The 110,288-nt window shown below is 67.8% G+C and carries 107 protein-coding genes, 2 tRNA genes and 1 riboswitch (1 of these 110 running past the window's edge); of the genes, 67 read left to right on the forward strand and 42 right to left on the reverse strand.

Annotation, left to right across the window (positions count from 1 at the left end; genetic code table 11):
* Positions 1-174 precede the first annotated feature (174 nt).
* Positions 175-834, reverse strand: a complete 660-nt coding sequence (locus IBL25_RS00005; protein WP_238940107.1) for a protein-L-isoaspartate O-methyltransferase family protein — start codon at positions 832-834, stop codon at positions 175-177.
* Positions 835-995: 161 nt separating this feature from the next.
* Here IBL25_RS00005 and IBL25_RS00010 point away from each other — a divergent pair.
* Both IBL25_RS00010 and IBL25_RS00015 read left to right on the forward strand, forming a co-directional pair.
* Positions 996-1,069 (forward strand) — tRNA-Cys (locus IBL25_RS00010).
* A gap of 93 nt (positions 1,070-1,162) precedes the next feature.
* Positions 1,163-1,238, forward strand: a tRNA-Asn gene (locus IBL25_RS00015).
* Between the two features lie 69 nt (positions 1,239-1,307).
* Here the strand turns inward: IBL25_RS00015 and phnF are convergent.
* Positions 1,308-2,051, reverse strand: a complete 744-nt coding sequence (gene phnF, locus IBL25_RS00020; RefSeq protein WP_187776499.1) for a phosphonate metabolism transcriptional regulator PhnF — start codon at positions 2,049-2,051, stop codon at positions 1,308-1,310.
* 104 nt (positions 2,052-2,155) lie between these two features.
* Between phnF and phnG the strand changes: the two genes are divergently transcribed.
* The 8 genes from phnG to IBL25_RS00060 are packed head-to-tail and all read left to right on the forward strand — an operon-like array spanning position 2,156 to position 8,381.
* A complete protein-coding gene (gene phnG, locus IBL25_RS00025; RefSeq protein ID WP_255722747.1) occupies positions 2,156-2,602 on the forward strand; it encodes a phosphonate C-P lyase system protein PhnG in 447 nt (148 codons plus the stop codon).
* Positions 2,602-3,165: a phosphonate C-P lyase system protein PhnH gene (phnH, locus tag IBL25_RS00030; RefSeq protein WP_187776500.1), complete on the forward strand. Its 564-nt coding sequence runs from the start codon at positions 2,602-2,604 to the stop codon at positions 3,163-3,165. The genes phnG and phnH overlap by 1 nt, the downstream gene beginning before the upstream one ends.
* Positions 3,166-3,169: 4 nt before the next feature.
* The gene (locus tag IBL25_RS00035; RefSeq protein ID WP_187776501.1) at positions 3,170-4,255 is read left to right on the forward strand and encodes a carbon-phosphorus lyase complex subunit PhnI; all 1,086 of its coding nucleotides are present in this window, start codon (positions 3,170-3,172) and stop codon (positions 4,253-4,255) included.
* Entirely contained in the window at positions 4,252-5,109 is an 858-nt protein-coding gene (locus IBL25_RS00040; protein ID WP_187776502.1) for an alpha-D-ribose 1-methylphosphonate 5-phosphate C-P-lyase PhnJ, read from the forward strand. Before IBL25_RS00035 ends, IBL25_RS00040 begins: the two co-directional genes overlap by 4 nt.
* Entirely contained in the window at positions 5,106-5,879 is a 774-nt protein-coding gene (gene phnK / locus IBL25_RS00045; protein ID WP_187776503.1) for a phosphonate C-P lyase system protein PhnK, read from the forward strand. The genes IBL25_RS00040 and phnK overlap by 4 nt, the downstream gene beginning before the upstream one ends.
* A complete protein-coding gene (phnL, locus tag IBL25_RS00050) occupies positions 5,876-6,574 on the forward strand; it encodes a phosphonate C-P lyase system protein PhnL (RefSeq protein WP_187776504.1) in 699 nt (232 codons plus the stop codon). Before phnK ends, phnL begins: the two co-directional genes overlap by 4 nt.
* Positions 6,571-7,707, forward strand: a complete 1,137-nt coding sequence (locus tag IBL25_RS00055) for an alpha-D-ribose 1-methylphosphonate 5-triphosphate diphosphatase (RefSeq protein WP_187776505.1) — start codon at positions 6,571-6,573, stop codon at positions 7,705-7,707. Before phnL ends, IBL25_RS00055 begins: the two co-directional genes overlap by 4 nt.
* Positions 7,704-8,381 (forward strand): DUF1045 domain-containing protein, encoded by a 678-nt coding sequence (locus IBL25_RS00060; protein WP_239418536.1) that lies wholly within the window; start codon positions 7,704-7,706, stop codon positions 8,379-8,381. Before IBL25_RS00055 ends, IBL25_RS00060 begins: the two co-directional genes overlap by 4 nt.
* On the opposite strand, the gene phnN is transcribed toward IBL25_RS00060, so the two are convergent.
* Entirely contained in the window at positions 8,350-8,928 is a 579-nt protein-coding gene (phnN, locus tag IBL25_RS00065; protein WP_238940108.1) for a phosphonate metabolism protein/1,5-bisphosphokinase (PRPP-forming) PhnN, read from the reverse strand. The two genes, IBL25_RS00060 and phnN, sit on opposite strands and share 32 nt — an antisense overlap.
* A gap of 113 nt (positions 8,929-9,041) precedes the next feature.
* Here phnN and IBL25_RS00070 point away from each other — a divergent pair, with 113 nt between their 5' ends.
* Positions 9,042-10,823: a gamma-glutamyltransferase family protein gene (locus IBL25_RS00070; protein ID WP_187776507.1), complete on the forward strand. Its 1,782-nt coding sequence runs from the start codon at positions 9,042-9,044 to the stop codon at positions 10,821-10,823.
* Here the strand turns inward: IBL25_RS00070 and IBL25_RS00075 are convergent.
* Positions 10,820-11,896 (reverse strand): AI-2E family transporter, encoded by a 1,077-nt coding sequence (locus IBL25_RS00075; RefSeq protein WP_187776508.1) that lies wholly within the window; start codon positions 11,894-11,896, stop codon positions 10,820-10,822. The two genes, IBL25_RS00070 and IBL25_RS00075, sit on opposite strands and share 4 nt — an antisense overlap.
* Positions 11,897-12,017: 121 nt before the next feature.
* Between IBL25_RS00075 and otnI the strand changes: the two genes are divergently transcribed.
* Positions 12,018-12,797, forward strand: a complete 780-nt coding sequence (gene otnI, locus IBL25_RS00080; protein ID WP_187776509.1) for a 2-oxo-tetronate isomerase — start codon at positions 12,018-12,020, stop codon at positions 12,795-12,797.
* A 180-nt stretch (positions 12,798-12,977) separates the two neighbouring features.
* Positions 12,978-13,850: a helix-turn-helix domain-containing protein gene (locus IBL25_RS00085; protein WP_187776510.1), complete on the forward strand. Its 873-nt coding sequence runs from the start codon at positions 12,978-12,980 to the stop codon at positions 13,848-13,850.
* On the opposite strand, the gene IBL25_RS00090 is transcribed toward IBL25_RS00085, so the two are convergent.
* The 13 genes from IBL25_RS00090 to IBL25_RS00150 form a co-directional block, all read right to left on the reverse strand.
* Complete coding sequence (locus tag IBL25_RS00090; protein WP_187776511.1) at positions 13,847-16,495, reverse strand: bifunctional acetate--CoA ligase family protein/GNAT family N-acetyltransferase; 2,649 nt, start codon at positions 16,493-16,495, stop codon at positions 13,847-13,849. The two genes, IBL25_RS00085 and IBL25_RS00090, sit on opposite strands and share 4 nt — an antisense overlap.
* A gap of 51 nt (positions 16,496-16,546) precedes the next feature.
* Positions 16,547-17,533, reverse strand: coding sequence for an ATP-grasp domain-containing protein (locus IBL25_RS00095; protein WP_187776512.1), 987 nt, complete (start codon positions 17,531-17,533; stop codon positions 16,547-16,549).
* A 120-nt stretch (positions 17,534-17,653) separates the two neighbouring features.
* The gene (locus tag IBL25_RS00100) at positions 17,654-18,133 is read right to left on the reverse strand and encodes a cysteine dioxygenase family protein (protein WP_238940109.1); all 480 of its coding nucleotides are present in this window, start codon (positions 18,131-18,133) and stop codon (positions 17,654-17,656) included.
* Positions 18,134-18,178: 45 nt separating this feature from the next.
* Positions 18,179-18,862 carry a GntR family transcriptional regulator gene (locus IBL25_RS00105; protein ID WP_187776514.1) on the reverse strand — a complete coding sequence of 228 codons (684 nt, stop codon included), beginning with the start codon at positions 18,860-18,862 and terminating at the stop codon, positions 18,179-18,181.
* Between the two features lie 136 nt (positions 18,863-18,998).
* Positions 18,999-19,775, reverse strand: coding sequence for a cold-shock protein (locus IBL25_RS00110; RefSeq protein ID WP_187776515.1), 777 nt, complete (start codon positions 19,773-19,775; stop codon positions 18,999-19,001).
* A 181-nt stretch (positions 19,776-19,956) separates the two neighbouring features.
* Positions 19,957-20,751, reverse strand: a complete 795-nt coding sequence (locus IBL25_RS00115; RefSeq protein WP_187776516.1) for an FAD binding domain-containing protein — start codon at positions 20,749-20,751, stop codon at positions 19,957-19,959.
* A 12-nt stretch (positions 20,752-20,763) separates the two neighbouring features.
* Positions 20,764-21,264 carry a (2Fe-2S)-binding protein gene (locus IBL25_RS00120; RefSeq protein ID WP_187776517.1) on the reverse strand — a complete coding sequence of 167 codons (501 nt, stop codon included), beginning with the start codon at positions 21,262-21,264 and terminating at the stop codon, positions 20,764-20,766.
* A 190-nt stretch (positions 21,265-21,454) separates the two neighbouring features.
* On the reverse strand, positions 21,455-22,507 hold the full coding sequence (locus IBL25_RS00125; protein ID WP_187776518.1) for an ABC transporter ATP-binding protein: 1,053 nt from the start codon (positions 22,505-22,507) through the stop codon (positions 21,455-21,457).
* 8 nt (positions 22,508-22,515) lie between these two features.
* Positions 22,516-23,505, reverse strand: coding sequence for an ABC transporter ATP-binding protein (locus IBL25_RS00130; RefSeq protein WP_187776519.1), 990 nt, complete (start codon positions 23,503-23,505; stop codon positions 22,516-22,518).
* 5 nt (positions 23,506-23,510) lie between these two features.
* Positions 23,511-24,425 (reverse strand): ABC transporter permease, encoded by a 915-nt coding sequence (locus IBL25_RS00135; RefSeq protein WP_379656033.1) that lies wholly within the window; start codon positions 24,423-24,425, stop codon positions 23,511-23,513.
* Positions 24,422-25,363, reverse strand: coding sequence for an ABC transporter permease (locus IBL25_RS00140; protein WP_187776520.1), 942 nt, complete (start codon positions 25,361-25,363; stop codon positions 24,422-24,424). The genes IBL25_RS00135 and IBL25_RS00140 overlap by 4 nt, the downstream gene beginning before the upstream one ends.
* 10 nt (positions 25,364-25,373) lie before the next feature.
* Positions 25,374-26,975: an ABC transporter substrate-binding protein gene (locus IBL25_RS00145; protein WP_187776521.1), complete on the reverse strand. Its 1,602-nt coding sequence runs from the start codon at positions 26,973-26,975 to the stop codon at positions 25,374-25,376.
* Positions 26,976-27,153: 178 nt separating this feature from the next.
* Positions 27,154-28,746: an ABC transporter substrate-binding protein gene (locus IBL25_RS00150; RefSeq protein WP_187776522.1), complete on the reverse strand. Its 1,593-nt coding sequence runs from the start codon at positions 28,744-28,746 to the stop codon at positions 27,154-27,156.
* A 176-nt stretch (positions 28,747-28,922) separates the two neighbouring features.
* Here IBL25_RS00150 and IBL25_RS00155 point away from each other — a divergent pair, with 176 nt between their 5' ends.
* From IBL25_RS00155 to mepA, 5 genes are all read left to right on the forward strand, one after another.
* Entirely contained in the window at positions 28,923-29,330 is a 408-nt protein-coding gene (locus IBL25_RS00155) for a GtrA family protein (protein ID WP_238940110.1), read from the forward strand.
* A gap of 224 nt (positions 29,331-29,554) precedes the next feature.
* A complete protein-coding gene (locus tag IBL25_RS00160; RefSeq protein WP_238940111.1) occupies positions 29,555-31,318 on the forward strand; it encodes a type I secretion system permease/ATPase in 1,764 nt (587 codons plus the stop codon).
* Positions 31,315-32,688, forward strand: coding sequence for an HlyD family type I secretion periplasmic adaptor subunit (locus IBL25_RS00165; protein ID WP_187776524.1), 1,374 nt, complete (start codon positions 31,315-31,317; stop codon positions 32,686-32,688). Before IBL25_RS00160 ends, IBL25_RS00165 begins: the two co-directional genes overlap by 4 nt.
* Positions 32,689-32,706: 18 nt before the next feature.
* Positions 32,707-33,003 carry a hypothetical protein gene (locus tag IBL25_RS00170; protein WP_187776525.1) on the forward strand — a complete coding sequence of 99 codons (297 nt, stop codon included), beginning with the start codon at positions 32,707-32,709 and terminating at the stop codon, positions 33,001-33,003.
* A 158-nt stretch (positions 33,004-33,161) separates the two neighbouring features.
* A complete protein-coding gene (mepA, locus tag IBL25_RS00175; RefSeq protein WP_367615522.1) occupies positions 33,162-33,911 on the forward strand; it encodes a penicillin-insensitive murein endopeptidase in 750 nt (249 codons plus the stop codon).
* Positions 33,912-33,913: 2 nt separating this feature from the next.
* Here the strand turns inward: mepA and IBL25_RS00180 are convergent, their stop codons facing one another.
* Entirely contained in the window at positions 33,914-34,657 is a 744-nt protein-coding gene (locus IBL25_RS00180; RefSeq protein ID WP_187776527.1) for a glycerophosphodiester phosphodiesterase, read from the reverse strand.
* Between the two features lie 273 nt (positions 34,658-34,930).
* Between IBL25_RS00180 and IBL25_RS00185 the strand changes: the two genes are divergently transcribed.
* Both IBL25_RS00185 and IBL25_RS00190 read left to right on the forward strand, forming a co-directional pair.
* Positions 34,931-35,878, forward strand: coding sequence for a TRAP transporter substrate-binding protein (locus IBL25_RS00185; RefSeq protein ID WP_238940113.1), 948 nt, complete (start codon positions 34,931-34,933; stop codon positions 35,876-35,878).
* Between the two features lies 1 nt (position 35,879).
* Complete coding sequence (locus IBL25_RS00190) at positions 35,880-38,822, forward strand: ATP-binding protein (RefSeq protein WP_187776529.1); 2,943 nt, start codon at positions 35,880-35,882, stop codon at positions 38,820-38,822.
* On the opposite strand, the gene IBL25_RS00195 is transcribed toward IBL25_RS00190, so the two are convergent.
* Both IBL25_RS00195 and IBL25_RS00200 read right to left on the reverse strand, forming a co-directional pair.
* The gene (locus IBL25_RS00195) at positions 38,819-39,745 is read right to left on the reverse strand and encodes a nucleoside hydrolase (RefSeq protein WP_187776530.1); all 927 of its coding nucleotides are present in this window, start codon (positions 39,743-39,745) and stop codon (positions 38,819-38,821) included. The two genes, IBL25_RS00190 and IBL25_RS00195, sit on opposite strands and share 4 nt — an antisense overlap.
* On the reverse strand, positions 39,742-40,920 hold the full coding sequence (locus IBL25_RS00200; RefSeq protein WP_238940114.1) for an amidohydrolase: 1,179 nt from the start codon (positions 40,918-40,920) through the stop codon (positions 39,742-39,744). Before IBL25_RS00200 ends, IBL25_RS00195 begins: the two co-directional genes overlap by 4 nt.
* A gap of 120 nt (positions 40,921-41,040) precedes the next feature.
* On the opposite strand from IBL25_RS00200, the gene IBL25_RS00205 reads away from it, so the two are divergent.
* Complete coding sequence (locus tag IBL25_RS00205; RefSeq protein ID WP_187776531.1) at positions 41,041-42,627, forward strand: ABC transporter substrate-binding protein; 1,587 nt, start codon at positions 41,041-41,043, stop codon at positions 42,625-42,627.
* Between the two features lie 16 nt (positions 42,628-42,643).
* On the forward strand, positions 42,644-43,429 hold the full coding sequence (locus IBL25_RS00210; protein ID WP_187776532.1) for a FadR/GntR family transcriptional regulator: 786 nt from the start codon (positions 42,644-42,646) through the stop codon (positions 43,427-43,429).
* On the opposite strand, the gene IBL25_RS00215 is transcribed toward IBL25_RS00210, so the two are convergent.
* Positions 43,423-44,715, reverse strand: a complete 1,293-nt coding sequence (locus IBL25_RS00215; protein ID WP_187776533.1) for a M20/M25/M40 family metallo-hydrolase — start codon at positions 44,713-44,715, stop codon at positions 43,423-43,425. The two genes, IBL25_RS00210 and IBL25_RS00215, sit on opposite strands and share 7 nt — an antisense overlap.
* Before the next feature lie 218 nt (positions 44,716-44,933).
* Complete coding sequence (locus IBL25_RS00220) at positions 44,934-46,508, reverse strand: DEAD/DEAH box helicase (RefSeq protein ID WP_367615514.1); 1,575 nt, start codon at positions 46,506-46,508, stop codon at positions 44,934-44,936.
* Positions 46,509-47,026: 518 nt separating this feature from the next.
* Here IBL25_RS00220 and IBL25_RS00225 point away from each other — a divergent pair.
* The 5 genes from IBL25_RS00225 to IBL25_RS00245 are packed head-to-tail and all read left to right on the forward strand — an operon-like array spanning position 47,027 to position 51,277.
* Entirely contained in the window at positions 47,027-48,109 is a 1,083-nt protein-coding gene (locus IBL25_RS00225; protein ID WP_187776535.1) for a methionine ABC transporter ATP-binding protein, read from the forward strand.
* Positions 48,110-48,111: 2 nt separating this feature from the next.
* The gene (locus IBL25_RS00230) at positions 48,112-48,777 is read left to right on the forward strand and encodes a methionine ABC transporter permease (protein ID WP_187776536.1); all 666 of its coding nucleotides are present in this window, start codon (positions 48,112-48,114) and stop codon (positions 48,775-48,777) included.
* A gap of 31 nt (positions 48,778-48,808) precedes the next feature.
* Positions 48,809-49,624, forward strand: coding sequence for a MetQ/NlpA family ABC transporter substrate-binding protein (locus IBL25_RS00235; protein ID WP_187776537.1), 816 nt, complete (start codon positions 48,809-48,811; stop codon positions 49,622-49,624).
* 20 nt (positions 49,625-49,644) lie between these two features.
* Positions 49,645-50,457: a MetQ/NlpA family ABC transporter substrate-binding protein gene (locus tag IBL25_RS00240; RefSeq protein ID WP_187776538.1), complete on the forward strand. Its 813-nt coding sequence runs from the start codon at positions 49,645-49,647 to the stop codon at positions 50,455-50,457.
* A gap of 10 nt (positions 50,458-50,467) precedes the next feature.
* Entirely contained in the window at positions 50,468-51,277 is an 810-nt protein-coding gene (locus IBL25_RS00245) for a MetQ/NlpA family ABC transporter substrate-binding protein (protein WP_187776539.1), read from the forward strand.
* Here the strand turns inward: IBL25_RS00245 and IBL25_RS00250 are convergent, their stop codons facing one another.
* Positions 51,278-52,534 (reverse strand): D-amino acid dehydrogenase, encoded by a 1,257-nt coding sequence (locus IBL25_RS00250; RefSeq protein WP_187776540.1) that lies wholly within the window; start codon positions 52,532-52,534, stop codon positions 51,278-51,280. It abuts the gene before it with no gap.
* Between the two features lie 130 nt (positions 52,535-52,664).
* Between IBL25_RS00250 and IBL25_RS00255 the strand changes: the two genes are divergently transcribed.
* Both IBL25_RS00255 and IBL25_RS00260 read left to right on the forward strand, forming a co-directional pair.
* Positions 52,665-53,153, forward strand: coding sequence for an Lrp/AsnC family transcriptional regulator (locus IBL25_RS00255; RefSeq protein ID WP_367615515.1), 489 nt, complete (start codon positions 52,665-52,667; stop codon positions 53,151-53,153).
* Positions 53,154-53,224: 71 nt separating this feature from the next.
* Entirely contained in the window at positions 53,225-53,575 is a 351-nt protein-coding gene (locus IBL25_RS00260) for a DUF805 domain-containing protein (RefSeq protein WP_187776541.1), read from the forward strand.
* On the opposite strand, the gene IBL25_RS00265 is transcribed toward IBL25_RS00260, so the two are convergent.
* Positions 53,572-54,417 (reverse strand): squalene/phytoene synthase family protein, encoded by an 846-nt coding sequence (locus IBL25_RS00265; protein ID WP_187776542.1) that lies wholly within the window; start codon positions 54,415-54,417, stop codon positions 53,572-53,574. The two genes, IBL25_RS00260 and IBL25_RS00265, sit on opposite strands and share 4 nt — an antisense overlap.
* A gap of 155 nt (positions 54,418-54,572) precedes the next feature.
* Here IBL25_RS00265 and IBL25_RS00270 point away from each other — a divergent pair, with 155 nt between their 5' ends.
* Complete coding sequence (locus tag IBL25_RS00270; protein ID WP_187776543.1) at positions 54,573-55,211, forward strand: superoxide dismutase; 639 nt, start codon at positions 54,573-54,575, stop codon at positions 55,209-55,211.
* Between the two features lie 80 nt (positions 55,212-55,291).
* Here the strand turns inward: IBL25_RS00270 and yajC are convergent, their stop codons facing one another.
* A complete protein-coding gene (yajC, locus tag IBL25_RS00275) occupies positions 55,292-55,630 on the reverse strand; it encodes a preprotein translocase subunit YajC (RefSeq protein WP_120636396.1) in 339 nt (112 codons plus the stop codon).
* A 74-nt stretch (positions 55,631-55,704) separates the two neighbouring features.
* Here yajC and IBL25_RS00280 point away from each other — a divergent pair, with 74 nt between their 5' ends.
* Together IBL25_RS00280 and IBL25_RS00285 are read left to right on the forward strand one after the other, a co-directional pair.
* On the forward strand, positions 55,705-56,625 hold the full coding sequence (locus IBL25_RS00280; protein WP_379656034.1) for an ATP-binding protein: 921 nt from the start codon (positions 55,705-55,707) through the stop codon (positions 56,623-56,625).
* A complete protein-coding gene (locus IBL25_RS00285; protein ID WP_187776545.1) occupies positions 56,622-57,635 on the forward strand; it encodes an MBL fold metallo-hydrolase in 1,014 nt (337 codons plus the stop codon). The genes IBL25_RS00280 and IBL25_RS00285 overlap by 4 nt, the downstream gene beginning before the upstream one ends.
* Here the strand turns inward: IBL25_RS00285 and IBL25_RS00290 are convergent.
* Both IBL25_RS00290 and IBL25_RS00295 read right to left on the reverse strand, forming a co-directional pair.
* On the reverse strand, positions 57,632-58,105 hold the full coding sequence (locus tag IBL25_RS00290; protein WP_187776546.1) for a DUF192 domain-containing protein: 474 nt from the start codon (positions 58,103-58,105) through the stop codon (positions 57,632-57,634). The genes IBL25_RS00285 and IBL25_RS00290 overlap by 4 nt on opposite strands.
* Before the next feature lie 9 nt (positions 58,106-58,114).
* Entirely contained in the window at positions 58,115-59,242 is a 1,128-nt protein-coding gene (locus tag IBL25_RS00295; protein WP_187776547.1) for an acetoin utilization protein AcuC, read from the reverse strand.
* Between the two features lie 73 nt (positions 59,243-59,315).
* Positions 59,316-59,426, forward strand: a riboswitch (TPP riboswitch).
* On the opposite strand from IBL25_RS00295, the gene IBL25_RS00300 reads away from it, so the two are divergent.
* The 3 genes from IBL25_RS00300 (at position 59,422) to IBL25_RS00310 (ending at position 61,873) form a co-directional block, all read left to right on the forward strand.
* Positions 59,422-60,153 (forward strand): ABC transporter ATP-binding protein, encoded by a 732-nt coding sequence (locus tag IBL25_RS00300; protein ID WP_367615516.1) that lies wholly within the window; start codon positions 59,422-59,424, stop codon positions 60,151-60,153. It overlaps the preceding riboswitch by 5 nt.
* Positions 60,150-60,905, forward strand: coding sequence for an ABC transporter permease (locus IBL25_RS00305; RefSeq protein WP_187776549.1), 756 nt, complete (start codon positions 60,150-60,152; stop codon positions 60,903-60,905). Before IBL25_RS00300 ends, IBL25_RS00305 begins: the two co-directional genes overlap by 4 nt.
* Positions 60,902-61,873 (forward strand): ABC transporter substrate-binding protein, encoded by a 972-nt coding sequence (locus tag IBL25_RS00310; protein WP_187776550.1) that lies wholly within the window; start codon positions 60,902-60,904, stop codon positions 61,871-61,873. The genes IBL25_RS00305 and IBL25_RS00310 overlap by 4 nt, the downstream gene beginning before the upstream one ends.
* An 18-nt stretch (positions 61,874-61,891) precedes the next feature.
* Here the strand turns inward: IBL25_RS00310 and prpB are convergent, their stop codons facing one another.
* Positions 61,892-62,815, reverse strand: a complete 924-nt coding sequence (prpB, locus tag IBL25_RS00315; RefSeq protein ID WP_187776551.1) for a methylisocitrate lyase — start codon at positions 62,813-62,815, stop codon at positions 61,892-61,894.
* A gap of 141 nt (positions 62,816-62,956) precedes the next feature.
* Here prpB and IBL25_RS00320 point away from each other — a divergent pair, with 141 nt between their 5' ends.
* From IBL25_RS00320 to acpS, 10 genes are all read left to right on the forward strand, one after another.
* Positions 62,957-63,754, forward strand: coding sequence for a CoxG family protein (locus IBL25_RS00320; RefSeq protein WP_187776552.1), 798 nt, complete (start codon positions 62,957-62,959; stop codon positions 63,752-63,754).
* The gene (locus IBL25_RS00325; RefSeq protein WP_187776553.1) at positions 63,747-64,664 is read left to right on the forward strand and encodes an AAA family ATPase; all 918 of its coding nucleotides are present in this window, start codon (positions 63,747-63,749) and stop codon (positions 64,662-64,664) included. The genes IBL25_RS00320 and IBL25_RS00325 overlap by 8 nt, the downstream gene beginning before the upstream one ends.
* Positions 64,665-64,699: 35 nt before the next feature.
* A complete protein-coding gene (locus IBL25_RS00330) occupies positions 64,700-65,824 on the forward strand; it encodes a vWA domain-containing protein (RefSeq protein ID WP_187776554.1) in 1,125 nt (374 codons plus the stop codon).
* A complete protein-coding gene (locus IBL25_RS00335) occupies positions 65,821-66,141 on the forward strand; it encodes an XdhC family protein (protein ID WP_120636406.1) in 321 nt (106 codons plus the stop codon). The genes IBL25_RS00330 and IBL25_RS00335 overlap by 4 nt, the downstream gene beginning before the upstream one ends.
* Positions 66,138-66,833 carry an XdhC family protein gene (locus tag IBL25_RS00340; protein WP_187776555.1) on the forward strand — a complete coding sequence of 232 codons (696 nt, stop codon included), beginning with the start codon at positions 66,138-66,140 and terminating at the stop codon, positions 66,831-66,833. The genes IBL25_RS00335 and IBL25_RS00340 overlap by 4 nt, the downstream gene beginning before the upstream one ends.
* Positions 66,830-68,479, forward strand: a complete 1,650-nt coding sequence (locus IBL25_RS00345; protein ID WP_187776556.1) for an NTP transferase domain-containing protein — start codon at positions 66,830-66,832, stop codon at positions 68,477-68,479. The genes IBL25_RS00340 and IBL25_RS00345 overlap by 4 nt, the downstream gene beginning before the upstream one ends.
* Positions 68,476-68,967 (forward strand): 2-amino-4-hydroxy-6-hydroxymethyldihydropteridine diphosphokinase, encoded by a 492-nt coding sequence (gene folK, locus IBL25_RS00350; RefSeq protein ID WP_187776557.1) that lies wholly within the window; start codon positions 68,476-68,478, stop codon positions 68,965-68,967. Before IBL25_RS00345 ends, folK begins: the two co-directional genes overlap by 4 nt.
* A gap of 69 nt (positions 68,968-69,036) precedes the next feature.
* Positions 69,037-69,429, forward strand: a complete 393-nt coding sequence (rpoZ, locus tag IBL25_RS00355) for a DNA-directed RNA polymerase subunit omega (protein WP_187776558.1) — start codon at positions 69,037-69,039, stop codon at positions 69,427-69,429.
* A gap of 16 nt (positions 69,430-69,445) precedes the next feature.
* Positions 69,446-71,731, forward strand: a complete 2,286-nt coding sequence (locus tag IBL25_RS00360) for a RelA/SpoT family protein (RefSeq protein WP_379656035.1) — start codon at positions 69,446-69,448, stop codon at positions 71,729-71,731.
* Positions 71,732-71,747: 16 nt separating this feature from the next.
* Positions 71,748-72,158: a holo-ACP synthase gene (acpS, locus tag IBL25_RS00365; RefSeq protein WP_187776559.1), complete on the forward strand. Its 411-nt coding sequence runs from the start codon at positions 71,748-71,750 to the stop codon at positions 72,156-72,158.
* Here the strand turns inward: acpS and IBL25_RS00370 are convergent.
* A complete protein-coding gene (locus IBL25_RS00370) occupies positions 72,155-72,538 on the reverse strand; it encodes a YraN family protein (protein ID WP_187776560.1) in 384 nt (127 codons plus the stop codon). The genes acpS and IBL25_RS00370 overlap by 4 nt on opposite strands.
* A 77-nt stretch (positions 72,539-72,615) precedes the next feature.
* Between IBL25_RS00370 and IBL25_RS00375 the strand changes: the two genes are divergently transcribed.
* Entirely contained in the window at positions 72,616-75,042 is a 2,427-nt protein-coding gene (locus IBL25_RS00375) for a penicillin acylase family protein (protein WP_187776561.1), read from the forward strand.
* Between the two features lie 70 nt (positions 75,043-75,112).
* A complete protein-coding gene (locus IBL25_RS00380; RefSeq protein ID WP_187776562.1) occupies positions 75,113-75,859 on the forward strand; it encodes an arginyltransferase in 747 nt (248 codons plus the stop codon).
* Here IBL25_RS00380 and epmA read toward each other — a convergent pair.
* Positions 75,844-76,905, reverse strand: coding sequence for an EF-P lysine aminoacylase EpmA (gene epmA / locus IBL25_RS00385; protein ID WP_187776563.1), 1,062 nt, complete (start codon positions 76,903-76,905; stop codon positions 75,844-75,846). The two genes, IBL25_RS00380 and epmA, sit on opposite strands and share 16 nt — an antisense overlap.
* 37 nt (positions 76,906-76,942) lie before the next feature.
* Here epmA and IBL25_RS00390 point away from each other — a divergent pair, with 37 nt between their 5' ends.
* From IBL25_RS00390 to IBL25_RS00420, 7 genes are all read left to right on the forward strand, one after another.
* Positions 76,943-78,004, forward strand: a complete 1,062-nt coding sequence (locus IBL25_RS00390) for a lysine-2,3-aminomutase-like protein (protein ID WP_187776564.1) — start codon at positions 76,943-76,945, stop codon at positions 78,002-78,004.
* Between the two features lie 102 nt (positions 78,005-78,106).
* Positions 78,107-79,132: an LLM class flavin-dependent oxidoreductase gene (locus IBL25_RS00395; protein WP_187776565.1), complete on the forward strand. Its 1,026-nt coding sequence runs from the start codon at positions 78,107-78,109 to the stop codon at positions 79,130-79,132.
* A 93-nt stretch (positions 79,133-79,225) separates the two neighbouring features.
* Positions 79,226-79,984 carry a signal peptidase I gene (gene lepB / locus IBL25_RS00400; protein WP_187776566.1) on the forward strand — a complete coding sequence of 253 codons (759 nt, stop codon included), beginning with the start codon at positions 79,226-79,228 and terminating at the stop codon, positions 79,982-79,984.
* The gene (rnc, locus tag IBL25_RS00405; protein ID WP_187776567.1) at positions 79,981-80,646 is read left to right on the forward strand and encodes a ribonuclease III; all 666 of its coding nucleotides are present in this window, start codon (positions 79,981-79,983) and stop codon (positions 80,644-80,646) included. Before lepB ends, rnc begins: the two co-directional genes overlap by 4 nt.
* 8 nt (positions 80,647-80,654) lie before the next feature.
* On the forward strand, positions 80,655-81,581 hold the full coding sequence (gene era, locus IBL25_RS00410) for a GTPase Era (RefSeq protein WP_187776568.1): 927 nt from the start codon (positions 80,655-80,657) through the stop codon (positions 81,579-81,581).
* 10 nt (positions 81,582-81,591) lie between these two features.
* Positions 81,592-82,323 (forward strand): DNA repair protein RecO, encoded by a 732-nt coding sequence (gene recO / locus IBL25_RS00415; protein WP_187776569.1) that lies wholly within the window; start codon positions 81,592-81,594, stop codon positions 82,321-82,323.
* Positions 82,320-82,835, forward strand: coding sequence for a mismatch-specific DNA-glycosylase (locus tag IBL25_RS00420; protein WP_187776570.1), 516 nt, complete (start codon positions 82,320-82,322; stop codon positions 82,833-82,835). Before recO ends, IBL25_RS00420 begins: the two co-directional genes overlap by 4 nt.
* A gap of 6 nt (positions 82,836-82,841) precedes the next feature.
* On the opposite strand, the gene IBL25_RS00425 is transcribed toward IBL25_RS00420, so the two are convergent.
* Positions 82,842-84,260, reverse strand: coding sequence for an Nramp family divalent metal transporter (locus IBL25_RS00425; protein WP_187776571.1), 1,419 nt, complete (start codon positions 84,258-84,260; stop codon positions 82,842-82,844).
* Positions 84,261-84,558: 298 nt separating this feature from the next.
* Positions 84,559-85,029 (reverse strand): DUF3597 domain-containing protein, encoded by a 471-nt coding sequence (locus IBL25_RS00430; RefSeq protein ID WP_187776572.1) that lies wholly within the window; start codon positions 85,027-85,029, stop codon positions 84,559-84,561.
* A gap of 211 nt (positions 85,030-85,240) precedes the next feature.
* Here IBL25_RS00430 and parC point away from each other — a divergent pair, with 211 nt between their 5' ends.
* Entirely contained in the window at positions 85,241-87,475 is a 2,235-nt protein-coding gene (gene parC / locus IBL25_RS00435; protein WP_187776573.1) for a DNA topoisomerase IV subunit A, read from the forward strand.
* Between the two features lie 16 nt (positions 87,476-87,491).
* Here the strand turns inward: parC and IBL25_RS00440 are convergent, their stop codons facing one another.
* The 3 genes from IBL25_RS00440 to IBL25_RS00450 form a co-directional block, all read right to left on the reverse strand.
* The gene (locus tag IBL25_RS00440) at positions 87,492-88,754 is read right to left on the reverse strand and encodes an MFS transporter (RefSeq protein WP_187776574.1); all 1,263 of its coding nucleotides are present in this window, start codon (positions 88,752-88,754) and stop codon (positions 87,492-87,494) included.
* Between the two features lie 95 nt (positions 88,755-88,849).
* Positions 88,850-89,365, reverse strand: a complete 516-nt coding sequence (locus IBL25_RS00445; protein WP_187776575.1) for a glutathione peroxidase — start codon at positions 89,363-89,365, stop codon at positions 88,850-88,852.
* Positions 89,358-90,014, reverse strand: a complete 657-nt coding sequence (locus IBL25_RS00450; protein WP_187776576.1) for a sulfite oxidase-like oxidoreductase — start codon at positions 90,012-90,014, stop codon at positions 89,358-89,360. The genes IBL25_RS00445 and IBL25_RS00450 overlap by 8 nt, the downstream gene beginning before the upstream one ends.
* An 85-nt stretch (positions 90,015-90,099) precedes the next feature.
* Between IBL25_RS00450 and IBL25_RS27445 the strand changes: the two genes are divergently transcribed.
* Both IBL25_RS27445 and IBL25_RS00455 read left to right on the forward strand, forming a co-directional pair.
* The gene (locus IBL25_RS27445) at positions 90,100-90,654 is read left to right on the forward strand and encodes a gamma-glutamyltransferase (RefSeq protein ID WP_367615517.1); all 555 of its coding nucleotides are present in this window, start codon (positions 90,100-90,102) and stop codon (positions 90,652-90,654) included.
* Positions 90,545-91,822, forward strand: a complete 1,278-nt coding sequence (locus IBL25_RS00455) for a gamma-glutamyltransferase family protein (protein ID WP_367615518.1) — start codon at positions 90,545-90,547, stop codon at positions 91,820-91,822. Before IBL25_RS27445 ends, IBL25_RS00455 begins: the two co-directional genes overlap by 110 nt.
* Before the next feature lie 14 nt (positions 91,823-91,836).
* Here the strand turns inward: IBL25_RS00455 and IBL25_RS00460 are convergent, their stop codons facing one another.
* Positions 91,837-93,525 (reverse strand): thiamine pyrophosphate-dependent enzyme, encoded by a 1,689-nt coding sequence (locus tag IBL25_RS00460; RefSeq protein ID WP_187776577.1) that lies wholly within the window; start codon positions 93,523-93,525, stop codon positions 91,837-91,839.
* Positions 93,526-93,710: 185 nt separating this feature from the next.
* On the opposite strand from IBL25_RS00460, the gene IBL25_RS00465 reads away from it, so the two are divergent.
* Positions 93,711-93,965, forward strand: a complete 255-nt coding sequence (locus IBL25_RS00465) for an Lrp/AsnC ligand binding domain-containing protein (protein ID WP_187776578.1) — start codon at positions 93,711-93,713, stop codon at positions 93,963-93,965.
* A gap of 104 nt (positions 93,966-94,069) precedes the next feature.
* The gene (locus IBL25_RS00470; RefSeq protein WP_194433559.1) at positions 94,070-94,345 is read left to right on the forward strand and encodes a hypothetical protein; all 276 of its coding nucleotides are present in this window, start codon (positions 94,070-94,072) and stop codon (positions 94,343-94,345) included.
* 1 nt (position 94,346) lies between these two features.
* On the opposite strand, the gene IBL25_RS00475 is transcribed toward IBL25_RS00470, so the two are convergent.
* Positions 94,347-96,083, reverse strand: a complete 1,737-nt coding sequence (locus tag IBL25_RS00475; RefSeq protein WP_187776580.1) for an ABC transporter ATP-binding protein — start codon at positions 96,081-96,083, stop codon at positions 94,347-94,349.
* 195 nt (positions 96,084-96,278) lie between these two features.
* Between IBL25_RS00475 and IBL25_RS00480 the strand changes: the two genes are divergently transcribed.
* The 5 genes from IBL25_RS00480 to IBL25_RS00500 all read left to right on the forward strand — a co-directional run bounded on the left by IBL25_RS00480 (position 96,279) and on the right by IBL25_RS00500 (position 101,180).
* The gene (locus IBL25_RS00480) at positions 96,279-97,490 is read left to right on the forward strand and encodes an NADP-dependent isocitrate dehydrogenase (protein ID WP_187776581.1); all 1,212 of its coding nucleotides are present in this window, start codon (positions 96,279-96,281) and stop codon (positions 97,488-97,490) included.
* A 168-nt stretch (positions 97,491-97,658) separates the two neighbouring features.
* On the forward strand, positions 97,659-98,630 hold the full coding sequence (locus tag IBL25_RS00485; RefSeq protein WP_187776582.1) for a Bug family tripartite tricarboxylate transporter substrate binding protein: 972 nt from the start codon (positions 97,659-97,661) through the stop codon (positions 98,628-98,630).
* 86 nt (positions 98,631-98,716) lie between these two features.
* Positions 98,717-99,412, forward strand: a complete 696-nt coding sequence (locus IBL25_RS00490) for a DUF599 domain-containing protein (protein WP_187776583.1) — start codon at positions 98,717-98,719, stop codon at positions 99,410-99,412.
* A gap of 140 nt (positions 99,413-99,552) precedes the next feature.
* Positions 99,553-100,569: an ABC transporter substrate-binding protein gene (locus tag IBL25_RS00495; protein WP_187776584.1), complete on the forward strand. Its 1,017-nt coding sequence runs from the start codon at positions 99,553-99,555 to the stop codon at positions 100,567-100,569.
* A 68-nt stretch (positions 100,570-100,637) separates the two neighbouring features.
* Positions 100,638-101,180, forward strand: coding sequence for a hypothetical protein (locus IBL25_RS00500; protein WP_187776585.1), 543 nt, complete (start codon positions 100,638-100,640; stop codon positions 101,178-101,180).
* A gap of 26 nt (positions 101,181-101,206) precedes the next feature.
* On the opposite strand, the gene IBL25_RS00505 is transcribed toward IBL25_RS00500, so the two are convergent.
* Positions 101,207-102,688, reverse strand: a complete 1,482-nt coding sequence (locus tag IBL25_RS00505) for an ATP-binding protein (RefSeq protein WP_187776586.1) — start codon at positions 102,686-102,688, stop codon at positions 101,207-101,209.
* Between the two features lie 85 nt (positions 102,689-102,773).
* On the opposite strand from IBL25_RS00505, the gene IBL25_RS00510 reads away from it, so the two are divergent.
* On the forward strand, positions 102,774-104,261 hold the full coding sequence (locus tag IBL25_RS00510; protein WP_238940116.1) for an amidohydrolase family protein: 1,488 nt from the start codon (positions 102,774-102,776) through the stop codon (positions 104,259-104,261).
* On the opposite strand, the gene IBL25_RS00515 is transcribed toward IBL25_RS00510, so the two are convergent.
* Both IBL25_RS00515 and fusA read right to left on the reverse strand, forming a co-directional pair.
* Positions 104,258-104,569, reverse strand: coding sequence for a hypothetical protein (locus IBL25_RS00515; protein WP_239418504.1), 312 nt, complete (start codon positions 104,567-104,569; stop codon positions 104,258-104,260). The two genes, IBL25_RS00510 and IBL25_RS00515, sit on opposite strands and share 4 nt — an antisense overlap.
* An 8-nt stretch (positions 104,570-104,577) precedes the next feature.
* Positions 104,578-106,671: an elongation factor G gene (gene fusA / locus IBL25_RS00520; RefSeq protein ID WP_194433567.1), complete on the reverse strand. Its 2,094-nt coding sequence runs from the start codon at positions 106,669-106,671 to the stop codon at positions 104,578-104,580.
* A gap of 429 nt (positions 106,672-107,100) precedes the next feature.
* On the opposite strand from fusA, the gene IBL25_RS00525 reads away from it, so the two are divergent.
* Entirely contained in the window at positions 107,101-108,411 is a 1,311-nt protein-coding gene (locus tag IBL25_RS00525) for a DUF1800 domain-containing protein (RefSeq protein WP_187776588.1), read from the forward strand.
* A complete protein-coding gene (locus IBL25_RS00530; protein ID WP_187776589.1) occupies positions 108,408-109,616 on the forward strand; it encodes a DUF1501 domain-containing protein in 1,209 nt (402 codons plus the stop codon). Before IBL25_RS00525 ends, IBL25_RS00530 begins: the two co-directional genes overlap by 4 nt.
* An 8-nt stretch (positions 109,617-109,624) precedes the next feature.
* Here IBL25_RS00530 and dksA read toward each other — a convergent pair whose 3' ends face one another.
* Together dksA and IBL25_RS00540 are read right to left on the reverse strand one after the other, a co-directional pair.
* On the reverse strand, positions 109,625-110,041 hold the full coding sequence (dksA, locus tag IBL25_RS00535) for an RNA polymerase-binding protein DksA (RefSeq protein ID WP_187776590.1): 417 nt from the start codon (positions 110,039-110,041) through the stop codon (positions 109,625-109,627).
* Between the two features lie 191 nt (positions 110,042-110,232).
* Positions 110,233-110,288, reverse strand: partial view of a beta-ketoacyl-ACP synthase III gene (locus tag IBL25_RS00540; RefSeq protein WP_194433560.1) — the end only. Its footprint extends 919 nt past the window's final position; 56 of the gene's 975 nt are visible here — the last part of the coding sequence; the start codon falls outside the window, past its right edge; it ends in the stop codon at positions 110,233-110,235.

Here is a 110,288-nt window from a genome sequence, read left to right on the forward strand (position 1 = left end):
CGCGCCACACCCGACATCAACCCACACACCAACACCGACGCCGATAGCATCCGAAACATCGACATCGCCACTCTCCCCAACCCAAGCCGGGGCTCCGCCCAGGCGGCGGGAGATTAGACGAGCCTGCCCGATCCGGCCAGCATCCTCACCGCCCCGGCGATCACATGAGCGCCTTCAGAAAACGAAGCCGGGCTCCGGCGCGAAGCCTGGCAAGGGCGCCGTGGTGCAGTCGAAGGCCTCATTGGTGCTGAAGGCACCGCCGGCACGGCGGCCCAGCACCGCGGCACCGGAGCGGCCCGGTGCACGGCAGACGCCGATCAGCCGCCCACCTTCGGCCAGGCGGTCGGAGATCGCGGCCGGGATGGCCGGCACCTCGCCTTCCAGCATGATCACATCGAAGGGCCCGGCGGGGGCACCAGTGGCCGGCGCGGCCTCCACCAGTTGCACGGAGCCGGGGGCCAGCATCCCACCATCGGCCAGCGCGGAGCGCGCCAGGGAGAGCAGCGCCGCATCATTCTCAACCGCCGTGACGCGGGCGCCCAGGCGGGCCAGCAGGGCCGCGCCGTAGCCGGAGCCGGCACCCAGCACCAGGGCCGTCTCTCCTTCCCGCACCTCGGCCATCTGTACCAGGCGGGCCATCATCATCGGCTGCATCAGCACGCGGCCATGGCCGAGCGGCACGTCCTCATCGGCATGCGCGCGCGCGACGCAGTGCTGCGGCACGAAAAGATGACGCGGCAGCTCCAGCATGGCCTCGATGATGCGGGTGTCGGTTACTTTGTTGGGCCGGACCTGTCCGTCCACCATCCACTTGCGCGCATCGGCGAAATTCATCGGCCGCTCATCCTCGTCCATCGCGCGGATCACACCCCCGCGCGTGGCGGCGGTTATAGGCGCCGTCTCCTCGGCTTCCAAGCGCCGGGCCCCAGGCCATCCACAGAGAAAGCCGATCTCCCCCTTGACCCTGAGGCTCTGGCACCCGATACAGCGCCCACGGCCTGATGGCAGAATGGTGATGCAACGGACTGCAAATCCGTGAATGTGGGTTCGATTCCCGCTCAGGCCTCCAAACTAAGACTAAAGTAAAGCGTTAGAGCGGAACGATTTAAAAAGCCTCTTGCAGGCCACGAATTGCCCCGCTATAGCGCCCCTCACAAACTGATCCCCGATAGCTCAGCTGGTAGAGCACGCGACTGTTAATCGCTAGGTCGTTGGTTCGAGTCCAACTCGGGGAGCCAATACAAAGAAAAGCCCCTGGATGCTTCGGTATCCGGGGGTTTTTTCTTTAGCTTGGCTTTTACGCCAGCTCATCCTCCCTCTTCGATCACGATCTGCACCCGCCCTGCCGCATAACAGGAGAGCGTGAAATCGACCGGCCGGCCTTCAAGGTCGGCATTCAGCGCCTCGGCCACCATCACGGGCCGACCACGCCCCTGCTGCAGCAGGTCAGCCTCCTCCGCTGTTGGGAGGCGCGCTGTCAGCCGGGTGGAGACACGCCGGTAATCGGCGACACCGCAAGCCTTCATGGCACCGGTGATAGAGGCTTCCCGCTCCAGGGCCACCGATATGCCCTCGAAGCGCGGCAGGACGAAGTGGTGCTTTCCAAGAACCACCGGCCGGCCATCCGCCAAGCCTAGCCGTTCAACCACCATCACGGGCCGGCCCGGTCGCAGGCGAAGTGCCTCAGCCACGACGAGGTCCGCCGGCTGCTCCGCCACGCGCAGCAAGCGTCCGGCGGGCTCCCGGTTCTGGGCCCGAATCACCTCCGAGAAGCGGGTGCGGGGTCCGAGGGGATAGTCCACCACGTCTTCCGCAACGAATGATCCGCGCCCCTGCTCGATGCGGATCAGCCCGCGCAGGCTCAATGCGTCCAAAGCTCGGCGCACGGTGTGGCGGTTGACGCCATGGAGGGTGGCCAGTTCCGCTTCGCTGGGCAGCCGGCTGCCGGGGGCATGCTGGCCGCTGGCAATGGCTTGCTCCAGCACCTGCACGATCTGCCGCCACAGGGCGACGCCCTCTCCACGGGCCAGGTTATGCGGGGGAGGTGTCATGAAAGCTTCAACCTGCCGGTTCCCTTTGGGTGCCACATTCGCCTTGACGCTAACCTGTTGGATATCTACTCGTCTAGACATCTCAACAGGACACGGAGCCGACCTTGTCCGAGGACATCGAAGCCCGCCGACACTGGATGGGCCTGCTTGCACGTTCCAGCCATGATGCCATCCAGGCACGGCTGCATGACGCTCCGCCCCTGCCGACCCATAGTCGCCTGCGCGGCCCGGAAACCGGCTTGGTAATGCTGCGCGGCCGCGCGGGCGGCGATGGCGGCGCCTTCAACCTTTCCGAAATGACGGTGACGCGCTGCGCTGTGACGCTGGAGGATGGCACGGTTGGCCATGCCTATGTCGCCGGCCGGGACCGCCAACAGGCCGAACTGGCGGCGGTGCTGGATGCCGCCTTGCAGAACGCCACCTTGCGGCCGGCGCTGATGAGCACCGTCATCGAACCCCTGGCGGCCCAGGAAGCGGAGCATCGTGCGCGTGAGGCCCGGAAGGCCGCCGCCACCCGCGTGCAATTCTTCACCATGGCGAATATGCGCTGATGCGCCCCGCATTCACCGACCCCGTGCAGGATGCCCAATCCTGCTTCCGCGCGGTGCTGGAGGCGATGAGCCGGCCCGGCCGCATCCAGGTGCTGGAGGGCGCCCTCACGCCGCCCGCTGCCCTGCACCCATCCACGGCCGCCGTGCTGCTGACCCTGGCCGATGCCGAAACGCCGCTGCACCACGATGCCGGCGCCGAGGCCGATGCCTGGCTGCGCTTCCACTGCGGCTGCCCCGTGGCCAGTGCCGCCGAAGCCGCCTTTGTCCTGGCGGTGGGGCAGCCGCCGATGCTCTCCAGCCTCGCACAGGGCAGCGACGAGGAGCCGGAGCGCGGTGCCACGCTGGTGCTCCAGGTCCCCGGGCTGGAATCCGGCCATGGCTGGCGCCTGACCGGCCCCGGCATCGCCCAGGAACATCGGCTGCGGGTGGAGGGCCTTCCGCCGGGCTTCCTGGCCGGATGGCGCGCGCAGCGGGCTGGCTTCCCGCGCGGCGTGGACATCATCCTCTGCGCTGGCACGCGCATCGCCGCCCTGCCGCGCGGCATCCGGATCGAGGAGGGCTGACCCCATGGCCTATGTGGCCGTCAAAGGCGGCGAGCGCGCGATCGGCAATGCCCATGCCTGGCTGGCCGAGACCCGCCGCGGCGACAGGAGCGTGCCGGAGCTGGAGGTCACGCAGGTGGCGCAGCAGCTCGGCCTGGCGGTGGACCGGGTGATGGCGGAAGGCTCCTGCTACGATCGGGACCTCGCCGCGCTGGCCATCAAGCAGGCGCGTGGCGACCTGATCGAAGCCGCCTTCCTGCTCCGCGCCTATCGCACCACCCTGCCCCGCTTCGGCTATGCGGTACCGCTGGATACCGGCGCCATGCGCATCCGCCGCCGGGTTTCCGCGACCTACAAGGACCTTCCCGGCGGGCAGGTTCTTGGGCCCACCTTCGACTACACGCACCGCCTGCTGGACTTCACTCTCGCCGCCGCCGGAGAATCGCCCGCCCCTGCCCCCGAAGTGGAGCCGGATGGCGAGGAAGCCCCGCGCGTGACCGAGTTGCTGGCCCGCGAGGACCTGATGCGGCGCGACGAGGCCTCGGACCTTGAGCCGGGGGACCTGACGCGCCAGCCGCTCTCCTTTCCCGCGGCACGGCCGGCCCGGCTGCAGAACCTGGCACGGGGCGACGAGGGTTTTCTGCTGGGCCTGGGTTATTCCACCCAACGCGGCTACGGCAATAGCCACCCCTTTGTCGGGGAGATCCGGCACGGCAGCGTCACCGTCTGCTTCGCGCCGCCGGAACTCGGCTTCGAGATCGAGATCGGTGAAATCGACCTCACCGAATGCCAGATGGTGAACCAGTTCCACGGCAGCCGCAGCGAGCCGCCGCAATTCACCCGTGGCTATGGGCTGGTGCTCGGGCAAGGCGAGCGCAAGGCCATGTCCATGGCCCTGGTGGACCGTGCCCTGCAGGCCGGCGAGCTGGGCGAGGACCGCACCGCGCCCGCGCAGGACGAGGAATTCGTGCTGATGCACAGCGACAATGTCGAGGCGACAGGCTTCGTCGAACACCTGAAGCTGCCGCATTACGTGGATTTCCAGAGCGAGCTGGAAGTGGTGCGCCTGATGCGCGCGACCGCCACAGAACCGGAGAAGGCTGAGCCATGAGCCGCGACGAGGCCTATAACTTCGCCTATCTGGACGAGAATACGAAGCGGATGATCCGCCGCGCGCTGCTAAAGGCGGTGGCCATTCCGGGGCATCAGGTGCCCTTCGGTGCGCGTGAGATGCCGCTGCCCTATGGCTGGGGTACCGGCGGCATCCAGGTGACCGCCGCCGTGCTGGGGCCGCGCGATGTGCTGAAGGTCATCGACCAGGGCGCGGACGATACCACCAACGCTGTTTCCATCCGCCGCTTCTTCCATCGCGTCGCGGGTGTGGAGACGACGACGCGCACATCCGAGGCCACGGTGATCCAGACCCGGCACCGTATCCCCGAGGCCAAGCTGACCGAGGCGCAGATCATCGTCTACCAGGTCCCGATGCCGGAGCCGCTGTTCCGCCTGGAGCCCCGGCTGGCCGAGACGAAGCGCATGCATGCCCTGGCCGATTACGGGCTGATGCATGTGAAGCTCTACGAAGATATCGCGAAGCACGGCCATATCGCGACCTCCTACAGCTATCCGGTGATGGTGGAGGGGCGCTACCTGATGTCCCCCTCGCCTATCCCGGCTTTCGACAACCCGAAGATGCACCGTATGCCGGCGCTTCAACTCTTCGGCGCGGGGCGCGAGAAGCGCATCTATGCCGTGCCACCCTATACCGATGTGCGCAGCCTCGACTTCGAGGACCACCCCTTCCGGCCCCATCGTGCCAAGGCGCATTGCGCGCTTTGCGGTTCCGGCAGCAGCTACCTGGACGAGGTGGTGACGGATGACCGTGGCGGGCGGATGTTCGTCTGCTCCGACACCGATTACTGCGAGACCCGCCAGGCCGAACAAGAGAAAGGTGCCGCGGCATGAGCGCGCCCCTGCTGGAGGCCGAAGGGCTCCACCTTCGCTTTGGCGCCGTGGCGGCGCTGGATGACGTGGCCATCGATATCCACCCGGGCGAGGTTGTTGCCATCGTCGGCGAATCCGGCTCCGGCAAGTCCACGCTGCTGCGGGTGTTGGCCGGGCAGATGCGCCCCGACGCCGGGCAGGTGACCTACCGCGCCCCCGACGGCACGCCGCACCCGGTGCATGACATGGGCGAGGCTGCCCTGCGGCGGCTGATGCGCACGGACTGGGGCTTTGTGCATCAGCATGCGCGGGACGGGCTGCGCATGGGCGTCTCCGCCGGCGGCAATGTGGGGGAGCGGCTGATGGCTATCGGCGCCCGCCACTACGGCAATATCAGGGATGAGGCGGCGGAATGGCTGCGGCGGGTGGAGATCGACCCCGCGCGCATCGATCACCTGCCCCGCACCTTCTCCGGCGGCATGCAGCAGCGGTTGCAGATCGCCCGCACGCTGGTGACGCGCCCGCGCCTGGTCTTCATGGATGAGCCGACCGGCGGCCTGGACGTTTCCGTGCAGGCGCGGCTGCTGGACCTGATCCGTGCGCTGGTGGCGGATCTCGGCATCGCGGTGCTGCTGGTGACGCATGATATCGCCGCTGCCCGCCTGCTGGCGCATCGCATCATGGTCATGCGGCGCGGCCAGGTGGTGGAGCACGGGCTGACCGATAGGGTGCTGGACGACCCGCAGCACCCTTACACACAACTCCTCGTTTCCTCGGTGCTGGCGGCATGACAGCCTCTCTTTGGACTGAAGGTCTGGGCAAGAGCTTCCAGTTGCACCTTCAAGGCGGCACCCGCATCCCCGTGCTGGAGCACGTCGATTTCACCGTCGCCCCAGGTGAATGCGTGGCACTCTCCGGCCCCTCCGGCGCCGGTAAATCAACGCTGATGCGCTGTCTTTACGGCAATTACGGCGCCGAGGCCGGCCGCATCCACCTGATGCACGAAGGCGCGGCGGTGGAGCTGACCAGCGCCGATGCCCGCGCGATGCGCGATATCCGCCGCCAGACACTGGGCTATGTCTCGCAGTTCCTGCGCGTCATTCCCCGCGTAGGCGCCCTGGATATCGTGGCGGAGCCGCTGATCGCCCGCGGCGCCACACCCGAGGCCGCGCGGGCGCGGGCCGAGGCGCTGCTGCTGCAGCTCAACCTGCCGCCCCGCCTGCACCACCTGCCGCCCGCCACCTTCTCGGGCGGCGAGCAGCAGCGGGTGAACCTTGCCCGTGGCTTCGCCCCCGGCTACCCCATCCTGCTGCTGGACGAGCCCACCGCGAGCCTCGACGCCGCCAACCGCGAGGTGGTGATCGCGTTGATCGCCGAGGCCAAGGCCGCCGGCACCGCGATCATCGGCATCTTCCATGACGTGGAAGTGCGGGACCGCGTGGCCGACCGTCTCTTCGAAGTTTTGCCCATCCAGGACGCCGCATGACCACCGAGACCATTCTGACCAACGCCCTGCTGGTCCTCCCCGAAGAGGTTCTGCCCGGCACCTTGGTGGTGCGGGAGGGGCGCATCGCCGAGGTGCAGCCCGGCCGCAGCCATGCGCCCGGTGCCATCGACATGGATGGCGACCACCTGATGCCCGGCGTCATCGATGTGCATACAGACAACCTGGAACGCCAGGTGCAGCCCCGCGCCACAGCACGCTGGCCCTCCCGCTCCGCCTTCATGGCGCATGATGCGCAGACGGCGGCGGCGGGCGTGACCACGGTGCTGGACGCGCTGTGCCTGGGCGATCTCGGCTTCGATGCCCAGCGGACGGACACCTTCCTGGACGGCGTGAAGGATCTCGATGCCCTGACGCCTACCGGGCTGCTGAAGAGCGAGCATTTCCTGCACCTGCGCTGCGAGTTGCCCGCCGCCGACCTGATGCCGTTGCTGGACACGGTGGCCGACCACCCCGCCGTGCGCATGGTCAGCCTGATGGACCATTCCCCGGGCGTCGGCCAGTACGCGGATGTCGAGCGCTACCGCGCCATGCGCGCCAAGAGCCTGCCGATCGAGGAGGTGGAACGCCGCATCGATCACCTTCTGGCGCAGCGCGAGCGCCTGCTGGGCCCGCAGCGTCGCGCGTTGCTGGAGCGTTTCGCGGGCCGCGACCTGCCGCTGGCAAGCCACGACGACTGGCTGGAAGACGAGATCGCGCAGAACGAAGCCGACGGCATCATGATCTCGGAATTCCCGGTCTCGATGGTGGCGGCGGAAGCCGCCCGGCGGCATGGCATGCAGATCATCGCCGGCGCGCCGAACCTGGTGCGCGGCGGCAGCCATTCCGGCAATGTCGCGGCCTCCGACCTCGTGCGCGGCGGGCTGGTCGATGTCTTCGCCAGTGACTACGTGCCGCCGGCCATGATCGAGGCCGTCTGGCGCGCGGCGGCCGAGACTGGCATCTCCTTGCCCCAGGCTGTTGCCACCATCACCGATGCCCCCGCGCGCATGCTGAAGATGGAGGACCGCGGCCGCATCGAAGCCGGGCGCCGCGCCGACCTCGTGCGCATCCGGCCGCTGGGCGACATGCCGGTGGTGCGGAGCGTCTGGCGGGCCGGGGAACGCATCGCGTGACGGCACGCCTGGCCCTCTACTGGGCACCGGAGGTCACCGACCCGTTGCACACGGCAGCGTCCCGCTGGCTGGGCCGCGACGCGGAAACGGGCGCCACCTTCCCGCAGGACCCCCTGCCTGGCCTGGATATCGCCGAGATCACGGCCGATGCACGCAACTACGGCTTCCATGCCACCCTGAAGCCGCCCTTCCGCCTCGCCACGTCCTACGATGCCGCGCGCGCGGAGGCGGTGGCGCTGGCGGCACGGACGGCGCCTTTCGAATTGCCGCCTTTGGCGGTGATGGACCTGGGTGGCTTTCTGGCTTTGCGGGAAAGCACGCCCTGCCCCGCCTTGCAGGCTCTCGCCGATGCCTGCGTCACCGCCCTGGACCCGCACCGCGCCCCGCCGACCGAGGCCGAGGTGGCGCGCCGCCGCCCGGAGCGCCTGAGCGAGGCGCAGCGCACAATGCTGTCCCGCTGGGGTTATCCCTATGTCTTCGCGGAATGGCAGTTCCACCTGACGCTGTCGCGGCGGCTGTCGGCGGAGGAAAAGGCGGTGGTCATGCCGGCGGCGCAGCGTGCCGTGGGTGAGGTTGCGGCGCGGCCCCGGGTGGTGCGGGAACTCTGCCTCTTCACGCAGGTCACGTCCGGCGCACCCTTCCTTATCGCGGAGCGGCTGCCCCTGGGCGGCTGAGGGAGGTTTCGAGGCCGTCGCACAGCGCCCGCAGCAGGCGGGCCGCGCCGGCCTCGGCCGTCGAATCATTCACCACCCGCACCACCTCCAGCCCAGGCGGCAGGGGCGCGCGGCGCGACAGGCGCTCGGCGATTTCCTCGGCTGTTTCGCGGCCACGCCGCGCCAGGCGGGCGGCCAGAACGGCTGGAGGCGCCGTCACCTCGATGACCCGCAGGCGGTAGTGAGCATTCGCTTCCGCCAGCACCGCCCGCGACAGATTCGCGATCACCACGCGTCCAGCCGCCAGTTCCGTTTCGATCTCGCGAGGGATGCCGTAGTTGAGGCCATGCGCCTGCCAATGCAGCGCGAAGGCGCCACGGTCGCGCGCCGCGATGAACTCCGCCTCGCTCATCGGGATATGGTCCTCGGCACCGGCGTGCTGCGAGGTTTCCGCCGGGCGGGTAATGGCGCGGCGGGCGAAGACGAAGCGAGCGTCCCGGGAGAGCGCAATCCGGGCAGCCCCAAGGAGCGTGTCCTTGCCAGCCCCGGAGGGGCCCACCACAGTCATCAACCAGCCTGACATCACCATCCCTCGATTGACCTGCCGCTTTTCCGCGCGCAGAGGGAATGACGCAAGCAGCCGGGGTGCGTTTTTGGCGGCCCCACCTCTGGAGCAACCAAATGTTCACAACTCGCCCTGAGATCGCCGCCACTTTTGGCGCCGTTGGCAGCACGCACTGGATCGCCAGCCAGGTCGGCATGGCGGTGCTGGAGCGCGGCGGCAATGCCTTCGACGCCGCCGCCGCCGCCGGCTTCACGCTGCAGGTCGCCGAGCCACATCTGAACGGGCCGCTGGGCGATTGCCCCATCATCATCCACGATGCCAAGACCGGCACGCAGAAGGTCATCTGCGGCCAGGGCGTGGCGCCGGCCGGGCTGAGCGTGGCCAAGGTGAAAGGCGAGCTGGGGCTGGACCTGATCCCGGGCACCGGCTTGCTCGCCGCCATGGTACCCGGCGCCTTCGATGCCTGGGCCACCATGCTGCGCGACTGGGGCACCTGGACGCTGGCCGACGTGCTCTCCTTCGCCATCGGCTACGCGGAACGCGGCATCCACTATGTGCCGCGCATCTGCGCCACCATCCAGACCGTGAAGCCGCTGTTCGAGGATGAGTGGAAGACCTCCGCTGCCCTCTGGCTGCGGGATGGCGGGCCGAAGCCGGGTACCCTCTGGGCCAACCCGACCCTGGGTGCCACCTATACCCGCGTGCTGAAGGAAGCGGCCGCCGCGGGCTCCGACCGCGTGGCGCAGATCGATGCCGCCCGGCGCGCCTGGTACGAAGGCTTCGTGGCCGAGGCCATCGACCGCTTCTGCCGGGAGAACGAAGTGCTGGACGCCTCCGGCCGCCGCCATCGCGGCGTGCTGACGGGCGATGACATGGCCCGCTGGCGCGCGCCGGTGGAGGCGCCGCTGAGCTATGACTATCGCGGCACCACCCTGCTGAAGTGCGGCCCCTGGAGCCAGGGCCCGGCGATGCTGCAGACCATGGCGGTGCTGGCCGGCTTCGACCTCGCCGCCATGGACCCGATGGGCGACGAATTCGTCCACACCGTCATCGAGGCGATGAAGCTTGGCTTCGCCGACCGCGAGGCCTTCTATGGCGACCCGGACTTCGTGGACGTGCCGATGGAGACGCTGCTCTCTGAGCCCTACAACATTGAGCGGCGCAAGCTGGTAGGCCCGCAGGCCTCCATGGAACTGCGCCCCGGCAGCGTGAACGGGCATACCCCCTGGGTGGACCATGAGGCGGAGAAGCGCCTGTCCATGCTCGGTGCCGCCGGCGCTGGTGAGCCGACGGTCTCCCGCCTCGGTGTCTCCGGCGCCGACACCTGCCATGTCGATGTCATCGACTGCTGGGGCAACATGGTCTCGGCCACGCCCTCGGGCGGCTGGCTGCAATCCTCGCCCGCCATTCCGGAACTCGGCTTCGCCCTGGGCACCCGAGGGCAGATGTTCTGGCTGGACGAATCGCTGCCTAACGGCCTGAAGCCGGGCAAGCGGCCCCGCACCACCCTCTCCCCGGGCATGGCCCTGCGCGATGGCAGGCCCTGGATGGCCTTCGGCACCCCGGGCGGGGAGCAGCAGGACCAGTGGCAGCCGATCATGGTCGCCCGCATGCTGGACCACGGGCTGAACATCCAGCAGGCGATCGATGCCCCCGCCTTCCACAGCGAACACTGGCCTTCCTCCTTCTGGCCCCGCATGGCGCGGCCGGGCAAGGCGGTGCTGGAAGGCCGCCTCGGGCAGGCGGTGCTCGATGCCATGCTCGCGCGGGGCCACAAGGCTGAGCTGGGCGGCGACTGGTCGGAAGGCCGCCTCTCGGCCGTGCGGCAGGAGCCGGACGGCCAGATCTTCGCGGGCGCGAACCCGCGTGGGATGCAGGGCTACGCAGTCGGCCGCTAACGCAGCACGGTCGGCTCCTCCTCCGCCCAGTCGCGGAGGAGGGTGAAGCCGACCGCCAGCAGCACCGGCCCGAGAAACAACCCCAGGAAACCGAAGGCGAAAACGCCACCGAGGGCCCCCAGGATGGTCAGCAGCAGCGGCAGGTCGGCGCCGCGGCTGATCAGCCAGGGCCGGATGAAATTATCCACGCTGCTGATGACCGTCGCGCCATAGATGAGCAACGCGATGCCCCAGAAGGTGGAACCCTGGAACAGCAGCCAGATGGCCGCCGGCAGCCAGACAACCGGCGCGCCCACCGGCAGAATGGAAACGAGGCCCGCCGCCACGCCGAAAAGCACGGGCTGCGGCACGCCAGCGACCCAGAGGCCCAAGGCCGTCAGCGTCCCCTGCGCCACGGCGGTGCCCAGCAAGCCATAGACGACGCCCACGGTGACCGCCGCCGTCAGTTGTACCAGCCGCCGCGCCTGCGGGCCGGCGATGCGGCTGACCAGCGCCTCCAGCACCCGCGCCATGCGCGGCCCGTCCCGATAGAAGAAGAAAGAAAGCAGGATCGCGATCACCAGTTCCGCCAGTCCGGACAGAACCGCGAGCAAGAAGCCCAGCAGGTTCTGCGCGATCATCCCGGCATAGGGCCGCAGCATGTTCGTCAGCGGCGAGAAATCCAGTTGCAGCGCCGCCCAACGTTCCTGCAGGAAACCGCCAATCAGCGGGATATAGCCCAGCTTGTCACCGATGCCCGGCAGGCCGCCAGCGACAAAGCCTTCCACAGAATGCCGCAGGCCCTCGATATCTTCTGCCTTGAGCGGGGTGGCGAAGAGCAGCGGCAGGCCGATCAGGAGCATCTCCGCCACCACCATCACCAGCGCCGCCAGGGTGGGTGAAAGCCCCAGTTTCTCCCGCAGCATGCGGCACAGGGGCCAGGTGCAATAGGACAGGATGGCCGCCCAGAGCAGCGCGGAGATGAAGGGACGCAGCACCAGCAGGCAGCCGACCATCAGCGCGGCCAGTGCGGCAAGGCCGAGCAGCCGCGCGGGGCGGAGCGAGTGGTCGTCCGGAGGGGAGGTCAGGCTCATGACGGCATGATGGCCTGAGCAGCCCCCGCTCCGCCAGCACTGCCCTTGCTCTTCCGTGCGGGGTCTCTAGCCTGCGGCAGCAATGCGGCCGCCGCCGCCAGCCAGAATGAGGAAACCGTCCATGCCGCGCTTTGCCGCCAACCTGTCCATGATGTTCGGGGAACTCCCCTTCCTGGACCGCTTCGCCGCCGCCCGCGCGGCCGGCTTCAGCGCGGTCGAGTTCATGTTTCCCTATGATTTCCCGGCCGCGGAGATCGCCAAGCGCCTCGCCGACAACGACCTGGCTCAGGTCCTGTTCAATGCGCCCCCGGGCGATTCGAGCAAGGGCGAACGTGGCACCGCCTGCCTGCCCGGGCGGCAGCAGGAGTTCCGCGACGGGGTGCGGCAGGCGCTGGATTATGCCGCCGCCCTCTCCTGCCCCCGCCTGCACCTGATGGCCGGCATTGCCCCCGCTGGCGTGGCGCGGGATACGCTGACCGGCGTCTATACCGCCAACCTGGCCTGGGCAGCCGAGGAAGCCGCCAAGTTCGGCGTGAAGCCGTTGATCGAGCCGATCAACCACCGGGACATCCCCGGCATGTTCCTCAATACCATGGAGCAGGGTGCGGCCATCATCGCGGCGGTGGGGCCGGAACGGCTGGGGCTGCAGTTCGACCTTTACCATTGCCAGGTGACGGAGGGCGACATCGTCAAGCGGGTGGAAAAGCACCTGCCGATCATCGCGCACATGCAGGTGGCCGATGTTCCCGGCCGTAACGAACCTGGCACCGGAGAGGTAAACTGGCCTTTCGTCTTCGAGCGGATTGACGCGCTCGGATACCGTGGCTGGATCGGATGCGAGTACCGCCCAATGGGGGAGACCGTCGCTGGCCTCGGCTGGTTCGCACCTTACCGCGCCTGAGGGCGGAGCAGCACCGCGATACTGAAACTGCGCCTTGGCTTTCCGCAGCCAGCTTGAACACCACTATTGGTGTTGCCTTCTCCCAAAGGGAAGCGCATTTTCCCATCCGGTGAGCACCACGCGAGACGCTTCTCCTGTGGCGCTTTCTTTTACCCGGGCTTTTAGCTTCGAGAGGTAGTCATGCGGTTCGCAGATATCGGTCAGCAGTTGCGGGCCTACCGTCTCGAGTCCGGCATGCGGGCGGAGGAAATCGCCGCCCGCCTCGGCGTCTCCCGCGCCGCCCTCTACCGGTATGAGAAGGGCGAGGTCATCAAGCTGGACACGATCCGGCGCCTCGCTGAACTTCTGAAGATCTCGCCGCTGTCCTTGCTGGGCATTGGCGTGGAGTATTTCTCCCGCCCCCTCGCCTTCCAGGAACGGCTGCGGCAGGTCGAGGAGCAGGCCGACCAGATCCTGCAGGTCGGTGGCGCCGTCTGCTACCAGACCACCACGGAAGCCTTCGACGGCGCCCTGGCAGAGGCCTGGGCCGAGGCTGCCGATCAGGCGCAGGAGCGTATCGCCGCGCGCGCCGCCGCCGACCAGGCCATGGGGCTCCTCGCCGCGCGCAAGAAGCTGCACCAGGCACGGCGGGCCAATATCATCGCCATGCTGTCCGAGACCGCCTTGCGGCGCATGCTGATGGAAGGGGTGGCTGCTGGCGCCGGCCTTTCCGAGCGTACCCGCACCCGTTGCCGCCTTGCCGCCCGCACCGAGGCCGAGAGCATCGCCGCGCAGATGGAAACCGTGCCGATCGGACTGCAGTTGGGCCTGCTGGCCTCGGAACCTGCCGGCAACTTCCTGGTCCTGCGTGGGCGGGAGCGCGCGCATGTCTGCCTCAGCCCCTTCGCGCCGGAGATGACGCCGGGCGCCGGCATCGGCGTCGGCAGCATCACGGCGGCGGATGAGGCGGTAAGCGCCCACCAGCGGGTCGCCGAAGCCGCCTGGCGCGATGCGCTGAAAGGCGCCGCCGCCGCCGGCCGCGTGCGCGACCTGATCCGGGAGACGGCGCGCTAAAGCTCGATCCGCGCTTCCATCACTTCATCATCGCCGGGCACGCGGCGCAGGGTGAAGCCCAGCGCCTTCACGAAGCCGATCATCGGCCGGTTATCGGCCAGGACCTGCCCTGCCACGGTATGCAGGCCCTGGGCACGGGCCCAGGCCAGCAACTGCTCCATCAGGTGGCGCGCAAGCCCCTGCCCCTTCCAATCGGGCAAGGTGACAACAGCGAATTCCCCGGTATCGCTACCCGGCTCGCGGATCAGCCGCGCACTGCCAACGGTGCGGTCCGGTCCATCCTGGCGCTGCTCCACCGCCACGAAGGCCATTTCCCGGTCGTAGTCGATCTGCGTCATGCGCACGATCTGCTCGGGCGGCAGCGCCCGGATCTGCGTGAAGAAGCGCCAGCGCACGTCTTCAGGGGTCAGTTGCCGAAAGGCCTCGGCATGCGCTTCGGCATCCTCGGGGCGGATGGGACGCACCATGAGCTTGCGGCCGTCGCGTGCTGTCCATTCATGCGTCAACTGTGCCGGATAGGGGGGAACAGCCAGGAAGCCCGCCTCCCCCGGCGGGCGCAGGCGGAGCGAGGCATCCAGCACCACGGCCTCCTGCCGTCGGGCCAGCAGCGGGTTTATGATCAGGTCTTCAACCTCGGGGAAGTCGACCGCGATCTGCGAGACGCGAACCAGCGTATCCACCACCCGTTCCAGATCGACGGCAGCGAGATCGCGGAAGCCGGATAGCAACCGGGCACCGCGCGTGCGGCGGATCTGCGCCAGCGCCAGCGCCCGGTTCAGCGGCGGGAGGTCAAAGGCGACGTCCGGCTCGAAATCCGACGCGGTGCCGCCGCGCCCGAAGCCGATCCAGGGGCCGAACATCGGGTCGTCCCCCAGGCGAATCCGCAATTCATGGGCCTTGGGCGTGCCGAGGCCGAGCATCCGCTGCACCAGAACCCCTTGCAGGCGCAGGCCGGGATGGTCACGCCGTGCCTGCTCCAGCATCGTGGCGGCCGCTTGTGCGACGGCAGCGGCATCCGGCAGGTTGAGCATGACGCCGCCGATCTCCGTCTTGCGCGGCAGGTCGGGGCTGGAAAGCTTCACCACCACCGGAAAGCCCAAGCGCTGTGCCGCAGCAGCGGCGGCGTCGGGGTCGGCCGCGATTTCTCCGGGCACCACAGGCTGGCCATAGGCGGCCAGGATCGACAAAGCCTCCTGCTCCGTCAGCGAAAGGCGGCCTTCCGCGCGTACGCCATCCAGAATGCGCCGGACGGCGGCCCGGTCAGGCGTCAGATGCAGCACGTCCCGTGGCGGCAGTTCGGCTGCGGCGGCGCGGTTGCGGCGGTCCACCGCCAGATGCAGCGCTCCGCGTACCGCCGCTTCCGGCGAGGCGAAGACGGCAATGCCAGCCTGCGCCAAGCGCCGCCTTGCGGGCTCGGCACTGGCATGTCCCAGCCAACCCGCGAGGACCGGTGCGCCACGGGTCGCTTTGGCGGCAGCGGCCATGTTGCCGGCCGCGACCACCTCGTCCTCACCGGCAGACGGGGAGTGCACCGCCACCACGGCATCCACCTCCGGCAAAGCCGCCAGCAGGGCAGCGGCTTCGGCGAGGCGATGCGCCTGCCCGCGCGGCAACAGGAGGGGATTGGCCGCCGAGGCGTCCGGCAGCACCAGGGCCATGGTCCTGCCGGCTGCCTCACCCCAGCAGGCCAGCCGGGCGCCGCTGGCCACCACCGCATCGGCCGCGAGCTGCGCGGGCCCCTGGCCGTTGGAGACGATGGCGATGCGGTCTCCCGCCATGGCATCCGGCCCGGTGCGGCGGGCTGGCCTCACCCTGGCCAGGGTCTCGGCGGCGGCCAACAGGTCCTCGAAGCCATTGACGCGCAGCACGCCAGCGCGGCGCAATGCCGCCTCCATCACCGCATCCGCCGTGCCGGAAGCATCGTTCTGCCGGCCGCCGGGCCTCAGGGCCACCACGGGGCGGGTGCGCGCCGTGGCGCGGGCGGCGGAGATAAACATCCGGCGGTTCTTGATGCGCCGGATATCCAGCAACACCGCGCCCGCCATGGCGTCGCGTGCCAGCCAGTCCAGCGCCATGGCGAAACCCACGCCCTGGTTGGTGCCGATGCCAAGGATGTGGCTGAAGCCAAGTTCCTCCCCGGCGGCCCAATCTATCACGGCACGCGCGGTGGCGGAGGACTGGCAGAGCAAGGCCAACCGCCCCGGGCGAGGCGTAATATGTGAGAGGCTGGCATTCAGCCCGAGCGCCGGCAGGCACAGGCCGAAGCTATGGGAACCAAAAGCCCGCACGCCCGTCCATGCACTCAGCGCTGCCAGATCGGGCGAAGCCACCGGCACCACCGCGGCAAAGCAACCACGAGCGGCGAGACTTTCCATCGCCCGGGCCTGCGCCTCAGGCGGCAGGCACAACACGGCCAGATCGGGGGGCTCCGGCAGATCCTCGATGCTGGCTGCCGGGGCCAGCCCATCCTGCTGGCAGCCGACGGCATAGAGGCTGCCCTTGAAGCCGCCGGAAGCCAGGTTGTGCGCCAGGATCGCGGTTTCACCTAGCGTCTCATCACCCACCAGCACCACGGATCGGGGCCGGAAAAGCGCCGTGTCGCGAAAACCGTGCGGAGAGCGGGAGAGCGGAACGGGCAAGGTCATGACGCCATCAGCATGGCGCGGCCCTGCCCGTTCCGGCAACTCCGCTGGGCTTCAGGCGGCCAGCAGTTCCTTCGCCGCCAGCTCCTTCGCCAGGAAGGCCGCCAGGGCGCCCGGGCCGGAGCGGGCGGTGCCGGCGACACCGGCAGCTTCCTCAGCGGCAGCGTTGTAGTTGGTATTGGTGTTTACGTCATAGACCAGCGCGCGGCCATCGGCCTTGCGGATGAACTCCACGCCCGCCACATCAATACCGCTGTTGAACAGGAAGCTTTCCAGGCGCTCCCGCAGGGCCGGCTCCACGCTGCCTTCCGGCAGGATGCTGAAGCGGGGCGCGGCGGCCGGCGCAGGCTGGGTGCCCACGGGGCAAGCCGCATCGCCGATGGCGCAGACATCCGCCGGGCAGAGTTCGAAGCCCGCCGTCGTATCAACCTCCACCGCGTAAACGAAGCGGCCGCCCACGAACTCGGCGCGGGTGATCACCGGACGCGGCGCGCGGATATATTCCTGCAGCAGCCAGATGCCGTCGATCGGCGCTTCATCCTCCGGCAGGGTCGCCAGCTGATCCGCGAGAGCCTGAGGCGAAGTGAAAAGGCGTACGCCAAGGCCCTTCCCGCCCCGGTTCGGCTTCAGGATCACCGGCCCTTCGCCAAAGTAGCGACGGGCAGTCTCGATCAGCACCTGCGGGCCGTCCTGCACCAGAACAGTGTGGGGAACCGAAAGGCCCGCGGCTTCAAGCGCCGCATATTGCCGGACCTTGCTGATTTCCAGATCCAGCGCGCGGGGCCCATTCACCACCCGGCGGCCGTGGCGCGTCAGCCAAGCCAGCACGGCAGCGGTCAGCTCCGCGGAATAACGGTGCCCCCGCGTGTGGGAGGAGGCGCTCATCCGGTTGTAGTAGACGCCTTCCGGCGGCACGGCGGAGAGGTCGAAGACGCCACGGGAAAGGTCCAACTCAGCCCAGGGCAGGCCGATGCGGTCAAAAGCCTCCGCGAGAGGAGGCAGCCAAGCGGGATTCTCGTGAATCACATAGGCCTTGGTCATGACGAATCCTTTCCACCGCGTCTGGGCGTATAGCGCGTATATGGCCCGGTATATGCCCATGCCGCCACGCCATTCCAGTGGAAAGAATGCTGGTTTCTCAGTTATCCACTATTCTATATGTCAAAATAGGTGATTCACATCCTGACCAAAGCGGTCAAAGCTTGCGCCATAAACATGAATGGAAACCGCCTCTGCCGTTCCGAGGTTCGCGAGACGGTGGATCGTGCGCAAATCAGCTGGGCCAAAGGAGACTGCGCCCTGTCCTCGTAGGAGCGTTGCAGTCTGGCAGGGAGAAGAATTGCCCTCAGGAAGATCGTAAAAAGCTTCCGACAGCACGCCACGATGCACCCCGAGCGCGCACCAAGTGCGGTGGGCATGCACTGGGCTCATCTGCCCCGGCCGCCAGACCAAGGCCACCACGGCATAGCGACCGCTGGAGTCAGCGTGAAGAAGATGACGGATATAACCATTCGGGCAACTAGGGCAGGCGATCCCGTCTAATAGCTCTGGGTCGTGAAGATAGGCATGAATGGCGGCCGCAACGCGGCGCGGGCACCCGGGGGCATCACCTGCTACGGCATGGTGAATGTCGGCCAACATGGCGGAAAGGCTCGTCCTGCGAGGTGCGGCAAAGGCCATGGCCGCTTACACCGCTGTCAGCGCATCAGGCGCTGTCAGCGCCGCCAGGACCATAGCCTGCGATGCCGCCACCTGCTGCCTCATGATGGCTGCGGCTTCAGCGGCATGGCCGAGTGCCAGTGCCTCGATCAGTGCATGATGCTCGTGGGCCATCTCACCATTGCGATCACGGCGCCTAAGACCGAGCGCCAGCATGCGGGTACTCTCGTCCAGCAGCCGGTCAACCTGCCGTGCCAGGCGCCCATTGCCTGAGAGTTCAGCCAACGTAACGTGGAAGGCCTTATTGGCGTCCAGAAAGGCGTGGGTGCTTTCCTCGTCATCCGGCTGGTAGCCACAGGCGCAAATGGAGTCGAGGCGGCGCAGGAGTTCAGCGTCCACACGGCCGGCAGCCAATCGCGCGGCCTCCGGTTCCAGCAGTAATCGCAGGCCAAAAACCTCATGAATGTCGCGGATGGTCACCAACGACACGGTCCATCCACGGCGAGGCACGGCCTGCACCAGCCCCTCCTCTGCCAGCCTTGCCAGCGCGGCCCTGACCGGCGCTTTCCCAAGTCCCAGCTGCTGCGCCACCACAGCTTCGCTCAGTGTGGCACCTGGGCGCATGCGGGTTGTCAGGATCTCCCTCCGCAGCAGGCTGACTGCCTGCTCAGTGAGGGAAAGTGGAGTATCAAGCGAGGCAATGAGTGACATGCAGCTAAGCGTCCACTGACATGTCACAACGATATCAGCCTGCTTCTGGCGGCGCAAGGACGCAGCCAAATACGCAAAAACCCCTGGTACCGCGAGGCACCAGGGGTTCTTGAAGCCATTCGCTACAGCGCGAAGGTTAGTCCTTCATCACCACAGCCTGACGGCCGCGCTGTCCGTCCTTCACTTCCAGCGCCACCTTCTCGCCCTGCTGCACGTCCTGCTTGCCGGCGCGCTGCAGAACGGAGGAGTGCAGGAACACGTCCTGACCACCATCGTCCGGCGTCACGAAGCCGAAGCCGCGCACCTGGTCGAACCACTTCACAGTGCCATTCACGGCATAGGTCGGGCCACCCTCATCGCGGCCGAAGTCGCGGCGCGGCGGACGATCACCGAAGGAGCGCGGCGCGCCGAAGCCGCCGCCGCCACCGAAGCGGTCGCCACCACCGAAGTCGCGGCGCGGCGGGCGGTCGCCAAAGCCACCACCGCCGAAGCGGTCGCCACCACCGAAGTCACGACGCGGCGGGCGGTCGCCGAAGCCGCCACCGAAGCCGCCACCCGGGCCGCCGAAGTCACGACGAGGGGGACGGTCGCCGAAGTCGCGGCGCGGCGGACGGTCGCCGAAGCGGTCACCGCCAAAGTCGCGGCGCGGGCGGTCACCGCCGCCCGGGCCCAGCTTACGCTCATGGATCTTGGTGACCAGCCGGCGCCCCTGCCGGTCGGAGCCAATCTCGCAGACCAGCTTGTCGCCGGTCTCGGGGGGTTCGATTCCCGCTTCGGTCAGGGCCGACGCGTGGAAGAACACGTCCTGGCCATCCGGGCCCAGTACAAAGCCGAACCCCTTACGGCCATTGTACCACTTCACCTCGGCCTCAATCGGCCCGGTGCCACCCTGCGAATTGTTGTCCGGCAACACTGCGTCTCGTATCCGTAAAAACTACACGGCCCGACGGGATGCAGGACCGGCCCCAACATCCTTGCACCACAAGGCAACGATTGCTAGCCGAATCGGTGAGATTCACGAAGGAGTGGCTTGTTTTTCGGCGGCCGCCAGGAGTCGTGAGGGGCCGGCAGCGCCGCCCCCTCTCCACCCTGCCTTAGCCGGCGTCGGCGATGGCGCGCTTGGCCATCACGCCCACCAGATGCGCGCGATATTCGGCACTACCATGGATATCGCTGTTCAGCCCGTCCGGCGACTGCTTCACGCCTTCCAGCGCGCCAGCAGACCAATTGGAAGACAGTGCCGCTTCCATATCCGGCTGCCGGAAGGCACAGGGGCCGGCGCCGTTCACGCCCACCCGCACCCCCGAAGGCCCCTTGGCCAGGAAAACCCCCGCCATGGAATAACGGCTGGCCGGGTTGCGCAGCTTGGCATAGCCGGCCTTCTGGGGGATCGGGAAGGAAACGGCCACCAGCAACTCGCCCGGCTCCAGCGCCGTGGTGAACATGCCGAGGAAGAACTCGTCCGCCGGGATACGGCGGCTGTTGGTGATGAAGGTGGCATTCAGTGCCAGAGCGGCCGCCGGGTAATCCGCCGCGGGGTCATTGTTGGCCAGGCTGCCACCAAGCGTGCCGCGGTTACGGACCTGGGTGTCGCCAATGGTGGCCGCCATGCGGGCCAGCGCCGGGATGCCTTCCTTCACCAGCGGGTCGGTGGCGATTTCATAATGCTTGGTCATCGCGCCGATCACCAGCGCATCGCCTTCGCGCTTCACGCCGCGCAGTTCCGCGATGCCGCCGAGGTCTACCAGCGCCGTCGGCCGGTTCAGCCGGTGCTTCAGCGCCGGCAGCAGCGTCATGCCACCGGAAATCGGCTTCGCATCCGGGTCGGCGGCCAGGATCTTGACCGCATCGGCCACCGTGCTGGGCTTGTGGTACTCGAAATCGTACATGCCCTGCCCTCCTCAGCCAGCCGGCGCCAGCTCGGCGCGCTTGCCGTGCATTACCTCCGCCGCGGCGGCGATCGCCTTGACGATGTTATGGTAGCCGGTGCAGCGGCAGATATTGCCGTCCAGCCCCTCGCGGATGTCATGCTCCGTCAGGCCCTGGGGGTTCTTCTGCACCAGGTCGATGGCGCTCATCACCATGCCGGGGGTGCAGAAGCCGCACTGCAGCGCGTGGTACTCGCGGAAGGCTTCCTGCATCGGGTGCAGCGCACCATCGGCAGCGGCCAGGCCTTCGATGGTAGTGACCTGCGCGCCTTCGGCCTGCACCGCCAGGATGGTGCAAGCCTTCACGCTGTCGCCGTTGATATGGACCACGCAGGCGCCACACTGGCTGGTGTCGCAGCCGACATGCGTGCCCGTCAGGCGCAGCTTCTCTCGCAGCAGTTCCACGAGCAGGGTGCGGCTTTCGACCTCGACCGTATGATTCTGGCCGTTCACGGTCAGTGTGACCTGCGGCATTGGCGGATCCTCCGGAGGCGAAGACGCCGCGACGCGCGGCGATCGGGCATGAAGAGTCATCCGCCGCTGGGGCTCCGTCAAGTCAGCCCAGCATGATCAGAACGGTTCTCGCCAGAAGAAATCCGCGAATGCGATGCGTTCGCAAATAAAGGCGCAAGAAAAGGGGCCGAAGCCCCTTCTCCATCGTTACTCAGGCGTATTCCGGCACGCTGCGGGCCAACGGGTTCTGGCTCTCCGGCAGATCGTGCAGGTGGCAGGCCGCCCAGTGTCCCGTCACCGTCTGCTGCAGGCGCGGCTCGTCGCTCTTGCAGCGGTCGAAGGCATAGGGACAGCGGGTGTGGAAGCGGCAGCCGGAAGGTGGGCGGATCGGGCTCGGCACATCGCCCTTCAGGATGATGCGCTCTCGCGCCGAGCCCGGCTCCGGCACTGGCACGGCCGAGAGCAGGGCCTCGGTATAAGGGTGCTTGGGCGCGGCGAAGAGGCTGCGCTTCGGCGCGATCTCGACGATCTTGCCCAGGTACATCACGGCCACGCGATGCGTCATGTGCTCGACGATCGCAAGGTCATGGCTGATGAAGAGCAGCGCCAGACCAAGTTCCTTCTGCAGGTCCTGCAGCAGGTTCACGATCTGCGCCTTCACCGACACGTCCAGCGCCGAGACAGCCTCGTCGCAGATGATCAGCTCGGGCTCACCAGCCAGGGCGCGCGCGATGCAGATGCGCTGACGCTGGCCGCCGGAGAACTCATGCGGGAAACGGTTCACCGCGTCTCGAGGCAGCCGCACCGTGTCCATCAGCTTGCCAAGACGCTCTTCGAGATCGGCGGAGTTCTTCGCCAGCCCGAAGTTGCGGATCGGCTCAGCCAGCAGGTCACGCACCCGCATGCGTGGGTTCAGGCTGCTGAACGGGTCCTGGAAGACCACGCCCACCCGGCGGCGGACAGGCCGCAGCTTGTTGTCCGACAGGTCGTCGATACGCTGCCCGTCCAACACCACCTGTCCACCCGTCGGGCTGTAGAGGCGAAGGATGGTCTTGCCCACCGTGGACTTGCCACAGCCGGACTCGCCGACCAGCGAGAGCGTCTCGCCCTTGTTGACATGGAAGGACACGCCATCCACGGCATAGACGTAACCGGTTGTGCCCCCGAAGAAGCCCGCCTTGATCGGGAAGTGCTTCTTGAGGTCGTTGACCTCCAGGAGCGGGCGGCCGGCGTGAACGGTGGACTGGGGCGCGGTTCGGCTCATGGTCGCACTCATGCTGGCACAGCCTCCTTGGTCGCATAATGGCAGGCGGCTTGGTGGCGGGGCGCCTTCTCCTCCAGCGCCGGGGCGATCTCCAGGCAGAGTTCAGTCTGCTGCGGGCAGCGGCTGGCGAAGACACAGCCCTGGATCCGCTTCTTCAGGCTCGGCACGAGGCCGGGGATTTCCGCCAGCCGCGTGCTCTCCCCCGTCAGGGAAGAACCCAGCTTCGGCACCGCGCCTAGCAAGCCCTTGGTATAGGGGTGCTTCGGGTTGGTGAAGAGCTCGTTGACCGGCGCTTCCTCAACCTTCCGGCCGGCATACATGACGATCACCCGCTCCGCGACCTCGGCCACCACGCCCAGGTCATGGGTGATCAGCACAATGGCCGCGCCAACGCGGTGCTTCAGATCCCGCATCAGGTCCAGAATCTGCGCCTGGATGGTCACGTCGAGCGCGGTGGTCGGCTCATCGGCGATCAACAGCTTCGGGTTACAGGCCAGAGCGATCGCGATCATGACACGCTGCCGCATGCCGCCGGAAAGCTGGTGGGGATATTCCTTCACCCGCTTGTCCGGAGCCGGGATGCCGACGAGGCGCAGCATCTCCACCGCGCGCGCCTCGGCTTCCTTCTTGGACAGGCCCTGGTGCAACCGCAGCGCCTCGCCGATCTGCTGGCCGATGGAGAGCACCGGGTTCAGCGAGGTCATCGGCTCCTGGAAGATCATGCTGATCTCGTTGCCGCGGATGGCGCGCATCTCGCGGTCCGAGAGCTTCAACAGGTCCTTGCCGTTGAAGCGGATGGAGCCGGCGATCTTGCCCGGCGGCTCCGGGATCAGCCGCAGGATGGACATGGAGGTCACGGACTTGCCGCAGCCGGATTCACCGACGATGGCCACCGTCTCACCGGCTTCCACGGAAAAGGTCAGGCCATCCACGGCACGGTTGACGCCATCGGCCGTGGCGAAATGCGTCTGCAGGTTTTCGACTTCGAGGAGTGCCATGGTGCTTACACCCGCTTCGCCAGGCGCGGGTCGAGCGAATCCCGCAGGCCGTCGCCCAGCAGGTTCACCGCCAGCACGGTGATGGAAAGGAAGATCGCCGGGAAGAACACGATATAAGGCTTCACCTGCCACAGTGCCCGACCCTCGGCCATGATATTGCCCCAGGACGGGATGATCGGCGGCGTGCCGGCCCCGATGAAGCTCAGGATGGCTTCGGCGATCATGGCGCTGGCGCAGATATAGGTCGCCTGGACCGTCATGGGCGCCAGGGTGTTCGGCAGGATGTGCCGCCAGATGATGACAGGCGTTCGCGTGCCGGAGGCGATCGCCGCCTCGACATAGGGCTGCTCGCGCAGGCTCAGCACGACGCCACGCACCAGGCGGGACACGCGCGGGATCTCCGCGATGGTGATGGCCAGGATGACGTTGCCGACGGAGCCACGGGTCAGCGCCATCAGGGCGATGGCGAGCAGAATGGACGGGATCGACATCAGCCCGTCCATGACGCGCATGATGATGCTGTCGGCCCAGCGAATGAAGCCGGCCACGAGGCCGATGAACAGGCCGATCACCGAGGAGGCGATGGCCACGCCGAAGCCGACCATCAGCGAAACGCGGGTGCCGTACAGCACGCGGGAATACACGTCCCGGCCCAGCATGTCCGTACCAAACCACCAGCGCTCACCCGGCGGCCGGGTCCGCATGGCCGGAGCCAGGGCGGTCGGATCCTTGGTCCACAGGAAAGGCGCAAAGATGGCGATGGCCAACATCACCAGCAGCAGGAAGCCACCGATGGCAATGGTGGGGTAGCGATACAGGTAGCCGAGGAAGCCCTTCCGCGCGCGGCGGTCGGGCAGGATGTCCGGCATCTGGGGCGCCGCGGCGGGGGTTCCGCCGGGCGGAAGGACGGTGGTGCTCAATACCGGATCCTCGGGTCGAACAGGGTGTAGCTCAGGTCGATCAGCAGATTGACCAGCACGTAAACGAAGGAGAACAGCAGGATCACGCCCTGGATGACCGGATAGTCACGGCGCAGGATGGCATCCACTGTCAGGCGGCCCAGGCCAGGGATCGCGAAGACGCTTTCCGTGACGACCGCACCGCCGATCAGCAGCGCGACGCCGATGCCGATGACGGTGACGATCGGCACCGCCGCGTTCTTCAGCGCATGCAGGAAGAGGATGGTACGCTGCCCGGCGCCCTTGGCCCGGGCAGTGCGGATGTAATCCTGCTGCAGGATCTCCAGCATGGTCGCGCGCGTGATGCGGGCGATCAGGGCGATATAGACGCCGCCCAGGGAAATGGCCGGCAGAATCAGATTTTGCAGCCAGGGCCAGAAGCCATTTGAAATCGGCGTGTAGCCCTGCACCGGCAGCAAGTCGAACTCCAGCGCGAAAACATAGGCCAGCAGATAACCCACGACGAAAACGGGGACCGAGAAACCCAGAACGGCAAAGCTCATCACCAGCCGGTCGATCCAGGAGCCGGACTTCCAGGCAGCGACAACACCAAGCGGCACCGCCACACTGATGGCGAGGATCAACGTGACAACCATGAGCGACAGCGTCGGCTCGATCCGCTGCGCGATCATGCGCGTCACCGGCAGGTTGGTGAAAATGGACAAGCCAAGGTCACCGCGCACGATGTTCCAGGCCCACTCACCGAAGCGGATCAAGAACGGGCGGTCCAGCCCCAGGCTGGCACGAATCCGCTCCACGTCGGCAGGCGTCGCCTGGTCGCCGGCGATAACCGCCGCCGGGTCACCCGGCGCCAGGTACAAAAGGCTGAATACGAAGAGCGCGACAATCGCCATGACGGGAATCGTCGCGGCGACGCGTCGGATGGTATAGGCGAGCATGATAATCCGATCAGGTTTTTGAGACACCCCAGAAGAACGGCGCGGGCGCTTTCACGACACCCGAGATGTTCTTACGCCAAGCCTGGTAGGACAAGAAAAATCCCGTAGGCGCGAAGAGACCGAAGTCCACGGCAGCCGCGTTCATCTTGTCCACGGCCGCTTTCTCGCCAGCGAGGTCGCTGGCGGCGAACCATTCATCTCGCGCGGCTTCGATGGCGTCGCTCTTGGGCCAGCCGAACCAGGCGGCATCCCCGTTGGCACGCATCGCCGTATAGGGCGCGGGATTGATGCAATCGGCGCCGGCATGCCAGGTGTGGAAGATATGCCATCCCCCCTGCCCCGGCGGCGCCTTGACGGCGCGGCGGGACCCCACCGTGCCCCAGTCGGTCGCCACGAAATCCACGTTCATACCGATCTGCTTGAGGAGGTCCGCGCTGACATCGCCGAATGCCTTGGTGATCGGCTGGTCCTGGGCCACCAGCAGCGTGATCGGCTGGCCGCCATATCCAGCCTCAGCCAGCAGCTTCCGGGCGCCATCGATGTCGCGGCGGCCCTTCAGGATCTCGCCACCAGCCTCCGTGTAGAGTGAGGTACCGGGCGTGAAGAAGCCGCCCATCTCCTTCCAGAGGCTCTGATCCTCACCGACCAGGGCGCGCATGTAGTCTTCCTGCCTCAGCGCCATCAGGACGGCTCGGCGGGCGCGCGGGTCGTTGAAAGGCGGGTGCAGATGGTTCATCCGGAAGCTGCCCACATTTCCAAGCGGATCAGCGATATCCACTTCGATATTGCGGTTCCTCTTCAGGATAGGCACGAGGTCGGCGATAGGATTTTCCCACCAATCCACCTCGCCATTCTGCAATGCGGCGGAAGCTGTGGCGGGATCGGGCATCACCACCCATTCCACCCGGTCCACCAGCACCCGCTTGGCACCGGCGAGCCAACTCGGCGCCTCGTCACGCGATACATAACCATCGAACTTCGCGAAAACGGCCTTGGCACCCGGCACCCATTCCTCTCGCACGAAGCGGAAAGGGCCGGAGCCGACATACTCGGTGATCTGCTGGAAAGGATCGGTCCGCGCGATGCGCTCCGGCATGATGAAGGCACAGGGCGCGTTGTTCTTGCCCAGCGCCAGCAGCATCTTCGGATAGGGCTTCTTCAGGGACCAGCGGAAGGTACGGTCATCCACCGCCACCAGCTCGTTCTGCTGCGCGCGGATCATCTGGCCCATGGGGTCGCGCACGGCCCAGCGGTTCAGGCTGGCCACCACGTCGCGGGCGCGCACCGGCTCGTTGTCGTGGAACTTCAGGCCAGGGCGCAGCCTGAAGGTCCAGACCAGCCCATCGCCTGAAACCTCTTCCGCCTCGACCATCTGGCGGCGCGGAACGATCTCAGCATCGACCCCGTAGAGCGTGTCCCAGACCAGCAGAGATGCGTTTCGCACCACATACTGACTGCCCCAAATCGGGTCGAAATTGGCGAGGTTCGCCTGCGGCACGAAGCGGAGGGTTCGTGCCGCTGTGCCCTGGGCAAGCGCTGGGGCTGCCAGGCCGCCGGTCGATGCCAGAACGCCACCGGCCAGGCCGGTCTTCAGAAAGGACCTTCGTTCCATTGTCACTCTCACCCCGTTCGTCGCCGAAGCCAGGGCCCTGCGAGATGCATGGCCGGATCAGACAAACACCAAGCACATGCCGTGCCATGATGTCGCTACTGATGATCCACAGGAAAATGCGGTGCCTCTTGCTGAAGACACTGCGCTCCCTGCCTTAGAAAACGGCAAAGCCCGGGGTTCAGGCCCTCTTTACGTTCCAGAACAACGGCAGACCCTTCGGCACACCGGTCAGGTCACGCCGATAGGCCGTAGCCTGGAAGTACTGTCCCACGGGCAGATACGGCACGTCCTGCAAGGCCTGCAGCTGGATCTGCCGCCCGATCTCCTTCTGGGCGGCAAGGTCGGCTGCCTCGAACCAGGCATTGCGCAATTCTTCCAACTTGGGCGCCGTGGGCCAGCCGAACCATGCTGCCTGTCCGTGCCCACGTAGCGCCTGCTGCACACCTGGATTCACCATGTCCAGGCCAGCCCAGAAGGTGAAGAACATGCTCCACCCCCCCTTCTCCACCGGCTCCCGGCTCGCGCGCCGCTGCACCACCGAGCCCCAGTCTGTGGAAACGAATTCGACGTTCATGCCGCATTTCTGCAGCATATCGTGGCCCACCTGCGCCAGGGCATTGAGCGAGGGGAAGTCGGAAGCGGCGATCAGCACCACCTTCTCGCCTTTGTAGCCGGCGGCGGCGAGGTCCCGTTTCACCTTGTCGTAGTCGCGCGGGCTGGTCAGCACCTCCAGGCCGGCATCGCTGGCCAGCGGCGTCTCCGGCGGGAAGACACCGACGCCATCGCGCCAGAGCTTGCGGTCAGTGCCGATCACCGCCGTCATGAAGTCTTCCTGGCTCACCGCCCCCAGCAGCGCGCGGCGGATAGCCGGGTTGTTGAAGGGCGGATGCAGGTGGTTGAAGCGTGCCATGCCCACCAGACCCGTCGGGTCGGGTATCTCCAGCACGATGTCGCGGGAGCGGCGCAGCACTGGCTGCAGGTCCCCCGTGGGCTGCTCCCACCAGTCCATTTCGCCGTTCTGAAGCGAGGCTGCTGCTGTGGCGGCATCCGGCATCACATGCCATTCGACGCGATCGAAATGCACGTGTTTCGGGCCGGCGGTCCAGCTGGAGGTGCCTTCTGCGCGAGGCACATAGTCGGCGAACTTCTCATAGACGATGAGGCTGCCGGGCACCCGCTGATCCTGCCTGAAGCGGAAGGGGCCGGAGCCGATGACCTCCTTCACGGCCGTCGCCGGGTCCGTCTGGGCCAGGCGCTCGGGCATGATGAAGCAGACGGGCGTGGAAGGCTTGGCCAGCGCTTCGAACAACAGCGGGAAAGGCCGCTTCAGGCGGAAGGCGATGGTCCTGTCATCGCTGGCCGAAAGGTCGTCCAGAACCGAGAACAGCACCTGCCCCAAGGCATCCCGTGCCGCCCAGCGGCGGATGGAAGCCACGGCGTCGCTGGCCCTGACCGGCTCTCCATCGTGGAACTTCATGCCGGGGCGCAGCGTCATGGTGACACGCTTGCCGCCGTCCTCCACCGCATGGCCCTCGACCATCTGCGGCTGCGGCTTGAAGTTCTCGTCCATGCCATAGAGCGTGTCCCACACCATATAGGCATGGTTACGGCTGACATAAGCGGTGGTGATGATGGGATCGACTACAGCCAGATCCGCCTGGGCGATGAACTTCAACGTCCGGGCGCTGGCGCGCTGAGCCACGGAGACGCGTGGGAGGGCAGAACTCATGGCGGCACCCGCGGCGCCGGCGAACAACTGGCGTCTGAGCATTCGTTTAGCTTCTCCCACCCATGCGAATCTTGCGGGACGGAGGGAAGCCGACCCCTGGTTCCGACGCAAGAGGTAATCGGTATGCTACCCCTTGGCAGCCCTGTGCCAGCTGCCTATGCCGTGGCATGCCATTGATCCCCCTGCCTGGCCGTTTCAGCCCCCGGCATCTCGCACTGATGGGCGAGTTCCTGCGCTTCGGCGTGGTCGGAACGCTCGGCTTCCTGGTCGATACCGCCATGCTTTACGCGGCGCTGTCGCTGGGGACGGGGCTCTACCTTGGGCGGGTGATTTCCTATGTTGCGGCGGCTTCCACGAACTGGGCGCTCAACCGCGCCTGGACCTTCCGGCAGGCGGACCGCAGCCGCCGCAGCCGCCAGTGGACCATGTTCCTGCTGGTCAACCTGCTCGGCTTCGCCATCAATTATGGGACCTACATATTATTAGTGACCTACTGGCCAGTAGCGTCCAGGCATCCTGTAGTTGCGGTCGCGGCAGGCGCGATAGCAGGACTTGGCGGTAATTTTTTGCTTAGTCGCCGCTTTGTCTTTCACACGGTCCGCACCGGAAGCATCACAGGAAGTTGACGATAAATCTTTTTAAATGGTGCAACGCACCCCATGCGGGACTACAAGGGCCTCCATCAGCAATTTCGAAGCTGCGGCCTGGCTGGATGGACAATAGAGCCTTTACGAGATCTTGGCTATTAAGGGTTCATGGTCTTCTTCCCGGCGAGGCGCACGGAGTTCCCGGCTGCATGTCTTTTTCCGCCGTCGTTCCGGCCTTCCGAGGCTGAGAGAACACGAACCGCATGAACGCGTCATCCCGCATGCCTGGCGTCGAGATCGATTCCAGCAATCTTCTGTCCCGCGCCATCGCCGCCTGCCGCCGCGAGTTCGTAGCCGTCGGCCTCTTCAGCGGCGTGGTGAACCTGCTGCAGCTGACCGTGTCACTGTATATGATGCAGGTCTTCGACCGGGTGCTGGCCACCCGCAGCCTTGATACGTTGCTCTTCCTGACCGTCATCGCCGTTGGCGCCATCCTGCTGCTGGCGGTTCTGGAGGCGGTGCGTGGCCAGGTGATGCAGCGCGCTGCGGCATGGATCGAATCGCGCGTGGCACCGGAGGGTTTCGAGCGCGCCCTGGAAGCCCAGCTACGCGGCCGCCCCTACCGGATGGAAGCGTTGCGCGACCTCGGGGTCTGCCGCTCCTGGCTCGGCTCCACCGGCGCCCTGGCCGTCTACGACGTGCCCTGGGTGCCGATCTATCTCGGCGCTATTTTTGTGCTGCATCCCATCATGGGCTGCATTGCCCTCGGTGGCGCGGTGCTGCTGTTCGGCCTCACCCTGCTGAATGAGTTCACCACCTCCGCCCTGCTGCGGCAGGCCAGCACCGCCAGCATGGCGGCGCAGCGCCGGGCGGATGCCATCGCCCGCAATGCCGAGGTGATCGACAGCATGGGCATGGGCAATGCCGTGATGCGGCACTGGCGGGACAGCATGTCCCAGGCCACTGCCCCGCAGCAGAAGGCAGCCGACCGTGCCGCCATGTTGCTCTCGGCCACCAAGTTCTTCCGCCTCGCGGTGCAGCTCGCCGTGCTGGGCATCGGCGCCTACCTGGTGCTGCAGCAGGAGCTGACGTCTGGCGCTTCGATCGCCGGCTCCATCATCATGGGCCGGGCGCTGGCACCGGTGGAGCAGCTGATCGGCGGCTGGAAGGGGCTTGTTCAAACCCGCCAGGCCCTGAAGCGCCTGAAGGTCTTCCTGTCCATGCCGCGCATCCGCCCGCCGGGCCTGCCGCTGCCCGAGCCCACCGGCCGCGTTGCCGCCGAGCGCGTCGCCTATGCCGTGCCGGGCCAGCCCATGGCCATCATCAAGGGCGTCTCCTTCACCCTGGAGCCCGGTGAGAGCCTGGCCATCATCGGCCCTTCCGCCGCCGGCAAGACCACATTGATCCGCCTGCTGATCGGCACGCTGGCACCGACCGCTGGCAATGTTCGGCTGGATGGCGCCGATGTCTTCACTTGGAAGCGGGAGGATTTCGGCCGCCATATCGGCTACCTGCCGCAGGACGTGGAACTGTTCGACGGCACCGTGTTCCAGAACATCGCCCGCATGGCCGATGCCGACCCGGAGACGGTTTTCGCCGCGGCCCGGCTGGCCGGCTGCCATGAGATGATCCTGCGCCTGCCGCAGGGCTATGACACCGAGATCGGCGAGGGCGGCCAGCACCTCTCCGGCGGCCAACGCCAGCTGGTCGGGCTGGCCCGCGCCATGTTCGGAAACCCCAAGCTGGTGGTGCTGGACGAGCCCAACTCCAACCTCGACGGCGACGCCGAGGCCGCCTTGCAACGCGGGGTCGAGGCCCTGAAGGAACGCGGCACCACCGTGGTGCTGGTTTCGCATCGCCCCGCCCTGGTCCAAGGGGTGGACAAGGTCCTGCTGCTGAAGGATGGCGCCGCGGAAATGTTCGGCCCGCGTGCCGAGGTGCTGCGCCGCCTGATGCCGCCGCCCCGTCCGGCCACCGCCGCAACTCAACAGGCCGCCGGCCGTCTGGCTCCGGGAGGCACCGCATGAGCATCACCACCACATCGGACGCGAAGTCCCCAGCCCTGCCGGGCCGTCCCGGCCTGCCGCCGCTTTCGCCCGGCCACATGAACGACAGCCGCCCACGCACCTCGGGTGCCGTATGGCTGGGCATCGTGGCGATCGTGGTCTTCTTTGGTGGCTTCCTGGCCTGGTCGGTGCTGGCGCCCCTGGCAGAGGCCGCTATCGCTCCCGGCCAGATCCGCAGCGAAGGCAACCGCCGCACCATCCAGCACCTGGAAGGCGGCATCGTGCGCGAGATCCTGGTGCGGGATGGTGACCAGGTGAAGGCCGGGCAGGTGCTGATGCGCCTGGGCGATGCCCAGTCGGCCGCCAATCTGGAGACTCTGGTGGGACAGCGCTGGGCGCTGCTGGCGCAATCCGCCCGCCTGAAGGCCGAGCACCAGAGCGCCAGCGAAGTCGCCTTCCCGCCCGAGTTGCTCTCCGCCAATGACCCGCGAGCGCTGGAGGCCATGACCGGCCAGCGCACGCTCTTCGCTGCCCGCCAGGCCAGCTTGGTGAGCCAGATCCAGGTCCTGGACGCCCGCATCGCCCAGCACGAGGCCACCGCCGTCTCCGCCCAGGCGCAGATCGGCAGCCAGAAGCGGCAGCTGGAGCTGATCAAGCGCGAGGAGAACGATGTCCGCACCCTGGTGGCCCAGGGCCTGGAGCGGATGCCGCGCCTGCTGGCGCTGCAGCGCAATGCCGCCTCGCTCGAGGGCAACCTGCAGGACCTGATCGGGCAGACCGAGCGCGCCGCCGCCGCGGCCGAGGAAGCCCGCAGCCAGATGCGGCAGGTGCGCGACCAGCGGCTGGCCGAGGTCTCCACGGAGGCGCGTGAAGTCAGCGTGCGGTTGAACGAGGCCGAGGAGAAGCTGCGCGCCGCCCAGGACGTGGTGACCCGCCGTGACATCGTGGCGCCGGAGGATGGCACCATCATCGCCAGCCGCTTCTTCAACCTTGGCGCGGTGGTCCGGGCCGGGGAGCCGGTGATGGAGCTGGTGCCCAGCCATGACCGGCTGGTGGCGGAAGTGCAGCTCTCACCCAGCGACATCGACGTGGTTTATCCCGGCCTTCAGGCGGAGATCCGCCTGCCTGCCTTCAAGCAGCGGCTGGTGCCCTTCCTGCATGGCCATGTCACCTACGTCGCCAGCGACGTGACGATGGATGACCGCACCCGCGCCAGCCACTATCGTGTGCAGGTGACGGTGGACCAGGAGCAGCTGGCCCGCTTGAAGGATGTGGAACTCCGTGCTGGCATGCCGGTGGAAGCCCAGATCCAGACCGGTAGCCGCAGCTTCTTCCGCTACATCGCCCAGCCGGTGTTCGACAGCTTCCATCGCGCCTTCCGCGAGCAATAATCAGTCCAAGGAGATCCGATGCCTGATCAACCGACCGTCTTCGCCGATGGCATCCTCGATGCGAGCGTCAATTTCGGCGTGGCGCGGCTGACGCTGGCACAAACCAAGGCGGATGGCTCCCCCGCCGCCTGCGGGCAGTTGGTGATCCCGGTGGTGCAGCTTCCGGCCTTCACCAATGGCCTGCTGACCCTGCTGAAGCAGATCGACGCCAAGGTGAAACAATCGCAGGCGCAGCAGCCCGGCAATGCGGCCCCGGCCGCTTCGCCTGGCGAGGCGGACGCGATGCCCGGCGCCTTCCGCTTCTCGGGTAGCTGAGGCCTGGCAGACAGGCGGCGCGGCACGCTCGCCGTCTGGCTTCCGGATAGCCGGTCTTGACCCTTAAGCTTCGGCATCTCCTCTGGCTTCTGCTTGCCACGCCTCTGCCGGAGGCACCGGCCTTGGCTGCAGATCCGCCGCCCAGCACCTGGGCGGCGGTGAGCAGACCGACCTCGGACACTCCACAGTCGATCGGCACGCACGGGCTTGGCTGTATCGCCGGCGCCGTGGCCATGCCGGCGGAGGGGCCGGGATGGGAGATGGTGCGTATTTCGCGTAACCGCTTCTGGGGGCACCCGGCCTTGACCGGGATGCTACGTGACCTGAGCGCCGCAGCCCGCCGCAACGGGCTGCCGCCGCTATGGATCGGGGATCTCGGGCAGCCCCGCGGGGGACGGATGCCCTGGGGTCATGCAAGCCATCAAATCGGGCTTGATGCAGATATATGGCTCGATGTCACCCAGCGGGGAGCAACGTCCAGGACAGCGCGCGAAGCCATCGAGGTCCCTTCCCTCGTCCGCCGGGACGGCCATGATGTCGAACCCGGTCTCTACTCCCCACGCCATGTGACACTGATCCGCCTGGCCGCCGAGCAACCGGGCGTGGATCGTATCTTCGTCAATCCGGCCATCAAGCGGGCGCTGTGCCTTAGCCATGCGGGTGAGCCCTGGCTGCGCCGGGTGCGCCCCTGGCACGGCCATGACTCTCATATGCATGTCCGGATGCGCTGCCCCGCCGGGCAGCGTGGTTGCCAGGATCAGGCGCCGGTGCCACCAGGGGATGGCTGTGACTCGAGCCTGGACTGGTGGTTCGCCCCCAGGCCCAGCCAACCCGCACCGGCTCCCCGCCCGCCCGCGGCGGCGCCACGCTTGCCAGCGGCTTGCGCCGGTGTCGTGGCGGCGCCTTAGCCTCAGCCCCGCAACTCGGTGGCCAGCACCGGGTTGTCCGTGGCCACGGCGTCAAGCCGCAGGGAGAAGGCCTTCTTCAGCGTTTCCGCATGGTTGGCGCCCCAGGCGCCCAGCCGCAGGCCGGCGGCACGGAAGCGGTCGCAGAGTTCCGCATCCAGCGCCACCACATCGGTCTCCACCATGTTGAAGCCATAGGCCCGCGCGACCGCGATCACGCCCTCCGCCCCCACCGCCTGCAGCAGGCGGCGCTCGAAGAGCCAGATCACGCCCGCCAGCCCACCGGCTTGCTGGGCAGCGGCGGCGACCTCGGCGTCGAAGGCGATGATGCGGCATTGGGAGCGGATGCCCGCCTTATCCAGGACAGCGAGGCTGCGGTCCAGCAGGCCAGGGTAAGCCGCGCCGGTAATGTCGGGCTTCACCTCCACCTGAAGCTGCATGGATTTGCCGGTGAACAGGGTGGCGACCTCGGCCAGCGTTGGGATGGTCCCGCCACGGCCGCCGCGCAGCCGGATTTGTCCCAGGGCTTCAGCGGAAAGCGCAGCGACCGAGCCCTGTGCCTCCGTGGTCCGTTGCAGTACCGGATCGTGGATCACGACCGGAATCCCGTCGGCGGAGAGATGCACATCGCACTCCGCCTGCTCGATGCCCAGCATCAAGCTGTTCCCAAAGGCTTCTAGGCTATTCTCGGGCCAGAGGAAGGTGCCCCCGCGATGGCTGACGATGTCGGCTTGGTAACGATTCGGCATAGGACGGTTCGGTAGCTCTTTAGCTGTTACAGGTTGTTGTTGGCTTTGCTGCGGACGCACTGTGGCGGTTGGTTCCGCGCACGAGATCTTGTAGTCTGTTTCTCGTCATCGCTACGGCGGCCGGGCATGAGGATCAGAACGATGTTTGCCATCTCTTCGGCCCGCATGCTTCGTTGGAGTCGTGCGCTTCTCCTGCTCGGTGTCTTCGGCGCCGCGCTGCACGGCCGGGCTCGGGCGGCAGATGAGCCACTGCGTCTCAAGATCGTTGGTGGCTTGGCCGATGTATCGCAATACGTTCGGTTCGAGGAGCCCTTCTGGCGCAAGCGGATCAGCGAGCTGACGAATGGCCGCGTGGCGGGTGAGATCGCCCCTTTCGACCGCGCCGGCTTCCGCGCCGAGGAAATGCTGCAATTGATGCGCCTCGGCGTGGTGCCCTTCGGCACCGCCCTTCTGGCCATCGTTTCCTCCGAGGAGCCGGAGTTCAACGCGGTGGATCTGCCCGCGCTGAACCCTGACCTGGCCAGCCTGCGTCAGACGGTGCGGCTCTACCGGCCGCACCTGAAACAGATCCTCCAGGAGCGCTACGGCATCGAGCTTCTGGCCGTCTATACCTACCCGGCGCAGGTCACCTGGTGCCGCCGCCCCTTCACCGGGCTGGGCGATCTGACGGGGCGCCGGGTCCGCACATCCTCCGTCGGCCAGACCGAGATGTTCGAGGCACTGGGTGCCACACCGGTCGTTATTCCCTTCGCCGGTGTCGTGCAGGCGATGAAGGCGGGCGTGGTGGAATGTGCCGTGACCGGTACGCTCTCCGGCCTGGCGGTCGGCTTGCAGGAAGTCACCAGCCATATCCATTCCATGGCCCTGACCTGGGGTGTCTCGGTCTTCGGCGCGAACCAGGAAGCCTGGCGCGCGCTACCGCAGGAGGTCCGCGACACCATCCGCAAGGGCCTCGCCGAGCTTGAGGACAATATCTGGGAGAGTGTGGCGCGCGAGTCAGGCGACGGGCTCGATTGCAGCGCCGGCAAGCCCAGTTGCGGCGGTGGCCCTCGCGGCAGCCTGAACATCGTTCCGGTGACTCCCGCGGACGACGCCCGCCGCCGGAGTCTGCTGGTGCAGACCGTTCTTCCCCGCTGGGTGGACCGCTGCGGTGCGGACTGCGCCGACGCCTGGAACCGCTACCTCGGACCAACTCTCGGCATCCCCGCCCATGCGAATTGACATGCCGCATTCCCGGCGGCTGCGGCTGGCCGTCATCTTCGGTGTTGCCACTCTCTTGCTGGCACAATGGGTAACCACTGGCCTGCTTGTCAGCCGGGCACGGGAGGCAGCCAGGAGTGCTGCTTCCGACACGGTGCAGCGCATCGCGCGTGCCGTCGAAGCCTCGCTGAACCGCAACCTCGTATCCGTGGATGCGATGCTGGCGGGGCTGCCGCCGATCCTTGCCTCCCTGTCGGCCGATGGCACATTGGACATGACGGTGGTCAACCGCGTGCTGCGCGAGTTGAACAACCAGAACTTCACGTTCCGGGATGTTCTGCTGGTGCGGCCGGATGGCAATCCTGTCGCTTCCGGCCTCGCCGTGTCGCGTCGCCGTCCACTGCCTACCTCGTTGACATCGTCCTTCTTCGAAAGCGGCTCGCGTGCCGGGCAGGTGCTGATCGGCGGACCGTTCCGCAATCCGGCTACTGGCGAATGGGCATTGTTCCTGGCCCGCCGCATCAGCCTGCCACAGGCGGGGCCGCTGATCGCCGTGGCGGAAGTTCCGGTTCCGGTTATCAGTACGCTGCTGGCCGTCAGTGGCGAAGGTGCCGGGCTACGCATCGCGCTCGAGCGCGACGATGGTACGCTCATGGCCAGCCTGCCGCATGACGAGACGCTGATCGGCCATAAGCTGCTGCCGCCCTCAGCCGAACGCCTGACACAACAGGATGGTGGCGAGGTCTTCACTTCCGTGAGCCGCTTCGACGGCTCCCACGTCATCTCCGCCGTGCGGCCGACGCTCTATCCCACGCTGTCTCTGGCCGTCAGCATGCAGCTCGATTCCGCCCTGGCGGGTTGGGAGCGGGAGCGCACCCGAGCCTACATGATCTCCGCTGGCTTCGCGGCGCTGGTGATGGTCATCGCCGCGACCCTGATCCTGGCACTGCGGCAGCGGGAGAAGGTGGAAGCCGAGCGCAGCCGCTGGCGCGCGACGCTGGAGAATGCCATCGATTCGATGACCGATGGTTTCGTCATGTGGGATGCCAATGACCGGCTGGTGGCCTGCAACAGCCGCTACAAGGACTTCTACCGCGTCAGCGCGCCGTTCATCAGGCCGGGCGCGCATTTCGACGATATCATGCGGGAAGGCTTCAAGCGCGGCCAGTATCCGCAGGCAGGCGAGGATGTTGACGCCTTCCTGGAAGAGATGCGCTTGTGGCACCGAGGGGAGAACCGCCCCATGGAACGCCTGCTCCCCGATGGTCGCTGGGTGCTGATCACGGAGCGCGCGACACCCGGTGGCGGCACGGTTGGCATCCGCACCGACATCACCGAAATCAAGCGCACCATCGATGATCTGGCAGCGGCGCGCGACGCCGCCGCTGCCGCCGGTGAAGCCAAGAGCCAGTTCCTGGCTCGCATGAGCCATGAGCTGCGGACGCCGCTGAACAGTATCCTTGGTTTCGCGCAGGTTCTGATGAACGACCCGCGCGTCACGGCGGACCAGAAGGAACAGCTGCAAACTCTGCATGATGCCGCTCGCCACTTGCTCGATCTGGTGAACGGCCTTCTCGATCTCTCCAAGATCGCGGCGGGTCGGCTGGAGATGCGCCCGGCACCCACGGAGCTGCGCCCCCTGTTGGAACGCTGCATCACGCTGATGGGGCCGGAGATCGTCCGCAAGGAACAGCGGTTCCATCTGGATGTGCGGGTCGGCACGCCGCAGGCCGTGATGGCGGACCCGACGCGGGTGCGGCAGCTTCTGCTGAATCTCCTGTCGAATGCTGTGAAGTTCACCCCGGAACAGGGGGAGATCTGGCTACGCGCCATACCGCTGGAGGAAGGCAAGATCCTCCGCCTGGAGGTGCAGGATAGCGGGCCCGGCGTTCCGCCCGAGCAGCAGCACATGCTGTTCCAGGATTTCGTCCAACTGGCGGCCCCGACGACTGGCAACGATGTTGGCACCGGGACGGGGTTGGGCCTTGCCATCGCCTCGCAGTTGGCGGCCCTGATGGGTGGGCGCATCGGCTGTGATAGCCCTCCTGAAGGTGGTGCCCTCTTTTGGGTGGAACTGCCCCTGCACGAGGTGGAACTGTCCGGCCAGAACGTTACCTCGGCCCCGACCACATCCGCCACGGAAGCGGAACCGGCGCTCCAGGCAGCCGCCCCGGCCAGGATTCCTGCGCAGAACACGCCGCTCCGTGTGCTGGTCGTCGACGATGTCGCCGCCAACCGGCTCGTGGCACGCGCCATGCTCACCAGCGCCGGGCATCATGTAACCTTGGTCGAAGACGGCTCGGCAGCGCTTGCCGCGGTGCAGGCGGAGGATTTCGACCTGGTGCTGATGGACCTGCAGATGCCGGTCATGGATGGATTGGAAGCCACCCGGCAGATCCGCAAGCTCGCTCCGCCGCAGAGTCAGGTTCCTATTGTCGCGGTGACCGCCTCGGTGCTGCCGGAGCAGGTGGAGGCCTGCAAGGCGGCCGGCATGGATGCGCATCTTTCGAAGCCGATCGACCGTGAAAGCCTGCTGCGGATGGTAGCCGGCTTCGGCCGCCGCACGGCAACGGCGCCGGTAGCTGTGGCCGCTGGCCAGTCGCCCGTTTTAGACCTTGTGGCTTTCGGGGCCCTGACACGCGACCTTGGCGCCGCCGCGCCGGCCGTGATGTCCGAATTCGCCGTGGAACTGCGCAGGGGCGCTGAAGTGCTCAACGCCTTGAATGCCGGTACGGAGGCAACGCAGATGCGCGCCGCCATCCATCGGCTGACCGGCGTGTCGCGTACTCTCGGCGCGGCGCGGCTGGTGCAGGCACTGGAAGTGCTGGGCCGCAGCCTGGGCGGTGACACGGTCGAGGAAGCCCTGGTGCAGGTGCGCGCCGCTCTGCAAGAAACGCTGCCCGAGGTTCTCCGCTGGCTGGAAACCGCCCCTGTGGCCGAGGCCGCACGGGACGGCGACAACTAAGGTAGATTTGCCAGCCGCTCGCCCAGCATCGCGAAGAAGCCATCGGCATCCAGCGTTTCCAGTAGCCGCACATGGGGTGCCGCGCCGCTGCGGCCCCAGCGGTCGATATGCGTGCGGCCGCGGCCGGGTCCGCTGCCGCATTCCACCTGCACCGCCACATCCCGCGCGGTGAAGAGGTCTGGCTTGACGACCCAGGCGAGGGCACAGGGGTCATGCAGCGGATGGCCACGGAAACCAAGGCGCCGCGATGCAGGAACGGCCTCCATGACATCGCAGCAGGCAGCGAGGCAGCAACCACCGCCCTGAGTTCGCAGGATGGCGATGCGGTCCGGCGTCACCAGGGCCTGGGCAGTCAGTTCCAGCGTCACCAGCGTTGTGGGGCGGCCCGCCGCGAGCAGGATGGCGAGGGCCTCGGGGTCCATGGCGGCATTGAACTCGGCGCCGGGTGTCCAGTTCCCCTCGCCCACCGCGCCTGTCATCAGCACAATTTCTTCCACCCGGTCAGCCAGGCCGGGTTCGGTGGCCAAGGCCAGAGCCAGGTTGGTTGCGGCAGCGATGCCCAGCAAGGTCACCGATCCAGGCGCTGCCTGACGCAGCAAGCCGCGGATGGCATCGGACGCGACGCCAGGGGTTGCTGCCGGCCCCTGCGGCAGCCGGATTCCCGCCAAGCCGTCGGCGCCATGCACCTTCACATCCGCGCGGAAGGTGCCCAGCAGCGGGCGGTCGGCGCCGGCCACCAGGGGGATCTTCTGGCCGGTCAGGCCAATGATGGCGCTGGCGTTGCCGAGGGTACTGGCCAACCCCGCGTTGCCGCCAGCCACCGTGACCAGCGGCACCTCGATCTCCGGCGAAGCAAGGGCCAGCCAGAGGGCGATGGCGTCATCCGTGCCGGGGTCGCAGTCAATGATGACGCGGCGGGTCATGCCGGCAGTTCCGCCTCGACGATGCTGGCCAGGAAGGCGGCGCCGGTCGTCAGCGCCTCGTCATTGAAATCGAAGTGCGGATTATGGTGGAAGCCCGCGGGATGCGCCGGGGCGCCGGTGCCCAGCCAGGCATAGGCGCCGGGGCAGGCCTCCAGCATCGCGGAAAAGTCCTCGCCAGCGGTGATGGCGGGATAGTCATCCATCGCCCGGGCAGCGCCAACCGTAGCAGCGGCGGCGCCATGCATGGTGGCCGCCTGTGCGGCATGGTTCACCGTGGGCGAGAGGCGGCGGGTATAGGTGTAGTCCACCGCCACGTCATGAGTGGCGGCCATGCCTTGCGCGATGGCGCCGATACGTTGCTCCAGCAGGTCACGCGTGGCGGCGGTCAGGGCGCGGGCGGTGCCGCGCAGCAGCACCTCGGCGGGAATGACATTGGGTGCATCGGCATGGCCGGCCGCCATGTGGCCCAGGCTGACGACGCCAGCACCCATCGGGTCCAGTTCGCGGGAGACGATGTTCTGCAGGGCAACCACGAATTGTGCCGCCGCCAGCGTGGCATCGGTGCCCAGGTGAGGCTTGGCGCCATGCGTGCCGCGCCCCTGGAACACCGCCTGCCATGTGTCGGAGGAAGCCAGCACCGGCCCCTTCGGCACCGCGATGGTGCCCAGCGGCAGGCCCGGCAGGTTGTGCAGGGCATAAACAGCGTCAACGGGAAAGCGGTCGAAAAGCCCTTCGGCCACCATGCGTTGTCCGCCGCCACGGGATTCCTCAGCAGGCTGGAAGACGAAATGCACGGTGCCGGCGAAGCCATCCCGATGGCTTGCCAGCCATTTGGCCGCGCCCAGCAGCATGGCGGTATGCCCATCATGCCCGCAGGCGTGCATCTTGCCTGGGATGGTGCTGGCATAGGCAACGCCTGTCGCCTCGGTCATGGCCAGGGCATCCATGTCCGCGCGCAGCGCTATGGCGCGGTTGCCGGGGCAGCCGCGCAACGTGCCCACGATGCCGGTTACCGCCAGCCCTTCCTCCACCGTGATGCCCGCGGCGCGCAACTCGGCGGCGACGAAGGCGGCGGTGCGCCGCTCCTCGAAGCCAAGCTCGGGATGCGCATGCAGGTCCCGCCTCCAGTTGGTCATCAAGGGGGCAAGGGCGGCGAGCGCCTGGGGCGTGGGCATGGCTGATCCTCGAAGCAGGCTGGGCGTGTCATGATGCGTTGCAGCAGGCGGGGCACCATGCCAGTTTGCGCCCCTGCGGACCACCCGCCCCTCCCATGCTTCTCCGGAGATCGCCTCCCGATGTCCCGCCCGCGTACCGGCCTGTTTGCGGCCGCTCTTGCCGCCTTTCCTCTTCTCGCTGCCTCGGCGATCACCGCACAGGCGCAGGACACGCTGCGGATCGGCATGGAATCCGGCCCAACCAGCCTGGACCCGCATTACGCCAGCATCATCACCAATATCGCCTTCAGCCGGCATGTCTTCCAGCCGCTGATGGAGCAGGATGCGCGGCAGGTCCTGCGCCCCGCCATCGCGAAGACCTGGCGCGCGGTGGATGACCTGACCTGGGAGATCGCGCTGGACCCCGCGGCCCGCTTCCATGACGGTGCGCCGGTGACGGCGGAGGATGTGGCCTTCACGCTCTCCCGCGCCGGGGACGTGCCGAATTCCCCCTCATCCTTCCGGGTCTATACGCGACCCATCGCCTCGGTGGAGGCGATGGATGGCACCACCATCCGCATCCGCACCAGCACGCCGACGCCGCTGCTGCCCAACTACCTCTCGCTCATCATGATCGTCTCCAAGAAGCATGGAGAGGGCGCGAGCACCAACGACTACAATTCCGGCAAGGCGATGATCGGCACCGGGCCGTACCGCCACGTCTCCTGGCAGCCGGGTAGCCCACTGCTGATGGAACGCAACGCGGACTTCCACGGCAAGGCCGCTGCCTTTGACCGTGTCGAGTTCCGTCCGCTGGCCAATTCCGGCGCACGCGTCGCGGCACTGAATGCCGGCGACATGGATCTCATCGAGATCGTGCCGCCAGACCAGTACGCGAAGTTCCAGAAGGACCAGCGCTTCAGCGTGGCGGAGAGCCCCTCGAACCGCCTGCTCTTCCTGACCTTGGACAGCGACCGCGAGAACAGCCCGCATGTGCGCGGCCGGGACGGCTCCGCCATCCCCAATCCACTACGGGATGCGCGGGTCCGCAAGGCGCTGTCCATGGCCATCAACCGCGAGGCGCTGACCACTCGCGTGCTGCAGGGCCAGGGCAAGCCAGCCGGCGACCTGGGGCCGGAAGGCTATTTCGGCGCCTCGGCCGACATGGCGCCGGAGCCCTTCAACCTGGAAGGTGCCCGGAAGCTGCTGGCCGAGGCAGGTTATCCCAACGGCTTCAGCGTGCAGCTGAACGGCCCTAACGACCGCTTCGTGAATGACGAGCAGGTGGTGCAGGCCATTGCCCAGATGTGGACCCGCGCCGGCCTGCAGACGACGGTGGAGACGCGGCCGCGCGGCGTCTGGCTCTCGGAAGCCGCCCAGCTGAAGTATTCCGTGAACCTGGCCGGCTTCTCGCCGAACCCGGAAGTCCTGGGAATGCTGGAGACGCAGATCCACACCTGGGACACCAAGCTGGGCCTGGGTACCGCCAACCGTGGCCGCTTCAGCAATCCAGAGATCGACGCCATCATCCAGCGTGCCCGCCAGACCATGGGCAACGCGGAACGCGAGAAGCTGACGCAGCAGGCTACCCGCATGGCCATCCGCGATCAGACGGCGCTGATCCCGCTCTACTTCGCGGTCAATACCTGGGCAATGAAGAAGGGTCTGTCCTACGAGGCCCGTACCGACGAGATGACGCTGGCTACCAGCGTCTCTCGCGCGCCCTGAGGCAGGGCTCCGGCTCATGGCAGGCAAGAGCGGCGCCTCGGAAGGACGCAGCGGGCCGAACCTGGTGCAAGGCATCGAACTGGCACCGCTCAGCCCACCTGCCAATCTGACGGCGGAGCTGGTCCGCCGCCTATCTGCCGAGATCCGGGCCGGACGCCTCCGCCCCGGGGACCGGCTGCCGACCGAGCAGGCACTGATGCGGCAGGCGGGTGTTTCCCGCACCGTGGTGCGGGAGGCCGTCTCGGCGCTGCGGGCGGAGGGACTGGTGATGACGCGGCAAGGCGTCGGCGCTTTCGTCGCCGATCCGGCCGCACGCGGGCAGGTGCGGATCGACCCCACGGAGATGCAGTCCCTGGCCGATGTGCTGCAGGTCATCGAACTGCGCATCGCCATCGAAACGGAGGCCGCCGGCCTTGCTGCCGAGCGGCGGGACGAAGCCGCGCTGGCCCGCATCGAGGCCGCGGCCGACGCTTTCGCCCAGGCGGTGGATGCCGGGGAGAATGCTGTGGCACAGGACCTGGAATTCCACCGTGCCATCTTCGCCGCGACAGGCAACGGCTTCTTCCCACGCTTCCTGGAATTCCTGGGGCCGCTGCTGATCCCCCGCCAGACCGTACGCCCGTACCTGGAGGACGGCGCCGCGCGCGCGACCTATCTCTCCCGCGTGCGGGAGGAGCATGGGCAGATTGCCACTGCCATTGCCGCCGGCCAGTCAGGCCAGGCGCGGATCGCGATGCGCCGCCACCTGACTGCCAGCCGGGACCGCTATGCCCGTATCGCCAAGGCCGCCAGGGATCAGTAGGTCGGGATTTCCGGCACCTCGGCCAGATAGGCCAGCACCGAACGCGCCAGAGCCTCGACATCCTCGATGGTCGTGAATTCGTCGGGGCCGGTTGGTGTGCAGGCGGCGCGGCGCAGGCCGCCCAGGAGCAGTTCCTGCACCCCCGCCTGCTGCACAAAGCCCAGAGGAGAGCCCTCCCGGCTGCCGAGGCGCCGGAACCTGCCCATGGGGTAGCCGAAACCCCAGTTCAGCGCCTCCTGCCATCGGGGCCAGTTGGGCCCACGGTCGGGATTCTGCACCGGGGCGCAATGGCCGGACAGCACCGTCTGCACATTCAGATGCCCGGCGTTGACGCAGCCTTCGTGGACGGCAGCCTGCAATTCGCCCAGCACAGACCGGAAATCTTCCCGCGCCGTGTAGCTGCGGCTCAGCAGCAGGTTGCAACTGGCTGGCCACTCAGCGCCCGGCGTGCCGCCATGGATGCTGGTGACGGCCAATGCCGCCGGCGGCTCCTCCTGCCCTGCCTCTCCGGCACGCGATTCGATTTCCTGCTTCAGGCGCAGCAGGCGCGCCATCAGCGGTGCCATGGCCTCGACCGGGTTCACCACCGCCATGGAGCCTTCGGGCGGCTCAAGGCCTTCGACAGAAACGGAAAGGTGGATGCTGCCCAGGCTGCCCGACCAGATGCGAGGCGTCGCAGGCCCATCCAGGCACATCAGATGGCCTTCCACCAGCCCTTCCGCCGCCATGCGGCGCAGCGCCACATGATGGCCGTCGTCACGATCCGCGCAGAAGATCAGCACCGGATCGTAGCTCAGCCCGAGGCCAACGGCATCGGCGGCCCGCAGCGCGGCCCAGACCGCGGCAATGGCGCCCTTCATCTCGGTCGTACCGCGGCCATAAAGGCGGCTGCTCTGTCGCGTCAACGCGAAGGGCGGGCGGGTCCATCCCTCGCCCGCCGGCATGCTGTTCATGCGGAAATAGATGGTGCAGACCCGGCGCCCAGTGCGCCGCGCGGCCACCATGCCGACCGCAGTCTCACCGCTGCCAGTCTTTCCAGGCCCCGATCCCTCCAGCGGCCCAGGCAGCCTGCGGAAGCTGAAGCCGAGCGGGGCAAACATGTCCTGAAGGAGATCGGCATAGGCATGGAAGCAGGAGCTTGGCTGGCCAGAGCAATCGATGCTGACCAGCCGCGCCAAGCCATCGATCCAGCCGGTGGCTCCCAGCAGCGGCGCAGCCAGGGAAAGCCGGTCGAGATCGGCATGGTCATAAAGCGAATGGCCGGCCAGGAAGTCGCCGTCGGTCATCGCTTCCGCATTCCCTTCAGCCAATCTGCCGCTCACTCACCCCTCACCCTGGCCTGCCTCACCTTAGGCCATACCTTGCCTGACCGGTTTAGCGGCTCGGCCAGGAGGCGCAGAGCCTCCTTGGCGTGAAGCACGGGCTTTTGAAAGTAAGCAGACATGCCTGGTCGCCGCCGTAACGGCTCCCAAGCTACCATGGTTGAAGATTGCGTCTAGTATTGCTACCGGCGGTAGCGCCCCTCCGAGCGGCGGTTATGCTCCTCGGCGGCGCCCGGCGGCAGGGGCTCGACCCGGATGTGCGGCTCCGCAGGGTCCGGCTTGCGGGCGGCGGCGGCGAAGCGGGCAGCAGCGTGGCCGGCAACCTCGAAGCGGGTCTCCCGGCCCAGGATGCGGATACGCCCGATCTCGTCCCGCGCCACGTGGCCCCGGCGGCAAAGGAAGGGCAGGATCCATCGCGGATCGGCCTTGCCGTCACGGCCGACATTGAGGCGGAACCAAGCCCCCTCGCCCGCATGAGTGGGACGCGGGGTACGCGGCGGGCGGCGATCCTCCGCCACAGGGCTGAGTTCCTCGGCGGCGGGCAGCGGCGCCTGCAGCACGCGCAGCAAGGCGGCGGCCAGGGCCTCCGGGTTGGTCTGGGCCAGCAGCGCACGGGCCGCCTCCAGTTCCTCGGCCGAGGGCTCCTCGGCGGCGAGGGTCTGGGCTTCGGCAGCAAGGCGCTCCCTGTCCTGAGCACGAATGGCCTCGGCGTTCGGTGCCTCGCCCCAGTTCGCCTCCAGACGCGCCGCGGAGAGCAGGCGCTCGGCGAAGCGGCGGCGGTTCGGCGGCACCACCAGGACACTGACACCCTTGCGCCCGGCACGGCCGGTGCGCCCGCTGCGATGCAGCAGCGTCTCCGGCTCCTTCGGCAACTCGGCGTGGATGACCAGGTTGAGGTCCGGCAGGTCGATACCACGCGCGGCAACGTCGGTGGCGACGCAGACGCGGGCCTTGCCATCGCGCAGCCCCTGCAGCGCCCGGCTACGCTCAGCCTGCGTCAGCTCACCCGACAGCGCCACGGCCAGGAAGCCGCGCTCCGTCAGGTTGGCATGCAGCCGGGCCACGGCGGCACGGGTCGAGCAGAAGACAATGGCACGCGGGGAATCGGAAGCACGCAGCAGGTTCACCACCGCACGCTCGATGTCATGCGGCGCCACCACGGCCACGCGATACTCGATATCGCCATGCTGCCGGCCTTCCTGGGCAGCGGCGATGCGCAGCGCGTCGTTCTGGTAGTTCTCGGCCAGGGTCGCGATGGCGCGCGGCACCGTGGCCGAGAAGAGCAGCGTGCGGCGCCCTTCCGGCGCGGCGTCCAGGATCGCCTCCAGCTCCTCGCGGAAGCCGAGGTCCAGCATCTCGTCCGCCTCGTCCAGCACCACGGCCTTCAGGGCATCGGGAACAAGGTTGCCACGCTCCAGGTGGTCACGCAGGCGGCCAGGGGTGCCGACAACGATATGGGCGCCCTGGGACAGGGCGCGGCGCTCGGCGATCGGGTCCATGCCGCCGACGCAGCTGACCACGCGGCCGCCGGCGGGGGCATAGAGCCAGGCCAGCTCGTTCTTGACCTGAAGCGCCAGCTCGCGAGTCGGAGCCACCACCAGCGCCAGCGGGGTGCGGGGCTGCGGCAGGCGTTCCTCGCCCCCCATCAGGTCAGGGGCGATGGCCAGGCCGAAGGCAACAGTCTTGCCCGAGCCGGTCTGGGCAGAGACCAGCAGGTCCCGCCCCTCGGTCACGGGCTCCAGGACAGCGGCCTGCACGGAGGTCGGCTCATCATATCCACGCTCTTGGAGAGCGCGCAGGAGCACGGCAGGCAGAGAATCAGAAAACGGCATAGGTTCGGGAAAATCCGGCAGCAGGACGTGATGAAGGGCAGCAATGGCCGCGGCAGGAGCGGTGCCATGTGCACGTCAGCGCCTGCGATATGGTTGGTTCTACATGGGTTTGCAGCCTTTTGCATCTTCGGCATGCCTAAAGCGATGGAGGCATTCCCCCAGCGCATAGGTAAGGCCCCCGGAAGCATGCTTGCAGCCACGTCATGCAGGCGTCATTGTAGATAGCGGAAATGCACGCCATTTCCCGCGGAATTTGACGCATGCAGCTTGCGCCGCGACACCAACCGCTAAAGCGCCAGGACGCCTGAACGACGATGATGCGCCGTACCTGTCGGATCTGAACGCCGACTGACCGCCTCCGGGCCAGGCCGCTGCATCGCGTCCGCTCCCCGGATCGTTCCGCCTTTTGCCGAGCCTGATTCGGCCTGCCATCCGGAATTGCCATGTCCTTATCCTCGCCCGGGCCTTCGCCCGCGCAGTCCTCACCCGCCATCCTGTTGCACGGGCTGCTCCGCTATTTCCCCGGCCGCAATGGCAGCGTCACCAAGGCGCTGGATGGCGTCTCGCTCGACGTCGCCCAGGGCGAGATCTTCGGCATCGTCGGCCGCTCGGGCGCGGGCAAGTCCACGCTGATCCGCTGCGTCAACCTGCTGGAACGCCCGACGCAGGGCGAGGTTCGGGTGCTGGGCGAGGACCTGATGCTGCTGGACGATGCCGCCCTGCGGCAGCGCCGGCGCAGCATCGGCATGGTCTTCCAGCACTTCAACCTGCTGTCCTCCCGCACCGTGGCCGAGAACGTGGCCTTTCCGCTGGAGATCGCCGGCGTGCCGAAGGCCGAGCGCGCGGCACGGGTGGCCGAGGTACTGGGGCTGGTGGGGCTGACGCAGAAGGCCGAGAACTATCCTGCGCAGCTTTCCGGTGGCCAGAAGCAGCGCGTCGGCATCGCCCGCGCCCTGGCCCCCCGTCCGCGCATCCTGCTCTGCGACGAAGCCACCAGCGCGCTGGACCCGGAAACGACCCACGACATCCTCGGCCTGATCCGCGACCTGCGGAACAAGCTGGACCTGACGGTGCTGCTGATCACCCACGAAATGGCCGTGGTGAAAGAGATCTGCGACCGCGTGGCCGTGATGGAAGCCGGCAAGGTGCTGGAACAGGGCCGCGTCTTCGATGTCTTCACCCGCCCGACGCATCCCACCACCCGCAGTTTCATCGCCGGCACCATCGGCCATTCGGTGCCGCCGGGCACGGTGGCGCGGCTGCCGCCCCCCCGGCCGGGCGAGGAGAAGCGGTTGCTTCAGGTGCTCTTCGCCGGGCCGAACAGCACAAGGGCGGTGATCTCCGAGGCGTCCCGCCGCTACGGCATCGACCTCGACATCATCTCCGGCCGTATCGACGAGATTGCCGGCGAACCCTTCGGCCTGATGGCCCTTGCCGCCTATGGCCCCGGCACGGCGCTGGATGAAGCCGTGGCCTGGTTCGAGGAACTCGGCCTGACCGTGACCCCGCTGGCGGAGGCAATCTGATCATGATCCCATGGCTGACCCCGAACCTGCAGGACCTCTTCATTGAGGCCGCCTGGGAAACCCTGATGATGGTGGGCGGCGCGGCTGCGATCGCCGTGGTCATCGGCCTGCCTCTGGCGCTGCTGCTGCACGCGACCGCGCGTGGCGGGCTGGCGCAGAACGGCCTCCTGAATCGCCCCGTCGGGCTGCTGATCAATGCCGTCCGCTCCACCCCCTTCATTATTCTGATGGTGGCCATCGTGCCCTTCACCCGGCTGGTGGCCGGCACCTCCATCGGCACCACGGCGGCCATCGTGCCGCTGGCGCTGGCGGCGACCGCCTTCATTACCCGGCTTTTCGAGGGCGCCTTCAACGAAGTGGACCGCGGCGTGGTGGAAGCGGCCCGTGCGATGGGCGCCACGCGCATGCAGATCCTGTGGAAGGTGCTGGTGCCGGAAGCCATGCCCGGCCTGATCGCCGCCGTGACGGTGGCGCTGGTCAGCCTGGTCGGCTTCTCCGCCATGGCCGGCGCGGTTGGCGGTGGCGGCCTGGGCGACCTCGGCATCCGCTTCGGCTACCAGCGCTTCATGCCGGAAGTCATGGCCAGCGTGGTGCTGATCCTCATCCTCTTCGTGCAGGGGCTGCAATCCCTGGGCGACTGGCTCGTGCGCCGCGTCCGGCGCCGCTGAACAAGAACAAGACCATAGAACGGGAATCGCCATGACATCGTTCAACCGTCGTACCCTGCTGGGCGCGGGCCTCGCCCTGCCCGTCGCTTCGGCCGCCTTTGCCCAGGGCGCCGAGATCGGCACCGCCGCGCGCCCGCTGAAGATCGGCGCCACGGCGGGCCCGCACAGCCAGGTGATGGAGAAGGTGCAGGAGATCGCCGCCCGCGATGGGCTGGTGATCCGCATCGTGCCCTTCACGGACTACATCACGCCCAATGCCGCGCTGGCGGATGGCGACCTGGACGCCAATAGCTACCAGCACCAGCCCTTCCTGGATCAGGCGGTGCGCGACCGCAAGCTGCCACTGGTCGCTGTGGGCAAGACGCTGGTCTTCCCGATGGGCGTTTATTCCCGCCGGCACAAGAAGATCGCGGATGTGCCGAATGGCAGCCGCATCGCCATCCCCAATGACCCCACCAATGGCGGCCGCGCGCTGGTGCTGCTGGCGGCCAATGGCGCCTTCAAGCTGCGCGAAGGCGCCGACTTCCGCGCCACCGTGGCGGATGTGACGGAGAACCCGAAGCGCCTGCGCATCCTGGAGCTGGAAGCCGCGCAGATCCCCCGCGCGTTGGAGGAGGTGGAGGCTGCCGCCATCAACACCAACTTCGCCATTCCCGCTGGCCTGAACCCGGTGCGCGACGCCATCGCCCTGGAGAGCGCCGACAGTCCCTATGCCAACCTCATCGCCGTGAAGCAGGGCAACGAGGGCACGCCCTGGGTGAAGAAGCTGCTGGCCGCCTATCAGAACGACGAGATCAAGGACTTCGTGAAGACCACCTTCCAGGGTTCGGTCGTCCCGGCCTTCTGAGACGCAAAGGAACAGTCATCATGATCACCCGACGCTCCCTGATCCTGGCCGGCGGCGCCGCACTGCTGCTACCCGCCGCCCTGCGCGCCCAGAGCCCAGAGATCGGCACCGCCGCGCGTCCGCTGAAGATCGGTGTCACCGCCGGCCCGCATGCCCAGGTGATGGAGAAGGTGCGCGACATCGCAGCCAAGGACGGGCTGGTGATCCGCATCATCGAGTTCACCGACTACATCCAGCCCAACATGGCCCTGGCCTCTGGCGACCTGGACGCGAATTCCTTCCAGACCCAGCCATTCCTGGACCAGCAGGTGCAGGATCGCGGCCTGAAGATCGTCTCGGTCGCCAAGACCCTGACCTTCCCGATGGGCATCTACTCGAAGCGGGTCAAGTCGGTGGACGCTCTGCCGCAGGGCGGCCGCATTGCCATCCCGAACGACCCGACCCAGGGCGGCCGCGGGCTGATGCTCTTCGCGAAGGCGGGTGTCCTCAAGCTGCCGCCGAACGCCGATGTGAGCGTGACGGTCGCCGATATCGTCGAGAACCCGAAGCGCCTGCGCATCCTGGAACTGGAAGCCGCGCAGCTGCCCCGCGCGCTGGACGACGTGGACGCGGCGGCCATCAACACCAACTACGCCATCACCGCCGGGCTGCAGCCGACCCGCGACGCGATCGCCATCGAAGGCGCCGACAGCCCGCACGCCAACCGCATCGTGGTGCGGCAGGGCGACGAGGATAAGCCCTGGGTGAAGAAGCTGGTCAGCGCCTACCAGAATGACGAGGTGAAGGCCTTCGTGGCGCAGACCTTCTCCGGTTCTGTGATCCCCGGGTTCTGAGGAGCCGAAGATGCAGCGTCGTTCCCTTCTGCTGGCCGCGGCCGGCGGGTTTTTCCTCCCCAAGGCCCCGCGCGCCCAGGGCGCGGAGATCGGCACCGCCGCGCGCCCTTTGCGCGTCGGTGTCACCAGCGGCGTGCATGCCCAGGTGCTGGAGCAGGTGCGTGACGTGCTGGCGCGCGAGAATTTCGTCGTGAAGATCACGGAATTCTCGGACTTCATCCAGCCGAATGTGGCGCTGGCGGGTGGTGAGATCGACATCAACACCTACCAGCACCAGCCCTTCCTGGACGCGCAGAAGGCGCAGCGCGGCTACGACTTTGTGCCGGTGGGCAAGACCGTGCTGACCGTCATGGGCGTGTTCAGCCGCAAGGTGAAGAACCTGGCGGACCTGCCCAACGGTGCCCGTGTCGCCATCCCGAACGACCCCACCAATGGCGGCCGCGCGCTGCTGCTGCTGGCCAAGGCGGGCGTGTTCAAGCTGCGGGAAGGCGCGGACTTCAAGGCCACGGTCGCGGATATCGCCGAGAACCCGAAGCGCATCCGCATCGTGGAACTGGAGGCCGCCTCGATCGCCCGCAGCCTGGATGACGTGGATGCCGCGGCCATCACCGGCAACTACGCCGTGCCGGCGGGGCTGAACCCCGTGAAGGACGGGCTGGCGGTGGAAGGCGCGGACAGCGTCTATACTGTTCTCGTCGTCACGCGCCGTGGCGACGAAAACAAGCCCTGGGCGCAGAAGCTGGCCCGCGCTTATGCCGACCCGGCCGTGAAGGCCTTCGTGGAGAAGACCTTCGGCGGCTCGGTAATCGTGGGTGCCTGATCAGGCGGCGTAGCGCGAGAGCGCCAGATCCGCATACTCGATGTTCGGCCGCTGGCCGCCGACCAGATCGGCGGCCAGCTTGCCGCTGCCGCAGGACATGGTCCAGCCCAGCGTGCCATGGCCGGTGTTCAAGAACAGGCTGGGGTATTTCGTGCCGCCGATGATGGGCGTGCCATCCGGCGTCATCGGCCGCAAGCCGGTCCAGAACTTCGCTTCCTCGTAGCGGCCACCGCCAGGATAGAGATCACGCACGGAATGCAGCAGGGTCTGCTTGCGCTCCTCATGCAGCCGTGTGTCGAAGCCCGCGATCTCGGCGGTGCCGCCGACGCGGATACGGTCGCCCAGCCGGGTGATGGCGATCTTGTAGGTTTCGTCCATCACGGTGGAAGTCGGTGCTGCGGCGTCATCGGCCACCGGCACTGTGATGGAATAGCCCTTCACGGGGTAGACCGGGACGCTGAGCCCCAGCGGTGCCAGCAGCTTGGGTGAGTAGCTGCCCAGCGCCAGCAGGTAGCGGTCGGCCTTCAGCAACCCAGCGCTGGTCTCCACGCCGGCGATGTCGCCGTTCTCCGCCAGGATGCGGTTGACGGAAGTGCCGTAGCGGAAGCGCACCCCCTTCTCCTCGCACAGGGCCGCCAGGCGCTGCGTGAAGATATGCGCGTCGCCCGTCTCGTCGCCAGGCAGGTAGAGGCCGCCGACGAACTTCTCGCGCACCCGCGCCAGGGCAGGCTCGGTCGCCACGCAGGCATCGGCGTCCAGCACCTGGAAGGGCACGTCGTATTGCTTCAGCACGCGCAGGTCGTCACCGATGTGGTCCAGCTGCTGCTGGGTGCGGAACAACTGCAGCGTGCCCCGCTCCCGGTGATCGTACTGGATACCAGTCTCGGCGCGCAGGTCGGCCAGCGCAGAGCGGCTGTATTCCGCCACGCGCACCATGCGGGACTTGTTGGTCTGGTAGGCGGATTCGGTGCAGTTCTTGAGCATCTGCCAGAGCCAGGACCACTGCACAGGGTCCATCCGCGGGCGGATGACCAACGGGCTGTGCCGCATGAACATCCACTTCAGCGCCTTGAGCGGAATGCCCGGCGCCGCCCAGGGCGAGGAATACCCAAAGGACACCTGCCCCGCATTGGCGAAGCTGGTCTCGAGGCCAGCGCCGGGCTGGCGCTCGACCACCTCCACCTCATGCCCCGCGCGGGCCAGGTACCAAGCCGAGGTGGTGCCGACCACGCCGGCGCCAAGAATGAGAACCTTCATTGCAGCCATGCTCCGCCACGCGCCAGCGGGCGCGCGATTCCATGAGACTAGGCGGAACTGCACAGCATGTGGTTGCTATCAGCCGAAAGTCATGCGATTCCAGTGACACGAATTAGAAGATCCTGCGAAAGTGACGAAGATTCTGCACCCACCCTCCCTGGATGCCATTGACCATAAGATCCTGCGGCTGCTGCGTGCCGATGGTCGCATGAGCAATGCCGATCTCGCCGCCGCCGTTGGCCTGTCCGCCTCCGCCTGCCTGCGCCGCCTGCGGCAACTGGAAGCCAGCGGCGTCATCCGCGGCTACACCGCCATCATCGAGGACCCTGCCCCGCAGGCCCGTACCGTGGTGATCGTGCAGATCACACTGGAGCGGCAGACAGAGGATGCCTTCAACCGGTTTGAGGCAGCCGTGCGCCAGTGCCCCGAGGTCTGCGAGTGCTACCTGATGACCGGAGCCTCTGACTACCAGCTCCGAGTCGAAGCGCGAGACCCCGGCGATTACGAGCGGATCCACAAGGAGCAGTTGTCTCGCATGCCCGGCGTGGCCCGCATCCAGTCCGCCTTCGCCATCCGGACGGTGGTCCGGGGGGTTTCTCCCGCCTGGGTCGAGGATTAGGCACCACGCCGCTGGCTTGGCGCGGGCTTGGCTCTTATCGTCTGCTCATCTTGCCGAGGCAGGTCTGGGCGATGTCGGGCTGGTTCGACTTTTCCGGGCGGATTTCCCGCCGGCGCTTCTGGCTGGCTTACGTCCTGCCGCTGACGGCCCTGCTGCTTTGCGCCATGATGCTGGACGGGCTGATGATCACGCGTGGCATCCTTCAACCCGATGTTGTTCTGCTCACCGGCTTCGCCGCGCTGGCGGTGACCTTCGGGATGCTCAGCGCCTGCGTGCAGCGGTTGCACGACCTGGGCTGCAACGGCGGCTGGGTGCTGCTGATGGCGGCGGTGCCGCTCGCCGGACCAGTGCTTGGCGTGCTGCTGCTGGGGTGCCTGCCGGGCTCGGCGCTTCGCAACCGGTTCGGGCCAGCACCGGCCTAGCGGCCGCGCCAGCCACCCCAGATGACGGACAACCGGTCTCCCAGGCCGCGCAGCGGTGGCGGCCGCGCCGGGTTCCAGGCGGCGGAGAGCACGTGGCGCAGATCCCGCGCTGCCAGCCGTGCCGGCAGCGCCGCCGCCACGGCCCTGCGAGGCAGGATGCCCCGCAGGGACGCCCGGGCGTTCCGCAACACCTGCGAGGCTTGTTCCGCCATCTCGCGCGCAACCGTGACGACGGCTGGTGTCTGGGGGTCCCGCACCACGTCGGCCTGCGTCAGCCCGTGCTGCTGCAGCAGGTCGGTGGGAAGCAGGCAACGCCCCTGCCCCGCATGGGTGCCGATGCTGCGTAGCACGCCCGCCATGCCATATGCCGCGCCAGCGGCCTGAAGATGCGGCATGGCGGCGGGCGGGGCCTGGAGCACCCGCCCGGCCACCACGGCATAGCCGCCGGCCGAGCCGCGCAGGAAGGCCAGCAGCGCATCGCGGCTTGGCATCTCCTCCTCCACCTCCGCCTCCCGCGCATCGACCAGGGCGAGCAGCTCTTCCGGCATCAGCCGGCCAGCGCGGATCGATTCGGTCAAAGGCTGAGCTATCTCATGCCGGCGCGGCGGCGTGCTCCCGGCGGCCGCTTCCTCCACCACGTCCCGCCACCATTGCAGGCGAATCAGGCCGGTCATGGTGTTGCTGGTGGCGGCACGGGCGCGCGCCAACTCGTGGTTGAAGGCGGTCAGCAGGAAGAGCGTCTCGCGCGCCTCGGGCGGCGCGAAAAGCGCGCAAAGGAAGCGGTCGGGGTCATGGCGCCGCGCAAGGGCGGCAAGCTCGGACAGCGGCGCGGCATCGGGCATGTCGGCGTTATGAACCGGATGTGCCCGCGTGCAAGCCCGAGCCTTGCTTGACGCGCCTTAGGGCGGAGCCTAGCTCTCAGTGCGGTTACGAATCACCACCGGTGGCGGCCTTGGGCCGCCATCCCTTCACGAACCCGTTCGGGAGTATCGCCGCCATGGCCTTCAGCCTGCCTCCGCTGCCTTATGACACCTCCGCCCTGGCCGCTTCCGGCATGTGCCAGGAGACGCTGGAGCTGCACCACGGCAAGCACCACCAGGCCTATGTCACCGCCCTGAACGGCCTGATCGAGAGCAAGGGTCTGGCCGGTAAGTCGCTGGAGCAGATCGTCGCCGAGGCCGGCAAGGCCGGCGCCGATGGCCTGCCCGTGCTGAACCAGGCCGGCCAGCACTGGAACCACATCCTGTTCTGGCAGGTGATGAAGCCGAATGGCGGCGGTGAGAGCCTGCCGGGCAAGATCGGCGCCAAGATCAACGAGGACTTCGGTGGCCTGGCTCAGTTCAAGGAAGCCTTCAAGCAGGCGGGCGTGACGCAGTTCGGCTCCGGCTGGGCCTGGCTGATCATGGACAACACCGGCAAGCTGAAGGTCACCAAGACCCCGAACGGCTCCAACCCGATCGCCACCGGCGAAGGCACGCCGATCCTGGGCGTGGACGTGTGGGAGCACTCCTACTACCTGGACTTCCGCAACGTCCGCCCAGGCTACTTGGACAACTTCCTGAACAAGCTCGTGAATTGGGAAGCGGTCGAGAGCCTGATGAACCAGGGCGGCATGAAGTCCGGCCAGTCGGCCTGAGCTTCACCCCAGGGTGGATACAAGAAGGGCGCCGGGAGAATTCTCCCGGCGCCCTTTCTTTTTCCTCGCGGGTAAGGCGCTCAGCTCTTGACGTCGTTGGCCGCCGTCGGGCGGATGACGCTGCCGATGGTGTTGCGCACCACGTTGACGCGCATATTCGGCGCCAGCTCGACCTCGATCTCTTCCGAGCCTTCCTTCACCTTGGTCACGGTGCCCAGCAGGCCGCCGCCGGTGATGATGCGGTCGCCGCGCTTCAGCGAGCCCAGCATCACGCGATGCTCCTTGGCGCGCTTCTGCTGCGGGCGGATCAGCAGGAAGTAGAAGACAACAAAGATCAGGATCAGGGGCGCAAACTGCATGATGGCAGCGCCGGTGCCACCGGCAAGCGCGTCCTGAGCATAGGCGGGGGAGATGAACATGATTTCTGGCTTCCGTCTTGCCGGGTGACGGGCGCGAAACTAGCCTCACCTGCTGTTCAGTCAACCTTACCTGCATGTCATCTTTTTCTGCGCCGGAGTTGCAGCCCTTGTCCGAGACCGCTTCCCACCCGCTGCTTCCGACGCTGGCACGCATCGCCGCGGCACTGGAGCGGCTGGCCCCGCCGCCGGCCGCAAAGCCCGATCTGGGCGCCGCGGATGCCTTTGTCTGGCACCCGGCCGGCACGGGCGGCATGCCGGCGCAACTGGCGCCGGTGAAACGCGTGGCGGCGGTCGGCATCGGCCTGTTGCAGGGTGTGGACCGGCAGAAGAACCTGCTGCTGGAGAATACGCTGCGTTTCGCGCGTGGCCTTCCGGCCAACAACGCCATGCTCTGGGGCGCCAGGGGCATGGGCAAGTCCTCGCTGGTGAAGGCCGCGCATGCGGCGGCCAATGCCGAGGTGCCCGGCGCCCTGGCGCTGATCGAGATCCAGCGGGAGGATATCCGCACGCTGCCAGAGCTGCTGAACGTGCTGCGCGACAATTCCCGCCGCTTCCTGGTCTTCTGCGACGACCTGTCCTTCGAGCGGGAGGACCAGGACTACAAGGCGCTGAAGTCGGTGCTGGATGGCGGCATCGAGGGCCGCCCGGCCAATGTGCTCTTCTACGCCACCAGCAACCGCCGCCACCTGATGGCGCGGGATATGATCGAGAACGAGCGCAGCACCGCCATCAATCCCGGCGAGGCGGTGGAGGAGAAGGTCTCCCTCAGCGACCGCTTCGGCCTCTGGATCGGCTTCCACAATGCCGACCAATCCACCTTTTTCGCCATGGTGGAGGCCTATGCCGCCGACCTCGGCCTGGCCGTGACGCCGGAGGAGTTGCATCGGCAGGCGGTGGAATGGTCCGTCACGCGCGGCGGCCGCTCGGGCCGCGTGGCCTGGCAGTTCATCATGGATCTCGCCGGCCGCATGGGCGTGGCCCTGCCGGCGCGATGAGCGAGGCCCCAGTCCCGCGCCAGCCGACGCGCCCCTGGCCCAAGGGGGCACAGCGGCGCAACGGCCTGTTCCTGAACCCGGATGGGAGCCGCGCCGGCCCCACTCAGGCACAGGTCTGGCGGCTGATGCGGGAACGGAACCGCGGCACGCCCTGGCCTGCGCATGTCGAGGACCCGGCTTATCCACCACCACAACCGCCGCCGGAAGGGCATGTAGCCGTCACCTTCATCGGCCATGCCACCTTCCTGATCCGCTTCCACGACGGTCCCACGCTTTTGACGGACCCGATCTGGAGCGAGCGTTGCAGCCCCTTCCGCTCAGCCGGGCCGAAGAGGGTGCGCCGGCCGGGCCTCGCCTTCGATGCCCTGCCGCCGGTCGATGCCGTTCTGCTGAGCCACAACCACTACGACCATTGCGATATCCCGACGCTGCAACGGCTGCGGGACCGTTTCGGCCCTCGCATCTTCACGGGGCTGGAGAACGGCAGGCTGCTGGCGCGGCACGGGCTGAAGGACGTGGTGGAACTGGACTGGTGGCAGAAAGCGACCCTGCCCCGTGGCGGCGAGGTTACCTATCTGCCCGCCCATCACGTCGGGGCCCGCACGCTGTTCGATCGCGGCCGCACGCTCTGGGGCGGCTTCGCGCTTCAACCGCCGGGAGACGGGCGGCTCTACTTCACCGGCGATTCAGCCTGGGGAGCGCATTTCGAGGAAATCGGCCATTTCGCCGGGCCATTCGACCTCGCGCTGCTGCCGATCGGCGCTTATGAGCCGCGCTGGTTCATGCAGCAGGTCCATATGAACCCTGAGGAATCGGTGCGGGCCTTCGCCGCGCTGCGCGCGCGGCAGGCGCTGGCCATGCATTTCGGCACCTTCAGGCTGACGCAGGAGGCCATCGACGAACCCGCCCGGGCGCTCGGCGCCGCCCTCGCGGCGGCCGGCATCCCGCCCGAGGACTTTGCCGTGCCCGGCTGCGGTCAGACCTTCATGGTGCCACTGACCAACGCCTAGGGCGCGTTGCCGAAGATGCGCTGCAAGACCTGATCGCCGGGGCGCAGGTTCAACCGCTCCGCCGTTCCGGCAGCCAGTTCGAGCGTGGCGCGCACGGGGCCATGACTCTCGACCGTGGCGAGACTGCGTGGCACCGTGCGTTCCGCGATACGGCGGATACGGCCATCGGCATTGATGAACACCATGTCCAGCGAGGTGATGGTGTTGCGCATCCACATCGCGCTCTCACGCGGCTGCCCCCAGTCGAAGAGCATGCCTTCATCCGGCTTCACCTCGGGGCGGAACATCAGCCCGACCGTCTGCTGCTCCGGCGAAAGAGCCATTTCCACCGTGAAGTCGTGGCGCGTGCCGTCGCGGGTGACGATCACCAGCTTCTCGGTCGGCAGGCGCGGCTGCGGCCCATCCTGGGCGCTGGCGGCGGTGGGGAGGGCGATCAAGGCTGGCAGGGCCAGCAGGAGGCGGCGGCGCATGGGCACCGCTTATGCCACGCCACTGGCGGGTTGTGGCAGCCCTTCCAGCGTCGCCTCGGCAAGATGGCGGATTTCTAATCGGACCGGGCCGGGCCGTGGCGTATCTCGCAGGGTAGTGAACCAGTGTTCCGGCGGATTGCGGCCGGCGGCGCGGTTGAAGACCAGGGCACGCAGCACGGATTCGGCCTCCGCAGGCAGGCGCTCAGGGGACGAGCGGCCATCCAGCACACCCCAGATTCCGGCCCAGCAACGCCCGACCGACCAGGGATTATAGCCCCCGCCCCCCAGCACCATCAGCCTTGGGGCCAACCCCATCATCGCGCGTGCCACAGCCCAATGGGCGTTGTTGGACAGGGAGAGCTTGGCGAGCGGGTCCTCCTCCAGCGCGTCGGCTCCGCATTGCAGCATGATGGCCTGGGGGCGCAGGTGGCGGGCCAGGGGCAGGATCGCCTGGCGCAGCAGCCAATCCATCTCGCTGTCGTTCAGGCCCTGCGGCACCGGAATGTTGCGGGCATGGCCGCCGGCACGGTCCTCCAGCGCCCCCGTAAAAGGCCATCGCCTGGCTTCATGGACCGAAAGGGTGAAGACGCGCGGGTCGTCGTGGAAGGCGTCCTGCACTCCGTCGCCATGATGGGCGTCGATGTCCAGGTAGAGGATATTGGTCAGGCCCTGGTCCAGCCAGGCCAGCAGTCCCAACACGGCATCGTTGACGTAGCAGAAGCCGCTGGCGCGGTCGGGCCGCCCATGGTGGGTGCCGCCGCCCGGCACATGCACGGTGCCGCCTTCCGCCGTCAGCCGCGCCGCCAGCAACACGCCGCCCGCGCTGGTGGCGGGGCGGCGGAAGATCTCCTTGTAAACCGGATTGCCATGGGCGCCGATGTGATGCCGGGCGCGCACCTCGTCCGGCACCTCCTGCGCCTCCTCGGCCGCCCGCAGGGCCGCGATATAGGCCGGCGTGTGGAAGCGTGTGAGTTGCTCCACCGTCGCCACGGGGCTGTCCAGCGTCCGGGCCGGGTCGATCCAGCCAAGGGCGTGGATCAGGTCGATGGCGGTGGAGACGCGCGGGATGGCCAGCGGATGCTTCGGGCCATAGGTGGACTTGCGGTAGATCTCGGAAGCGATCAGCAGCGGCTTCATGGCTCTGCCTAGATAGGGTGGCGCCCGGCCTTGCCACCCCCCTTGCACGGTTCCGCAGCACATGCCTAGAAGCAGCCTATCCGGGGGGAGCCCTTTGTTGGGCTGAGAGGCAGGGAATCGGCCCTGCGACCCCTTGAACCTGATCCGGGTCATGCCGGCGAAGGGATCGGAGGTTGCACTTGGCACCAGCTCTCGGTGTGTCCCTGCCCGTTATCCGCCTTGGCGGCCGCCCCGTGCTGGGCGCCTGCGAACTCCGCTTCGGCGGCGGTGAGGTCACGGCCCTGCTCGGCCCTTCAGGGGTCGGCAAATCCACCTTGCTCCGGCTGCTTGCCGGGCTGCTGCCCCTCCCGCCCGGCGCGAAGGTAACGCCGGGGGACGGCGCCCCCCTGGCCCGCCGGATCGCCTGGATGGGGCAGCAGGACCTGCTGATGCCCTGGCTGGACCTCCGCGCGAACGTGATGCTGGGCGCGAAGCTGCGGGGTGAGCCTCCCAACCCCGCGCGTGCCGATGCGCTGATCGCCTCTGTTGGCCTCGCCGGGCGGGAGAAGGCGCGGCCCGCCGAGCTTTCCGGCGGCATGCGGCAGCGCGCCGCCCTGGCCCGCACCTTGATGGAAGACCGCCCCTTTGTGCTGATGGACGAGCCCTTCAGCGCCGTCGATGCCCCGACGCGCCACCGGTTGCAGGGGCTGGCCACCGGGCTGCTCGCCGGTCGCACGGTGCTGCTGGTGACGCATGACCCGCTGGAGGCGCTGCGGATGGCCCATCGCGTCCTGGTGCTCCGCCCGGGGCCGGAAGGCGCGGTCGCGGAAGACCTGCCCCTGCCCGCCTCCCCGCCCCTGCGCGCCGCAACGGACCCCGATGTGGTGGCGGCCCAGGCCGCTCTGCTGGACCTGCTGGCGGAACCGGCATGAGGGCGCTGATCGCGGCCGCCGGGCTGCTGCTGGCCTGGGAAGGCTTCGTGCGCTGGGCAGGCGTGCCGGCCTTCCTGCTGCCCTCCCCGCTGCGGGTCTGGAACGTGCTGACCAGCCGCTGGGACATCCTGATCGGCCATGCCGGCACGACCCTGGCGGAGATCCTTCTGGGGCTGCTCTTTGGCACTTTGCTGGGTGCCGCGACGGCGCTGCTGCTGACCGCATGGCGCGGCGGGCGCCGCTGGCTGCTGCCCCTGCTGATCGCCAGCCAGGCCATCCCGGTCTTCGCCATCGCGCCGCTGCTGGTGCTGTGGCTGGGCTTCGGCCTGGCCAGCAAGGTCGCCATGGCCACCATCATCATCTTCTTTCCAGTGGCCACCGCCTTCTATGACGGCCTGCGCCGCACGGAGCCCGGCTGGCTGGACCTCGCCAGCACCATGGGTGCCTCCCGCGCCGCCATCCTGTGGCGGGTACGGGTGCCGGCGGCGCTGCCGGGCTTCGCCTCCGGCTTGCGCGTGGCCGCGGCCGTGGCGCCGATCGGTGCCGTGGTGGGCGAATGGGTCGGGGCTTCGGCGGGCCTCGGCTATGTGATGCTGCAGGCCAATGGCCGCAGCCAGACCGACATGATGTTCGCCGCCCTCGCCATCCTGGCCGCTATGGCCATGGCCTTGTGGTTCGCGACCGACCTGCTGCTGCGCCGGATGCTGCCCTGGCAGCCCGATGCCCTTCTGGACCACGGAGAAACCGAATGACCAAGATCACCCGCAGGGCCCTGCCCGCGCTGGCGGCACTGGCGCTGCCGGCGGTGGCACGCGCCCAGGCCACCGCCCCGGCCACAACAAAGCTCACCCTGATCCTGGACTGGTTCGTGAACCCGGACCACGCGCCGATCGTCATTGCCCAGGAAGGCGGGCATTTCGCCCGTGCCGGGCTGGAGGTGCGGATCGTCGCCCCCGCCGATCCTGGCGATCCGCCGCGCCTTGTCGCGGCGAAGCAGGCGGATCTCGGCGTCTATTACCAGAAGAACCTGCACCTGGCGGTGGACCAGGGCCTGCCGCTGGCCCGTGTCGGCACCCTGGTGGCGACGCCCCTTTCCACGCTGACGGTGTTGCAGGACGGCCCGATCCAGAAGCTGGCGGACCTGAAGGGCAGGAAGATCGGCTTCAGCACCGCGGGGCTTGAGGAAGTGACGGTGGATGCCATCCTCGGCTCCGTCGGGCTTTCCTCCAGGGATGTGACGCTGGTGAACGTCAATTTCGGCCTCTCCTCCGCGCTGATGTCGAGGCAGGTCGATGCCATCCTGGGCGGCTTCCGCAATTTCGAGCTGCACCAACTGGCGCTGGAAGGCCGCCCCGGCCGCGCCTTCTATCCCGAGCAGCACGGCATGCCGATCTATGACGAGCTGATCTATGTCGCGCACAAGGAGCGCGTGAAGGACGCCGCGCTGCGCCGCTTCATGGACGCGGTGGAGGCCGCTACCACCTTCCTCGTGAACAACCGTGAAGAAAGCTGGAAGATGTTCATCGCCGGCCCACGCAAGGAGCTGGACAACGAGCTGAACCGCCTTGCCTTCGCGGACACGGCGGACCGCTTCTCCCTCAGCCCCGCGGCGCTGGACCGCAATCGCTACGACCGCTTCGCCCGCTTTCTGCACGAGCGGAAGATGATCGGCAGCGTGCCGCCGGTGGACAGCTACGCGGTGGAGCTGCCCCCGGCCTGACGCCTGCTGGCGGTGCCGTCAGCTCCGCTGCGGCATCGCCTCCGGCACCACGGTCTGGATCAGCGTGCTGTCGAGCGACTCATAGGCGTGGTAGTCGATGGTCTGGTACAGCTCGGCACGCGTCTGCATGCGGTCCACCATCTTGTGCGTGCCGCCGTCGCGGGCGATGGCGCCGTAGAGCTCCTCCATCCCCTTGGCGGCGACGCGCAGGTGGCTCACCGGCCAGATCACCATGGCATAGCCCATCTCCTGGAACTCTTCCGCCGTGAAGAAGGGCGTGCGGCCGAACTCGGTCATGTTCGCCAGCAGCTTCACGCCCGGCATGCGGCGCGCGAATTCGCGGAACATCTCGGCCGTGGTCAGCGCTTCCGGGAAGATCGCGTCGGCGCCGGCATCCAGATAGAGCTTCGCGCGCGCCACGGCGCCGTCGATACCCTCGCTCGCCGCCGCATCGGTGCGGGCGATCAGGTAGAGGTGCCGCCGCGCCTTGCGCGCCGCCGCCACCTTGGCCGCCATGTCGCGCGCATCCGCCAGCTTCTTGTCGTTCAGGTGGCCGCACTTCTTCGGCAGCAGCTGGTCTTCCAGGTGCACGGCGCCAGCGCCCGCTTCCTCGAAGGCACGCACCATGTGCATGACATTCAGCGCCTCGCCATAGCCGGTGTCGCCATCCACCAGCGCCGGCAGGCCGCTGGCCCGCGCCACCTGGCGGATGTGCCAGGCCACGTCATCGACCGTGATCATGCCGAGGTCCGGCAGGCCCATGGTGGCCGACATCGCGGCGCCGGACATGTAGAGCGCCTCGAACCCCGCCTTCTTCGCCAGCAGCGAGGCGATGCCCAGATGCGCGCCGGGGATGCGCAAAATCTCCGGCCGCTCCAGCAGCGCGCGAAACCTTTGGCCCGCAGGGGCGTCCGGTAGGTCGTCGGCAATCACGTAGGGCATGGCTCTTCTCCTCTCCGGACGATGCATCCTTCCTACACCGCGTCCCGAGTCGCCGCCATGGCAGCACCCGTGGCCCTTTCCGTGAGGCCGATCACGCCCTAGTTTTGCCACCGACCGTTACGGATCTCAGGGAGACCAGCCATGGAAATGACCGGCGAAAGGCGCATCGAGGCGCCGCGCGAGACCGTCTGGCGCGCGCTGAACGACCCCGATGTGCTGCGCCAGTCCATCCCTGGCTGCGAGACGGTGGAGCGTGTCGGCGACGACAGCTTCCAGGCTCGCGTGGCCGTGAAGCTGGGCCCGATGGCGGCACGCTTCACCGGCAAGGTGCAGCTGACGAACATCAACCCACCCGCCTCCTACACCATCGGCGGCGAGGGCAATGGCGGCGCCATGGGCTTCGCCAAGGGCGGCGCCGATGTCAGCCTGGAAGAGCTTTCCGCCACCGAGACGTTGCTGAAATACGTGGTCAAGGCGCAGGTCGGCGGCAAGATGGCGCAGCTCGGCGCCCGGCTGATCGACAGCACCGCCAAGCAGATGGCCGACCAGTTCTTCGACCGGTTCGCCGCCCTGGTTTCCGCTCCGGCGCCTGCCGTTGCGGCCGAGGGCGTTCGTCCCTCCGAAGTGGCGGCGCTGCCCCCGGGCACCCGCCCCACCCCCGCGCCGGGCACGCTGGTGGGCGACGCTACACCGGAAGAACGGCTCGGTGCCGCCACGCTGGCGGGCGCAGGGCTGGTGGAACATGCCGGCGGCACGCCGCCCGGCACGACCTATGATGACGTCGCCGGCCGCCCGAATATCCCCGCCACCCCGGCCCATCCGGTGCCGGTAAACCTGATGGCCCTGGCGCCGACCGAGATCTTCGGCCTGCCCCTCACCTTCTGGATCGGCGGCGTGATCTGGCTGCTGCTGCTCGCGGTGCTCTTCCTGAATGGCTGAGTCCGGGTTCCCGGCTTCTGTCGAGGCGACCGAACGGCTCCTGGCAGCCGGCGGTTATGTGGCCGACCGGGCGCTGGCGACCACGGTGCATCTGGCGCTTGCCATGGGCCGCCCCCTCTTCCTGGAGGGGGAGCCCGGCACCGGCAAGACGGAGATCGCCAAGGTGCTGGCGGCTGGCCTCGGCCGCCGGCTGGTGCGGTTGCAATGCTACGACGGGTTGGATCTTGCCGCGGCTGCCTATGAGTGGAACCACGCGCGGCAGCTGATGGCCATCCGGCTGGCCGAGGCTTCCGGCGAGACGGACCGGCAGGCGCTGGAAGCGGGCATCTACGACCGCCGCTTCCTGCAGGAGCGCCCGCTGCTCTCGGCCCTGACCGGCAGCCCCGCCGTGCTGCTGATCGATGAGCTGGATCGCGCGGACGAGCCCTTCGAGGCTTTCCTGCTGGAGATCCTGGCCGATTTCCAGCTCTCCATTCCCGAGATCGGCACCATCCGTGCCGAGACGCCGCCCGTGGTGGTGCTGACCAGCAACCGGACGCGGGAGGTGCATGACGCCATCCGCCGCCGCTGCCTCTATCACTGGGTCGATTACCCGGATGCGGCGCGGGAGCGCGCTATCCTGGACAGCCGCGCACCCGGCCTGCCGGCGAAGCTTTCGGCCCAGGTGGTGGAATTCGTGCAGCGCATCCGCCAGGGCGACTATTTCAAGTATCCAGGCGTGGCGGAGACCATCGACTGGGCGGCGGCCCTGGGTGCGCTGAACGCCACGGAGCTGGAGCCGGCGCTGGTGGATGAAACCCTGGGCGCCCTGCTGAAGTACCAGGACGACATCGCCAAGTTGCGTGGTGCCGAAGCCGCGCGGCTGCTGGGAGAGGTCAAGGCGCCACCCAAGGTGGCGGTGCCGTTCTGACCGCGCTGGCGGGGAATCTTCTGGGCTTCGGCCGGATGCTGCGCCGCGCGGGCCTGCCCATCGGACCGGCCGAGATGCTGGCCGGCGCCGAGGCGCTGTCCCGCATCGAGTTGGGCGACCGCCAACAGGTCCAGGCCGCGCTGCGCGCCACGCTGGTGCACCGGCGCGAGCATTTCGAGATCTTCGACCAGGCTTTCACGCTGTTCTGGCGCGCACCCTCCAGCCCCGGCGCGACCGAGGCAGGAGAGCTGGAGTTGCTGGACAAGGCTCCGGCCGCCGCACGCCGGGTTTCTGAGGCCCTGGGCGGTGGCGGTGCCTCCCCCGCGCCGCCGAAGGTCGAGGCCCGCCCGGATGCCGCGCTGACTGTCAGCGCCGGCGAGCAGTTGCGGAAGATGGATTTCGAGGCCATGGGCGCGGGCGAGATCGCCGAGGCCAAGCGCGAGATCCGCCGCCTTTCCCTGCCGCTGGATGCCCGCCCCACCCGCCGCTTCCGTCCCAATGCCGCCGGGCGCCGCACCGACCTCCGCGCGACCCTGAAGGAAAGCCTGCGCCAGGGTGGCGAGGTGCTGGATATCCGCCGCTCCGAACGGGTGGTGCGCCCGCCGCCGCTGGTGGCCATCTGCGATATCTCCGGCAGCATGGCGCGCTATGCGCAGATCCTGCTGCACTTCCTGCACGCTGTCAGCAACGACCGGGACCGGGTCTCCACCTTCCTTTTCGGCACCCGGCTGACCAACATCACCCGCCAGTTGCGGCACCGGGATGCCGAGGTGGCCTTCGAGCTGGTCAGCCATGTCGTGCCGGACTGGTCCGGCGGCACCCGCATCGGCGAGGCACTGGACCGCTTCAACCATGACTGGTCCCGGCGCGTGCTGGGCCAGGGTGCGGTGGTGCTGCTGATCACGGATGGGCTGGAGCGCGGCGGGCCGGAGGAACTGGCCCGGCTGGCTGCGGCCACCGACCGGCTCCGCCATTCCTGCCGCCGCCTGATCTGGCTGAACCCGCTCTTGCGCTATGCCGGCTTCCAGCCGAAATCCCAGGGCGTGAGGACGATGCTGCCCTTGGTCCATGAGCATCGCCCCGTCCATAACATCGAAAGCCTGCGGTCGCTGGTGGAGACGCTTTCGGCGCCGCAGTCGAGGGCAAGGATGCCGTCATGAGCGATCGGGAAGACATTCTGGCGACCGCGGCCGGCTGGCTGGCCGAAGGTGAGACCGTGGCGCTGGCCACGGTGGTGGAAACCTGGGGCAGTTCGCCCCGGCCGCCAGGATCGCAGCTGGCGGTCACCGCCTCCGGCCGCATGGCGGGCAGTGTCTCGGGCGGGTGCATTGAGGGCGCGGTGGCCGATGTGGCGAAGCAGACCATGGATAGCGGCGCACCGCAGCTGCTGGACTTCGGCATCAGCGATGAGCGCGCCTGGGAAGTGGGGCTCGCCTGCGGCGGCAAGCTGAAGGTCTTTGTGGAGAAGCTGGCGTGAAGGCTGCCCTGCTCGCACGCCTGCAGGAGGCAAAGGCGGCTGGCCGCCCTGTCGCCCTGCTGACGCGGCTCTCCGATGGCGAACAGTTCCTCTACCCCGAGGACGCTCCCCCGGCCCCGCTGGCGGAGGCCGCCGCTGCCGCGCTGGAAGCCGACAAGGCCGCGAACCTGACCGACGAGGGCGCGGAATGGTTCATCCAGCCCCACAACCCGCCGCTGCGGCTGATCGTGGTGGGGGCCGTGCATGTGGCGCAGGCGCTGGTGCCGATGGCTGCCGGCCTGGGCTTCGCAGTGACGGTGGTGGACCCCCGCCGCGCCTTCGCGACCGAGGAGCGCTTCGACGGCAGCGTCACGCTGCGCGACGAGTGGCCGGATGAGGCGATGGAAGCTCTGGCGCCGGATACCCGCACCGCCATCGTCACCCTGACTCATGACCCCAAGCTGGACGACCCTGCGCTGGAAGTGGCGCTGCGTTCCCCTGCTTTTTACATCGGCGCGCTGGGCAGCCGCCGCACCCATGCCAAGCGGGTGGCGCGGCTGCAGGAGGCCGGCTTCGACGAGGAGGCCATTGCCCGTATCTCCGCCCCCATCGGCCTGGATATCGGGGCGGTGACGGCGCCTGAGATCGCGCTCTCCATTATCTCCGAGGTCGTGGCGCGCCGGCGCGGCGCGGCTCTGGGCCAACGGACATGATCTTCGGCCCCACGCCCCTGGCGGAAGCCGAAGGCGCCGTCCTGGCCCATACCATCCGCCTGGAAGGGCGCGTGCTGAAGAAGGGCACGCGGCTGGATGCGGGCGCCGTGGCTGCCTTGGTGGCGTCGGGCCGGCAGGAGGTGATCGCGGCCCGGCTGGAGCCTGGCGATGTCGTGGAGGACGAGGCGGCGCACCGGATTGGCGAAGCCCTGCTCAGCCAGCATGTCGCCCGGACGCGCGCCGCGACTGGCCGCGTCAACCTGCGCTCCGAGGCCGCCGGCCTGCTGGTGGTGGATGTTGCCCTGGTGGACCGGCTGAACGCGCTGGACGAAAGCCTGACGCTGGCCACCCTACCCAACTTCACTCCGGTTTCGGCCGGGGAGATGCTGGCCACGGCCAAGATCATCCCCTTCGCCATGTCGGGCGAGGTGCTGGAGGTGGCGGAAGGCATTGCCCGCAGCGGCCGCCTGCTGGGTGTGCATCCTTTCCGGCCGCTGAAGGTCGGGCTCGTGCTGACGGAGCTGCCCGGCCTCAAGGAAAGCATCATGGAAGGCGCGGTAGAGGCGACGGGCCAACGCATCACCGGCCTCACCGGCACCCTTCTGCCGCCCGAGCGCTGCCCGCATGATGAAGGGGCCATTGCCGCCGCCCTGCAACGGCTGTCACAGGCAGGCGCCGAGCTGCTGCTGATCGCCGGGGCATCGGCCGTGGTGGACCGGCGGGATGCCGGGCCGGCGGCCATCGTGCGCGCCGGTGGGCGCGTCGAGCATTTCGGCATGCCAGTAGACCCAGGCAACCTGATCTGCCTGGGCGAGATCGGTGGCGTTCCCGCCATGGTGCTGCCCGGATGCGCCCGCAGCCCGAAGCTGAATGGCTTTGACTGGGTGCTGCAACGCATCTTCGCCGGCCTGCATGTCAGGTCGCGCGACGTGATGCGGATGGGCGTCGGCGGCCTGCTGAAGGAAATCGAAAGCCGCCCCTTGCCGCGGGCGGAGGCGCCGAAGGGCCAAGCTGGCCCCGCCACGCCCCGCCGGCGGCGGCAGGTGGCCGCCCTGGTACTGGCCGCCGGCCGCTCCAGCCGCATGGCGCCGCTCAACAAGCTGCTGGTGCCGGGGCAGGACGGCCGTCCCATGGTGGCGCGCGTGGTGGACAATGTGCTGGCTTCCCAGGCGCGCCCGGTGGTGGTGGTCACCGGCCATGACCGGGAGCAGGTGGAGGCGGCGCTGGCCGGCCGGCCTGTCACCTTCGTGCGGGCGGCGGATTATGCCGAGGGGCTGTCTGCGTCGCTCAAGGCCGGGCTGGCGGCACTGCCGGCGGAGGCTGAAGGCTTTGTTATCTGCCTGGGCGACATGCCCCTGGTCGGCGGTGCTGGCATCGACCGCCTGCTTACCACTTTCGACCCTGAGGAAGGACGTGCCGTGGTGATGCCCACCTTCCAGGGGCAGCATGGCAACCCCGTCCTCTGGTCGCGGGAGTTCCTGCCGGAGATGATGGCGCTGACCGGCGACCAGGGCGCGCGGCGGCTGCTGCGCCGCCACGCCGAGCGGGTCTCGGAAGTGGAGATGCCGGACGACGCCGTGTTGCGGGACTTCGATACGGTCGAGGCCCTGGCCGCCCAGCCGGACCTCGCCGGGAAGCTGGCATGATCCTGATCGCCCTTGGCGCCAACCTGCCTGGACAGGACGGCAGCGCGCCCCGCGCCACCTGCGAGGCCGCGGCGCGGGCGCTGGACGATATTCCCGGCCTGCGCCTGATGGCGCTGTCACGCTGGTGGTCCACGGCGCCTGAGCCTCCGCTGCCCGGCGCCCCCTGGTATGTGAACGGCGTGGCACGCTGCGAGGGAGACATTGCTCCCGATGTGCTCCTCTCCTCGCTTCAGGCGCTGGAGAATGCCGCCGGCCGGGTCCGCCCCTACCCCAATGCGCCGCGCACCCTGGACCTGGACATCATCGCCATGGGCAACGCGGTGCGGGAGGCGCCGGACCCGGTCCTGCCGCATCCACGCGCCCATCAGCGGCGATTCGTCCTGCAGCCCCTGGCGGAAGTCGCCCCGGGCTGGGTGCATCCCGCGCTGGGGAAAAGCGTTGAGGATCTGCTGCTTACCCTTCCCCCGGCGGCGATGGAACCGTTCTGACCTTGTGTTTCGCGCCCGCGGTGTCTATCTGGAAGGTTCCGCTGATCTGATGGATTTGGAGGCCTCACCATGGCCCGCGTCACTGTTGAAGACTGCATCCTGCAAGTTCCCAACCGGTTCGAGCTGGTCCTGTTGGCCGCGCAACGCGCCCGCAACATCAGCCGGGGCGAGGAACTGACCCTCGATCGCGACAACGACAAGAACCCCGTGGTCGCCCTGCGGGAGATCGCGGAGCAGACGGTGGAGCTGCCTGCCCTGGAGCAGGACCTGGTGAAGTCGCTGCTGCGTGCGCCGGAGCCGGAGCCTGTCGAGGAAGAGGTGATCGACCTGATCGCCACCGACGAGAACATCTTCGGCGTCATGGACGTGAACGAGGAGCCGCTGCCGGACGCCGGCGCGGAGGATATGTCGGGCGACGATATCGAAGCAGCCATCGCCGCCGAGCTCGGCGGCCGCCGCTGACCGGACGGAGGCTCGCTTGAGACCGGGCGCCGGGGCGGATCTGTTTCCGGCGCCACATGCGCCTGAGGGCCTTGCTGAGCCAAGCTTAAAACCACGCGTGGAGACGCCGGGCACTGAATTGGCCCGGCGTGTTGCTGCTTATGACCCGCGCGCTGATGTGGCGCTGATCGAGGCAGCCTATGACTTGGCCGCCACGGCGCATGCTAGCCAGGCGCGCGAGAACGGCGACCCCTATATCACCCACCCTGTCGCGGTCGCTGGCATCCTGGCCGGCTACCGATTGGACACGGCCACCATCGCCACAGCGCTGCTGCATGACGTGGTGGAGGACACCAGCGTCTCGCTGGTGGACCTTGAGAAGAAGTTCGGCAGCGACATCGCCAAGCTGGTGGATGGCGTCACCAAGCTGACCCGGCTGGAATTGCAGTCGGAGCGGACCAAGCAGGCGGAGAACTTCCGCAAGCTGGTGCTGGCGATGAGCGAGGACATCCGCGTCCTGCTCGTGAAGCTGGCCGACCGCACGCATAACATGCGGACGCTCCATTACGTGCCGAAGCCCGAGAAGCGGGCCAAGACGGCGCGGGAGACCATGGAGATCTATGCGCCGCTGGCGCAGCGGATCGGCATGGATGCGGTCAAGACCGAGCTTCAGTCGCTCTCCTTCCGCGAGTTGCAGCCGGACGCCTACCAGACCATCACCGCCCGCCTCGCCTTCCTGCGTGGCCAGGGCGCGGACCTGATCGACGAGATCGCGGCCGACCTGCGGGCCAAGCTGGCGGAAGCAGGCGTGCCGTTGCTGGAGGTCACGGGGCGGGAAAAGTCGCCTTATTCCATCTGGCTGAAGATGCACGAGAAGAAGGTGGAGTTCGAGCAGCTCTCGGACATCATGGCCTTCCGCATCGTCACCACCGACAAGGCGAACTGCTACGCCGCCCTGGGCGCCATTCATTCCGCCTATCGCGTGGTGCCGGGGCGCTTCAAGGACTACATCTCCACCCCCAAATCCAACGGCTACCAGAGCCTGCATACCGGCGTCTCGGTGCCGGAACGGCGTAATGCCAAGATCGAGGTGCAGATCCGGACGCCGGAGATGCACGAGGTCGCCGAATATGGCGTGGCCGCCCACTGGATGTACAAGCAGGGCAGCCCGGCCGATGCGGCCACGCAGCCCGTCAAGCAGCGCCGCTACCCCTGGGTCAAGGAGCTGCTGGAACTCCTGGAGTCGGCCTCCGAGCCGCAGGAGTTCCTGGAACACACGAAGCTGGCCCTGCACCAGGACCAGGTCTTCTGCTTCACGCCCAAGGGCGACCTGATCGCCCTGCCCCGTGGCGCCACGCCGATCGACTTCGCCTACCAGGTCCACAGCCAGGTGGGCGACACCTGCGTCGGTGCCAAGATCAATGGCCGCATCGTGCCGCTGCGGCACGTGCTGGAGAATGGCGACCAGGTCGAGATCATCACGGCGCGCGGCGGCACGCCAAACCCGGCCTGGGAACGCTTCGTCGTCACCGGCAAGGCCAAGGCGCGCATCAAGCGCTTCGCCCTGGCACGGCAGCGCAGCGAGTTTCAGGAGCAGGGCCGCAGCGCCATCGCCAAGGCTTTCCGCCAGGAGGGCCTCGACTTCAGCGAGAAGCTGGCGGAGCCGGCGCTCAAGGCCTTCAAGCAGCCAAGCTTCGAGGATCTCTGCGTCGCCGTCGGCAATGGCAATGTCTCACCGCGCGAGGTGCTGCACGCTGCCGTCCCCGAGTTGCGCGGGCCGCCCCGCCCGCATGACCACATGCCCCTGGCCCGTGCGCGCGGCAAGCCGGGCGCCACGGTCATGCGCACCGGCAACGAGCGGCGGCGGGATACGGCCTCCGGCATCATCGGGCTGGTGCCAGGCATGGCGGTGCAATTCGCCGGCTGCTGCCACCCTGTTCCAGGCGACCGCATCCTGGGCATCGTCACCACCGGCAAGGGCGTGACGGTGCACAAGAACGACTGCCACAGCCTGGAGGCCTTCGCGGCGACGCCCGAGCGCTTCATCGACATCGACTGGGACTACGAGGCCGGGTCTGGCGGCGCCCATCTGGCGCGGCTGCAGGTCGTCACCAGCAATGAGGACGCGGCCATCGCCGCCATGACGGTGACCATCGCCAAGCAGAACGGCAAGCTGCACAACCTGCGCTTCACCCACCGCGCCCCGGATTTCGCCGAGGTGGTGGTGGACCTGGAGGTCTCGGACCTGCGGCACCTGTCGCAGGTGGTGGCGGCGCTGCGCACCTGCCCGGGCATCGACCAGGTGGACCGGGCCAAGAGCTGAGGCTAATCCCTGCGTCATGATCATCGGCCTCGGCAACGACATCGTGGATATCCGCCGCATCGAGCAGACGCTGGCGCGCCATGGAGACCGCTTTATCGAGCGTGTCTTCACGCCCCTGGAGCGGCGCAAGGCGGAAAGCCGGACGGAGAAGCTGCGCGCCGCGACCTATGCCAAGCGCTTCGCTGCTAAGGAGGCAGCCTCCAAGGCCCTCGGCACCGGCTTCCGGCAGGGCGTCTTCTGGAAGGATCTGGGGGTGGTGAACCTTTCCTCCGGCCAGCCATCGCTGCGGCTGACCGGCGGTGCCGCCGCCCGGCTGGATGCCATTACCCCCGCGGGATACGGCGCTCAGATCAGCCTGACCATGACGGATGAATACCCCTATGCGCAGGCGGTGGTCATCATCGCCGCGGTGAAGCTGGCGCTCTAGTCGCCCAGGCGGAATGCGTCGGCGATCCGGCGCATCCGCCCCTCCCCGTCCAGCAGCAGCACATCGAAGCGGATGCCGACCTCGCCGTGGCCGGGATGCGACGCCAGCCAGACCTCGGCCGCGCGCAACAGCCGTGCCCGCTGCCGGGGCCCCAGGGCATGGGCGGCCTCCGTCAGGCTCGGGCGCGCCTTGACCTCGATGAAGGCCAGCAGCCCTTCCCGCTCCGCTACCACATCGATCTCACCGGCAGCGGTGCGGGCACGGCTATCCAACACCCTCCAGCCCTCCTCAGCCAGCCGCGCGGCGACCCGCGCCTCGGCGGAGCGCCCGCGTGCCTCGGCGGCGGCGCGCAGATCGGATCGGGAAGGATGCGCTGGCATGGCCGTGATGTTCCCGCCCCCGTGTCTGCACCGCAAGCGGCTGGCCCTTCAGCGCCGGGCATCCTAAACCGGAAAATATGCAACGACGCTCCCGCTGGCTCCGTCGGTTCTTCCTGCGCGGGCTTCTCACTGTGCTCGTGCTGCTTGCCGTGGCGGGGGGCGGGCTGGCAGCGGCCCTCTGGTTCACCCTGCCGCCTGCCCAGGGCCGCTACGCCCTGCGCGGCCTTTCCGGTCCAGTGGAAATCGTGCAGGACGAGCACGGCATCCCCCGCGTCACGGCCCTTAATGAACAGGACGCCGCGCAGGCCCTCGGCTGGCTGCACGCGCGAGACCGCATGTTCCAGATGGAGGCCATGCGGCGTGGCGCGGCTGGCCGGCTGGCGGAGTTGGCAGGCCCTGCTGCGCTACGGATGGACCGGTTCAGCCGCACTCTCGGCCTGGCACAAAGCGCCCGGGCTGATTACGCGGCGCTGCCGGAAGCGACCCGGGCCATGCTGGATGCTTACGCCCGGGGCGTGAATGCCTGGCTGGAGGCACGCGGCCGCTTCGCGGCACCAGAATTTATCGCCCTCGGGGCGCCGGAAGCCTGGGAGCCCTGGCAAAGCCTGCTTTGGGCCAAGGTCATGGGGCTATGGCTCTCCGGCAACTGGCGGCTGGAGCTGGACCGGGCTCGCCTGGCCGGCATCTTGCCGCCGGAACGGCTGGCGGAACTTTGGCCTTCCGACGACAGCACAGGCCGCGCCGATCTCGCGGGCCTGCCATCGCTAGAGCGCCTGGACCGGCTGGCGGCGGCAGTGCCGGAATTTCCACGCGACGCGCCACTGCCTTCCAGCGCCTCCAACGCCTGGGCGGTGTCGGCAGCACGCTCGGCCACCGGCAGGCCCCTGCTAGCCTCGGACCCACATCTGGGCTTTCAGGCGCCGATCCTGTGGTACCTGGCGCGCATCGAGATCGCGGCGGCGCCGGGGCAGCCAGCCCGGTTCCTGGCGGGCGCCACTTCGCCAGGGGTGCCCTTCATGGTGATCGGGCGCAGCGCGGCGCTCGCCTGGGGCTTCACCACCACCCATTCCGATACACAGGATGTGTTCATTGATCGCCTCGCCGGCGCCGATGGCTACGAGACGCCTGAGGGCCCTCGCCCCTTCACGGTGCGGGAGGAGACCATCCGGGTACGGGGTCATGAGCCTGAGGTGCTGCGTGTGCGGGAAACCCGGCACGGCCCCGTTGTCAGCGACCTCGATGGCACCAGCTCTCCCGAAGGAAGCAGCGTGCTGGCGGTGCAGATGGCCAATCTCGCTCCTCGTGACACCGCGGCTGCCGGCCTGCACGCTCTGAACAATGCCACGACGCTGGCGCAGGCTCGTGCCGCCGCCGCCCTGATCACCGCTCCGGCGCAGAACCTGATGGTCGCAGCCGCCGATGGGGGTATCGGCATGTTCCTGACGGGCCGCACGCCGGCCCGCCGGGCTGGCGACGGCACCATGCCGGCTCCGGGCTGGGATGATAGCCACGACTGGACCGGCTGGGTGCCCTTCGAGGACATGGCGCATGCCGAGAACCCGGCCAGCGGCATTCTGGTCAACGCCAATAACAGGGTGCAAGCGGCGGGCAAGGAGCCCTATCTCGGCCGCGACTGGTATGGTGACTGGCGCTTCCGCCGCATCCACGCCCTCTTGGCGCAGCGGCACCTACAGGCGCCGCAGGACCTTGCGGCGATGCAGCGCGACGAGGTCAGCCTTTTCGCGCGGGAAATGTTACCAGTGCTGCGCGCCATCCCCCGCCCCGCCGGCCCTGCCGGCGCGGCACGCGACCTCCTCCTTGGGTGGGACGGGCAGATGCGTGCCGCTGCACCGCAGCCACTGATCTTCAACGCCTGGTGGCCGCTGGCAGCCCGGGCGGCGCTGAGCATGGGTGGCGTGCCTGCCGGTGCCTGGCCGCCGACGCCCGAGTTCCTGCGGTTCGTGCTGAACCCCGACATGCGCGGTGCCCATTGGTGCCGCCCGTCCGGGGAGGCCGCGGCGCCCGATGCCCCGGCTGGGGCGGCCGCCAGCGATGCCTGTGCCGCATTGGTGTCCGAGGCGCTGGAACGTGCCACGGCCCAGCTGGCGGAGCGATTTGGCCCTGATCCCGCAGCCTGGCGCTGGGACATGGCGCACCGGGCGCGGTTCGAGCACCCGCTGCTGCGCTTCCTGCCTGTCCTGAGGGACTGGACGCGGATCGAGGCGCCCACCGGAGGCGACGGCGAGACCGTCAACCGGGGCGGCATGGCCGGTGGCGGCTTCGCGCATGTGCATGGGCCGGGCCTCCGCGCGGTCTTCGACCTTTCGGTGCCTGAGGGCGCGGCAGCCGTGATCGGCACCGGGCAGTCCGGCCACCCGCTCTCGCGCTATTGGGCAGACCAGACGCCGATTTGGGCCGGGCATGCGCCGGATGGCGCCCTGCTGCTGCCGCTGGGGCCTGTGCCGGGGCAGAGTGGCGGCGTCCTGCGCCTGGAACCGGGCTGAGGAGCGCCTTCTTCGCATCTCCGCTGTTGCTTCGGCGGCGCTGGCCGGGGAGAGTATGTCGGTAGAAAACATGCTCCACCGCACCACGCGCCGCCCGCAATTCTTCTACACCACCGCCCCGATGCCCTGCCCCTATCTGGCAGGCCGGACGGAGCGGAAGGTCGTGACCGAACTGACCGGCGCGGAATCCGAGGCGCTGCATGACCGCCTCTCGCGTGCCGGCTTCCGGCGCAGCCACAACATCGCCTATTCGCCGGTCTGCCCCGGCTGCCAGGCCTGCATCCCCATCCGCATCGCCTGCGACCGCTTCCAGCCCGACCGTACCCAGCGGCGCGTGGCGCGCGACAATGCCGACCTGACGGCGCAGGAAACCACCGCCCGCGCCACGGCCGAGCAGTTCACCCTGTTCCAGCGCTACCAGCAGGCCCGCCACAACGATGGCGACATGGCCTCGATGGGCTTCTACGACTACCGCGCCATGATCGAGGACACGCCCATCACCACGCATGTGGTGGAGTTCCGCGAACCGGATGGCCGCCTTGTCGCCGCTTGCCTGACGGACCGGCTGAGCGACGGTCTTTCCGCCGTCTATTCCTTCTACGACCCCGGGATAGAGCGCCGCTCCCTCGGCACCTACGCCGTGCTGTGGCTGGTGCAGCGGGCCATGCAGTTGGACCTGCCCTTCGTCTATCTCGGCTATTGGGTGCCGCAGAGCCGCAAGATGGCCTACAAGGCCCGCTTCCGCCCCAGCGAGATCCTGACTGGCGGGCATTGGCGGGAATTGCTGGCCACCGACATCGTTCAGCCGGGCGAATAAGGCCAGCGCCCGAGCCAGAGCGTATCCTCGATGCTCTCGGCGCCCGCTGCCAGCATGGCTAGGCGATCAAAGCCCAGAGCGATCCCGGCCGTGGCCGGCATGCCGTGGCGAAGGGCCGCCAGAAAATCCTCATCCACCGGCCATCCTTCGCCGTAAAGGCGGTGGCGTTCCTCGACATCCCGGGCGAAGCGGCCGGCCTGCTCGGTGGCATCGGTCAGTTCATCGAAGGCATTGGCCAGCTCGATGCCGGCGGCGAAAAGCTCGAAGCGCAGCGCGGCGCGTGGGTCCGCAGGGTCGCGCCTTGCCAGAGCTGCCTGGGGCGCTGGCCAATGGGTTAGAAAGGTAGCCCGATCCCGCCCCAGTTGCGGCTCGATGCGCTCCAGCAGCAGGCGGAAGAACAGGTCTTCCCATCCTTCGTTCTCGCGTGGCGGCACGCCGGCATGGGCTGCGGCTTCGCGCAACGCGGTCGCGTCACCCTCGCCCGCGCCATCCAGCGTACCCAGGATGTCCAGGCCGCCGCAGTGGCGGCGAAAGGCCTCGGCGACCGTCAGGCGCTCGAAAGGCAGCGACAGGTCGGTACGGATGCCGCGATGCATTACCTCGGGTGGCAGCATGGTGCGGAGATAGGCCTCCGTTTCATCCATCAGGGCCCCCAGCGAGGCCGCCGGGCGGTACCACTCCAGCATGGTGAATTCCGGGCTGTGCCGGGCGGAGACCTCGCCATTGCGCCAGACGCGCGCGATCTCGAAGACCGGCCCCGCGCCAGCCACCAGCAACCGCTTGATGGCCAGCTCTGGCGAGGTGCGGAGCCAGAGCGTTTCCTCTCCCTCGCCCAGGATGGGTCGGAAGGTGGTCCGGAAGGCCGCCAGATGGACTTCCATGCCCGGTGCCGGCACCAGGGCTGGGGTCTCGACCTCGGTATAGCCGCGCTCGGTGAAGAAGGCGCGGGTCCGCTTCAGCAGGTCGGCACGCCGCCGCAGGGCTGGCATGCGGGCGGACAAGCGGTGCGGGTGCCAGTCCGGCAGGGAGGAGATAGGATCAGGCATTGCGGCGACGGGGCTTCCAGGCGTAAGGCCGCCGACCATGCCCGACGGTGTTCCCGATTTGAAGCCGCGCACGCTGCGCGACCCCGCTGCCCTGGTGGAAGCAGGACTGGCACCGCCCGAGGCGGCCCCTGGGCTCCAGCGCGTGGCGGAGCATTTCGCCATGGCGATTACCCCCGCCGTGCAGGCCTTGATCGACCGGGCCGATCCATCCGACCCTATCGCCCGCCAGTATGTGCCCGATGTGGCGGAACTGGTGACGCTGCCGGATGAGCGCAGCGACCCGACCAGCGACGCACCCTTCACGCCCGTGAAGGGCGTGGTGCACCGCTATCCCGACCGCGCGCTGCTGAAGCCCCTGCTCGCCTGCCCCGTCTATTGCCGCTTCTGCTTCCGGCGGGAGGTTGTGGGGCCCGATGGCGGCCTGTTGAGCGAGGCGGAGCTGGATGCCGCCATCGACTGGTTCGCGGCGACCCCCCAGGTGCGGGAGGCCATCCTGACCGGGGGGGACCCGCTGATGCTTTCGGCGCGCCGGCTGGGCCATATCGTCCGCCGCCTTTCGGCCATTCCGCACCTGGACATCATCCGCATCCATTCCCGCGTTCCCGTGGCAGCACCTGAGCGTGTCGATGAGAGGCTTTCCGATGCTTTATCAACGCACAAGGCGATGTTCCTCTGTGTTCACGCAAATCATGCGAGGGAGTTCTCGCCCATGGCACGGGAGGCCCTGCGGCGGCTGCGGAACGCCGGTGCCACCTTGCTGGGGCAGAGCGTACTGCTCCGGGGCGTGAATGACTCGGCCGAGGCACTTGAGGGCCTATTCCGCGCCATGCTGGCCGCGCAGGTGAAGCCCTACTACCTCCACCAGTTGGACCGTGCCCCCGGGACAGCTCGCTTCGAGGTTCCCATATCCGAGGGTCGTTCACTGCTGCGCCAGTTACGGGGTCGCCTCTCTGGCCTGGCATGGCCGACTTATGTGCTGGACCTGCCGAACGGCGCCGGCAAGGCACCTCTAGGGCCAGACTTCACCCAGGCCGAGTCGGACGGCTGGACCGTGGAAGGGCCGCTTGATCGGCATGGCCATCCTTATCCCGACCGGTGATCAGAACTCAGGATCATCCTGTAAATTTTTGCTATTAAACTAATTCCGTCGCCGGCGTTTCCGCAGCTTTCCTTAGGCTGCCGATGGATTAGGCTCTCTGGCATGGCGCTCTCCCTTTCCATCCTCGACCAATCGACCATTGCTTCCGGCCGGCACGCTGGAGACGCGGTGCAGGAAACCTTGGAACTGGCGCGGCTGGCTGACCGCCTGGGCTACGCCCGCTATTGGCTGGCCGAGCACCACAACAGTTCCAGCCACGCCGGAACGGCGCCGGAGGTGCTGATCGCCGCCATTGCCGCCACCACCACGCGCATCCGCGTCGGTTCGGCCGGCGTGATGCTGCCGCATTATTCCAGCCTCAAGGTAGCCGAGCAGTTCCGGATGCTGGAAGCCATCGCACCGGGGCGCATAGACCTGGGTGTCGGCCGCGCGCCGGGGAGCGACGGCCGCACAGCCTATGCCCTGAACCCCGCCGCTGCTCAGGCCGCCGACCAGTTTCCCCAGCAGGTTCAGGAACTGCTCGGCTGGACTGGCGAAGGGCTGCCGCTGGATCACCCGTTCCGAACCATCCGCGCACAGCCTGAAGTGCCGACGGCGCCGCAGGTCTGGGTCCTCGGCAGCTCGGATTACGGGGCGCAACTGGCGGCGCATCTCGGGCTGCCCTACTGCTTCGCCTACTTCATCACCGATGGCAGAGGTGCATCCGAAGCCATTGAACTTTATCGACAGAACTTCCGGCCGACACCGGGCCGGCTGAAAGAACCCCATGCTGCCATCGGCGTCTTCGCGCTCTGCGCCGATACGGAAGCGGAAGCCCGCCGTCTGTACCGCTCGCGCGAGTTATGGCGCCTGTCACGGGACCGCGGCATTTTCCCACCATTGCCCAGTGTCGATGAAGCGGAAGCCTATCCCTACTCGCCAGCCGAGCAGGCGCATCTGGATCGGCTGCGGCCCCGCGCCATCATCGGCACGGCCGAGCAGGTGCGGGCACGGCTGGAGGCTCTGGCCTCGGAACTAGGGGTGCAGGAGGTCGCGGTGCTGACGCCGATGCACGACAAGCAGGCGCGGCAGAGGTCATTCCGGCTTCTGGCGGAAGCCTTTGGCTTAGTGGGCGAGGCCGTTTCTTGACAGCCGGGCCTGCCGCACGCTCTACCCCCTTGCACATCGTGGTCGCGGCGGCTGGCGCGGCGTACCGAAGCGGGGCCTCGCGCTATCCCTGACATGACGAACAAGAAGAAGCCTGGCGGCTGGCTGGAAAGCCTCAAGACCGTCGTTTATGCTGGCCTGATCGCCATTGGCATCCGGACCGTGGCCTTCGAGCCCTTCAACATCCCTTCCGGCAGCATGATCCCGACGCTCCTGGTCGGCGATTACCTGTTCGTCTCGAAATACGCCTACGGCTATTCGAAACACTCCCTGCCCTTCAGCCCCGATCTCTTCCAGGGGCGGATCTTCGGCAGCCTGCCGACCCGCGGGGACGTGGCGGTGTTCAAGTTCCCGCGCGACAACAGCACTGACTACATCAAGCGCATCATCGGCCTGCCGGGCGACCGGGTGCAGGTGCGCCAGGGCCGGCTCTACCTGAACAGGCAGGAGGTTCCGCGCGAATCCCAGGGCCTCTATACGGTGGAAGGCGATGGGCCGCGCATCACGGTGCGGCTGTACCGCGAGTCGCTGCCGGCCTCCGCGGGCTCGCCCGCGCGGCAGCACCAGATCCTGGAAGCCTCGGACGACCAGAATTACGATAACACGCCTGAGTTCCTGGTGCCCGCTGGCCATGTCTTCGCAATGGGCGACAACCGCGACAACAGCCTAGACAGCCGCGACATGTCGATTGGCGTCGGTTTCGTACCCATGGAGAACCTCGTTGGCCGCGCGGAGATGATCTTCTTCTCCGTCGATGGCTCCGCCGCCTGGTGGGAAGTCTGGGCCTGGCCCTTCGCCGTCCGCTGGGACCGGCTGCTGACGGCTGTCCGGTGAACAAGGCCTTCCTGAACCGGATCGGCCACGGTTTCGCCGACCCGGCACTGCTGGAGCAGGCGCTGACGCATCGTTCCGCCGCCGACCCGCGGCGGGACATGCTCGATTCCAATGAGAGGCTGGAATTCCTCGGCGACCGCGTGCTGGCGCTGGTGATGGCGGAGTGGCTCTCCGAACGCTTCCCGAAGGAGCGGGAGGGCGCGCTAGGCAAGCGCCTGTCGGTGCTGGTGGCGGCGGAGACGCTGGCCAAGGTAGGTGACGCAATCGGCCTGCCCGCCGCGCTGCGCATCCCGCCGGCGGAAGGCCGCACCGGCCTGCGCGGCCGCGCCACGGTCATCGCGGATGCCACGGAGGCGCTGATCGGCGCGCTCTATCTGGATGGCGGCCTTGAAGTGGCGCGTGGCTTTGTTCGGCGTGAATGGGCCAAGCATATCGAGGCCGACCCCACTCCCCCGATGTCGGCCAAGAGCCGGCTGCAGGAATATACTTTGGGCCGTGCGGAGGGGCTGCCGGAATACCGGCTGGTCTCCACCACCGGCCCGTCCCATATGCCAGTCTTCGTGGTCTCGGTGCTCGCCGGTGGGCGGGAAGCGGAAGGCCGCGGTGAATCCAAGCGCGCGGCCGAGCAGGCCGCGGCTGAGGCTTGGCTGGCAGCATTGTGAATGAGGTTATGAGCGACAATCCCGAATCCGGCGCCCCGGAGGAGCAGACCCGCTGCGGCATCATTGCCGTCGTCGGCGCCCCCAATGCCGGCAAGTCCACGCTGGTGAATCGCCTCACGGGCAGCAAGGTCTCCATTGTCTCGCCCAAGCCGCAGACCACGCGTTTCCGTATCCGCGCGGTGGTGATGCACAAGGGCGCGCAGCTGGTGCTGGCGGATACGCCGGGCATCTTCAGCCCACGCCGCCGGCTGGACCGCGCCATGGTGGCGGCCGCCTGGGAAAGCACCCAGGATGCCGACCTGGCCCTGCTGGTGGTCGATGCCCGCGCTGGGCTGACCGAGGCGCTGCAGTCCATCGTGTCGGTGCTGAAGCGCAGCAAGGTGCCGGTCTGGCTGGTGCTGAACAAGACCGACCTGATCGACACGAAGCGCCTGCTGCCGCTGACCGCCGCCTTGAACGAGCAGCTCTCTTTCGCCGAAACGCTGATGGTTTCGGCCGAGACGGGCGATGGGCTGGAGACCATGCTGGACATGCTGGCCTCCCACGTGCCGCAGGGCCCCTACCTCTTCCCCGAGGACGACCTCTCGGACCTGCCCGACCGCATGCTGGCAGCCGAGATCGTGCGCGAGCAGATCCTGCGCCAGACGCATGAGGAAGTGCCGCACCACGCGACTGTGGAGACGGAGCAGTGGGAGGAGCGGCGCGATGGCTCAGTGCGGATCGACTGCACCATCTATGTCGGCCGCGCTTCTCAGAAGGCGATCGTGATCGGCGATAAAGGCGCGAAGATCAAGGAGATCGGCCGCCGCGCTCGCACAGAGCTTGAGGCTTTGCTGGAGCGCCGGGTCCATCTCTTCCTGAACGTCAAGGAGCGTTCCGGCTGGGATGAGGAGCGGGCCCGCATCCGCGCCATCGGCCTGGAAGACATCGGCTAAGGGTTAGCCGGTGGAGTGGGAAGCCCCTGCCGTCGTGCTGGAGGCCCGCCCTTATGGCGAAGGTGGAGCGGTGATCTCCGTGCTGACGGAACACCACGGCCGCTTTGCCGGGCTGTCCAAGGGCGGCTCTTCCCGCGCTCAGTCGGGGCTGTGGCAGCCGGGCAATCTGGTGGAGGTGCGCTGGGTCGGCCGGCTGGCGGACCAGCTTGGTCATCTCACAGGGGAGATGGTGCATCCCACCGCAGCCCTCGCCATGGATGACCCGCTGGCCCTGGCGCTGCTGAACTCAGCCTGCGCCCTGGCCACCGACGCCCTGCCCGAGCGCGAGCCGCAGCCCCGCGTCTTCGCTGCCCTGCTGCCGATCCTGGCGCATCTGCACGCCGGCGGCGCGGCACTGGTGGACGACTACATCCGCTGGGAAATGCTGCTGCTGGAAGCGCTCGGCTATGGGCTGGACCTTTCCCGCTGCGCCGCCACGGGAACGACCGAGGCGCTGGACTGGGTTTCCCCCCGCACGGGCCGCGCGGTCAGTGCCGAAGCGGCCGCGCCCTACAAGGACCGGTTGCTGCCCCTGCCCTCCTTCCTGCACGGCGCCCAGGCTGAGCGTGACCCCAAGGCATGGCTGCAGGGGCTGCGCCTGACCGGCCATTTCCTGGCACGCAATGCCTTCGGCGCCCGGCACCGCCCGGTGCCGCCTGCCCGGGAGCGGCTGGAACATCGCGTGGCGGACCTTGCCGGATGAAGCAACCTGTTCTGCCAGACCTTCTGCGCCCCGGGCTGAGGCTGGTTTTCTGCGGCAGTGCGCCAGGTGCGGTTTCGGCTGCGAGAGGGGCCTATTATGCCCACCCCGGCAACCGGTTCTGGCGCGTGCTGCATGAGGCGGGCCTGACCCCGCGCCGCCTCTCGCCGCACGAGTACCCGCTGTTGCTGGGCCTGGGCATCGGCCTGACCGACATGGCCAAGCACGCCAGCGGCAATGATGCCGACCTGCCGCCGGATGCCTATGACCCCGAGGGCTTCAGGCAGCGCATCCTCGCTGTGGAGCCGGCAGCGGTCGCCTTTACGGCCAAGGCGCCGGCAGCGGCCTTCCTGGGCCGCAGGACCGGCGCCCTGCCTTATGGGCGGGTGGAAGGCTTGCTGGGCTTTCCAGCCATCTGGGTGATGCCCTCCACCTCCGGCCAGGCCAGCCGCTTCTGGGACGACCGGCCCTGGCACGCGCTCGGCGCCTGGTTCCGCGGCGCGGCCCCAGGCTAGCCGACGTCAGACCAGCTTGAGCGCGCTGAGCCCGGTATAGAAGCCGAGCAGCACGATCGCGATGCTGCTGACCACCAGCAGCGCGTTGAAGACGCTGCCGCCATAGAGCCGGGAGTCGGTCTCTCGCCGACGCAGGTGCCAGACCGCCACCACGACGGCCAGCAGGAAGATGCCGGTCGCCACGCCACCGATCTGCACCATCAGCACCGGGGAGCGGATGAAGAGATAGGCCGTGCCCCAGATCAGCGGCAGGGCAATGGTGAAGATCCGGATCCAGCGCAGCCGGGCCGCCGTGTCGCGCCAGTTCAGCACGCCCATCTCGGCCAGCAGGTTGACATACATGCGCGACCAGCTCGGCACCGCCGCCCAGAGAGTGGAGCCCAGTACCACCACGGCACCCACGAGGAACATGGTGCCGGCCCATTCACCCAACGTGTCGGTATACATGCGGGACAGGGCCGTGATCATTTCGTTGCCCTGCGGCACGACGCCCTGCGGGTGCAGCACGGCGGCGCCCATGATGAAGAAGGCGATGGTGCCGAAGGTATAGATGATCCAGGAGAGGAAGGCGTCCTTGTACATGACGCTGATCCAGCCCTTGGCGCGGCGCCGCCAGGCTTCGCTGCCGTCGTTCGGGCCAACGTAGCGGGCATAGCCCTTCTCGATGCACCAGTAGGTGTAGAAGGTCAGTTCATCCGCGCCCACGCCGGTGATGCCGAACATGGCAACCGCCGCGCCGATGGCCCCGGCCGGGATGGCGAGCGAGAGGCCACTCGCGAGGTCATCCATGGAATAGGCATAGGGCGTGAAGGGCAGGCCGAGGGCGATGCCGATGGTGATGAAGGAGAAGATCACCACCAGGATGCCGGCGCCGCGCTCGATGCGGCTGTACTTGTTGCTGTAGAGCAGCGCGATGCTGCCCAGCGTGACGATGACCGTCCAGACCGTGAGGGAGACGCCGGCCAGGGGGTTGTCGCCTAGCGGGAACATGATGCTGAGCGCCAGCGCGGTGCCCCCCACCACGCCGCCCATCTGCAACACCTTGGAAAGTGCCATCAAGGCCCAGAGCAGGTTGATCCAGCTCAGCCGCCCCACATGCGGCCCCACCTTGTTGTAGCCGGTGAGCGCCGGCTGGCCGGTGGAGATGCACCAGCGTGCCAGCTCGATCTGCACGGCCACCTTCACGAAGGTGCTGAAAATGACCATCCAGAGCAGCGCGAAGCCCACGGTGGCGCCAAGAGTGGTGGTGACGATCAGTTCGCCGGAGCCGACGATGGAGGCGCTGAGGATCAGGCCCGGCCCCAGATGTTTAAGCGAATGCATCCAGCCGGTGGGAGGCTCCATGATGCCGTCCGGCTTCAGGATATAAGGGTCGTCCGGCTGCGCGGCCCCACGTTTAAGGCCTGCCTCGGCGTAGGCGCTCATTCCTGTCTCTTCTCCCGTAACCGCTGTTTCTGTCGCGGCCTGTTGAGCGACGACTATGGACACGGGGGAGAGATGCGTCACCCCGGCCGGAGCGGGAGTTGACGGCCTTGTGAGGCCAAGGTTCAGCTTGTACCGAACAAAAACAACCTCTTCCCGCTGTCGCCGGAGGGCCGTCATCAGCGGGAGAGGAAGAGGTGCGGATGCGATGGGCCGCAGCCCACGGCCTGCCTGCCGTGCCGCAGGCGTACCGCGGCACGGGTTCCGGTCAGGCGGCCGAACTGCTGCCGCCCTGGCGCATTCAGTCGCGCAGTTCGGCTGGCACCTTGCCGCCGTTTTCAGCCAGCTTCCTCATGACCTGCTTGTGCAGCCAGATGTTCATGCTGGCGGAATCATTGGTGTCGCCGGTGTAATTCAGCTCCCGCGCCAGTTCCTTCCTGGCCTGGAGGCTGCTGTCGAGGCCCAGCAGCTTCATCAGGTCCACGATGGACTGCCGCCAATTGAGGTTCTGGCCATTCTTGGCCGCCATCTCCGTCAGCACCGCGTCCACGTCCACGTTCTGCGCTGCGGCCCCAGCCGTTGAGGTCGATGCCATGGGCGGAGCCTGCGGCGTGGGCACCGAGGGCGTGGCGGGTGAAGGCGACTGCGCCGCCGCTGGCGTGGTGGGGGCCGGGGCGCTGGTGGTGTCGTTGCCAGCGGGCGCCGCCGTTTCCTGCGCCGCTGCTGGCTTCTGCCCGAAAATCTTCGACATGATCGAGCCGAAAATGCTCATGTCCTGTCTCTCCTCTTGATGCGGCCGCGAGTGTGCCGGTGCCGGGCTAACGCGGCGGCATGGGCAGAGTTGGCAGCGCCTGACAGAGCGGGCTGCTGACAGCGGTTTGTGTTTCCGTTATGTTCTCCCGCTCTGGCGTTCAGGGCGCTGATGCGCTAGCCCACCGAAGCCTCGATTTATCCTAGATGCCTGTTCTGCCGGGGAGCTCACCATGCCCGATGACCTGATTCTTCTGCCGCAGGACGGTGAAGTCCCCACCAACTTCTCGGCTGCCCTGTCCGAGCGGTACTTGGCCTATGCCATGTCCACCATCACGGCACGCTCGCTGCCGGATGTGCGGGATGGGCTGAAGCCGGTGCATCGCCGCCTGCTCTGGGCCATGCACCAGCTGCGGCTGGACCCTACCGGCGGCTTCAAGAAATGTGCCCGCATCGTCGGCGACGTGATGGGTAAGTACCATCCGCATGGCGATGCCTCGATCTACGAGGCCATGGTGCGGCTGGCCCAGGAATTCGCCGCCCGCTACACGCTGGTCGAGGGCCAGGGGAACTTCGGCAATATCGACGGCGATAATGCCGCGGCCATGCGCTACACCGAGGCCCGGCTGACCGCCATCGCCCAGGCGCTGCTGGAGGGTATCGAGGACAATGCGGTCGATTTCCGCGCCACCTATGACGGCGAGGAACAAGAGCCCATCGTTCTGCCCGCCGCCTTTCCCAACCTGCTGGCCAATGGCGCGGCGGGCATCGCCGTGGGCATGGCGACCTCCATTCCGCCGCACAATGCGGGCGAGCTTTGCGCGGCGGCCATCGAGCTGATCCGCAACCCCAAGGCCGAGATCGACGACCTGCTGCGCCACGTGCCTGGCCCCGACTTCCCCACGGGTGGCGTGCTGGTGGAAAGCGCCGAGGCGGTGCGGGAAGCCTATGCCACCGGCCGTGGCGGCTTTCGCATCCGCGCGCGCTGGGAAAAGGAATCGTTGAAGAACGGCACCTGGCAGGTGGTGGTCACCGAGATCCCCTACCAGGTGCAGAAATCCCGCCTGATCGAGCAGATCGCGCAGCTGATGGAGGAGAAGAAGCTCCCCCTACTGGCCGATGTGCGGGACGAGAGCACCGATATCGTCCGCATCGTGCTGGAGCCGAAGAACCGCACTGTGGACCCGGCGGTGCTGATGGAGACGCTGTTCCGCGCGACGCAGCTGGAGAACCGCATCTCCCTCAACATGAACGTGCTGGATGCCAGCCGCACGCCGCAGGTGATGGGCCTGAAGCAGGTGCTGCGCGCTTGGCTGGACCACCGGCACGAGGTGCTGGTGCGCCGCAGCCAACACCGGTTGGATGCCATCGCCCGGCGGCTGGAGATCCTGGAAGGCTACCTCATCGTCTACCTCAACCTCGATGAGGTGATCCGCATCGTGCGGGAGGAGGACCATCCGAAGCCCGCGCTGATCGCCGCCTTCGAGCTGACGGAGGTGCAGGCCGAAGCCATCCTGAACATGCGCCTGCGCGCCTTGCGCAAGCTGGAAGAGATGGAGATCCGCAAGGAGCACAAGAAGCTCTCGACGGAACAGAAGTCCCTCCAGGCCCTGCTGGCGAGTGAGACCAAGCGCTGGAACCGCATCGCCGACGAGATCGCGGCGACGCGGGAGAAGTTTGGCGAAGGCACCGAGATCGGCCGCCGCCGCACCACGCTGGACGCTGCCCCGGTTGCGGTGGTGATTGATGAGCGGGCCTTCGTGGAGAAGGAGCCTATCACGGTCATCCTCTCCGAAAAGGGCTGGATCCGCGCGCTCAAGGGCCATGTGCCGCCGGAGAACGAGCAGAAGTTCAAGGAAGGCGACAGGCTCCGCTTCTTCCTGCATGCCCAGACCACGGACCGGCTGTGCCTCTTCGCCACCAATGGCAAGTGCTTCACGCTGAAGGCGGATGCCCTGCCCCGTGGCCGTGGCGACGGCCAACCGGTGCGGCTGATGCTGGACCTGGGCAACGAGGACGATGTGGTCACCCTCTTTGTCTGGCAGGAAGGCGTGAAGCACCTCGTCGCCTCGACTGACGGGCGCGGCTTCATCGTCAAGAGTGAGGATCTGGTGGCCGAGAAGCGCACCGGCAAGCAGGTGCTGGTGGTGGAGAGCGGCCAGGAGGCGGCCTGCCTCATCCCCGCCGATGGCGACACGGTGGCGGTGATCGGCGAGAACCGCAAGCTGCTGGTCTTCCCACTGGAGCAGTTGCCGGAGATGACACGCGGCCGCGGCGTGGCGCTACAGGGTTACCGTGACGGCGGCATGGCGGATGTGAAGGTCTTCCAGGCCACCGCCGGCCTGAGCTGGAAGGTAGGCGAGCGGGTGCGGCTTGAGACGGACCTGACCGCCTGGCGCGGCAACCGTGCCGGGGCGGGTAAGCAGCCGCCCCATGGCTTCCCGAAGAACAACCGCTTCGGGGAATAAGGCTATGGGAGGTGGCTCAGGCCACCTCCTCGTCCAGGCGCTGGAGGTCGCGCAGCTTCGGGAAGAGGCGCATCCAGAGGCCTGCCACCAGGATGGTGCCGACACCACCCAGCACGACCGCGCCCACGGGCCCGATCACCGCACCCATGGTGCCGCTGCGAAATTCACCCAACTGGTTGGAGGTGCCGATGAACAGCATGTTCACCGCCGCCACCCGCCCCCGCATCTCATCGGGCGTGCGTAGCTGCACAAGGGTGGAGCGCACCACCACGCTGACCACATCCGCGCCGCCCAGCACCGCCAGCGCCAGCACCGAGAGCGGCAGCCAGGTGGAAAGGCCGAAGACGATTGTGGCCAGCCCGAAGATGCCCACGGCCGCGAACATCAGCAGCCCGGCGTGACGGCGGATCGGCCGGCGAGCCAGCCAGATGGACACCGCCAGGGCGCCTACTGCAGGCGCACCGCGTAGTAGGCCGAGGCCCCAGGGGCCAGCATGCAGGATGTCGTGCGCATAGACCGGCATCATGGCCACCGCGCCACCCAGCAGCACCGCGAACATGTCCAGCGAAATGGCACCCATGATCTCGGGGCGGGAGCGGATAAAGTGCAGCCCGCCAAAAACCGCCGCCAGTGTCACCTTCTCGCGCGGCCGGGCGGGCTGGCGCAGGCGAATCAGGGTGATGGACAGGGCCGCACAGGCATAGGCCGCCGCCACAATGGAATACACCACCCCTGCCCCCAGCCCGTAGAGCAGGCCGCCGGCGGAGGGCCCGATGATGGTCACGGTCTGGAAGACGGAGGAGGACAAGGCCGCCGCGCGGGAAAAGAGCGAGGCCGGCACCAGGCTCGGCAGCAGGGCCTGGAGGCTTGGCTGCTCGAAGGCCTTGGCGACGCCGAAGAGGCCGATCAGCGCATAAATCATCCCTGGCGTCACGGCGTGGTGGAATGATGCGAATGCGAGGGCCGCGGCGCAGAGGGCCGAGAGCACTTGGCAGCAGGCGGCGATGCGGCGGCGGTCGAAGCGGTCCACCACCTGCCCCGCCACGAAGACCAGCACCACCATGGGCAGGAACTGGGCCAGTCCCACCAGCCCCAGTGAAAGCGGGCTGCGGGTCAGTTCATAGATCTGCCAGCCCACGGCCACGGTCTGCATCTGGTAGGCCAGGGCAGAGAAGCTGCGGCTGCCCAGGAAAGCCAGAAGGTCGGGTTGTCGAAGGAGCCGTCCTTGGTCTTCCTCGGCCAGAGACGCCTCGGCGGCGGCGCCGGAATTCTGCTGCATAATCACCGTAAGCCTGAACAAGCACGGGCCGGGATGCCCGGGTGCAGGCACCATAAGCACGCCGCCCGCTCATTCATCGCATTACGAAAACGACATCAACCCAGCGCGGCTTCCACAGCCCGCAGCAATTCCGGCGAGCCGGGTTCCACCCGGCTCGGATAAGTCTGCAGCAGCCGCCCGTCACGCCCGACGAGATACTTGAAGAAGTTCCAGCGCGGCTCGCCGGCCCAGGCGAAGAAAGGATGCGCTTCTGGCCCCTTCACATGGCTGATGGCAGCCATGGGAAAGTCCACGCCGAATTCCGCGTCGCAGAAGGCCTTCACCGCGGCATTGTCGGCGGCTTCCTGGTTGAAGTCGTTGGACGGCACGCCCAGCAGCAGGAGCCCTCGCGGCGCATAGGTCTCGTGCAGCTTCTGAAGCGCGGCGAACTGCGGCGCGAAGCCGCAGAAGCTGGCGGTGTTCACCACCAGCATCGGCTTGCCGCGCCAGGCCCCGAGGTCGATCTCGCCACCCTCGATAGCGGGGAAGCGGAAGTCATAGGGATGTGACGCTGGCCCGGCCGCCAGCAGCAGCGGTGTCCCCAGCAGCAGGCGTCGGGAGAGGTCAGCCATAACGCTCCTCCAGCCATGGATTGCCACGATCATGGTAGCCGCGCACTTCCCAGAAGCCGGGCTCGTTCCGCCCGGCGAAGCTGATGCGCCGCACCCACTTCGTGCTCTTCCAGAAGTAAAGATGCGGCACCACCACCCGCAATGGCCCGCCATGCTGGCGCGTCAGCGGCTGGCCTTCCCAGGAATGCGCCAGCAGGTTCTCCGGCCGGGCGAAATCCTCCAGGGTCAGGTTGGTGGTATAGCCGTCATGGGCCTCGAAGGTGACGAAGCGGGCGCCGGGCTTCAGCCGCACCAGGTCCAGCAGCGTCGGCACGGGCACGCCCTGCCACCGGTTGTCGTAGCGGGACCACTGGGTAACGCAGTGGATGTCGTTCAGCCGCTCTTCCTGCGGCAGGTCGTTCAACCAGGCCCAATCCAGCGTCACGGGGTTCTCGACCAGCCCGTCCACCCTCAGCCGGAACTTCTCGGCCGGCACCTCGGGCTGGATGCCGAGATCCAGCACGGGGAAATCCTTCACCAGCCTCTGGCCAGGCGGCAGGCGTTGCTCCGGCGCCGCGGTCTGGCCAGTCAGCAGCCGCCCGGCCCTGGCCCATGCCTGCTTGGTTTCCACCAGCTTCTGCCGGATGCCGCCGGGTTGATCCTCTGCCATGGTGTCACCCTCGCTCTGGCACAGTAGGTGACATCGCGCAGGCCCGATGCAAGCTTACGGGCGACTTACGGAGGAGACATTTCACATGCGGGCACCCGTCCTGGCCCTTCTGACGCTACTGGGCGCCGCCCCGGCGCTGGCCCAGGCCGCGTCCGCCCTGGACGCTCAGCCGCGCGCCGCATCCCGCGCGAGCCGCCAGATGGTAGCCGCCGCCCATCCCCTGGCCGCCGAGGCCGGGCTGGCGATGCTGCGGCAAGGCGGCACGGCCCTGGATGCCGCCATTGCGGCGCAGGCGGTGCTGACGCTGGTGGAGCCGCAATCATCCGGCATCGGTGGCGGGGCCTTGCTGATGCACTGGAATGCAACGCATCGCCGGGTTTCCGCTTGGGACGGACGGGAAACCGCGCCAGCGGCAGCCACGCCGGGGCTCTTCCTGAAGCCCGATGGCACGCCGATGGCCTTCTACGAAGCCGTCCTGTCTGGCCGCAGCGTTGGCGTGCCGGGTGTGATGCCCGTGCTGGCGGCGGCCCATGCCGTCGAGGGCCGGCTGCCTTGGGCGGATCTCTTGGCCCCCGCCATCAGGCTGGCGGAGGAAGGCTTCGCCGTCTCCCCCTCGTCTCGCTGCACAGATCGCCACTGATGCCGAGCGCCTGAAGCGCAACCCCGAGGCGGCAGCCTATTTCTTCGCGCCCGATGGATCGCCGTTGCCGGCGGGCACCATTCTCAAGAACCCGGCCCTGGCGCAGACCCTACGCGCCCTGGCCGAGCGGGGCGCCGCGGCGCTCCAGACCGGCCCGATCGCCGCCGCCATCGTGGAGGGCGTGCAGAAGCACGGCGATGGCAACAATGGCATGACGGCGGCCGACCTTGCCGCCTATTCACCGAAGCAGCGCACGCCGGTCTGCGGCCCCTACCGCGTCTTCACCGTCTGCGGCTTTCCGCCGCCCAGTTCGGGCGGCGCCGCGGTGGCGCAGATCCTCGGCGTGCTGGAACATTTCCCCCTCTCCCACCTCGACCCGCGCGGGGCGGATGCGGCGCATCTGATCGGCGAGGCCGGGCGGCTGGCCTTCGCGGACCGTAACCTCTACCTGGCCGATAGTGATTTCGTGCCGGTACCGCTGCGCGGGCTGCTGGAGCCAGGCTATCTGACCCTCCGCGCCCAGTTGGTGGACCCGGACCGCGCCATCGCCAGTCCGCGCGCCGGCAATCCGCGCTGGCGCGATGCCAGCCTGGCGCCGCAGCCGGCCCAGCCGGAATATGGCACCAGCCACCTTTCCATCGTGGATGCGGCAGGCAATGCGGTGTCGATGACCACCACGGTGGAGGATGCCTTCGGCGCCCGGCTGATGGTCGCCGGCTTCTTCCTGAACAACGAACTGACTGACTTCTCCTTCCGCCCCGAGGTGAACGGGCGGCCCGTGGCCAACCGGGTCCAGGGCGGCAAGCGCCCGCGATCCTCGATGGCGCCGACGCTGGTGTTCAACCAGGATGGCACGCTCTTCGCCACGCTGGGCTCGCCGGGCGGGGCACGCATCATCGGCTATGTGGCGCAGGCGCTGACGGGCCTGCTGGACTGGAAGCTGGACCCGCAGGCGGCGGTCTCGCTGCCGCATGTCGGCACCACCGGCATCGAACTGGAGCTGGAAGCCAATACTGGAGCCGCCGGGATGGAGGCCGCGCTGAAGCAGCGCGGCCATGCCGTCACGGTCCGCCCGATGGATTCCGGCTTGCAGGCGGTAGTGGTGACGCCGGCGGGCCTGCTGGGTGGCGCGGACCCGCGGCGGGAAGGCGTGGCGGTCGGGGACTGACCGCCCTCGCCCGCTTACTTCCTGGCGGCCTGCTGGCGCAGATCGGCGATGGTGGCGCGGTGCGTCACCTGCTCCGGGTTCACCCGCACCTCGATGACTGCAGGCTTGCCGCTGGCCAGTGCCCGCTGGAAGGCAGGCACCAGTTCTCCGTCGCGCTCCACCAGTTCCCCATGCCCGCCGAAGCTCTCGATGAACTTGGTGAAGTCCGGGTTGGTCAGCTTGGTGCCTGAAACGCGGCCGGGATAGGCGCGCTCCTGATACATGCGGATGGTGCCGTACATGCCGTTGTTGAACACCAGCACGATCGGCGCCACGCCGGCCTGGAAGGCCGTCGCGATCTCCTGCCCTGTCATCAGGAAGCCACCGTCACCCACCAGCGCGATGGAAACGCGGTCAGGATAGGTGATCTTGGTGCCGATGGCGGCGGGCACGGCATAGCCCATGGCGCCGTTGGTCGGCCCCAGGAACTCCTGCTTCTCCGCCATGTGCATGAAGCGGTTAGGCCATGTGGCGAAGTTGCCGGCGTCACAGGTGAAGATGGTGTCCTCGGGCAGCACGGATTCCAGCGCCTGCAATTCGCGCGCGAGGTTCAGCGGGCCTTCATACTCCGGCGCCTGGGCCTGCTGCGCGCGGGCGGCGTGGACTTCCTTGGTCCACCCGGACCAGCGCGCGGCCCCGGCGGGTGCCGGCAGCTTCGCCAGGGCCTGGGCGAAGGCATTGATCTCGGCGGTGATGCCGAGGGCGGGACGATAGACACGGCCGATCTCGGCCTGGTCCGGATAGACATGGACGATAGGCGTGGCGCCGGCCATGTCGAAGAGGGTGTAGCCCTGGCTCACCGGCTCCCCGATGCGGGTGCCGAAGGCAAGGATCAGGTCGGCCTGCTTCGCCTTGGCCACCAACCCGGCATCGGCCCCGACGCCGAGGTCGCCGGCATAGTTCGGCAGGCGGCAGTCGAACAGGCTTTGGCGGCGGAAGGCCACGGCCACCGGCAGGTCCCGCGCCACGCAGAACTCACGGATGATCCGCCGCGTCTCCCCCGTCCAGCGGGAGCCGCCGAGCACCACCAGCGGACGCTCCGCCTTCTCCAGCATCGCCAGCATCTTATCCATGGCGGCGGGCGCGGGATGCGCGGGCGCCACATCGGCCGGGCCGATGTCGGGCACGGCCACCCGGCGCTTCTGCATCTCCTCGCTGATCGCCACCACCACCGGGCCAGGGCGGCCGGAGGTGGCGACGTCGAAGGCATGCGCCATCAGTTCCGGGATGCGGGCCGCGTCGTCGATCTGCGTCACCCACTTGGCCACCGAGCCGAACATGCGGCGGTAGTCCACCTCCTGGAAGCTCTCGCGGTCGGTTTCCTCGAAGGGAATCTGGCCCACGATCAGCACCAGCGGCGTGCTGTCCTGCATCGCCACATGCACGCCGATGGCGGCGTGGCAGGCGCCCGGGCCGCGCGTTACCAGCGCCACGCCAGGGCGGCCGGTCAGTTTGCCATGGGCCTCGGCCATGTTCACCGCACCGGCCTCGAAGCGGCAGGTCACCAGCTCGATCTTGTCGCTATTGGCATAGAGGCCGTCGAGCACGTCCAGGTAGGACTCGCCGGGCACGCAGAAAGCGTGGGTGACCCCCTGCGCCACCAGTGCATCGGCGAGGATCTGGCCCCCGGTTCGGGTGGCGGCGTCCGTGCTGATCGAATCCATGGTCCGACCTTTCCTCCAAAAAGTATTCAGGAGGAGAACTAGCCTGCCGCCGGGCAAGCGGCCACCCCGGACAGCAGGCCATGCCCCGACAGCATCGGAGGCCGCCGCCATCTTCCGCCCCCGCCCATGATGTGGCAACAGCCCTGGGCGCCGGGACGGGCCGGCGCATCGAGCGGGAGGCGGCGATGCGGGCGATATTCGTCCAGATCAAGTGCGAGATGGGTCATGCCTACCGCGTGGCTCGGGAGATGGCGGATACCATCGAGGAACTCTCGGAGATGCATTCCACCTCCGGCCAGTATGACCTGCTGGGCAAGTTCTACCTGGCCAATGACCAGGATATCGGCCTCTTCGTCGTCGAGAAGGTGCAGACGGTGGAGGGCGTGAAGGACACTTACACCATTCAGACCTTCAACGCCTTCACCGCTACACGGGGCTAGACTCCACCGCCGCAATCGCCGCGATTCGCCATCGAAACGCCGTGATTGTGCCGATGAAGCGCCGTACCGGGTTGGCACGTTTCTCCACTCAGGAGGAATGGATCATGTTCACCCGTCGTGTTCTTCCCGCCTTCGCACTGGCTGGCAGCCTGCTTGTCGCTGGCTGCCAGAACCCGGATGGCTCCACCGACTGGGGCAGCACCCTGGCTCTCGGCGCAGGCGCCGGCCTGGCCACGGCACTGATCGCCGGCGCGGCCTCCGATGACGGCCCCCGCTACTACAACCGCGGCCCGAGCTACCACGGGGGCTACTACGGCCGGCCGAATTATGGCCGCGGCTATTACGGCCGGGGGTATAGGCGCGGATACGGCCGCTGGTGAGTCAGGCGGCGCCCTGGCGGGCGCTGCCGGCCTGCTGCGCCTCATGCAACCGGCGGTACAGCCCGCCGGCGGCCACCAGATCCTGATGCCGCCCCTGCTCGGCGATGCCGTTGCGGTCGACCACCACGATGCGGTCGGCATCGCGGATGGTCGCCAGGCGGTGGGCGATGACCAGCGTGGTGCGGCCACGTGACAACTCGGCCAGGGACTGCTGGATGGCGCGCTCCGTCTCGGTGTCCAGCGCGCTGGTGGCTTCGTCCAGGATCAGGATAGGCGGGTTCTTCAGGAAGATGCGGGCAATCGCCAGTCGCTGCTTCTGCCCGCCCGAGAGCTTGACGCCCCGCTCCCCCACCACCGTATCGAGCCCCGCTGGCAGGCCGGCGATCACCGTGTCCAGCCGGGCGCGGCGGGCGGCCTCCAGGATCTCCTCCTCGGTGGCACCGAGGCGGCCATAGGCGATGTTCTCGCGCATCGTTCCCGCGAAGAGGAACACGTCCTGCTGCACGATGCCGATCTGCCCGCGCAGGGAGGCCAGGGTCATCTTGCGGATATCGATGCCATCGATGGTGATGCGGCCCGCATCGGCCTCGTAGAAGCGGGGCAGCAGGGAGCAGATGGTGGTCTTGCCAGCGCCGGAAGGCCCCACGAAGGCCACCGTCTCCCCGGCGCGGATCTCCAGCGAGATGTCGCGCAGCACGGGCTTGTCCTGGCCGTAGCCGAAGGACACGCCTTCGTAGCGGATGTCGCCCTTCAGGCCGGAAACGGCCACGGCGTCTGGCGCATCGGCGATATCGGGCTCGGTGTCCAGCAGCTCGGTGTAGCGGCGGAAGCCGGCGATGCCCTTGGGGTAGGTTTCCAGCACCGCGTTGATCTTCTCCACCGGGCGGAAGAAGACGCCGACCAGCAGCAGGAAGCCCACGAAGCCACCGGCGCTGAGGTCGCCTTGCAGCACGAAGTAGCTGCCGGCGATCATCACCACCATCTGCGTCAGCCGCATCCCCAGGTAGGAGATGGACATGCTGGCGGCCATGATCTTGTAGGCCTGGAGCTTGGTGCTGCGGTACCTGGCATTGTCCTCGGCGAAGAGGCGGCGCTCATGGTCCTCGTTGGCGAAGGCCTGGACCACGCGCATGCCGCCCACATTTTCCTCGATCCGGGCATTGAAGGCGCCAACGCGGCCGTAGATGGCGCGCCAGGTCGCCGTCATGCGGCTGCCGTAATGGGCGGAAAGCCACCCGGTCAGCGGCACGATGACGGTTGTGATGATCGCCAGCGGCGGATGCACCGCGAACATCAGCGCGAAGGCGCCGACAAAGGTCATCACCGCGATGAACAGGTCTTCCGGCCCGTGGTGGGCAACCTCCCCCACCTCCTCCAGATCCCTGGTCACGCGGGCGACGAGATGGCCAGTCTTCTGGTTGTCGTAGAAGCGGAAGGACAGCTTCTGGAGATGGTCGAAAGCCTTCCGGCGCATCTCCGTCTCGATATTGATGCCGAGCGCGTGGCCCCAATAGGCCACCACCGCCATCAGCCCGGTGTTCAGCAGATAGACCGCCAGCAGGCCCGCCGAAGCCAGCAGGATCAGCCCCCAGTCCTGTCCAGGCAGCAGGTGGTCCACGAAACCGCGCACCGCCAGGGGGAAGCCCAGCTCCAGCAGGCCCGAGAACACCGCGCAGGAGAAGTCCAGCAGGAAGAGGCCCCGGTGCGGCCGGTAGTAGGCGAAGAAACGTTTTAACATGGATCGCGGCACCGGAACGAAGAGAGACCGGCTGATTAGAGGCTTTTTGCCGCCGCGGGAACCATCGGCATCGCCCCCCGCCCTTGCCGCGCCCGCCTGCCGGTGCGATGGTCCGCGCCACCAGCCCGCCGCCCCGAGGCGAGCCGGCAACGGCGGCGGGGGCGGATGAGCAAAACTGTCCAGACGAGGACCAGCATGGCCAAGATCAAGGTAAAGACCCCCGTCGTCGAACTCGACGGCGATGAGATGACCCGCATCATCTGGGGGTTCATCAAGGACAAGCTGATCACCCCCTACCTGGACGTGGACCTGAAGTACTACGACCTGGGCATCCAGTACCGCGACCAGACCGATGACCAGGTCACGGTCGATGCCGCCAATGCCATCAAGCAGTATGGCGTGGGCGTGAAGTGCGCCACCATCACCCCGGACGAGGCCCGGGTGAAGGAATTCGGCCTGAAGAAGATGTGGAAGTCCCCCAACGGGACCATCCGCAACATCCTGGACGGCACGATCTTCCGTGAGCCGATCATCTGCCAGAACGTGCCCCGCCTGGTGCCGCACTGGACCAAGCCGATCGTCGTCGGCCGCCATGCCTATGGCGATATCTATCGCGCCGTCGAGATGAAGGTGCCCGGCCCCGGCACCGTCAAGATGACCTACATCGCCGAGAACGGCGAGCCGCAGGAAATCGGCGAGTTCGCCTTCAAGGGCGCCGGTGCTGCCATGATGCAGCACAACCTGAGCAAGTCGATCGAGGGCTTCGCCCGCGCCTCCTTCAACTATGGCCTGGCGCGCGGCTACTCGGTGTACTTCTCGCACAAGAACACCATCCTCAAGGCCTATGACGGCACCTTCAAGGACATCTTCCGCGCCATCTACGACGCCGAGTTCAAGGCGGAGTTCGAGAAGCGCGGCCTGACCTATGAGGACCGCCTGATCGACGACATGGTCGCCTCTGCCCTGAAGTGGGAAGGCGGCTATATCTGGGCCTGCAAGAACTACGATGGCGACGTGCAGTCCGACATCGTGGCGCAGGGCTTCGGTTCGCTGGGCCTGATGACATCCGTGCTGCTCTCCCCGGACGGCTCCACGGTTGAGTCCGAGGCCGCCCACGGCACGGTGACCCGCCACTACCGCGAGCACCAGAAGGGCCGCGAGACCTCGACCAACCCGATCGCCTCCATCTTCGCCTGGACGCGCGGCCTGGCCTATCGCGGCAAGTTCGACGGCACGCAGGACGTGGTGGACTTCGCCAATGCGCTGGAGCAGGTCTGCGTCGAGACGGTCGAGAGCGGCTACATGACCAAGGACCTGGCCGTGCTGATCGGCAAGGACCAGCCCTGGCTGAACACCCAGAACTTCCTGTCCAAGCTGGACGAGAACCTGCAGAAGAAGATGGGCTGAGCCCTTCTTCCCTTCCGGTAGTGGTTCAGGCGGGGCGCTTCGGCGCCCCGCTTTTTTCATGATGCCACGACCGCCGTGCAAGCGGTTGCGCATCTGGCATTCCGAACCCTAAACTCGGTGTAACGGCCACGCCGCTGGCGATGGCCGAGCTGAGGGGGATCATCCGGAATGTCGTTCCATCGCCGCGACCTGCTGCTGGGCGGGCTAGGCCTGCCCTTCATCGCCCGCGCCGCCAGCGCCCAGGCCAGTTGGCCGACCCGCACCGTCCATGTCACCGTTCCTTATTCGCCCGGTGGCGGCACCGATGTCTTCGCCCGACTGCTGGCGGAAGGGCTGCGCAACGCGGTGGGCCAGAGCCTGGTGATCGAGAACCGGGTGGGCGGCAACGGCGTCATCGGCTCGCAGCAGGTCTCGCGCGCCGAGGGAGACGGTTATTCCCTGTTGGTGGTGACGAATACCCACACCATGAATAAATACGCGATGCAGTCCGTGCCCTTCGACCCGGTGACGGACTTCACGCCCATCAGCCTGCTCTCCAGCTTCCCGATGGTCATCGCGGCCTCGGCCAATGCACCCTTCAAGGACGTGGCCGGTCTGATTGCCCATGCCAAGGCGCATCCCGGAGAGGTCAGCTTCGGCAGCTCAGAGGCTTCGACCTCCTATGGCGGCAATGAATTCGCCCGCCTCGCCGGCATCAAGATGGAGGAAGTGGCATACCGGGGCGGCGCACCGCTGATGAACGACATTGTCGCCGGCAACCTGCCCCTGGGCTGGACCAGCATTCTCTCCGCCGGCCCCTACTTCAAGAATGACCGGGTACGCATCCTGGCGGTGACCTCCGCCAGCCGTTCACCGCTGCAGCCGCAGATTCCGACCGTGGTGGAAGCAGGGTTGCCCGGCTATGACTTCGCCGGCTGGTACGGCATGCTTGGTCCTGTCGGCATGAAGCCCGAAACGGCGGAGGCCATCCATGCCGCCAATCTCAAGGCGGCAGCCCTGCCTCAGTACCGGGACCGCTTCATCGAACTCGGCGCCGATCTCAGGATGTTGGGTCCCAAGGATTTCGCCGCGCATCTGCGGCAGGAGGACGGCCGCTGGGCTGAGGCTTCGAAGACCGGGCTGATCAAGCCCTTGCAGTAGTCATCATGCTCAGCCACGCGGCCGACGTCGCGTGGCTTCCGCGCCAGTCTAGTGCCGGCCGGCCAGCGGCGTGATATGCGCGGCACATGGACCTGCCGCTGACGCTTCTGGATTGCATCGCCCTCGCTGTCTTCGCCCTCTGCTGGGCCGGCTATGCCGCCGTGGTGGACCGCGTGCCCTCCATCCACGCCCGCAGTGTCATTGCCGCCATGGACGAGCACCGCCGGCGTTGGATGCGCATGACGTTGCAGCGGGAGAACCGGATCGCCGATATCAGCATCATCGGCAACCTGATGACGAGCACCTCCTTCCTGGCGAATACCAGCATCTTCATCCTGGGCGGGCTGGTGGCGCTGCTCGGCGCACCCGAGATCGGGCAGCGGATCTTCGGCGCCGTGCCCTTCGCGGCCCTGCCGGAGAACGTAGTTGCTTGGGAAGTGCGGCTCTTCCTGCTGATCTTTATCTTTGTGCGCGCTTTCTTCGAACTCACCTGGGCTTTGCGGCAGTTCAATTACGCCAGCACCTGCATCGGTGCGCTGGGCCATGGGCCGGAGTGGACGGCACAGGCGGATGTGGCGGCACAGGTCGCCAACCGTGGCGCGCGGCACTTCAACACCGGCCTGAGGGCCTACTACTTCGGCCTCGCCGCCCTGGCCTGGATCGTCCATCCGGTGGCGTTGATGCTCAGCAGCCTTCTGGTCCTGTCGGAGCTGCACCGGCGTGAGTTCCGTTCCGTGGTGCGGGATGCGTTGCGCACCCGGCCACCGGCAGGCACCGCCTGAACAATCCGCAGGCAGCCTCTCCAGACCCGTTGCACGCCATCTGGGCATCTAGTGCGCAGGTGCCCAATTTCCCAGCTGCCTGCGGCTTGACGCCGCGCCTTCCGGCCGCCTTTTCTGGGCTCAAACGGAGGCTACCTGCCATGCAACGTCGTCACCTGATGATCGCCGCCAGCACAGCGCTTGCCCTGCCCGCCATCCGCCCGGCCCGTGCGCAAGGCACGCCTGTCCGCTTCGTGCTGGACTGGGCGCTGCAGGGCAACCACGCAATGTGGATCCTGGCCGATGACAAGGGCATCTTCCGCGAGAACGGCCTTTCCGTGAAAATCGACCGAGGCTTCGGCTCGGGCGACACGGCGGTGAAGGTAGCCTCGGGCGCCTATGACATCGGCTTCACCGATATCAGCACGGCGGTGAAGCTAAATGCCGACAACCCTGATAAGCGGCTGGTCTCGATCTATCAGGTCTTCGATCGCACGGCCGCGGCGGTGATCACGCTGAAGGGGCGCGGCATCGACAACCCCAAGGACGTGGCCGGCAAGAAGCTGGGTGCGCCGGAAGGCGAAGGCAGCCGCATGATCTTCCCGGCCTTCGCCAAGGCCGCCGGTATCGAGGCCGGCAAGATCAACTGGACCAGCATGGCCGCCAATCTGCGGGACACGATGCTGGCTCAGGGCCAGGTGGATGCCGTCACCGGCTTTCTCTTCACCACCTATTTCAATCTGGTCGGCATCGGCATCCCCGAGGACCGAATCCTCGCCTGGCCCTATGCCGAGAACGGCCTTGACCTCTACGGCAGCGCCGTGGTGGCCCGCGCGGACTGGCTGGAGAAGAACCCGCAGGTGGCGGCGGCTTTCGTGAAGTCCTCCATCCTCGGCCTGCGGGCGCTGTTGGCGGATGTTCCCGGCGGTATGGCGGCCATCAAGAAGCGCGAGCCTTTGTTCGACGAGGCGCTGGAAGCCCGCCGCTTTGCCATGACGCGGGACCGCTCCATCCTGACGCCGAACGTGAAGCAGAACGGCTTCGGCTATCTGGACAGGACCCGCGCCGAGACGCTGATCCGCGTCAATGCCGAGGCCTATGGCATCTCCAATCCGCCAAGCGTCGCCAGCATGTTCACCGACAAGTTCCTGCCGCCGGTGGCCGAGCGTCAGATCTGACCCGCGCAGGGCAGCCGAAACCTTGGACACGGCTGCCCTTTTCTCCCATGTCTATGGGGGAGATGATCATGAAGCATATTGCAGCGGCCTTCGCGCTTTGCCTGACAGCCGGCGCCACGCAGGCCGCACCGCTGCGGGACAATGCCACCGGCCTCGCTGTCGATCCGCCGCCCGGCTATACCGTCAAGGCTGAAGCCCCGGACAGGCAACATGCTTCCAGCTTCTCCGTGAAGCGCGCGGGCGAGACAGCCACTGGTTGCCAGATTGGCTTCACGCGCGTGGCAGGCAATGCACGGCGGAGCCAGCCCGAGATCAACGCCATGATCGGCAGCGCCGCCGGACAGGAAGCCGGGCGAGCCACTCTCGCATCCGTCTATGATGTCACGGAGAGCGCCACGGTCCAGCTCGGCGATGTCAGCGCCCTGCTCTTCCTGGCTAGCTTCAAGCGGCATCCGAAGCTGCCGCCGGAAGCGCTGAACATCCGCACCCTCTTCGCGATCCTGGAAACGCCGCGTGGCCGCACCAGCATTGTCTGCGCCGCGCAGAAGGGGGAGTTCGCCAGCCGCCGCCCCGAGTTCGAGGCGGTGGTGCGTGGCACTACGCCGCCCTGATACGAAAGAAAAAGTTTCGAACAGTTTCAGGTGGCGTTGGGGTCGCCTGGGGCGGTTTCCCAGCCTAGTTCCACCAAGGCAACGATTCGCCGCCCGGCGGCGTCAGGGCGGCAGACGATGGCCCCCTGCTCTTCCATATAAGACAGCAGCCGGCGGGCCCGGCCAACCGAACGGGTGCCATAGGCCTGGGCGATGACCGCATCGGAGGGGCATGGAGACCGCTCCAGCGCCGCGCGGCCCAGCAGCAGGAAAACACCCTGCACGTCCTCCGGCAGCGCGGCGGCGCGGGCATGGATCTGCTGCCATTCCTCGCCTTCAGCGGCCTCGGCGCTGATGCCGGCCCTGGCGACCGCCAGCATGCGGCGGAAGGCGGGGATCTCCGGCGGCTTACCCGGCACGGCGTGGATGCGCAGGCGCACCAGGAAGTCCTGGTACAGCACGGAGACACTGCGAAAGGCGGCCTCCGGCTCCGCCAGGATCTGCCGCAGGATCTTCTCAAGCTGCGTCTTGCGGGCGGCGAGTTCCTCGGCCGTCGGCGCGGGTTCGGCACGGACCTGCGGCGCTACCGGGCGTGCCTGGGCGAGCTGTGACAGGATATCCGGCGGTGGCGCGGCTGGCGGGCGGCGTGGCGGCGGGCGGATGGGGTCCGGCGCGGAAACAGCGCTCATCACCAGTTCCCGCGCTTCTTCTGGCGCCGTCTGCGGCAGCGGCACCAGCGAAGGGTTGGTGCCACGGGATTCGGTCTCCACGGCGCCAATGCGGATCGGCAGCGGCCGGCGGGACAAGGCCGGCCCCAGCGCGACGAAGCTACCGCGCGGCAGGTCCCGGAACATCTCGGCCTGCCGCCGCTCCATGCCCAGCAGATCGGCGGCACGTGCCATGTCGATATCCAGGAAGGTGCGGCCCATCAGGAAGTTCGAGGCCTCGGCGGCGACATTCTTGGCCAGCTTCGCCAGCCGCTGGGTGGCGATGATGCCGGCCAGCCCACGCTTCCGGCCACGCGACATCAGGTTGGCCATGGCGCCCAGGGATGCCCGGCGGGCTTCGTCCGATACCTCGCCAGCGGCGGCGGGGGCGAAAAGCTGCGCCTCGTCCACCACCACCAGCATGGGCGCCCAAAAGTCGCGCTCCGCATCGAAGAGGCCGCCCAGGAAGGCAGCGGCATGGCGCATCTGCCCGTCGGCGTCCAGGCCTTCCAGGTTCAGCACCACGGAAATCCGGTGCGTGCGGACCTTGTCCGCGGCACGCTGGAGGGCCGCCTCAGTATGCTCGGCGGCGTCGATGACGAGATGGCCGAAGCGGTCGGCCAGGGTGACGAAATCTCCCTCGGGGTCGATCACCGCCTGCTGCACCCAGGGCGCGGATTGTTCCAGCAGGCGCCGCAGCAGATGGGACTTGCCGGAGCCGGAATTGCCCTGCACCAGCAAGCGTGTGGCCAGCAGTTCCTCCAGGTCCAGCGTGGCCGGCTGGCCGGTGCTGGTGCTGCCCATCTCGATGCCGACTGTCATTCCCGTCTCCGTTGCGCGGTGTGCGGTATAGCGGCGCAGGACCAGGCTTGCCATTCATGGTGCCCCCTGGTGCATGCTGTCTGCCATGAACCGTCAGCTGATCTCCGGTGCCCGGGTGCTCACCCCGGATGCCACCGAAGCCCCCCTCGCTGCCATCTTGGTCGAGGACGGCCGCATCGCCGCCATCCTGCCCCCCGATGCGGTGGTGGAGGATGCCGAGCGCCATGATGCCTCTGGCCGCCTTGTCATCCCCGGCCTGGTGAATGGCCATACCCACGGCCATGGCGGCCTCGCCAAGGGCGCCGGCGACAAGTGGGACCTGTCCCTGCTGCTGGCGCATGCCCCCTGGGTCGGCGGCGGACGTGGATTGGTGGAGAAGCGCCTTTCCACCACCCTGGCAGCGGTCGAGATGCTGAAGAAGGGCTGCACCGCGGCCTTCGACCTTTCCGCCGAATTTCCCGGCCCGACGCAGGAAGGGCTGGATGCCATGGCGGAGGCTTATGCCGAGGTCGGGCTTCGGGCCGTGCTGGCACCCATGATTGCCGACCGCAGCTTCTTCCAGGCGACGCCCGGCTTGATCGAAGCCTTGCCGGAAGGCCAGAGGGAGCGTGCCGCCGCGATGCGGATGGCGGATGGGGCCGCCACCCTGGCCACGATCGATGCCGCCGCGCGCTCCTGGCGCCATGATGCCTCGGGCGTGGCGCTCGGCATCGCACCCACCATCCCGCTGCACTGCTCGGATGACTTCATGCGCGGCTGCCAACGGCTGTCGGACGAGCATGGGTTGCGGATGCAGACCCATGTCTCCGAGGCGCGCTACCAGGCTGCCGGGGGCGAGGTCATGTACGGCTCAACCCTGCTGGGCCATATGGACCGGCTGGGGCTGGTGACCGCGCGCTTCAGCGTCGCGCATGGGGTTTGGTTGACACAGGAGGATCTGGAGCTGCTCGCCGCGCGCGGCGCCGGCTTGTCCCACAATCCTGGCGCCAATATGCGGCTGGCCTCCGGCATCGCGCCCGCACGGGCAGCCATCCGCGCCGGCGTCCAGGTCGGCATTGGCACCGACGGCTCTTCTTCCTCGGACAACCAGAACATGTTCGAGGCCATGCGGCTCGCTGCCTTCGCCTCCCGCCTCTGGGAAGAGGCTGAGGAAGACGACTGGCTGGGCACGGCCGAGACCGTGCGGCTGGCGACGGAAGGCTCTGCCGCCATCCTGGGGCTGCAGGCCGGCAGTATCGCCCCAGGCAAGCTGGCGGATCTCGTCTTTCTCGACCTCGACCACATCAACTGGCTGCCCCTCAACAATGCCGCCAACCAGTTGGTCTGGACCGAGGACGGCAGCGCAGTGCGGGATGTCATGGTCGGCGGCGCATGGAAGCTGCGCCAAGGCTGCGTACTGGGGCTGGACGAAGCCAGGCTGGCTGCCGAGGCGCGTGCCGCCGCCGCCCGCCTCGCCGAAGCCACAACCGAGAGCCGCGCCTGGTGCGAGGCCATCGCCCCGCATGTCGCCTGCCATTGCCGTGCCCTTGCCGGGCGCTTCACAAGAGCCCGCCGCCTGTTGCGCGCCGACTAGCGCAGCGCCGCTTCCGCCCGCCGCACGCCTGCCAGTGGCAGGCGTGCGCGGCCCACCACCTGGTCCTTCACCACGACCAGCCAACGGTTATCCGGCACCGGCGGGCGTAGCTCGACCACCCGCGCCTCGTCGTCCAGGGCCACGGCATGGCGGAGGCGCCAACGGAACCACACAGGCCCCTGAACGCGAACGACGCGGGCGATGGTCTCGCCCGCGTCGTTGCAACCGATCCACTCCAGCGCCGAGGGGGGGTTACCCTCCCCGGCTGCCGGGTCTGCGATGCGGCCTCGCTGCCAGCGGAGCCGCACCGCGCGCCTCAGGCGCTCTGCTTCATGATCTCGTCCGCGACGTTGCGCGGCACCGGATCGTAGTGGTGGAACTGCATGGAGAAGGACGCACGGCCCTTCGTCATGCCACGCAGGTTGGAAATGTAGCCAAACATCTCCTTCAGCGGCACGTGAGCGCGGACGATGACCGAAGTGCCGGCCATGTCCTGGCTCTGGATGATGCCGCGGCGGCGGTTCAGGTCGCCCACGACGTCACCCACGTGATCCTGCGGCGTGGTGACTTCCACGTCCATGATCGGCTCCAGGATCACCGGGCCGGCCTTCTTCATGCCTTCGCGGAAGCAGGCCTTGGCGGCGATTTCGAAGGCCAGGGCGCTGGAGTCCACGTCGTGGTACTTGCCGTCCACCAGGGAGAACTTGAAGTCCACCGTGGGGAAGCCGGCCAGCACGCCCGTGTCGGCCTGCACCTTGATGCCCTTGTCGACAGCCGGGATGTATTCCTTCGGCACCGAACCACCAACGACGGCATTGACGAACTCGATGCCCTCGTTGCGCTCCTTCGGCTCGAAGGTGATCTTCACCTCGGCGAACTGACCCGAACCACCCGACTGCTTCTTGTGGGTGTAGGTCTCGGTGTGGGACTTCGTGATCGTCTCACGATAGGCCACCTGCGGCGCGCCGATATTGGCGTCGACGCCATACTCGCGGCGCAGACGGTCGATGATGATCTCGAGGTGCAGCTCGCCCATGCCGGACAGGATGGTCTGGCCGGTTTCCTGGTCGGTCTTCAGGCGCAGCGAGGGATCCTCACCGGCCAGCTTCTGCAGGCCGAGCGTCATCTTCTCGACGCCGTCCTTGGTCTTCGGCTCGACGGAGATGTCGATAACCGGGACCGGGAAAGCCATACGCTCGAGCACGACGGGGTCCGCCGGGTCAGCCAGGGTGTCACCCGTCAGGGTGTCCTTCAGGCCCACGATGGCGACGATGTCGCCGGCGAACACTTCCTTCACTTCCTCACGCTTGTCGGCGTGCATCTGGAACATGCGGCCGATGCGTTCCTTGTTGCCCTTGGCGGTGTTCAGGACAGTGTCGCCCTGGCGCACCACGCCGGCATAAACGCGGATGAAGGTCAGGTTGCCGTACTTGTCGTTGATCATCTTGAAGGCGAGCGCGGAGAAGGGCGCGGTCTCGCTCACTTCGATGATGCGGCGCGGCGTCGTCTCATCCTGGCCTTCCTCGGGGGCGACCATGATGCCTTCGACTTCAACCGGGCTCGGCAGGTAGTCGCAGACGGCGTCCAGCAGCGGCTGCACGCCCTTGTTCTTGAAGGAGGAGCCACAGACCACCGGGCGGAAGGTGCCGGCGATCGTGCCCTTCTTGATGCACTTCTTCAGGGTCTCGACGGAAACGTCACCCTTGTCGAAGTACTCTTCCATCGCCGCGTCATCGACGGACAGGGCGGTGTCGAGCAGGATCTGGCGATACTCGGCCGCCTTGTCCTTCAGGTCGTCGGGGATCGGGGCCTCGTGGTACTTGGCGCCGAGTTCGTCGCCTTCCCAGACCAGGGCCTTCATCTCGACCAGGTCGACGATGCCCTTCAGGTTGTCCTCGATGCCGATCGGCAGCTGCAGGGCGACCCAGTTGATGCCAAGCTTCTCGGTCAGCGTCTCGGCAGCGCGGTAGAAGTCGGCGCCGGTGCGGTCCAGCTTGTTGATGTAGATGATGCGCGGGACGTTGTAGCGGTCGGCCAGGCGCCAGTTGGTCTCGGACTGCGGCTGCACGCCGGCCACGCCCTCGATCACGAAGACCGCGCCATCGAGCACGCGCAGCGAGCGGTTCACCTCGATGTTGAAGTCGATGTGGCCCGGGGTGTCGATGACGTTGATCCGGTGCCCCTTCCACTCGGCCGTCACGGCAGCGGAGGTGATCGTGATGCCACGCTCACGCTCCTGCTCCATGTAGTCGGTGGTGGTGTTGCCCTCGTGGACCTCACCGATCTTGTGGGACTTGCCGGTGTAGTAGAGAATCCGCTCGGTCGTGGTCGTCTTGCCGGCGTCAATATGCGCCGTGATACCGATATTGCGGATCTTGTCGAGCGGGGTGCGCGCCACGGGGGCCTCCATACGCATCGCGGCGCCAGCCGCGTGGAACATCTCTGCGGCGCCGACGACGCCGATTTGTAGCACGGCGCGAGCCGCGCGGGAATCACGATGCGGGCCAGCGGCGGTCCTGTGCACCGCGCACTCGCCCGTCTCGTCCAAGCCCGGTCGCCGCGACCGGAGCATCAGCCCCGCCCGAAGGCAGGGACCGCACGGGCCAGGCGGAAAGCATCCTGGCGCCATCGATGCCGAAACGATCGCTGCGGCCCGTTGGTGCCGTGGACCCGCACTGCGAGTCCCTTCGGCACCGGCCGTTGCGGGCGGCAGATGCACCGGATCGGCCCCCATTGCAAGCGGTAAGACCAAACCGCTCTTCGTCGGCCGGCACCAAGACGGCCGGGGATGTTACATTTCCTGAAACACGGCGGGGATGGGATGCGGCATGATGCCCCGATGCTTGCGCAGAGCATCATCGCGGCTGCCCGCTTCGGCCTTGGCGCGCGGCCGGATCAGCCCGTGCCGGCGGATGCCGTTGCCTGGCTGAAGGCCCAGCTTCGTGACCCCGCCCCCTCACCCCCGATGCCCGAGGGCTGGGAGCGGATGCCGACGGCCACCGATGGCCTGACCATGCTGCGCTACGACCAGATGAACCGGATGCAGCCGGACTACCAGCCGGTGACACCTGCCTTCTACAAGCAGGAAACCATTGCGCTGATGCAGGCGGCGCTGGCCACCGCCACCCCCTTCCGCGAGCGGCTGGTGCTGTTCTGGTCCAACCATCTCAGTGTCAGCGCGCGGGAGGGTAGTATCCGCGCCCTGGCGGGCGATTATGTCCGCACAGCCATCCGCCCGCATGTCACCGGGCGTTTCGAGGACATGCTGGTCGCCGCGATCCGCCATCCGGCCATGCTCTATTACCTGAATCAGGCATCATCCATCGGGCCCGGCAGCCCGCTGGGCCAGCAGCGGCGGCGCGGGCTGAACGAGAACCTGGCGCGCGAGATCTTGGAGCTGCACACCCTCTCCCCTGCTTCCGGCTACACCCAGACGGATGTCACCGAGTTCGCCCGGCTGCTGACGGGCCTGGGAGTGGAGACCGGTAACGAGCCCATCGGCAGCCGCTTCCTACCGGCGGCACATGAGCCGGGCACCAAGTCCATCCTGGGCCGCCGTTTCGAGGAGGGGCCGGAGCAGATCGACGCCGCGTTGCGGTGGCTGGCGCGACATGAGGCAACCCACCGGCACCTCGCCCTGAAGCTGGCCCGGCACTTCGTGGGCGATGCGCCGCCCCCGGCCGCCGTGGATAGCCTCTTCGCCGTGCTCCGGGACACCGGCGGCGATCTGGGTGCGGCCGCGGAGGCCCTGGTGGACCTGCCGCAGGCCTGGAACAACCCGCTGGGCAAGCTGCGCGCGCCGCAGGATTTCGTGCTGGCCGCCATGCGCCTCCTTGGCGCGGCTCCGGAGCTGGCACCCCAGGCGGTCGGTGCCGCCGCCTATCTGAACCAGCCTGTCTGGCTCGCCCCCGCCCCTATCGGCTGGCCTGATCACGCGGAGGGCTGGCTGCATCCGGAAGGAATCATCCGCCGGATGGAATGGGCCTACGGCTTTGCGGGCCGCTTCAGCCGGCTCAATCCCAATGACCTGGTGCCGGTGGCGCTGGGGCCCCTCGCACGGCAGGAGACCATCCGGGCGGTCAAGGGCGCCGGCTCGGTGCGCGATGGCCTCACCCTCCTGCTCGCCAGCCCGGAGTTCCAGCGCCGATGAGCAAGACCTTGCCCCACCTGCCCCGCCTGGGCCGCCGCGGCTTCCTGCTGGGCCTCTCGGCCATGGCCGTGGCCGGACAGGCACGACTGGCGCTGGCCCACGCCGCCCCCACGCGGCAGGATGCCCGGCTGGTGGTGGTGCTGCTGCGTGGCGCGCTGGACGGGCTCGCAGCCGTGCAGGCTTATGGCGACGCCGATTTCACCGCCCTGCGCGGTCCCCTGGCCCTGCCGGAGCCGGGCCAGGAGAACAGCCTGCTGGACCTCGGCGGCTTCTTCGGGCTGCACCCGTCCCTGACCCGGATGCATGAGATGTATCAGGCCAATCAGGCCCTGATCATCCATGCCGCCGCCGGCGCCTACCGCACGCGCAGCCATTTCGATGCTCAGGACATGCTGGAAAGCGGTGCCTCCGAACGCCTGAACTCCGGCTGGCTCAACCGGGCACTGGAGGCGGTGCCGGAGCGTCCTGGCGCCGATGCCCGCACCGGGCTCGCGGTAGGGCTGGACATGCCGCTGCTGCTGCGCGGCAAGGTGCCGGTGGGCATGTACGCCACCCCGCGCGGCAGCCGCCCGGACCCTGACCTTTACGTCCGTTTCGCGGATCTCGCGCATGATGATTTACTGCTGGGCCCGGTGGTCATGGAGGGGCTGCGCGCCAGGGGTTTCGCGGCGGACCGGCTGGACGACGGGCTCCGCAAGGCAGGTGGCTTCCCCGCGCTGTGCGGCGCCGCCGGGCGCCTGCTGGCCGACCCCGCCGGCCCACGTGTCGCAGCCTTGGAAACCGGGGGATGGGATACACACGCAGCGCAGATGAGCCGCTTGAGCTACCCGCTGCGGCAGTTGGACGAAGGGCTAGGGGCGCTCAAGGCGCAGCTTGGCGATGCCTGGCAGCACACCGCCGTGCTGGTGATGACGGAGTTTGGCCGCACTGTGCGCGTCAACGGCAACCAGGGCACCGACCATGGCACGGGCGGCGCGGCCTTCCTGCTGGGCGGCGCCGTGGCGGGCGGCAAGGTCGCGGCCGATTGGCCAGGCCTGGGAGCCGGCAAACTCCTGGAAGACCGCGACCTCCAGCCCACGGTGGATCTGCGGGAGATCGCCAAGGGCCTGTTACGCGACCACCTGCAACTCCCAGCACAAGCCCTGGAAGCCGCCTTCCCCGACAGCAGGGAGGTTATGCCAAAAAGCGGCCTCCTGGCCGCCTAGCATGCACCTCAGTCGTCGCGGTGGATGCGCTCCATCCGCTCATGCCGCTCCTGCGCCTCAATGGACAGAGTGGCGATCGGCCGTGCTTCGAGACGGCGCAGGCCGATGGGCTCGCCGGTCTCTTCGCAATAGCCGTAGCTGCCGTTGGCGATCCGCTCCAGCGCCTGGTCGATCTTGGAGATCAGCTTCCGTGCACGGTCGCGGGTGCGCAGTTCCAGTGCCCGGTCGGTCTCGACGCTTGCGCGATCCGTGAGGTCGGCCTCAGCGATGCCGCCCTCTCCGAGGCTGGCCAAGGTATCCCCGGCTTCTCGCAACAGGTCCTGTCGCCAGCGTAGCAGCTTCTGGCGAAAATACGCCTGCTGCAGGGGGTTCATAAACTCCTCGGTGTCCGAGGGCCGGTAATCAGGCGGCAACGTGATCAGCATTGAACTTGATCCCCCGACCAACAGGGGAGCAGTCTGCCCGACTCCCTACCCCCTGGGCGGGCGGAACATAACGTTGAGCCTTACGCAACGCAAACGGGACTCGCGGCGTTAAAGCCGTCCAATTATCACCGATTTGTATAGTGACGCCTCATCAAGGAGCATTTTGTGCGCTCCTGAGGCAGGACCGCCGCTCAGAAGCGTGCCAGTGCCGCGCCCCAGGTCAGGCCGCCGCCGATGGCTTCCATCA

The organism is Pseudoroseomonas ludipueritiae (genome assembly GCF_014490445.1).
In the GTDB taxonomy this organism is placed as follows: Bacteria; Pseudomonadota; Alphaproteobacteria; order Acetobacterales; family Acetobacteraceae; genus Pseudoroseomonas; species Pseudoroseomonas ludipueritiae.

Excerpts from the sequence above, each read along its gene's own strand:
- IBL25_RS00290 (WP_187776546.1), bottom strand. The coding sequence starts at position 58,105 with ATGCGCCGCCGCCTCCTGCTGGCCCTGCCAGCCTTGATCGCCCTCCCC.
- IBL25_RS00265 (WP_187776542.1), bottom strand. The coding sequence starts at position 54,417 with ATGCCCGATGCCGCGCCGCTGTCCGAGCTTGCCGCCCTTGCGCGGCGC.
- epmA (WP_187776563.1), bottom strand. The coding sequence starts at position 76,905 with ATGCCTGATCCTATCTCCTCCCTGCCGGACTGGCACCCGCACCGCTTG.
- IBL25_RS00070 (WP_187776507.1), top strand. The coding sequence starts at position 9,042 with ATGTTCACAACTCGCCCTGAGATCGCCGCCACTTTTGGCGCCGTTGGC.
- IBL25_RS00200 (WP_238940114.1), bottom strand. The coding sequence starts at position 40,920 with ATGCCCACGCCCCAGGCGCTCGCCGCCCTTGCCCCCTTGATGACCAAC.
- IBL25_RS27445 (WP_367615517.1), top strand. The coding sequence starts at position 90,100 with ATGCGGGCACCCGTCCTGGCCCTTCTGACGCTACTGGGCGCCGCCCCG.
- otnI (WP_187776509.1), top strand. The coding sequence starts at position 12,018 with ATGCCGCGCTTTGCCGCCAACCTGTCCATGATGTTCGGGGAACTCCCC.
- IBL25_RS00380 (WP_187776562.1), top strand. The coding sequence starts at position 75,113 with ATGCTCCACCGCACCACGCGCCGCCCGCAATTCTTCTACACCACCGCC.
- fusA (WP_194433567.1), bottom strand. The coding sequence starts at position 106,671 with ATGGAGGCCCCCGTGGCGCGCACCCCGCTCGACAAGATCCGCAATATC.
- IBL25_RS00120 (WP_187776517.1), bottom strand. The coding sequence starts at position 21,264 with ATGCCGCAGGTCACACTGACCGTGAACGGCCAGAATCATACGGTCGAG.
- IBL25_RS00075 (WP_187776508.1), bottom strand. The coding sequence starts at position 11,896 with ATGAGCCTGACCTCCCCTCCGGACGACCACTCGCTCCGCCCCGCGCGG.
- IBL25_RS00440 (WP_187776574.1), bottom strand. The coding sequence starts at position 88,754 with ATGCAGCAGAATTCCGGCGCCGCCGCCGAGGCGTCTCTGGCCGAGGAA.
- IBL25_RS00485 (WP_187776582.1), top strand. The coding sequence starts at position 97,659 with ATGTCGTTCCATCGCCGCGACCTGCTGCTGGGCGGGCTAGGCCTGCCC.
- IBL25_RS00345 (WP_187776556.1), top strand. The coding sequence starts at position 66,830 with ATGATCTTCGGCCCCACGCCCCTGGCGGAAGCCGAAGGCGCCGTCCTG.
- IBL25_RS00145 (WP_187776521.1), bottom strand. The coding sequence starts at position 26,975 with ATGGAACGAAGGTCCTTTCTGAAGACCGGCCTGGCCGGTGGCGTTCTG.
- IBL25_RS00445 (WP_187776575.1), bottom strand. The coding sequence starts at position 89,365 with ATGGCTGACCTCTCCCGACGCCTGCTGCTGGGGACACCGCTGCTGCTG.
- IBL25_RS00490 (WP_187776583.1), top strand. The coding sequence starts at position 98,717 with ATGGACCTGCCGCTGACGCTTCTGGATTGCATCGCCCTCGCTGTCTTC.
- IBL25_RS00190 (WP_187776529.1), top strand. The coding sequence starts at position 35,880 with ATGCCGCATTCCCGGCGGCTGCGGCTGGCCGTCATCTTCGGTGTTGCC.
- IBL25_RS00470 (WP_194433559.1), top strand. The coding sequence starts at position 94,070 with ATGTTCACCCGTCGTGTTCTTCCCGCCTTCGCACTGGCTGGCAGCCTG.
- IBL25_RS00205 (WP_187776531.1), top strand. The coding sequence starts at position 41,041 with ATGTCCCGCCCGCGTACCGGCCTGTTTGCGGCCGCTCTTGCCGCCTTT.
- acpS (WP_187776559.1), top strand. The coding sequence starts at position 71,748 with ATGATCATCGGCCTCGGCAACGACATCGTGGATATCCGCCGCATCGAG.
- IBL25_RS00395 (WP_187776565.1), top strand. The coding sequence starts at position 78,107 with ATGGCGCTCTCCCTTTCCATCCTCGACCAATCGACCATTGCTTCCGGC.
- IBL25_RS00215 (WP_187776533.1), bottom strand. The coding sequence starts at position 44,715 with ATGACCGACGGCGACTTCCTGGCCGGCCATTCGCTTTATGACCATGCC.
- IBL25_RS00510 (WP_238940116.1), top strand. The coding sequence starts at position 102,774 with ATGAACCGTCAGCTGATCTCCGGTGCCCGGGTGCTCACCCCGGATGCC.
- IBL25_RS00285 (WP_187776545.1), top strand. The coding sequence starts at position 56,622 with ATGAGCGAGGCCCCAGTCCCGCGCCAGCCGACGCGCCCCTGGCCCAAG.
- IBL25_RS00095 (WP_187776512.1), bottom strand. The coding sequence starts at position 17,533 with ATGACCAAGGCCTATGTGATTCACGAGAATCCCGCTTGGCTGCCTCCT.
- IBL25_RS00165 (WP_187776524.1), top strand. The coding sequence starts at position 31,315 with ATGAGCATCACCACCACATCGGACGCGAAGTCCCCAGCCCTGCCGGGC.
- prpB (WP_187776551.1), bottom strand. The coding sequence starts at position 62,815 with ATGCCCTACGTGATTGCCGACGACCTACCGGACGCCCCTGCGGGCCAA.
- IBL25_RS00250 (WP_187776540.1), bottom strand. The coding sequence starts at position 52,534 with ATGAAGGTTCTCATTCTTGGCGCCGGCGTGGTCGGCACCACCTCGGCT.
- IBL25_RS00495 (WP_187776584.1), top strand. The coding sequence starts at position 99,553 with ATGCAACGTCGTCACCTGATGATCGCCGCCAGCACAGCGCTTGCCCTG.
- parC (WP_187776573.1), top strand. The coding sequence starts at position 85,241 with ATGCCCGATGACCTGATTCTTCTGCCGCAGGACGGTGAAGTCCCCACC.
- IBL25_RS00330 (WP_187776554.1), top strand. The coding sequence starts at position 64,700 with ATGCTGCGCCGCGCGGGCCTGCCCATCGGACCGGCCGAGATGCTGGCC.
- IBL25_RS00130 (WP_187776519.1), bottom strand. The coding sequence starts at position 23,505 with ATGGCACTCCTCGAAGTCGAAAACCTGCAGACGCATTTCGCCACGGCC.
- IBL25_RS00425 (WP_187776571.1), bottom strand. The coding sequence starts at position 84,260 with ATGAGCGCCTACGCCGAGGCAGGCCTTAAACGTGGGGCCGCGCAGCCG.
- IBL25_RS00430 (WP_187776572.1), bottom strand. The coding sequence starts at position 85,029 with ATGAGCATTTTCGGCTCGATCATGTCGAAGATTTTCGGGCAGAAGCCA.
- phnH (WP_187776500.1), top strand. The coding sequence starts at position 2,602 with ATGCGCCCCGCATTCACCGACCCCGTGCAGGATGCCCAATCCTGCTTC.
- era (WP_187776568.1), top strand. The coding sequence starts at position 80,655 with ATGAGCGACAATCCCGAATCCGGCGCCCCGGAGGAGCAGACCCGCTGC.
- IBL25_RS00105 (WP_187776514.1), bottom strand. The coding sequence starts at position 18,862 with ATGTCACTCATTGCCTCGCTTGATACTCCACTTTCCCTCACTGAGCAG.
- IBL25_RS00140 (WP_187776520.1), bottom strand. The coding sequence starts at position 25,363 with ATGCTCGCCTATACCATCCGACGCGTCGCCGCGACGATTCCCGTCATG.
- IBL25_RS00210 (WP_187776532.1), top strand. The coding sequence starts at position 42,644 with ATGGCAGGCAAGAGCGGCGCCTCGGAAGGACGCAGCGGGCCGAACCTG.
- IBL25_RS00280 (WP_379656034.1), top strand. The coding sequence starts at position 55,705 with ATGTCATCTTTTTCTGCGCCGGAGTTGCAGCCCTTGTCCGAGACCGCT.
- phnF (WP_187776499.1), bottom strand. The coding sequence starts at position 2,051 with ATGACACCTCCCCCGCATAACCTGGCCCGTGGAGAGGGCGTCGCCCTG.
- IBL25_RS00270 (WP_187776543.1), top strand. The coding sequence starts at position 54,573 with ATGGCCTTCAGCCTGCCTCCGCTGCCTTATGACACCTCCGCCCTGGCC.
- lepB (WP_187776566.1), top strand. The coding sequence starts at position 79,226 with ATGACGAACAAGAAGAAGCCTGGCGGCTGGCTGGAAAGCCTCAAGACC.
- IBL25_RS00465 (WP_187776578.1), top strand. The coding sequence starts at position 93,711 with ATGCGGGCGATATTCGTCCAGATCAAGTGCGAGATGGGTCATGCCTAC.
- IBL25_RS00500 (WP_187776585.1), top strand. The coding sequence starts at position 100,638 with ATGAAGCATATTGCAGCGGCCTTCGCGCTTTGCCTGACAGCCGGCGCC.
- IBL25_RS00225 (WP_187776535.1), top strand. The coding sequence starts at position 47,027 with ATGTCCTTATCCTCGCCCGGGCCTTCGCCCGCGCAGTCCTCACCCGCC.
- dksA (WP_187776590.1), bottom strand. The coding sequence starts at position 110,041 with ATGCTGATCACGTTGCCGCCTGATTACCGGCCCTCGGACACCGAGGAG.
- IBL25_RS00475 (WP_187776580.1), bottom strand. The coding sequence starts at position 96,083 with ATGTTAAAACGTTTCTTCGCCTACTACCGGCCGCACCGGGGCCTCTTC.
- IBL25_RS00125 (WP_187776518.1), bottom strand. The coding sequence starts at position 22,507 with ATGAGCCGAACCGCGCCCCAGTCCACCGTTCACGCCGGCCGCCCGCTC.
- IBL25_RS00505 (WP_187776586.1), bottom strand. The coding sequence starts at position 102,688 with ATGACAGTCGGCATCGAGATGGGCAGCACCAGCACCGGCCAGCCGGCC.
- IBL25_RS00195 (WP_187776530.1), bottom strand. The coding sequence starts at position 39,745 with ATGACCCGCCGCGTCATCATTGACTGCGACCCCGGCACGGATGACGCC.
- IBL25_RS00115 (WP_187776516.1), bottom strand. The coding sequence starts at position 20,751 with ATGTACGATTTCGAGTACCACAAGCCCAGCACGGTGGCCGATGCGGTC.
- IBL25_RS00480 (WP_187776581.1), top strand. The coding sequence starts at position 96,279 with ATGGCCAAGATCAAGGTAAAGACCCCCGTCGTCGAACTCGACGGCGAT.
- IBL25_RS00090 (WP_187776511.1), bottom strand. The coding sequence starts at position 16,495 with ATGACCTTGCCCGTTCCGCTCTCCCGCTCTCCGCACGGTTTTCGCGAC.
- IBL25_RS00040 (WP_187776502.1), top strand. The coding sequence starts at position 4,252 with ATGAGCCGCGACGAGGCCTATAACTTCGCCTATCTGGACGAGAATACG.
- IBL25_RS00310 (WP_187776550.1), top strand. The coding sequence starts at position 60,902 with ATGACCAAGATCACCCGCAGGGCCCTGCCCGCGCTGGCGGCACTGGCG.
- IBL25_RS00150 (WP_187776522.1), bottom strand. The coding sequence starts at position 28,746 with ATGCTCAGACGCCAGTTGTTCGCCGGCGCCGCGGGTGCCGCCATGAGT.
- phnN (WP_238940108.1), bottom strand. The coding sequence starts at position 8,928 with ATGACTGTGGTGGGCCCCTCCGGGGCTGGCAAGGACACGCTCCTTGGG.
- phnL (WP_187776504.1), top strand. The coding sequence starts at position 5,876 with ATGACAGCCTCTCTTTGGACTGAAGGTCTGGGCAAGAGCTTCCAGTTG.
- IBL25_RS00170 (WP_187776525.1), top strand. The coding sequence starts at position 32,707 with ATGCCTGATCAACCGACCGTCTTCGCCGATGGCATCCTCGATGCGAGC.
- IBL25_RS00230 (WP_187776536.1), top strand. The coding sequence starts at position 48,112 with ATGATCCCATGGCTGACCCCGAACCTGCAGGACCTCTTCATTGAGGCC.
- IBL25_RS00260 (WP_187776541.1), top strand. The coding sequence starts at position 53,225 with ATGTCGGGCTGGTTCGACTTTTCCGGGCGGATTTCCCGCCGGCGCTTC.
- IBL25_RS00160 (WP_238940111.1), top strand. The coding sequence starts at position 29,555 with ATGAACGCGTCATCCCGCATGCCTGGCGTCGAGATCGATTCCAGCAAT.
- IBL25_RS00450 (WP_187776576.1), bottom strand. The coding sequence starts at position 90,014 with ATGGCAGAGGATCAACCCGGCGGCATCCGGCAGAAGCTGGTGGAAACC.
- IBL25_RS00240 (WP_187776538.1), top strand. The coding sequence starts at position 49,645 with ATGATCACCCGACGCTCCCTGATCCTGGCCGGCGGCGCCGCACTGCTG.
- IBL25_RS00455 (WP_367615518.1), top strand. The coding sequence starts at position 90,545 with ATGCCGTCGAGGGCCGGCTGCCTTGGGCGGATCTCTTGGCCCCCGCCA.
- IBL25_RS00530 (WP_187776589.1), top strand. The coding sequence starts at position 108,408 with ATGAGCAAGACCTTGCCCCACCTGCCCCGCCTGGGCCGCCGCGGCTTC.
- IBL25_RS00335 (WP_120636406.1), top strand. The coding sequence starts at position 65,821 with ATGAGCGATCGGGAAGACATTCTGGCGACCGCGGCCGGCTGGCTGGCC.
- IBL25_RS00525 (WP_187776588.1), top strand. The coding sequence starts at position 107,101 with ATGCTTGCGCAGAGCATCATCGCGGCTGCCCGCTTCGGCCTTGGCGCG.
- IBL25_RS00320 (WP_187776552.1), top strand. The coding sequence starts at position 62,957 with ATGGAAATGACCGGCGAAAGGCGCATCGAGGCGCCGCGCGAGACCGTC.
- IBL25_RS00085 (WP_187776510.1), top strand. The coding sequence starts at position 12,978 with ATGCGGTTCGCAGATATCGGTCAGCAGTTGCGGGCCTACCGTCTCGAG.
- IBL25_RS00325 (WP_187776553.1), top strand. The coding sequence starts at position 63,747 with ATGGCTGAGTCCGGGTTCCCGGCTTCTGTCGAGGCGACCGAACGGCTC.
- yajC (WP_120636396.1), bottom strand. The coding sequence starts at position 55,630 with ATGTTCATCTCCCCCGCCTATGCTCAGGACGCGCTTGCCGGTGGCACC.
- folK (WP_187776557.1), top strand. The coding sequence starts at position 68,476 with ATGATCCTGATCGCCCTTGGCGCCAACCTGCCTGGACAGGACGGCAGC.
- IBL25_RS00370 (WP_187776560.1), bottom strand. The coding sequence starts at position 72,538 with ATGCCAGCGCATCCTTCCCGATCCGATCTGCGCGCCGCCGCCGAGGCA.
- IBL25_RS00005 (WP_238940107.1), bottom strand. The coding sequence starts at position 834 with ATGAATTTCGCCGATGCGCGCAAGTGGATGGTGGACGGACAGGTCCGG.
- IBL25_RS00035 (WP_187776501.1), top strand. The coding sequence starts at position 3,170 with ATGGCCTATGTGGCCGTCAAAGGCGGCGAGCGCGCGATCGGCAATGCC.
- IBL25_RS00375 (WP_187776561.1), top strand. The coding sequence starts at position 72,616 with ATGCAACGACGCTCCCGCTGGCTCCGTCGGTTCTTCCTGCGCGGGCTT.
- rpoZ (WP_187776558.1), top strand. The coding sequence starts at position 69,037 with ATGGCCCGCGTCACTGTTGAAGACTGCATCCTGCAAGTTCCCAACCGG.
- IBL25_RS00235 (WP_187776537.1), top strand. The coding sequence starts at position 48,809 with ATGACATCGTTCAACCGTCGTACCCTGCTGGGCGCGGGCCTCGCCCTG.
- IBL25_RS00295 (WP_187776547.1), bottom strand. The coding sequence starts at position 59,242 with ATGAAGCCGCTGCTGATCGCTTCCGAGATCTACCGCAAGTCCACCTAT.
- IBL25_RS00055 (WP_187776505.1), top strand. The coding sequence starts at position 6,571 with ATGACCACCGAGACCATTCTGACCAACGCCCTGCTGGTCCTCCCCGAA.
- IBL25_RS00245 (WP_187776539.1), top strand. The coding sequence starts at position 50,468 with ATGCAGCGTCGTTCCCTTCTGCTGGCCGCGGCCGGCGGGTTTTTCCTC.
- phnK (WP_187776503.1), top strand. The coding sequence starts at position 5,106 with ATGAGCGCGCCCCTGCTGGAGGCCGAAGGGCTCCACCTTCGCTTTGGC.
- IBL25_RS00460 (WP_187776577.1), bottom strand. The coding sequence starts at position 93,525 with ATGGATTCGATCAGCACGGACGCCGCCACCCGAACCGGGGGCCAGATC.
- IBL25_RS00180 (WP_187776527.1), bottom strand. The coding sequence starts at position 34,657 with ATGCCGAATCGTTACCAAGCCGACATCGTCAGCCATCGCGGGGGCACC.
- IBL25_RS00390 (WP_187776564.1), top strand. The coding sequence starts at position 76,943 with ATGCCCGACGGTGTTCCCGATTTGAAGCCGCGCACGCTGCGCGACCCC.
- IBL25_RS00100 (WP_238940109.1), bottom strand. The coding sequence starts at position 18,133 with ATGTTGGCCGACATTCACCATGCCGTAGCAGGTGATGCCCCCGGGTGC.
- IBL25_RS00420 (WP_187776570.1), top strand. The coding sequence starts at position 82,320 with ATGAAGCAACCTGTTCTGCCAGACCTTCTGCGCCCCGGGCTGAGGCTG.
- IBL25_RS00305 (WP_187776549.1), top strand. The coding sequence starts at position 60,150 with ATGAGGGCGCTGATCGCGGCCGCCGGGCTGCTGCTGGCCTGGGAAGGC.
- IBL25_RS00155 (WP_238940110.1), top strand. The coding sequence starts at position 28,923 with ATGGGCGAGTTCCTGCGCTTCGGCGTGGTCGGAACGCTCGGCTTCCTG.